Origin of the sequence: Flavobacterium sp. UBA5153 (genome assembly GCA_002413745.1) — a bacterium.
Taxonomy (GTDB): domain Bacteria; phylum Bacteroidota; class Bacteroidia; order Flavobacteriales; family Flavobacteriaceae; genus Flavobacterium.
Genome location: DHXP01000078.1, coordinates 1 through 115343, shown reverse-complemented (window position 1 = coordinate 115343; position 115343 = coordinate 1). Strand labels below are relative to the sequence as shown.

Genomic DNA, 115343 nt, shown 5'->3' with positions numbered 1-115343 from the left:
TAACGGAGCTGTTTTAGTCCCATCGGGACGGAATGTTTGTAGAAAAATTGCTACCCAAATAATAAGCCCCAGCGGGGCGATATGTTTTATAAGTCCCGTCAATAAAAGCATTATTCGATTTTAATTTTTTTTATCGGACGACAATGTTTTGGTTTCTATTTGCAAAACAGGTATTTTAACTTTTTAATTATAATTTGAAGCCCCCGTTATCCATAAAAATGTATTCCCCAACGGCACAGTTTCCAAATAGCTGGAATAAATTTGCTATTGAAAACATTTTCCTAAGCAAGGAATATTTAGAAATTTTGGGGAAACCGGCTCCAAAAAACACGAACTGTCATTTTATTGGATTGTTCAAGGAAAGCGAATTGGCAGGAATTGCACTTTCGCAATTTTTAGATTTAAATAAACTGGAATCTTTTGGAGAACATGACAGGTGCATAAAAACTTCGATTCGAAATATCATTTTCAAAAACTTTTGTTTCCATAAAGAAAAACAATAACCTATTTTGATATGGTTTATTTATTTGGTTTATTTGTTATTAAAACAAAGTCACCGTGGAAGATTATCTTATTGGAATAGGGAAACGCATTAAAAAAATCAGAAAAGAAAAACAACTTACCATTAGCGAGGTAGCTTCAAGGGCCAATGTAAGTAATGGTCTCATTTCTCGAATTGAAAACGGAAGAACGATACCTTCATTACCTGTTTTATTAAGTCTTATAGCCTCTTTAGACACTCCGGTAAGTATTTTTTTTGAAAATCTAGACCCCGAAAACAACGTCAAATTTATAGTTGCCCGTCATGACGAATATACCGATCTCGAAAAAGAGATTGAAGCGGAAGGATTTACCTATAAATTCATCTTCAGTAAACAATTGACCTCTATGGGGTTTGAAGCCGTTCTTTTGGAAGTGAAACCAAATTCCAAAAGAGAAAAAGTAATTACAGATGCTTTCGAATTCAAATACATTTTAAGTGGCGAAATCACCTACCTCATAGACAAGGAAGAAGTAATCCTCAGAGAAGGGGACTCTTTGTTTTTTGATGGCCGAATTCCTCATGTTCCTGTCAACAAAGGAACCAGCTCTTGTAAAATGTTAGTTTTGTATTTTTTTATAAAGGACAAAGAAAACTAACGATAATTTCCACTTAAAAACATATCGTTAGTTTAGTATCTATTTTTAACTATATAATTTCCAAAAGAGCCGTCAGATTATCAAACACATAGCTGGGAGATGCTGAATTTAGCTGTTTTCGAGTCTGCGCTCCTGTCGTCACACCAATAACGATTCCGCAATTTGCCGCCTTTCCCTCTTCGATATCAACTATAGAATCTCCTACTTTAATAACTTCATCAGGATTAATAATTTGAAATAATGCCATTGCTTTTAGTATCATATCTGGTGCTGGTCTTCCATTTTTTACGTCATCCGCAGTAATTAACGCATCGTACTCTCTTCCCATTTTCCAGTTAATTTTTTTCAACAATGTAGATGCCGTAACATAATCGTATCCCGTATTCAAAACCACTTTTATATTCTTTTGTTTTAGCAGTCCAAAAACATTTTCCGCATCTGAAAAAGGTTTTATTTCTAGATTCATATAGGTTTCTTCCAAGCTAACCTTAAACTTTTGAAATAACTGAAAAGCCTCTTCATCCACATCTTGATCTGGGTTTTTGCTTTTTAGAATATCGGTAATTGCTTGAAGTTTTTCTTTTCCAGCCCCCAAAAGCAAAACCTCATCAAGGGAAGCAGCATATCCCCCATCGTTCACGACTTTTTGCACTGTTTTATAAACTGCATTACCTTCATCTATGGTGGTTCCTGCCATGTCAAACACTATCATTTTTACCATTACAAGCTAACTGTGTTTAGATTAAAAATAGTTGCGATATTCTCTTTTGAAAATCCACCGCTTCCCGTCATTCCCTTACCACCTATTCCGGTGACAATATGAATATTGTTGTCGATTGTTTTTTGAAATATATCCTTATTCTTGCATTGGGAATACACACCCGTCCACCTGCGTTGCAATTCCCAATTTGGAAAATCAATTATTTTTTTGGCCTCTTGAATCATAAAATTGTCAATCTCCATATTCAATTCATATCCCAATAAATCGGCATCTTTGGCATCGGCATATTCGTGTGAATCACCAAAATAAATACTACCATCAACCCCTTGTTTGAAGATAATATGTATTCCCCATTTTTTTTCCAGGGAGTCTATGGCTTCTTTCTCTTTAATAAATTTGTAAGAAGAACATTCCGAAAAACTCTCGTATCTTCTAATGGACAATCCTGTTAAAATATTTCCTTTTAAAGTATAGTTTTCTTGAGGTTTTGTTTGAAGGATTTGAAGCTTGGTGACTTCTAAATCGCTGTCGTTATACAGTTCTGGATACAATAATTTGAAATCGCTACCATTACATATTATAACTTTAGAAGATTCATAAACATCATCGTTTGCCGTCGTTACCTTTACAATATCATTGCCAACACTTTCACATGATTTCACAGCTGTGTTTGTAATGTATTTCAATTTATATTTATCAATCAAATATTTTTGGAACTGATGAATCAAGTATATGGAATCAACAGTTGCTTCTTCAGGAAAAAACAAGCCGCCAAGTGCATAGGATGGCTTTACCCCAGAAAACTGCCCGATACATTCTTCTTTCGTCAATAATTTTGACAAATAATCATTTGACTTGTTTATTTGATGCAATTCTTCCAACAGAGTTAATTCTTCCTCATTTGAAGCTATATACACGGTTCCGTTTTGACGAACGGTCAAATCTATTTCTTGCTGAATTTCTTTATATAGCTTTAAACTTTCTCTCCCGTATTGTTGCCATTTTATGTCCATTCCCGAAGGCACCACTTGTCCAAAATTACGTACCGTAGCCCCCAATGGCTGTTTGTCCTTTTCAAATAAAGTTACCGTTAGTCCGTTTTGCAGGGCATGGAAGGCATGGAATGTTCCGAGCACCCCTCCGCCAACAACGATTAAATCTGTTTTACAATTCATGAATGCTAATTATTAAAGGTTTTACTGTAATTTTCTTTTTATGCGTTATTTTAAAATGGATGATTAATGTCGAAATTCCTATAATTCCCACTCCTGATATGACATAAGTCCCATAAATAAAAAAGTTTACCCATGATAATGACGATAGCCCGAAATTTTTATAAAGTAAAACCCCCATACTTCCCAAATAACCAAAAGCATCAAATATATAGATCAGAAAACCTGCATTTCCTTTTATTTTGAAAGTCGCTATCATTCTATCAAAGAAAATACCATTGAAAGGAACATAGCAGGCATATAATCCAAATCCGGTAAAAATCATCCAGGAAAAGGGAGTTATTTGCCCCATTTGAAAAACCCAAGTACTGAGTCCTATCAAAATTGCACTAATCAAGATGATATAATGATACATTAAGAATGCTTTTTTATTGCTTTTTATAAATCCGAATGAACTGAAAATAAGCAACACCGCGATGGCAATAGGAATTTCGGATATTGAATATATTGAGCTACTATTTTGATATCCTAAACTGTCCCAAAGTTCCCTGGCAAAATTGTCCCTGAAATCCCTAAAAGCGGTTAATAAGACAAAAAAGAACACCATTATGATTAGCGGAAAAGCAAACTTTGCCATAATTTTTTTTCTCTCTTCACCAGTCATAGGCAACCTTTTCTCCCGTTGTCTCTGGTCTTTCTTGTTGGGTTGCGGTATTTTTTCCAATAAATAGGCAAAAAACAATAATGGAAGAACAAACAATGCTCCCGTCACTGCAGGCATCCAATATTCCGAGACATTCCATTGTTCCATCGTGTATTTGCCTATTGATTTTACAAATCCTGAAGAAACAATGAAACTACTGCATAAAACAACTCCTAATACTTCGGTATTTCTCCTTCCTTCCAAATACGAAAAAACGACACCCCAAATCATTCCTAAAGGCAAGCCATTTAAGAACATAAAAACAATATTGTACGGTCTTGGCACCAACCCAAAAAATACCAACGACACTTCTGCCGCAAAAATAAGCCCAACAAGATACAATCGTCGCTTGGAACTGTCCATTTCCGAGATGATTTTTATCCCTATAAATTTTGAAAGCATATATCCTAAAACTTGGGCAATTATAAGTAAGATTTTATAATCCACCCCAAAATAAGCAATCCCTTCATAGGTTGCAACCGTAAAAGGTTTTCGAAAAGCATACATACAGAAATAAACTCCAAACGAAGCCACTATAGCGTGAAGTGTTGTTTTAATCGCTTTATTATTTTTCACTTTTTTCATAAAATTAGTTTGATTTTCGGGTAACTTCTCTATTATAATTATAAGCGCTTCTGGGTTTTGTGTGAAAGTAAAAACCATCATATATGATTCAATTTAGGACTCGGATAAACGCCGATTTGCTTTGCGAAAACACGGATTTAAACGGATTTTATACAATCTATTTTTGTCCGTGTTTTGCCTTGGCAATCCGTTTCCTCTGTGTTCCTTTTTACAATATTTCCAGTAAAACCTAATTGTATTTATTAACCATAATTACATTTATTCTCCTGCCTTTACACACCAATTTCTAACATTGGCAAACCGCAATGCAAATTTTATTATTTTTTTACTATTTGTAAACTTTTGATGTTTATCTATTTGTTAACTTTACATACATTCTATCTTTATTTATTGTAAAATAATTATTATGCACACTGATTTTCTATGCATTTAAACCAAAAAATACAGAAAACAACTTCATTCCCGAAAATATTATAACACAACAAACCGCCCTTATGAGGCGGTTTGCTTTTCTTAAACCAAGTAAAAATATTTTACATATATTAAATAATACCTTATACCTTACTTCTTTTTTTACGATTGATTCTATTGGCATTCTGGTATTTGTTTAAAAAAAGACTTCAACTATTTTATCTTTAGTCTTCATAGTTTTAATTAATTCAAAATCCACATTTTTTTATTTATATCATCAGTCCCTTGATACTGTCTTGACAAAGCTTCATTTACGTTCGCACTGTTATTTTGAAATTCAGATTGAGGATATTTCCATCTTAAAGGAATAAGTCCCCCATTGTTATTAGCAGCCCCAACATTAAACACAGGTAATTGAGTTCTTCTATAATTAAAATAGGCTTCATGTCCAGAATTATCAAAAAAGGCTATGTATTTCTGTTTGATAATTTGTTGCAACCCTTGTATGTTATTCCCCGCATAATTTACATTTCCTTGCGCCAAAAATACATTTACATCTTCAACGGATACATTATAGAAACCCATTGACGCTTTTATTCCGTTTTCATAATGCATCTTTGCGTCTCCGGTAACATATCCTCTATTAATTGCTTCAGCGATAGTGAACTCCTGTTCGGCATACCCTATTATGATATAAGGTTCTCCATCATAACCTTTGTAATATCTAGCCTCATTAGGATAGGATAACATTCCGTTATCAGAAGCTACTTGCATAGGTCCTTGAGCATCACCCGTATTTGCCCCTACGTAAGCATTTAAATTTAACGGATCGTTTGAGTTATATAATGCTGACGCTGGATCTGCAACTTTATAAATTCTAGGATCGTTATTATCTTTCAGCAAGTTCAAATAAGTGGCGCCAATTATGTTGCGGTTTCTATTGAATCCATAATTTCCGGGATTAAACGGGTAGTAATTATTTTGTTCATTCCCATAACGACGTTCCATATTGTCATCTAAACCTCCCATTAATGGATATTTGCCCGGATTGTCTAAAATTGTTTTTATTCTTGAGGCAACATCCATTTCGCTTGATCTGTTACTTAAGCTTATAAGTACTCTTAAGTGGAAAGAGTTAATGGCCTTTTGCCATTTTTGAAGATCTCCTTTAAACAATGGGTCTCCATGCAATGAAGCAATTCCTACTTGGGTTCTGGCTAATGCAATTTGGTCATTGGATTCTTCCAAATAAGTCAGAATTTGTTCATATACGTCTTTTTGAGTGTCATATTTTGGTTGTTGTATACTTGGCTCCCCAGAGGCTTTTAATGCTTCGGACATTGGAATATCACCAAGTCTTTTAGACATATAATCAAAATAATAGGCTTTGAAAAATTTCCCCAATCCTTCATATATGTTTTTAGAGTCTAAAGTTTGCGCCTCTTTTTCCATTGCATCAACATTGGCCAAAACTTTATATTTAAAACCTGCTTCTCCCCAGTTATAATCCTGATTGCCATAATAATCAAATGAAATCACCCAAAACTGATTGTCCCTTTGTGTATCATTCCAAGCTCCATCCGAAATAACATCCGAAATAACTCCTGAAAGAAGCATTGAAGGAGGTACGCTTGTAGCCAGATTTGGATTTACTGCCAACTGGTCAAAATTTGTGCAGGAATTAAGGACGGCTATCATAAGTAACAGCATTATTCCTTTTCCTATATGTTTACTATTTGTATTCATCTTTATTGTCTTTTAAAATTTAACATTAATATTGACACCAAAACTTTTTACCGTTGGCGTTTGTAATGGAGATGTAGCCTCGTCAATAAACTGGTCTAAATCTATATTCTTGTGCTTAGAGAAATAAAATAAATCCCTGCCTATCAAAGACATTGACATTTCATTAACAAATGTGTTTTTTAATGCTGATGAAGGCATTTTGTAAGTCAAGGTTACCTCTCTTAGCTTGGCAAATGTTTTATCGATGATGTTGTATACTTGTGTGCCATAATACGATTTGGCATAATCTTGATAAAAAACTTTAGTTGTATTCGGAGCATAAGTTCTGGTGTCTGTAATTACGTTCCCTTCGCCATCTCTTGATAATTGTCCTCCCGTAACAACTACCCCATCCGCTACGTAAGATTTAATTCCTAGTACATCATTGGCTCTTTCTGGAGTAACACTATCAGGATGACGACCGCCTTGCCATAATTTTCGGTTTACATAATTCTCAATCTTACCTCCATATCTTCCATCAAATGAAAAGCTTAAAGTAAAATTTTTATAATCAAGTTTATTTGTTAATCCAGCCGCCCAATCCGGATTTTTATACCCAGCTTTTGTATAATAGGTGTCCAATATTGGTTTTCCGTTATTTCCAATGATTATTTGTCCAGTGCTAGATTTCATAAAATCCTGTACATAAAAAGCATCTACACGCTCTCCCACTTTTATTCTTCCATCATTCGTGATTACTTCTCCCGTGGCTGTATTGGTATATACTTCATCCAAATATTCTTTGTAAGTAGACCAGTTAAATCCCATATTCCATCTAAAATCTTTTGTTTTAATAAATGTGGAATTTAATGCTACTTCAAATCCTTTTGTCCTCGTGGTAATTCCGTTTTCCTTTTTACCGCTATAACCTGATGCTTCAGAATAGTTAAGGTCAAATATTCTGGGGCCGTTTTTATTGACAAAATAAGTCACATTTAAACCCAACCTGTTATTGAACATATCCGTATCAAAACCAAACTCTGTAGAAGAGTTAAATGCCGGCTTTAAATTTGGATTTGACAGGATTGAATTCACACTTACCGGATTGTAGGATGTTCCGCCAATAGTGTATGGAGTTCCCAATGAATAAGTGTCAAGATTACTGTAAATATCTGTTAAAGATGTCCCTACTTTTGCCCAAGAAGCTCTTACTTTTAAGAAATTAATCATTTCTGGCATTGTAAACAAACTGCTTAACACCGTACTTAACGAAGCCGACGGATAAAAGAAAGCATCGTTTGCTTGAGGAAGTCTTGAATCTTTTTGCCATCTTCCGGTAAGTCCTAAATACATAAATCCTTTATAAGACAAATCCGCAGAACTGTATACGCTGTAGTTTTGATATTCCGTTCTGTTACTTGTGGGCTGAACAGGTGTTTGAGAATTACTTAAAGTATACAATCCCGGAACAATCAAATAATCTGTTGTAGCGAAACTGCTACGTGTTTTTTCTATTTCAAGATTAGTCCCTACCAATGCGGTAATTTCAAAATCATTAATTTTTTTCTTATAATTGAACATCAAATCACTATAGCTGCTCGTACTATAATTGTACCTTTCCTTATAGTCTCCTTGTGCCTTTTCACGTCCGTAAGTGGTGGCAGAATATGGAAATTTTTCGTCTTGAAACAAGTTATTTGTCGCAAGGTTTGAACGGACAAGGACATTGAAATCTTTGGTAAACTTATGCGTTAAATTAAGTTGACCCGAAAAATCATTTCTATAATACCCTCTAAGCCATTCATAAGCCATAAAATAAGGATTATTATATCTGGTGTATTCAAAATTCTTTTGTTGAATACCTTCTTTTCCTTTTTGCCAATAATCTCTTAAATCTCTAACATCATAATCAGCGCCTCCCCATATAACCATATTATAAAGATAGCTGTTAGGTCCATAACTTACATTAGGGTTATTTGGAGAAGATTGATAATTAAAATTTGCCGAAGCATTAATGCTTGTTTTTTTATCAAAATCATAAGTCCCGGACAAGTTATAATTAATGGTATTTAATTTAGTATTGGGATTGATTCCTTTTTGATAAATATGTGAGGTGGAGAATCGAATACTTCCATTTTCGAATTTTGAAGCTATGGAAAGATTGGTTGTTTCCAAAAGCCCACTTTCCATAAAATTCGTGAAATTGTTTTTACCTCTATTCGTCCAAGGAGTCGGAATTGGATTTCCGTTTGCATCTAATGGACTATCATACTGGGCTATTAATTGCCCATTAAATTTTGGACCCCATTGATCGTAATCGGCATCATTAATACCACCTCCTTTTCCATCCTTAAAAGAGTAATTTCCATAAGAACCAGGACCATACGAATTTTGCACTTTTGGAATAGCATTAAATCCTGCTTGATACATTGAATTTTGATTTAATTCTACCACAAAACCTCTAGGGTCTTTTGTCCCTCTTTTGGTCGTGATTTGGATTGCTCCATTTGCACCATCAGAACCATATAAAGCTCCTGCATTTGCCCCTTTTAGCACTGTCATTGTTTCTACGTCATCCGGACTGATGTTCCATGAACTAGTGCCTAATGGAACTCCGTCAACAACTATCAATGTATTCTTGCCTCTCAAGGAAACTCTGGGAGCTGAGAAAAATTCAGCAGAATTTGCTATTATCAAACCCGATACTTTACCGGAAAGAGAACTTAACGCATTCACATTTCGTGCTTTGGTAAGATCTCCTTGAACTTCTTGAACGGAGTAACCCAAACTCTTTTTCTCTCTTTTTATTCCTAAAGCCGTTACGACAACTTCCTTTAGTCTTTCAGAAAGGGATTCCAAATAAACATCCCCTATGTTAAGCTCTCCATTCTTGGAGTTTACGTTAACTTCCACTTCTTTAGATTTATATCCTACATAAGATATCACTAAAAGTTGTTTTCCATTAGCAACATTTGCCAAACTAAATTTACCGTCAGGATCTGTTGTGGCTCCAATATTAGTTCCTTTAACTAAAACAGAAGCACTGAACAAAGGAGCTTGCTCATCGTGGACGATTCCTATAATACTTGTGTTTTGCGCCCTGCCAAATTGAGAGCTTGCCAAAAAAAAGAGTAGCATTAAACTACTTAATAGTGTTTTCATTTTTACAATTATTAAATTATTGATCGCAAAATTGACAATAAGTTTATTATTTGTAAACTTTTTAAGTTTAAGTATTCTTTAACATTATTAAAACACAACGTAAGTTCTGTGTTAAAAAAAAGTTAATCAACAGCCGAAAGACCCCGAATATTTAGGAATGGTTAAGAAATTGTTTCGGATTGAATATATTTATGAAGATTGCAACAAAAACAAAAAAAGAACAAATCCTCATATTCGTCTCTTTTTAGAATATTGATCTCGAAATCAAAAGTTCCACAGGAATAAAACCCCGAAAAAATGTTCGGGTTTATGAAACACGACAATCGAATTATTGATTATGAAGTCGCAAAAGTATTTTGTTGTTTTGAACCAAAAGTGGTTTGGCAAGAGCTACTCCTTTTAAAAAAGCATCAAAAACTAAGGGATTGCCACTTTAACCTTATTGGGCGAAATCTTGATTTCAAGTTCGGACTCAACTCCACAGTATTCACCGTCAATCTGGAAACTTACCGGAAAATTGGTTTTGATTGTTGCTTTATCGGTTGAAATGATTTGAATAGCTTCAGAATTTATGGGAATGTTGCCGGTGATTATTTTTCCAAAAACAACTAAATCCAGATTTCTCAAAATCACCAGTTCAAACTTTCCGTCATTCATCACGCCATTGGGATTGATGGTTACTCCGGTGCCATATTTTTTTGAGTTGGCAATTACAATCATTCTTGCCTCAGATTTTATGGTTTGATTGTTAGCGGTAACCGTTGCCGTGAATGGCTCTCCTGAATCTATTAGAGTGTTCAACGCTTGCAATAAATAACCCCATTTACCGCGAACATCACTTTTTTCGTAGTTTTTAACAAGTTCCGCATTCAATCCCAAATCGCTCAAGTGGTAACATTTTTTGCCATTTATGTCAATTGTATCCAGTTTGATGTAATCACCATAAAAGGCAATTTCTAAATTTTCTTCGAGCGTTCTCATCAAATCTAAATCTACCGCTAAGCCATTAGACGAACCAGCCGGTAAAATTCCAAGAATCACGTCTTTGTCTTCCATTGCTTCAGCCACCATTTTTATGGTTCCATCGCCACCTACAATAATAATTCTTTCTGGTTTATATTTATCATAAAGTATTTTCACTTTTGAAATATCATTTTCACCGGAAGTTTCATACTGCACAAGATTCAGATTTTCATTGGACGCAAAAATTAATGCAGCTTCAATAAATTCAAATTTATCGACACCACCAGATATTGGATTAACAACCATTAATATATTATTTTTCAAAGTTTTAGTCCGTTTATTGCTTAAATTTAATTAATTTTATTCACACTTCAAAATCCCAAACAATGAAGCCCATTTTAAAATTGTACCGCGGATATGCAAATGAGCAGGAATTAATTGTAATGGGACACGTTTTTGAACCAACAAAGACTAGAGATTATGACTTTCAGAAAAAAAGCTTTAAAAACGCAGCTGCGGTCATCAGTTTGTTTCAGGTTAAAACACAGGCAAATGCCAATGTTTATCTGAAACACAACAATACTACAATCCACACCAAAACACTGATTGACGGTTATTTTAAGTTCTGCATTCCATTAGACCAGAATGTTGGATATGGATGGATTGATTATCAGGTAAGCATTATTTACGGTAACGAAACAATAGTAACCAAGGAAAGTTACATTCGCCCACATAAAGGAGATATTGGAATAATTTCGGACATCGATGATACATTTTTGATTTCATACACATTAAATCCGTTGAAGAAGTTATACCATTTGTTGTTCCGAAATGTAAATACCAGAAAAATTTATGACGACGTTGTCCCGCATTATCAAGCCTTGGGTTTGGCCGGAAGAAATAATAAGGAGGAACAAAATGCTTTTTTTTATGTTTCGAGCAGCGAATGGAATTTGTATCGTTTCATCGTAAAATTTACCGAAATTCACAAATTGCCGAAAGCCGTATTATTACTGAAAGATATTAAATCCAGTCTTTCTGATTTTTTCTGGACTGGCAGGGGTGGTCATAACCATAAATTTGAAAAAATAAAACACATTTTGGAATTTTATCCCAATTTGAAATATGTTTTGATGGGTGATGATTCACAACACGATCCTTTTTTGTACGAAGCTATCAGTAAAATTTTTCCTTTAACCGTAAAAGCAGTTTACATAAGGCAAACTGGTAAACGTAAAAAAGAAAAAGTCACAATTGCATTGAAAAATATGGAGAGTTTAAACGTGGCAGTTTGCTATTTTACTGACAGCAGCGAAGCAATTGCCCATTCAAAAAAAATTGGACTGATTTTATAAACCCACATTGTCAATTTCTTCCTGAACGATTTCCCAATCCAAAAGCAGTTTGTCCAATTCGGCTTTTTTCTTGTTGTATGCCATAAAAAATTTAGCGTCCTCGATATGTTTATCATAATTGGAAGCCAACATTTTGTCATCGTGTTGAAGATCTTTTTCGAGTTGCTTGATTTGACTTTCGACTTTGCTTAAGCGATTCTGCAAAGCCTTTCCTCTTTTCTGGTCTTCATAAGATGCTTTATTGCTTTCTTTCGGAGCCGATGTTTTTAAGGCGTCCTTTTTCTCGACTTCACGCATATTTTCAAGATTGCGTTGCTCCAAAAAGTAATTGACGTCTCCCAAATATTCTTTTATTTTTTGATCTTTAAATTCATAAACGATATTGGACATTCCTTGAAGAAAATCCCTGTCGTGAGAAACCAAAAGCAATGTTCCTTCATATTTTTGTAAGGCAGCTTTCAATACATTTTTGGATTTTATATCCAAGTGATTCGTTGGCTCATCCATTACCAAAACGTTGATGGGTTGCAAAAGCAATTTACAAAGTGCCAAACGGTTTCTTTCGCCACCGGAAAGAACTTTTACCTTTTTCTCGACATCATCGCCACGAAACAGGAATGAACCCAGCATATCGCGAACTTTGGAACGATTCGTGTCGGTAGCTGCATCTTGCATCGTTTGCAGCAAGGTAATTTCACCGTCCAAATATTCTGCTTGATTTTGGGCAAAATAACCCACTTGTACGTTGTGTCCTAATTTTATGTTTCCCTCGAATTCAAATTCATTGACAATTGCTTTGATGAAAGTCGATTTCCCTTGTCCGTTTTGTCCAACAAAAGCAATCTTGCTTCCCCGTTCCACCAAAAGCGAAATGTCTTTTAGGATGGTTTTATCGCCGTATTTTTTGGTCACATCTTCGGCCTCGATTACCACCCTTCCGGGAACTTTTGATAATGGAAATGAGATATTCATCACCGAATTATCGTCTTCGTCGACTTCGATTCGTTCAATTTTATCGAGTTTTTTAATCATCGATTGTGCCATCGATGCTTTAGAAGCTTTGGCACGGAATTTCTCTATTAATTTCTCGGTTTCCTCGATTTTTTTGGCTTGGTTCTTTTGTGTTGCCAATTGTTTTTCGCGAATTTCGTGTCGCAATTCCAGATATTCGGAATAGGGCTTGTTGAAATCGTATGCTTTCCCCAAGGAAATTTCTATGGTTCTATTGGTCACATTGTCCAAAAACATTTTATCGTGCGAAACAATTACTACAACGCCAGGATAATTACGCAAGAAACTCTCTAACCAAATGATACTTTCGATATCCAGGTGATTCGTTGGTTCATCCAGAAGCAAAACATCGTTGGCCTGCAATAATAATTTGGCCAATTCGATACGCATTCTCCATCCGCCAGAAAAAGTTTCGGTTTGATCATTGAAAACGTCTCTTTTGAAACCCAGCCCAAGAAGAATTTTCTCGGTGTCTCCGATATAATTATAACCACCGAGCAAATCGAAACGATGTGTGTAATCGGATAAATCTTCTATAATTTGACTGTATTCCTCACTTTCATAATCGGTTCGGGTAACCAAAAGATGATTGATTTCTTCCAGTTTTTTTTCTACGATTTTAATATCCGTAAAAGCTTCATACGCTTCTTCGAGCACCGTTCTTCCTTGCTCAAAATCAATATCCTGACGCAAAAACCCCATTCGAACTTCCTTTTCTTGGGAAATAACTCCCGAATCTGGAGCAAAATCCTTTGCCAAAATTTTCAGCATGGTCGATTTCCCCGCACCGTTTTTGCCGACAAGACCCACTCGGTCTCCGGCACCCAATCGAAAGGTAACTTCTTCAAACAAATAAGTTCCTCCAAAAGAAACGGATAAATTATGTATATTAAGCATTTATTGTGTTTTGTATTTGTAAATTTGCGGCTCCAAAAAAGGAGAAATTTAATTTTTTTGCAAATGTTAAAAAAAGGATCCAAACTAAATAGTATTTTAACAGGAACTTGTCCTAGATGTCAGAATGAGAGTATGTATTTGGATAAAAATCCTTTACATTTTTCCAAATTACTCAAAATGAACGAAAAATGCAGTCATTGTGGTTTGAAATATCAAATTGAACCTTCCTTCTTTTATGGCGCCATGTATGTAAGTTATGCCTTGAATGTTGCGCTTGGAGTTGCAGCTTTTGTGATTTCTTATCTTATCTTTAATACAAGTCTAAAAGTTGCTTTTATTGCGATAATTGCCTCCAATGTTGTTTTATTCCCGTATGTTTTACGGTGGTCAAGGAATATATACATTAACCTGTTTATTTCTTATAATCCAAATTTTAAAAAATAAATCAACTTTTTTTGGTAAATCTTTTAATGTCAATTGCTTTATCCAACGGTTTTTGGTGTTCAATGTTTTCAAATAATGCTTTTGCCATTGCCGGCCCAAGCATAACACCACGGGTTCCTAACCCATTCAGAATATGTATAGAATCGTGATTTGAATAGGTTCCCACCAACGGCCTTCTGTCTTTGACGGTAGGCCGAACTCCTGCAAAATGGGACACAATTTCAAAATCACAGTCAATTATCTCTCTTATTCTTTCAACCAATTCATTTTTTCCTTCTTCGGTAGGGACATCTGTTTTATCATCCCAATTGTATGTTGCTCCAATTTTGAACAAATTGTCTCCAAGTGGCAAAATAAAAACACTTGTATTTACAATCACATCTAAATTCAGTTGTGGAACTTTTATTACAAGTAATTCTCCTTTTGTACCGTCAAGAGGCAAATCCTTAAAGTAAGGATTGGCATGCATCCCAAATCCTTCTGCAAAAACAATATGCCTAGCTTGGATATCTTTGTAACGAATCCCATGGTTTTCTTCCTGCAACAGCGTATACTCAAATGATTCTTCAAGAAATAATTGATTTTTTACAAGATACTCCCTGTACTTTTTTAACAGCAATGCCGTGTCCACATAGCCGGTTTGTAATACTTCGCCATATCCGAAAGGCGAATCCATTCCTGTATACTTTTTAGAAATTAAATTGGTGGACAAAAAAGGGGCCAGATTCACTTTGTCGGAAGCGGCGAACCAGTTGTTTTGTTCTTCGACAGAAGAAAACTTTCTTAAAATTGGCGTTCTAAAATTTACTTTAAAATCCAGTTTTTTCTCCAAAACAGAAAGAAATTCATTCATGATAAGCAAATGCTCTTTCGCCTGCCCCACTTCGCTGAAACGTTTTAAAATAACGGGGTTGTATAAACCGCCGGCTATTTTTGAAGAATTTTGGGAATTGTTATCCAGTACCAAAATAGATTTATTGTTTTGCAATGCCATTTCAGAAAATGAAATGCCTGCCAATCCTGAACCTACTATTAAATAATCTATCATTGGGAGAATTAATTTTGAAAATAAAATGCAAAGAACGTATATTAAAATAATAACCTGCCAATAAAGTTATCTTCTTGCAGCAAAGTCAAGAGCATAGATCTAAAAACAAAGAACTCTTGCCGTATTGACAAGAGTTCTTTGTATAAGATAAAATTGAACCTAGTAATTCCACATATCTGATTCGAAATTACGGATTTTTTCTTTGACCCTTTCTGATTCGAGTAATTGATTTTGGGCATTATCTTTCATATAACTTGCAATTGACCTGTCACCATAAACATTTTCTTCTTGATAAATTACACTGTTAAAATGTCTTGAATTTAATATTTGATCAAAAGAAATTGGCATTGCCGAATTTTTATCGTTAAATGATTTTGCTTCATGCAAAACCTCTCTAGCCGATGGAAAAAAGACCCAGAACAACTCAATGTAATCTTTTTCATCACTGTTCATTGTATAAACATCTGGAGTAACAGGACAAATACCGAGTAAACGATATTTCAATTCACTTTGCCTTTTGTCAAAATACCAATACCCTTTAATTTTATACTGCGTAACATCCTGTGCGGTAAGATCTTGCTTCACGATATACTCTGGTGATATTTGAGTTCCGGCATTGATTTGCTCTCTTCCGGCATCAGTTGTGTCAATACGTGTCAAAGAGGCTTTAATATCCTTATAAGATTTTTTAGTGTTGAAATAACTGTCTGAATACACTTCGGTGATTTTTCCGTTTCGGATGGCTTTTGTCAAAACATCGTATAAAGAGCGCCTATCTGACCCAATATTTGCCGTATCTACCGGAAAATACATGGGGAAATTAATTCTTTCACTTAAATCAATAATTTCCCAAGTCATTTTACCCATCAAAATATCCCTGTCATCCACATAACCATATTCCAACGGTTTGTCATTGTCAGAAATGAGTTGGGCTGCAGACTTAATTCCTATTTGTTCAGGCACCTTCGCATTAAGCAAATTAGATTGTGCAAAAGAAGCCACACCTCCGGTAATAGAAATAAAAACTATTAAAAAATTTCTTATATTCATCATGGTATCATTATAAGTTATTGAAGTAGGCTATACATCTAACTTCCTTATTTATTGTATTTCGTAAATTACCGGTGCAGTTCTTGGCAACAAGTAACTACCCGCTCCAACAAGTTTTGTTTTGATTTCGGAAATGGTAACTTGATCGCCTCTTCCTACTTTTGAAAGAACAGATTTACATTGTGCATTTAATTTATTTCCTTGAACGACCACGGTAGGCTGACCTGCTACTTTAAAATTAAATCCAACAACATCCAAACCAACCTCAAAATCAAAATCAACTAATTTTGCTCCGATTGTTGAAATTTCTAAACTTGATTTAGGCCCTTTTACGACACCCATTTCTCCTCTAATAGTCCCTGTCGGACTAGGAATTCCTTTTATTCTAAAAACTTTTGTATCTGGAACAGTTTTTCCGTCAGGAAGTTTACCCACAACATTAATTTTGACTTCAGTTCCTGTTCCCGGTCGCATAGTGTATGAACTTGAATTTCCAATACGCGTCAATCCTGGTGCAGAAGCCGAAACCATATCGGGTGATAATCCTGCAAATGAAATGGTCATTGGGTTTACAACACCACGATACACCACATTCATTTTATCAGCAGAAATTGTGGCTGATTTAGGTCTAGCAACAACAACATAAGTAGTTTTTTGAATAGGAAGAGGAATTGGTTTTCCATTTTCTTCAAAATTAAAAGAACCACTAATTGGATGTTCTCCAATATTACCTGCACCAAATGAAAATTTTGCTTGTCCAGCTTCAGCATTCAAACTTGCCCCATTTAAAATAACCGACTTAGCTTTAAGTGTGGGATCAAATTTCCCTAATATGACTTTACCTGTAACTGCTTCTCCTTGAAAGAAAACAGATTTATCAAGAACCACTATAGGTTGATAAGCGGTAAGCGATGCAGCAGCAACTAAGTCTGATTGAAACATCCCAGTCATTACATCACTTTCGGTTGTTTTTATATCAGCTTGTAATTGTGTTAACTTAGTTATTGTAGCAATTAATGGAAAACCATGGTAATTATATTCCATCCATGGTAAATCTTTTCCCGCTTTTTCTGAAAAAACAGGTTTAGTTGCGAATCGTTTTTCTATTTTATTCATTTCAATTTCAGCAATAGAACTACCTCCAATTTGTTTAATTTGAGCTGGGAAATTTTGAATTTTTTTCAAAAATTCTTTTCCTTTTGCAGACAATTTTTCTTGACTAAAAAGCATTCTATCAATCAAATCACCTTTATCCATTTGTTCAAAAGGATAATTTCCTTCCTTATCTTTTGGATATTTTTTAGTTATCTCAACTTTAATGTTTTCAATGTAACTAGAAAATTCTTTAGAAAGTGCTCTTATTTTTTCTACTTTCAACTTTTTATCCCCATATTGACCAGGCTGATCTTGAGCTTTTTGGGCTAATTGTTGAAATGAACTTTCATTTCTACTATCGGTTAATGAATTTGATTCCTCTATTTTAATATTCAAAATTCCAAATGCAGATAATACCTCTTTAGACATATTTAATGCCAACATCGCAATAAAAACCAAGTACATTAGGTTTATCATTTTCTGTCTTGGTGTCAATTTTCCTCCTGCCATATTTTCTAATAATTAGTTAATGTTATATATACCTATAGTCGAAACTAATTATCCTTTGTTATTCATTGCAGAAAGCATTCCACCATAAACATTGTTCAAAGATGACAAATTGGTGGTCAATGATTGCATTTGCTCTTTTAATTTTACATTATTTTCCAATACTTCTTCGTTTATTTGGGCATTTCTTGAAGCACTTTGTAATTGTATTTTATATAAACTGTTTAAAGATTCCATTTGGGCCGCAGCCAAAGACAATTCTTCACTATATTTTTTGGTAGAAGCAATAGAATCTGCTGTTGGCATAATACTTTTGGCAGCACCTTCAAAATTTTTGATGCTATTTCCTAAACTAACCATCAATTCACCGTCAATTTTAGCTTCTTTTAACATAGCATCCAATTTCTTAGACAATAAACCTTCTACATCAGAAGAAGGAGCTTCTGTTTTAGCTGTTTTAACTGGTACTGCATTTTTGTCACGCAGTTGTGGATAAACGTTTTCCCATTTGTAATATTGGTCGTCCTCAACAGGTTCAAATGCCGAAAGTGCAAAAATCAAAGCTTCGACTACTAATCCTAAAGTTAACATTGCGTTTCCTGTAAAAATTGGAGGGAACTCAAGATGTGTTATTTTGAACAAAGCTCCAATAATTACTACTGCCGCTCCCATACCATAAGAGAAATTCATAGTTTTTTTACTCAATAATGCCATAATGTTTACGTTTTTAGATTAATTAATTAAATGTAGGTTAGTTTATTTTTTCTTTTTAATTTTTTCGGTTGCCTGGGTTCCCATATAGTCTTGAACGGTTCTAAAACCAATATAACTCCTTGCAGAATCCGCATATTCATGATCACGAGTACTTACTTGAAGGAAATAAGCAACATCTTTCCATGAACCGCCTCTAACTACCTTTCTCATATTTTTATAATCTTGAACATTCGGGTTCATTGAAGATACGTATTCGTAGGCGTTTGGATCGTAAGAGGTATCAGTCCATTCAGAAACATTCCCCGCCATATTATAAAGATTATATCCATTTGGCTCATATGATTTTGCTTCTACCGTATACAATGCTTGGTCAGCTGCATAATCTCCCCTGTTCGGTTTGAAATTGGCAAGAAAGCATCCCCTGTCATTTTTCGTATAAGGTCCTCCCCAAGGATAAGTTGCAGATTCTAACCCTCCCCTGGCAGAGTATTCCCATTCTGCCTCGGTGGGTAACCTGAAACTATTGGTCTGATCGTGACCTTTCTTTTTAGATTTTATATAGCTGTTTTTATTTAGTGTTCTCCATGCACAAAAAGCTCTTGCCTGTTTCCAGTTCACCCCCACAACAGGATAATCTCCATAGGCTTGATGCCAAAAGTAATCATTGTGCATCGGCTCATTATAAGAATACGAAAAATCTTTAATCCATGTTGTTGTGTCAGGATACACTTTTACTTGTTCCGTTCTAATAAAATCTTTTCTTTTACCCGTTTTGGCTTTTGCGGCAGCTTGAATATCCATCCATGAATAACGGAATTTTAGTTTGTTTACGTCAATTGTCCTTAGACCATTAAAAGACTCTTCCATTGGCAAATACATGGAATCCATAACTTCTGTATAATACTCGTCGGGATATAATTTAGTGTCCTTGATTAATTTTACCTTGTGATTGAGTTTTCTACCGGCATAAGGATCATCATCTGTACCAACACTATAATAGTTATCGTACATATATTTATCGTATGCAGTCATTTTTTCAGGATCAGAATCATTAAAAGCAAAATCAGCTATACTTCCGGTATTTTTGCCTTTGCCTCCTTTTGCATCACCTTTTTTTATTCCGGATTCGTCAGCAAGAATTGCTAATCGAACCCTCATGGTTGAATCTTTCACCCATTCCACAAATTGACGATATTCACTATTGGTTATTTCCGTTTCGTCCATATAGAAAGACCGAACGGTAACTGTTTTTGTAGTAGCGTCCCCAACATTGGCTACATCATCGTCAGATTTTCCCATTATAAATGAACCTCCAGGAATCAAAGTCATTCCATAAGGTTTTTCAGGATGCCATTTCCCACCTTTAACACCAACTAATTCACCTTTGTCGCTTGATTTACCACAGCCAATTAGTAAGCTTAAAATTGCCGTAAATGCAATGAACTTCTTCATATAAATTCGGGTTATATATTCATTATTATTAAGTGAGTAAACCTATTTATTATTATTTTAAAAAACAATTATTTATCGTACTATTTATTTCAATAACCAAAACTAAAATTAAATACGGTAAGAAAAAAATATTTTGTCGACAAAACGCTTAAAATACCGATAAAATGCTTAAAAACGTGATTTTTCGTAGGTTTTGTTTTATAGAACTAGTCTATACCAATCCTGTTGTCAAACAGTTTGTTGGGGGTTAAAGTGCCGTTTAACGATAAATTATATCATATTCTTACGTTGTGCCTTCCACCATCTTTCCGGAATTTCTTGGTTACAGGCCCCTAAATATTCTTCATACGAGCAAGGTAACAACGTGTTTTTCTTTAATTTATTATTGCTGTTTGAAATAAACGGTATTTCTATCCACCACCTATCGGTTTTATTGCTTTTATAGAAGATTAATTCTTCTTCTTCTAATGGAATAATGTATTTTAAATAATTTTCTTTACTCCCAAATGGGTATTCATTGGAACGGTAGTGAAAGCCTTCGATAAAATACCAAATAATTTGGGCTATTAAAACAGACTCTTGACTGGAATTGTTATGATTAAAAATTCCAAAAAGGGAAATTTTGTCACTAATCCCGGCATATCTTGACAAAGTACAAATCTCTTTTCCATTAAAACCATTAGGCGTAAATGGATTATTATTTCCCGAATCAGACGATTTTATAGCCGTTAAATCAATGCTCACAATATCGGCATCCCTAAAAACGGGTTCGGCAATAGCGATAGTATTGGAAATATCTCCCAAGCGATAAGCCTCAAAAAATAATTTATCAATTAAATCAATCTCTTCCTGCGAATTATAATAGGTCTGAAATCCGATATTACTGAAATTAAAAAGGTTATTGGGTTCGTCTATGATAATTTTGGTTAAATAAGAAGTGGCGGAAACGGAGTCACTTTCTTTTCCGAAATCAAATTTACTGTCAATGGAAACCAGATTTACCATTTGCTCCAAATCATCGTAAGCTCTGTAAAGCGCATACGTTAAATCTTGGGAACCGCCTATAACAATGGGGGTGATCTTTTTCTTGATTAGACTTGCAATTACTTTTTTTAATGCAAAATAAGTATCGTCACTCGAATTACCAGCCAGAATATCCCCCAAATCGGCAATGGAAGCATTCCAGTTTCCGGGAAACAGCGCATACAATTCTTTTCGAATATTTGACAAATCTACCTGCTCAGTTTGGTTTTTATCTCCTCGATTTTCCAAAACACCAATGATGGCAATTTTGATTTTATTTAAATCAGGAAAGTCTTTGGCTGTATGAAATACAATTTTGCTTCCCAATTGCTGGGAAGAAAAGTCCTTAATAAATTGAAGGATTTCATCATCTAATGGTTTTAGAAAATCAAATTCCATATTATTTCTTTTTTGCAACAGGTTTTTTAGTAGCAGGTTTTTTAGTAGCAGGTTTTTTTGCGGTTGTGGCTTTTTTGACAGCAACTTTCTTGGCCGGGGTTTTCTCGGCAATCATTTCTTGAACTTGTTCCAATGTTAATTTTGTTGCGTCAACATCCTTACTCAATTCAATTTTGATTTTACCTTTGGTAATTACTGATCTTCCCCAGCGGGCTTTTTCGACCAAAATTCCCTCATCTTCCCAGTTATGCAAAACCTTTTCAATATTTTTTTGCAATTTATCGTCAATCAATTCTTCAATATCTGATTGCGATAAATTATCAAAATTATATTTTTTGCTTACATTAATAAACAGCCCATCCCATTTGATAAATGGACCAAAACGACCCACCCCTTTTTGAACCGGTTCATTTTTGTAAATTGCAATTGGCGCATCAGCTTTTGCTTTTTCATCAATCAATTCCTCGGCACGTTCCAAAGAAACGTCAAGTGGATTTTCGCCTTTTGGCAAAGAAACAAAAACACTCCCGTGACGCACGTACGGACCAAAACGACCGTTACTTACCTCAACTTCTTCTCCTTTATATGTACCTAAATTTTTTGGCAACAAAAACAAATTCAAGGCTTCTTCCAAAGTAATGTTTCCAATATTTTGGTCTGACATTAAACTCGCGAATTTTTTCTCTTCATCCTCCGCTTCTCCAATTTGGGCCATTGGACCAAATTTTCCTAAACGAACACTCACTTGCTTTCCTGTTTTTGGATCTTTCCCCAAAATTCTCTCTCCGCTTTCTCTATCTGCATTCGCTTCTACATCTTTCACTGTTGGGTGGAATTTATCGTAGAATTCCTGCATCATTTTTGTCCATTCTATATTTCCTTCGGCAATTTCATCAAAATCCTCTTCGACCTTGGCAGTGAAATTATAATCCAAAATATTTCCGAAATTTTTAACCAAGAAATCCGTAACAATAGTTCCAATATCAGTTGGAACCAGTTTTCCTTTATCAGAACCCGTGTTTTCTTTGAGTAACTTCTCGCCTACTTTCCCTGATTTTAAGGTCAGTTGCGTATAATTTCTTTCCTGTCCGTCAAGATTTCCTTTTTCAACATATTTTCTGTTGATAATCGTGGAAATCGTTGGCGCATAAGTCGAAGGACGACCAATTCCTAATTCCTCTAATTTTTTCACCAAAGAAGCTTCGGTGTATCTTGCCGCCGGACGAGAATATCTTTCGGTTGCAGTGATATAATTATTTTGCAATTTTTCGTTGACTTTCATTGCAGGCAACATTCCTTCTTGCTCATCATCATCGTCATCATTTCCTTCCAAATAAACCTTCAAGAAACCTTCAAAAAGCAAAACTTCTCCAGATGCAGTGAATATTTCACTGTGATTATTGGCTGCAATTTTAACGTTTGTTCTTTCCAATTCAGCATCGCTCATTTGAGAAGCCAAAGTTCTTTTCCAAATCAAATCATACAAACGCGCTTGGTCTCTGTCGATATTCACGGTATGGCGCGACATATCTGTTGGACGAATCGCTTCGTGTGCTTCTTGTGCTCCTTTGCTTTTATTAACAAAAGTTCTTGGTTTAGAGAATTCCTTTCCGTAGGATTTGATGATTTCGGCTTGAGCAGCATCCATCGCGTCTTTCGACAAGTTCACACTGTCCGTTCTCATATAAGTAATGAGTCCCGCTTCGTATAAACGTTGTGCGAGTTGCATTGTGATTCCAACAGGCAAATACAATTTTCTAGCGGCTTCTTGCTGCAAAGTCGAAGTTGTAAAAGGTCCGGTTGGTGATTTTTTGGTAGGTTTTGTTTCTAAATCCGAAACCTTGTATGTAGAACCGATATTCTTTTTCAAGAAATCCTCGGCTTCTTTTTTGGTGTTGAAATTCTTTGGCAGTTTTGCCTTGAATGACTTTCCAGATTCGTTAGTGAATTCTGTTACAACTGAATAAGAAGCTATTGGATTGAAATTCTGGATTTCTCTTTCTCTCTCCACAATCAAACGAACCGAAACCGACTGAACTCGTCCGGCAGAAAGTCCTCCTTTTATTTTTCTCCATAAAACTGGCGATAATTCATAACCCACCAATCTGTCCAAAACACGACGTGCCTGTTGCGCATTAACCAAATTATAATCAATTTCACGTGGATTTTCAATTGCTTTTAGAATCGCAGATTTCGTGATTTCGTGAAAAACAATTCGTTTGGTTTTCTTTTTGTCCAATTTTAATTCTTCGGCAAGATGCCAAGAAATAGCTTCACCCTCGCGATCCTCATCCGAAGCCAACCAAACCATATCAGCATTTTTTGCCAAGGTTTTGAGTTTGCTTACCAATGCTTTCTTGTCGGCCGAAACTTCGTATTTTGGTTTAAAACCATTTTCTACATCTACACCAATTTCTTTAGAAGGCAAGTCGGCAATATGCCCATAACTTGACTCTACTTGATAATCGCTTCCTAGAAATTTCTCGATTGTTTTTGCCTTTGCAGGGGACTCAACGATAACTAAATTCTTTGCCATTGCTTTGTTTTTCTGCGACAAAAGTAGAAGAATTTTTTAAATATTAGGATTTTGACTTAGTTTTTAAAATTATTAAAATTGAAAAGACTCAATAATTACAGCCATAAATATGTTTTTTTAGTCTCAATATATTTCATTACGTTTACTATATGAACCAATCTGGCTCGGATAAAACAATCCAATGAATCGACTAGAACAATTAGCAAAACTCCAGCAAACACCAAATTGGGATGTGATTATAATTGGTGGTGGGGCTTGTGGACTAGGAACTGCTGTTGATGCAGCTACTAGAGGTTATAAAACAATTTTGCTCGAAGCTGTGGATTTTTCCAAAGGAACTTCCAGCCGAAGCACAAAATTAGTCCACGGCGGAGTGCGTTATTTGGAACAGGGTAATTTTCCATTGGTCATAGAAGCTTTGAAAGAAAGGGGTTTGATGGCAAAGAATGCTAGACATCTAGTACGAAATCTGTCTTTTGTAATTCCAAATTACAATTGGTGGGGCGGCTATTTTTATGCCTTTGGACTTACCATTTATGATTTATTGGCGGGTCGATTAAGTTTGGGCAAATCTAAATATATTTCGAAGAAAAAAACCATAAAATTACTCCCCACGGTCGAACAAAAAGGATTACGAAGTGGCGTTATTTACCACGACGGCCAATTTGACGATTCCCGAATGGCGATCAACTTGGCACAAACAGCAATCGAATACGGCGCTTGTGTTCTGAATTATGCCAAAGTAATCCATCTTTTAAAAGACAAAAACCATCAAGTCATCGGAGTAGTTGTTGAAGATCAGGAAACAGGCAAAAAACACGAAATAAAAGGAACGGCTGTTATTAACGCCACTGGAGTTTTCACCAATTCGATTATGAAAATGAATGACAAAGTATATAAAAAATACATTGTGCCGAGTCAGGGAATTCATTTGGTTTTTGACAAATCCTTTTTGCCAAGTAATGACGCTTTGATGATTCCAAAAACAAGTGACGGCAGAGTTCTTTTTGCAGTTCCTTGGCACGATAAAATAGTTATTGGCACGACAGATACTTTAAAGAAAAGTCATAATTTAGAACCTATTGCCACCGAAAAAGAAATAGATTTTGTGCTGGAAACCGCCCAAAGATTCTTGTCTAAAAAGCCAACAAGAGCCGATGTTTTATCTGTTTTTGCGGGATTAAGACCTTTGTCGGCGCCAGAAAAAGAAGGACAAAGCACCAAAGAAGTTTCCAGAAGCCACAAAATCATTGTTTCCGAAACAGGATTAATTACCATCACCGGAGGAAAATGGACTACCTACCGAAAAATCGCAGAAGACATTATAAACAAAGCCATAATCGTGCATAATTTACCGAAATCAGCCTGTAAAACGGAGCATATTTCTATTCACGGCAATCAAATAACCACTACACTAGACCGAGAAAATCACCTATATATTTACGGAACCGATATTCCTAAAATCTTGCAATTGCAGGAAAACGAACCCGAATTAAAAGAAAAATTACATCCGAATTACGACTATACAATGGCAGAAGTCGCTTGGGCAATTCGTTACGAAATGGCTAGAACCATTGAAGATATTTTGGCAAGACGTGTGCGATTACTCTTTTTAGATGCGCGTGCAGCAATTGCTTGTTCCAAAAAAGTAGCCGATTTATTAACCAAGGAATTGGGTTATGATGAAATTTGGAAACAAAATCAAATTGCAGTTTTTAAAACGCTGGCTAACGGATTTCTTTTGAAGGAGTTTCGATTATAAAAACGTTTCTACCACGAATTGTGTGGGTTTTATCAAATAGAAACTATAAGTGAAATAAAGCATTAAAAAAAGTTAGCCACGAATTTCACGAATTTTCACGAATTACTTTGTCTTAAAAATTTCACGAATTCCGTCTAAAGTCGGCATAAGTGTAAAGAAAATTCATTTTATTTTTATTTATAAAACGCTGATTTATAGTAATTAATAAAGAATTACACAAATTCTAATTAATACCGAGCTAGAATTTGTGCAATTAAATTTAAAAAATCAATAATTCGTGAAAATTCGTGAAATTCGTGGCTAAAAATTTTACCCACACAATTCGTGGTAGAGCCTCTTTTTTGTTTTTCACTCTTTTACATTCCATTGCTTTTTAGTATGTTTGTAGATTGTAGGTTCAGATTAGTAGTACATTCTCTAAATAGGGTCTATTATAACGAATATTCCCAATTGCGTCCGCAGTGCGTCCGCAATTCAAAAAAAGAAGATTTTGTTCAATACAACAGTTGAAAGAAGTAATTATATGGCAGATAATACCAACAGTCTATCAATTTTAGAAAGTGATTTATTCATTGAGTTATCACAACTTATTGAGCAAAGCAAACAACAAGTAGCGGTTCAAGCAAATAGTGCCGTTACTATTTTATTTTGGCAAGTGGGTAATCGCATCAATCAAGATATCCTACAAAACAAACGTGCAGAATATGCAAAACAAATTGTGTCGACACTGTCTACACAATTGAAAGAACGATACGGAAATAATTTTGAATTAAGAAATTTGAGACGTATGATGCAGTTTGCAGAGCAATTTTCCGATTCTCAAATTGTCGTGCCACTGGCTCGACAATTGTCTTGGTCGCATTTTGTGGAGTTATTGCCATTAAAAACAATCGAAGCAAAAATATTTTATGCACAAAACGCATCAAATAATTTATTTGGGGTTAGAGAATTAAGGAGACAAATTGCTTTAAAAGCCTACGAAAGAATAAACATTGCCGATGCACAAATTATCGAATCAACACATATTCCATTCAATACATTCAAAGATCCTTATATTTTAGATTTATTGGGTTTACAAAATACTTTTTTAGAAAAGGATTTAGAAGATGCTATACTTCACGATTTAGAAACTTTCATTCTCGAATTAGGCAAAGGTTTTACCTTTGTAGAACGCCAAAAGAGAATGATTATAGATGGAGAAGATTACAATTTAGATTTGCTTTTCTACCATCGTAAACTGAAACGATTAGTAGCCATAGAATTAAAATTAGGGAAATTCCAAGCCAAACATAAAGGGCAAATGGAGTTATACCTCAAATGGCTGGACAAATACGAGAAGCAAGAAGGAGAAAATACACCAATCGGATTAATACTTTGTGCTGAAAGTAGCCGAGAACAAATTGAGTTACTCGAAATGCACAAAGACGGAATAATGGTTGCCGAATATTGGACAGACTTACCACCCAAAAAACAGTTCGAAGAAAAAATACATTTGCTTTTAACCGAAGCCAAAGAAAGAATGGAAAGAAAAAAGTTGTTGTAGAAAACAAAATATCTTTCACTCCAAATTACCTTACCCCCCTTACCCTAAATTTATTTTCATTTATTTTCATCCGTTTACGGTTTCCTCATTTTCTTTCGATTGCTTTATTGTAAGTTTGTGTGTTGTAGGAATAAAATTTTTATTTAAAAAAAGATATGCAATAATGAATTTACAATAATGAAATTGGGAAATTAAATGAAAAAAAATATCAAAAATTATGTCTCCTTATTAGATAGCGAAATCAAAAAAGAGATTCAGAAAGAATTTAACACTGAACAAGAACAGTTTAAATCATTCAAAACTTTTGATTTTGTTAATTTTCATTTAATCAATAAGATAGTCTTAAATGAAAATGATAAAGATTGTTTTATAAGTATTCCTGAAGATGATTATCGTCCTAACTTTTTCGCTTCCATTTTTCATTCATTAGTATTAATAAAATTATATCAGAATTTTTTCAATTTTAGTAAAACAAAACCAGCTTTAGATTTAAAAGACTTGATTTATACCAAATATCAAAATCAATTTAGAGTTTGTGAAATAAAAAGTGTTTATAATGACAACATAAAAATAAATTTAAAATTCCCTAAAAAAAATGAGCATTTTCAGAACTTTGATTTGAAAGGAAGGAATTTTACAAAATTAAACCCAAATCTTGTTGACAACAAAAACACCGCAAAAAATATAACTGTTTATAACGATTTTTTGCTTTCAAATTTCACTTCGGATTTTCCTTTTATAACAGACTTTAAAAGTAAATCATTAGTTATAGCTGATAAAAGGTTTTTCAAAGAAAGTAAATTTTTGCCAATTAATTACACCAATAAAAACGGCAAAATAAGTAATGATTTGCCATTTTTTAATTATCTAATTGAGAGTTGTAATGACTTTAAAACTGCTAAAGATTATTTGTTAGATGAAAACCAAACTTTTGATGAAATAATTGTAATTGGCGATTCTAAATATAGAGAATGTTTTTCAGATATTTTGCAAGAGGCAAAGTGGCTCGGTAAAGTAAAAAACATTATTTTGATAGGAACAGAAAAACCAATTACGGGACATATTTTTACAGAATGGCTCTGGTCAAAAGATGAAATAAAAATTGCTAATAGTGAAATTCCTAAAACTCCTCAAAAAGTAGTTTTAGAGAATGATTATTTAATACTAGAATTAGGAAGATTAAAAGATGAAATTGAAAACATAAAAAAAGTGACAAATGTAAATCTTTCGCATTTATTAATTTACGCTAACTTTTATTTCAGAATAATTCTAGTAAATACTAACTTATCAAAAGGAATCTATCGAGAATATTCAGATAGACTATACCAGTATTTTAAAAGTGATAAGTTCGAAGAAGAAATGAGTAAGAACTTTTTTGGACAAGATATTTATAATAAAGAAACCATAAAAAATCATACAGAAAAAATACTCAATAAGTTCAAATGTATTTCTGATATTTTAGAAAACCAAAATTTAAAATGGAATTACATCAAAAATAAAGCAAAGGAAGTTAATAATTTATATTTGATTGTAGAAAAGAAAAATTTTGACGCAGTTGAAAACCAAATCAAAAATGAAAGAATAAGTAATATTAGATTGATAAGTGACAAAAGGATTGATTGCGAGAAACAATATTTAGATAAATGGATTAATGACATTAAAAACACTGAAAATCAAACTTACATAATCCCATATCTAAACAACACTGAATTACTAGATAAAATCAATTTATTGAAAGGAAATTGTGAAGTTTTATGCTACAAGGAAATTGATGAAATTTCATTTGATAATTTATTAGGAAATTATTATCGGACTGAAAAAGACAGACTTATTCATAGAGACAGAAATCAATTTGTAAAAACAGAGTTTTCGTTTATTGAACAAGTATTGCAAAGAAATTTAGATGACCTTTTTAAATTTGATTTTGAGAACGAGAATTTTAAAAATGATCCATACGAAAGTATAGATGTTCCAAAGGAAAAAGTAAATTATGAAATTGAATTTACTGACGGAACTTCAGATAAGTTTGATTCTTCAAAAGGTGTATTTCTAATTGATAAAGAACAACTAATAAAAACTAATATTGGAGAAATTTTCGAAGGTGCCACAATAAGGTTTTATCAAAATAATAACCCCAATGATTTTAAAAAAACTCTAAAAATATTTGATATTGACAAACAATTAGAGTCGTTTGATAGTTATTCCGAAAGTTGGAAAGAAACATTAAAAAAACTTTCAACTAAATTTAATGGTATTGAAAACCTATATAGTAGGTTGTATAATCAAAATTATAAAATAAACCTAAATACATTTAAACATTACTTTGAGGAAAATTCTAGTACTCGCTTTCCAAGAATTAAAACATTAGAAATCATTAAAGATTTTTGTATTACCAATAATTTTAAAGAAGAGTTAATTGTTAATGAATTTGAAAAATTCAAGATTTATTCAAAAAAAGACCATTCAATTAGGCAACAAGTTGGAAGAGTTTTGGGGAGTGATTTAATTGATTTTGTTGCTTCTAATGAAACTGAAATTAGTGAATCGTTAAAGAAAATACCAATGGAGATTTTAAATAAGTTAATTGAAACTATCCAAGAAAAAACTATAAAAAAGAAAACTTTACTAGAGGATGAATAATTATATAGAACAACCAAGATTAATATTTAGAGATACAATTCAAAAAAATCTGATAGGTCCAGGTTCTGATGTTTTCTCAAGTAATAATGAAGAGGAGATAATTTCAGATTATCCTTTAAGTAGATATTTTTCTGGAATACTATTTCCGGAAAGAGAAATTGATATAAAAAAAGACAGTATTGGATTAAATATTGAAGTAAATACCAATGCAGAAACTGAAGATGGAGAAGATGACCAAAAAGAATTTGAGACCGATAATACAATTGAAAGCGAGGAAGTAGAAGAAAAATTTGATAAAAAATTAAAGGAAGAAAACGACAATGAATATTCCGAAGCTAATCAATATTTTCCTTCAAATTTTGGTTTAACTTTTTGTGTTTCAAAAGAAACCGAAAAAATAGACATCACTTTTTCATTTGCTAAATACAAACAAATCAAGCCAGTTGATGCTAAAATTATAATTGAGGAGAAGGTATTTAAGGATTTTATAAATCATCCATTATATCCATTAGGAAATGTCTTAGTTTATGATAATGGATTTATGTCATTAAATAAAGAAGCATTTTCAAGCAGTGGTTTAAGCGTTTATACTTTGAAAGAAAAATTCAAGCAAAAAGAACAACAAGCAGAACTCATAAATACAGTTGTGTATAGAAAAGTTGAGTTATTACTTGGAAGGCTTTGGGAACGAGTAAAACAAGAACCTTTGTTAATTACTTTAAATCTTAATCAAAACAATGAAGATGAAGCCAAAGAGTTTTCATTAATTGAAAATTCTAATAATAAGAAAATTTTAACCTGTTACTATAAAAAAATATACGAAACGAATTATGGTAAATTTGTCAAAATTCTTATGGCAAATAGAGAATCGCATCCAAAGAAAAAATTCTCTTTTGGTAACGAATTGTTAAACCATAAGGCATTATTTCAAACTGAAATTTTGGTTAGAGGAACAACATTTTTACCTTACAAGCAGCTTTCTGAAACAAATCCTTTTGACGAAGAACTAAATACAATAAACTTCCAATATAGAAATGAAAAATCTTACGGAATTGGTCACGGTTGTGCAGTTATGTGGAATGATAATTATAAACCCACGGAATTAAAAACAACTTTTTTACCCGAAGTAGATATAAAAAATTACAGTAATGAATTTAAAGATGATTTTCCTGAAAAATTAAAAGACATAACAGAACTTAAAAAACTATCAATTTGGACAGATTTAAAAAAAGAAACCATAATTGATAATCTGAAACTTTTTGCTAGTGAATATCAAAAATTCATTGAAAAACAAAGTAAAACAGAAGTAGAACCAAATTATTTGCATTCTTTTGAAACGATAATCTCCAAACAAAAAAATACTTATGAGAGATTAATTAAAAATATTGATTTCTTAAATTCAAATGAAATTGCATACAAATCTTTTCTACTTTCGAATACTGCAATGTATATTCAAATGCTCATTTCAAGGAAAGATGTATTTGGAAAAAAAGGTATTGAATTAAGTGAAATAAATCCAGAAATCGATTATAATAATTTAGATTTTTTTAAGAATAATACTTCTTTTAAACCTCAATATAGACCTTTTCAATTAGCTTTTTTTCTATTAAATTTAGAATCAATTATTAATGAAGATTCAGAAGATAGAAATAACATAGTTGATTTACTTTGGTTTCCAACTGGTGGTGGTAAAACAGAAGCATATTTGGCATTAACTGCTTTTACAATCATAAGTAGAAGAATGTTGCATAAAGAAAATTCAGATGGTGTTTCTGTAATTATGCGTTACACACTTCGATTATTAACAGCTCAACAATTTGAAAGGGCTACTAAATTGATTCTCTCTTTAGACTTTTTAAGAAAACAATTTAAAGAACAAAATGATAATTTTTTCGGCAATTCTCTAATTTCAATTGGCATGTGGGTTGGAGCTTCCACAACACCTAATTCATACGAAGATGCAAACAGAATTTATAAAAAAGTTAACGAGGAATTAGTAAAGTTCAATCAGAAAAAAACGGGTGATTATAAAAAGTATAACACATTTCCAATAACAAATTGTTCTTGGTGTGGTTGTAATTTAATATCTCAAAACCAACAAGGATTTTATGTTCAAGGATATAAAGCAGATAAAAATAGTTTTTCAACTAAATGTTTAAATATAGCTTGTGCATTTAGTGATGAATTACCAATATATTTTGTAGATCACAAAATCTACAACAATCCACCAACATTATTATTTGCAACAGTTGATAAATTTGCAATGCTTTCGCACAAGGAAGAAGGGCATAAACTTTTCAATTCATTAGATCCAAATAAATTTCCACCAGATTTAATTATTCAAGATGAATTACACTTATTAAGTGGACCGCTAGGTTCCATAACAGGTCTTTATGAATCGCTTGTTGAAATGTTAGCTACAAAAGGAAAAAGAAAACCAAAAATAATTGCATCGACTGCTACAACTAGAAATACAGAAAATCAAGTAGCAATGCTTTATGGTAATCGAAAATTAAATATTTTCCCACCAGTTGGAGCGTCTTACGATGATAATTTCTTTTCGTATGTTTCAAAAGACAGTAAAAGAAAGCACATTGGTTTTATGCCCACTGGGAAAACAGCTTTAAATTCTCAAATTAGAATTTTAGGAAATTTACTTTTGGCAAGAATTGAACTTTTTAAATATTATAAAGAAAAAGCAAATTTAACACAAGAGGAAGCAATTCTTGAAATTAATAATTTTTGGACAATAGTTTCTTTTTATAATAGCTTAAGAGATGTTGGGAAAATTTATAATAAAGTTCCTTCAGAAATTTTAGATTTTATTAAACTGCTTCACAACCGATATAGTTTAAGTAAATCACATTATAATTTTAACACGATTGGTTTATCAAGTAGAACTAAAGAATTAACTAGTAGAATTGAAAGTAATTCAATTAAAAAACTGTTAAATGAATTAGAGCAACCTTTTAATTTAATCGTTAATGATGGTAGAAGTTTTGTTCAAAATACAGTTGATTTAGTCTTGGCTTCAAATATGTTTTCAGTTGGAATTGATATTGAGAGACTAAATGTGATGCTCATGAATGGACAATCAAAAAATGTTGCGGAATACATTCAGGCATCAAGTCGAGTTGGAAGAAAAGAAAAAGGAATAGTAATTAATCTGTTGGATGCAAACCGCTCAAGGGATAAATCTTATTTTGAAAATTATGTTCCGTTTCATAATGCGTATTACAAATTTGTTGAGCCGTTGAGTGTTACACCATTTACAGAAATCGCATTAGATAAAGTTTTAGCTAGTTTATTAGTTTGCTTTGTACGACACAAGCAAGGTTTATATAAAGACAATCAAGCCAAAGATTTTGATGGAGATATTGATGATTTGAAAACTTTCTTGAACATCCGAATTTTAAATAAAAAACAATTGGAATATGCGATTGAGAAAGTGGAAGATTTAACTAAAAAGTGGCAGGATAAAGTTGAAAATTTAACTTATAGAACACTAATAAAAAAAATATCTGATTTAGACGAGTGGAGTTTAATGATGTCAATGAGGGAAATAGATACTAATAGCATTATTAAAATAATCAATAAATAATGGGACAATTCGAGCAAATACAAACAAGAAAATCTATAAGTACTAATGGAGGTGTTGGTTCAATTATAGAAACAAGAGACGGCTCTATATTTATAAATCTATATAATGAATGGCCATTTTTTGAAAGTATAAATGGTCAGTTTGAAGATTATAACTTAATAAGTGATAAGAGATTCAAAAATAGAATAAGTAAATATTTTCAACAATTAGAGCATCTTGTAAAAATACCAGTAAACGATTTAAAACAAGGTTACAGACCTGAAAATTCTTTTGCTTTATTGTCCGCAAAGTATTTTCCAGAATGGTTTTATTGTAATACTTGTCATAAGTTTGATAAGTTCTCAAATTGGAAATATAATTGGGAGAATAGTGTTGACACTAATGATCAAGGAAAGTTTTACCCTCCAAAATGTTTTAAATGCTATGTTAGAAATAGGAATAACAGGAGAAAGTTTTTTGATTTAGAACAGATACGATTTGTTTTAACTTCTAGCAATGGAGAAATTGCAGACATTCCTTGGGACAAATGGGCTTTACTTAAAAAGACAAAAAAGAAAAAAGAAGATGCTAAAGAAAATTCAGAAATAAATAGTGAAGAAAATATTATTACGCTTGCCAATATCAATGTTCCAGATGATTTAGAATTAGAATTTAAAACATCAGATAAATTAGATGACTTAAAAGGTATTTGGATTATTGCAAAGAATAAAAGTGGAGAGCAGATTAATTTTTCAACTCTTTCTGGTTTATTTAATTTAAGAATCAAAATCGAAGAACTAATTCCAAATACAAATGAGAAAGGAATATTGTTTAAACCTGTAATCAGAACAAGTAATAGTGTTTATTATGCTAATATCTTATCTAGTATTTATTTACCAGCCAATGATGAGCTAAATAAATATTCAATTGGAATTATTAAAGACTTATCTGAAAAAGAGATGAATTCTGATGTTATTGCAGCAATCCTTCCAACCACAAATAAATTGAATATTGATAAATTTGTAATACAAAAATTAATTGATAATAATTTTAGTGAAAGAGAAGCAGAAATCTCTAAAACAGAAAATGAATATCGCTTTGATGAGTATAAATTCATAACAAGTAAAGAAGAAGAAAAATTAGAAAATTTATTAATTTTCGAAAAAATAAAAAACAAATTATTTTCCGATGATTTAATAAAATCCATTTACAAAATGGATAAAATCAAAATTACTTCAGTTCAAACTTCTTATACAAGACAAGAACCAATTTCAACGGATTTGTTTTTAAAGGATGATGACGATAGTAATAATGATATAGATAAAATTCAAAAGAAGTTTACTTCAAAAGAAGGTATAAATGCAAAATATTTGCCAGCAATCGAAAGTTTTGGAGAGGGCATTTTCTTTGATTTTGACAATGATAAATTAAATGAATGGATAAATACTTATCCAGAAATTCAAAAAAGAATTCAAATAATAATTGATAATCACAATAATTCTGACTCTTCATTAAACAAAGATTTAGCATTAACACCAAAATTCATATTGATTCATACATTCTCTCACCTTATAATTAAAGAATTAGAGTATTTATGCGGATATCCATCAACATCTATCCAAGAACGATTGTATATTGATGATAATCCAAAAACAGAAATGAATGGTGTTTTAATATATACAATTGCAGGTTCAGAAGGAAGTTATGGTGGATTAACATCTATTTGTGATAATGATAAAATAGGAAAATTAATTTTGTCAGCAATGATGAGAGCTAAAGATTGTGCGACGGATCCAATTTGTTATCATACAGGCGGACAAGGTGTCGGTAACTTAAATTTATCAGCTTGTTTCAGTTGTTCTTTATTACCTGAAACTTCTTGTGAAATGTTTAATTGCTATCTTGATAGAAGAATTTTAATAGATAAGGAGTATGGGTATTTTAAAGATTTGTATTCATAAAGTTAATATTTTTAATTTTTTTGCTTCAAATAATTCCTAAAATATTAAATTCAAAAAAATAAGAATATGCTTAATTTTGCACAATCAATATAGTAAAAGCATTCTATGGACCCTATCAAAGACATATTGGAGCATTTAAACATCACAGACCAATGCACAACTATTGAAGCCAAAAAGAGTTTTATATTTGATAATAATACAATTGAATAAAATAAAAATGGAAAACAAACAATATGATTTATTCGATGCCGTTGAGTGGCCTTTATTCCAGTCAATAACAGAAACTTTTGCTAATAATGAATTTGCAGAATTGGAATATAAATCAGCACAAGGAGGTTTCCCAAATGATTTTTGGAAAACCTATGCTGCTTTTGCAAATACTAATGGAGGCTATATTATATTAGGTGTTTCTGAGAAAAAAGGAATGCTTAAAATTGACGGTCTTGAACCCGATAAAATAAACCAACTTCAAAAAATATTTTGGGACAGTATAAACAATCTAAACACTACAAATAGAAACCTACTGACAAATGAGGATGTAAAAGAAATTGCTGTTTTAGGAAAAACAGTTTTGGGTTTCAAAATACCAGTCGCTAAACGAACAGATAAACCGGTACATCTTACTAGAAATCCATTTCAAAATACGTACAAAAGAAACCACGAGGGAGATTATAAATGCAAGGACGAAGAAGTGAGAAGAATGCTTGCCGATGCTGATACTACTTTACATCACGACAGCCGAATTTTAGAAGGATTCACACAGGACGATTTAGATGCTAATAGTCTAAAAAAATACAGGCAATTATTTGCAGGGGCAAAACCATCGCATCCTTGGTTGGCTCTTGATGATATTGAATTGCTTGAAAAACTTGGAGGTTATAGAAAGGATCGTGTAACCAAAAAAGAAGGATTTACAGTGGCTGGAATGCTAATGTTTGGAAAGGAAAGTAGCATAACTGACCAAGAATGTGTTCCTAATTTCTTTCCTGATTTTAGAGAAATTCTTTCAAATGATCTATCGATACGATGGACGGATCGAATTTATCCAGACGGCACTTGGGATGCTAATTTGTTTCAGTTTTATTTAAAAATATGGCCCAGATTATCGTCAAGTTTACCAAAACCTTTTCAGCTCAAAGATGGTGTACGACAAGATGAAACTCCTGCACATACTGCCATTCGAGAAGCTTTTGTAAATGCTTTAATTCATACAGATTACTCGGCTTCTGGAAGTATTATTATTGAACACAGGATGGATAGCTTTATTTTCTCCAATCCTGGTACTTTATTGGTTTCAATACACCAATATTATCAAGGTGGCATTAGTGAATGCAGAAACCCAAATCTTCAGAAAATGTTTTTAATGATGGGTAGTGCAGAAAAAGCAGGTAGTGGAGTAAACAAAATTATGTCGGGTTGGGAATATGCACATTGGAGAAGTCCTTATTTGAAAGTAGATACACAACCTGATAGATTAGTGTTAGAATTACCAATGTTTAGTATTATTCCGGAGGAAACATTACACGAATTAAGAAAATTATTTGGTCACAATATAGATGTTTTAGGAAAAGACGAACTTACAATTCTAGCAACTTGTCATATTGAAGGCGAAGTTTCAAATAGTCGGCTGCAATATATGATTGACCAACACCGAACTGATATTACCAAAATATTACAAGATTTATGCAAACAAGGGTATTTGTTATCAGACAGCAAAGGAAGATGGACTACTTACCACTTAAATACGCTATTTCTTTCTACTTATGTGGACAGCTTGCAGATTAATGTGGACACTTCAGGGGTTGAATTACTTGACAATCTGTTGCCTACTAATAGGGACACTTCATTATCTAATGTGGACACCTCGAACAATAAGATGGACACCTCAAATGATAAGATGGATAGTTCTACAGAAGATGTGCCAAAGTCAAGAATGAAAAAAGAAGATTTAGAAGTCATTATTCTTGGAGTATGTAATTCAGAATTCAAAACATTAGACGATATAGGGAAACTTATAGGCAAAACACCTAAATATCTTAAAAACAACATAATACCTTCACTTATTAAAAGTGGCAGATTAGAAAGATTATATCCAACAATTATAAATCATCCACATCAAGCGTATAAAGCGGTCGAATAAAAGTATAGATTTTTAAAAGTAGAAAGTAACCCAAATAGTTATTTCAATGATAGAAGATGATATTAATGGTTTCAAAGAATTAGCAGAAAGTATACAGAAAAACACGGAGGAAGCCTTCCTAATTTACGAAGTACAAGTTGATAGAATATATCGCAATATGATTAAAGACGAAAAAGAAATTGAACGTGTAATAGATGCTTTATTAGATTATTGCTATGATGATAAAATGTTGTTGCTTTTTAAAAGATTATGTAGGTATTACTATGAAATCAATCCAATTGCAACCTACGAATATGTGAACATCTATCGTGAATTGTGGGACGAAGAACCTTTAGATGAAAAATAATACGAAAAAGAAAATACTCATCAGCTCATTCATCTGTACAAAAACCGTCTTTAATCCAAGTATTCCAAAGTCTAATTTTTCCTAAATACATTTGTTTCGATAAAAATCAAAACCAATAATAACATTGTTTTGATAAAAATCCAAATCAATACCATTTTCACGCAAATATTAAAGCAGGAGATTGCTTCCGCCACGGCAAAAAAGTCATATTTTGTAATGACACTTTTCGAAATTTACAACGCCTTAAAATACTGTTAATTCTTCGGCTGACATCTTGTCATATTCATTCAAATAATTGTAACTTTGCATTCTTATTAAAACACACTTTTGAAAGTGACTATGGAAAAGATTATTGAAGAAAGCAAGCAAGGCGAAAGCCTAGTTTTAGATTATAAACCTGAGAATACCAAGAAACTCTTTATAGAAAGTTACGGCTGTGCGATGAATTTTTCGGATAGCGAAATCGTGGCTTCCATCCTATCTTCAAACGGATATAATACCACACAAATCCTTGAAGAAGCGGATTTGGTTTTGGTAAATACCTGTTCGATTCGGGACAAAGCAGAACAAACAATCCGTAAACGTTTAGAGAAATACAATGCCGTGAAACGTACCAATCCGAAGATGAAAGTTGGGGTTTTGGGCTGCATGGCAGAACGTTTGAAAAGTCAGTTTCTGGAAGAAGAAAAAATTGTTGACCTCGTTGTGGGTCCTGATGCTTACAAAGATTTACCTAATTTATTGGCGGAAGTCGAAGAAGGTCGCGATGCCATCAACGTGATTTTGTCAAAAGATGAAACCTATGGCGACATATCCCCCGTTCGATTGAATTCTAATGGCGTTTCGGCATTTGTTTCCATCACGCGTGGTTGTGACAATATGTGCACGTTTTGCGTGGTGCCTTTTACCAGAGGTCGCGAACGCAGTAGGGAACCGCAAAGCATTATGAAGGAAATTCAGGATTTGTGGGACAACGATTTTAAGGAAATTACGCTTTTGGGACAGAATGTCGATAGTTATTTATGGTATGGCGGCGGACTGAAAAAAGATTTTGTCAACGCTTCCGAGATGCAAAAAGTAACGGCGGTTGATTTTGACCAATTACTCGAAATGGTGGCAGTTGGTTTCCCGAAAATGCGCATTCGCTTTTCAACTTCCAATCCGCAGGACATGCACGAAAGTGTGTTACACGTCATTGCGAAACACGATAATATTTGCAAACACATTCACTTACCGGTTCAATCAGGAAGCAACAGAATCCTAAAAGAAATGAACCGTTTGCACACTCGGGAAGAATACATGACCTTGATTGATAAAATCAGATCTATCATTCCGGATTGTTCCGTTACCCAAGACCTGATTTCAGGTTTCCCTACCGAAACCGAAGAAGATCATCAAGACACTTTGAGTTTGATGGAATATGTGAAATACAGTTTTGGCTATATGTATTCCTATTCTGAACGTCCGGGAACATTAGCCGAACGCAAAATGGAAGACGATGTTCCGGAAACAACAAAATTGCGAAGATTACAAGAAATTGTGGATACTCAAAGGAAACACAGTGCGATAAGAACTCAGGAATTCGTGGGTCAAACCGTAGAAGTTTTGGTGGAAAAAGCTTCAAAAAAATCAGAAAATGATTGGTCCGGTAGAAATTCCCAAAGTATTGTGGTGGTTTTCCCCAAAGAGGATTATAAAATTGGGAATTTTGTGAATGTAAAAATCACGAGTTGCACTAGTGGAACCTTAATTGGGGAAGCGGTTGGTTTGAGTGAGATGAATTAAAAAAGTTTAAAGTTTAAGGTTTAAAGTTTCACGTTATCGAGAGAACTTTAAACTTTAAACAAAGAAAACTTTAAACAAAAAAATAATGGATACAGTTCAAGCAATAAAACAACGATTTGAGATTATCGGGAATGACCCGAAACTCAATCGTGCGATAGAAAAAGCTATTCAGGTGGCGCCAACTGATATTTCGGTATTGGTTGTGGGTGAAAGTGGCGTTGGAAAAGAAAGCATTCCAAAAATTATTCATTCGCTTTCGCACAGAAAACACGGAAAGTACATCGCCGTAAACTGTGGAGCAATTCCGGAAGGAACGATTGATAGCGAGCTTTTTGGCCACGAAAAAGGCTCTTTTACAGGAGCAACCGGAACTCGTGAAGGCTATTTCGAAGTAGCCAACGGCGGAACCATTTTCTTGGATGAAGTGGGCGAATTACCCTTGACAACTCAAGTAAGATTGCTTCGTGTGCTGGAAAATGGCGAATTTATAAAAGTAGGTTCATCACAAGTACAAAAAACAGATGTGCGAATTGTTGCCGCTACCAATGTCAATTTGTTCAATGCGATTGAAAAAGGGAAATTCCGGGAAGATTTGTATTATCGATTGAGTACGGTGGACATTCCTTTGCCTCCGTTGCGAGACAGAAAGGACGATATTCATTTATTGTTCAGGAAATTTGCGGCTGATTTTGCCCATAAATATAAAATGCCCCCAATTAAACTGGACGACAATGCTGTTCAACTATTGCAAAAATTTCGCTGGAGCGGGAATATTCGGCAATTGCGAAATGTAGCCGAACAAATTTCGGTTTTGGAAACCAATCGCGACATTTCGGCAGCCACCTTGCAATCCTATTTACCATCGGAAGGAAGCAATTTGCCGTCGGTGATTAAAAACAAGAAAAACGATAGTGAGTTTAACACCGAAAGAGAAATTTTGTATAAAGTGCTTTTTGACATGAAAAGTGATTTACACGATTTGAAAAAACTAACCTTGGAATTGATGCAAAGCGGAGGCACGAAAGTACAAGAGACAAATTCGAATCTGATCAAAAAAATATATGGTTCTAAAGAAGACGATAGCGAAATAGATTTTGAGGAAGAACCAAGAACCGGTATCATTACAGCTCAAAATAATGAGAATAATTATCAGGAACAAGATGATAATTACCAATTTGCAGAAACCATCGAGGAGGAAGAAGAAATTTTGAAACTGGAGCAGCGAGAGATTGAGATGATAAAAAAATCCTTGGAAAAAAACAGAGGGAAACGAAAAGCTGCAGCCGATGAATTGGGGATTTCCGAAAGAACATTGTATAGAAAAATAAAACAATTCGATCTATAAACACAAATTATTTGTTTTGTAAATCAATCATTAAAATGAATATCTTTGACCCGAGCGCCAGCGAACTGGCGAAACACTTTTTTAAATCCAAAATGAAACACTTACATTACATATCTGTCATTGCACTATTTTTCGCATTTAGTAGCTGCTCTGTTTACAACTTTACAGGAACCGGAAAAATTGACGCTAAAACCTTTCAGGTAAACTTTTTCCAAAACAATGCCGAGTTGATCGAGCCTGGAATCGACAGAACATTTACTTTAGCTTTGCAGGATATTCTCCAGAATCAAACCAACTTGAATTTAGTGAAAAGTGGAGCCGATTTAACTTACGAAGGAGAGATTGTAGATTACAGAATAAGCCCGATGACCGCAACAGCCAATCAGCAAGCTTCTCAAAATAGATTGACAATTAGAGTAAATGTCAGGTTTACCAATAAAAATAAAGAAACCGATAATTTCGAAAAAACATTTGATTTTTATTATGATTATCCGGCTACACAACAACTCACTGGGTATACTTTGAATAGTGCCATAAAAGTGATTTTCGAAAGAATAACACAAGATGTATTCAATGAATCACTCGCAAAATGGTAAATTAGTTTGTAGTTAAAATCCTGAATATAGAAACATTTAGCCATTTTTAATAACTTTATGAATGGATTGATTTTTTCTGAAATCTGATTCCGAAACCTTTCGGGTCTAAAATCTGAAATCTGAAATCTGAAATCTGAAAATGAACGTAACCGATTATACTTATTTGATTAATAGACCAGATGCCATCAATGAAAAGCAAACCATTGCATTGGAAAAAGTGCTGGATGAATTCCCGTTTTTTCAAAGTGCGAGAGCATTACGATTGAAAGGACTCTACAATCAAAATAGTTTCAAGTATAATTTTGCGCTAAAAGTTACTGCGGCACACACCGGCGACAGAACAGTTTTATTTGATTTCATAACTTCAGATACATTTGTCGCCATCCAAAAAGGATTGTATGACAAAAAAATACTTGAACTTCTTGACATTAGCGTGATTGATAGCGAAATAATTAAGCCTGAAATAAGGCTTGAGCCAAAAATAAACACTTTGGAACAATCAATTCTTACCTCTATAAAAGAAGCTTCACAAATAGAGGCTGACGAGAACATAAAAATAGCGGTCGAAAAACTGGAAATTGGAAAACCTTTGGATTTTTCCGTAAATGAAAAACATTCCTTTCAAGAATGGCTCCAACTCTCCAGAACACAACCAATTGATAGAGAAAAAGAAAGTATAGGTAATTCTAAAACGCCTTTATTGGATGACGAAAAAAAGAAAAAGGCCGAATTGATTGATAAATTTATTGAAGCCAGTCCAAAGATTTCCCCTGTAAAACAAGTCACTACTTCAATAGTTCATTTTGAACCAAATAAAGAAGATAATTCCTATCTAATGACCGAAACGTTGGCCAGAGTTTATTTGGAACAAAAAAAATATCAAAAAGCGATACAAGCTTATGAAATATTAATTTTGAAATATCCAGAAAAAAGTAGTTTCTTTGCAGACCATATCTCGGATATTAAGATTTTACAACAAAATAATAATTAAACAATGAGCACATTTTCAATTTTTTTAGTTTTAATAACAATAGTTTGCTTTCTACTGATTGTAGTAATAATGGTTCAAAACCCTAAAGGTGGTGGATTGTCATCTTCATTTGGAGGGTCTACTCAAATGGGTGGAGTTCAAAAAACATCAGACTTTCTTGATAAAAGTACTTGGACATTAGCTGCCATATTAATTGCATTAATAATGCTTTCCAGTTTAAGTTTTGGAGGTTCGTTAAGCGATACCGATTCTAAAATTATAGATAAAACAGAAACCACAGCTCCGGTAAAAACTGCACCTGTTCAAAACACGCCTGCCGGAACAAATCCAGTAAAATAGCTTTTACACAAAATACACAAAATGCCAGCCTGACGATGCTGGCATTTTTTTTAAGAAAAAATGTCAGTCTTTATCAGTTGGCATAATTTCTGAAATCAGATTTAATCAAATTAATCATAAAAAACACAATAGATATGGCTTTAAATATTAGACCACTTTCAGACCGAGTTCTTATCGAACCCGTTGCTGCTGAAACCCAAACCGCCTCAGGGATTTTTATTCCGGATACCGCAAAAGAAAAACCACAGAAAGGAACTGTTGTCGCTGTTGGAAATGGCACAAAAGAACACGAAATGACTGTGAAAATTGGCGATAGCGTGCTTTACGGAAAATATGCAGGCACGGAATTGAAATTAGAAGGAAAAGATTATTTGATAATGCGTGAGGATGATATTTTAGCAATCATCTAAATTACAACAAAAGTACGGACAAGTCGCGACTTGTCCCTTCATTAACAAAAATTTAAACAAAATTTAAAAATGGCAAAAGATATAAAATTTGATATTGAAGCACGTGACGGATTAAAACGCGGTGTTGATGCATTGGCAAATGCAGTAAAAGTAACTCTTGGACCAAAAGGTCGTAACGTGATTATTGGAAAATCTTTTGGTGGACCAACCATTACTAAAGATGGCGTTACCGTTGCAAAAGAAATAGAATTGAAAGACCCTTTAGAAAATATGGGGGCTCAAATGGTAAAAGAAGTTGCTTCTAAAACCAATGATTTGGCAGGAGATGGAACTACAACTGCAACCGTCTTGGCGCAAGCCATCGTAAAAGAAGGTTTGAAAAACGTTGCAGCCGGTGCCAATCCGATGGATTTAAAAAGAGGAATTGACAAAGCGGTTGAAGCTATTGTAGCCGACTTGGCCAAACAAGCAAAAGTAGTAGGAAGCGATTCAGATAAAATAAAACAAATTGCCTCAATTTCTGCAAACAACGACGAAGTGATTGGTGAATTGATTGCCAATGCCTTTGCGAAAGTTGGAAAAGAAGGTGTAATCACGGTTGAAGAAGCCAAAGGAACCGATACTTATGTAGATGTTGTGGAAGGAATGCAATTTGACAGAGGATATCTCTCTCCTTATTTTGTTACCAATGCGGAAAAAATGGAAGTGGAACTAGAAAGTCCTTACATTCTTTTATACGACAAAAAAGTATCTTCATTAAAAGAATTACTTCCGGTTTTAGAGCCAGTGGCACAATCCGGAAAACCATTATTAATTATTGCCGAAGATGTGGATGGTGAAGCATTATCAACATTGGTGGTAAATAAATTGCGTGGCGCCTTGAAAATTGCCGCAGTAAAAGCCCCCGGTTTTGGTGACAGAAGAAAAGCAATGTTGGAAGATATTGCCATTTTGACTGGAGGAATCGTAATCTCGGAAGAAAGAGGTTATACTTTAGAAAACACTACCATAGAAATGTTGGGAACTGCAAAAAGAGTAACCATTGATAAAGACAACACAACCATCGTAAGTGGTGCTGGGGAAGCCGATAAGATTAAAAATCGCGTGAACCAAATCAAAGGCCAAATGGAAGCAACGACTTCGGATTATGATAAAGAAAAATTGCAGGAACGTTTGGCTAAGTTGGCTGGTGGAGTTGCCGTTCTGTACGTTGGCGCTGCTTCTGAAGTAGAAATGAAAGAGAAAAAAGACAGAGTTGACGATGCGCTTCATGCTACTCGTGCCGCTGTCGAAGAAGGAATTGTAGCCGGTGGTGGTGTTGCATTATTGAGAGCAAAAAATGCACTTGCCTCTTTAAAAGCCGACAATGCCGATGAAGCGACAGGAATTCAAATTATCTCTCGTGCCATTGAATCTCCATTGAGAACGATTGTCGAAAATGCTGGTCTTGAAGGCTCTGTTGTCGTGGCAAAAGTTGCCGAAGGAAAAGGTGATTTTGGCTACAATGCTAAAACTGACGAATATGTTGATATGCTAAAAGCCGGAATTATCGATCCTAAAAAAGTAACTCGTGTGGCATTAGAAAATGCGGCGTCTGTTGCCGGAATGATATTGACTACTGAATGTGCTTTGGTGGAAATCAAGGAAGAACACGGTGGCGGAATGCCAATGGGTGGCGGAATGCCTGGAATGATGTAAACCTTGTCGAAAGTCAAAAGTCGAAAAATATAATGTAAAAAAAATCCGAAGTTTATAGCTTCGGATTTTTTTATGTTTATCAAGTTTTTATTTTATATATGCACTCTTTTTTTCAAAAGCTTCCATAAGACAGGAACAGTTGTGATTAGAACAATGACAATAACAATGTATTCTATATGACTTTTTAAATCGATGTTGAATTTTTCCAAAAACAGAGCTGATAAATAATGCCCTGCAAGAATCAAGCTGAAAGACCAAAGAACGGAACTCACAATATTATAAAACATAAATTTCTTTTTATCCATTCCAGCAATTCCGGCAACTATAGGTGCAAAAGTTCTGAAAATGGGCAAAAATCGCGCGAAAACAATTGCTTTTCCCCCATACTTTTCGAAAAAATCCCTGGATTGCAAAAGGTACTTTTCCTTAAACCAAAAAGTATCTTCCTTTCTATAAAGATAAGTGCCTCCTTTTACTCCAAACCAATATCCAACCGCATTACCGAAAACACCTGCCAAAGAAACTAATGAAGACAATAAAACTACATTAGCCAAGTCATTGCTCATTGATATTTGTCGTGTCAATAATTCACTATAAATACCTGCCAAAAACAACAAACTATCTCCAGGCAGAAAAAATCCGGCAAACAAGCCTGTTTCGGCAAAAATTATAAAAAGCAAAACAAACAATCCTATTTTAATTCCACCAAATTCCAATAAAATATAGAACTCTGGGTTTACTAATTGCTTCCAGTCAAAATTATGCATAAAACTATTTTAAAAAATTTTTGGTTGTGAAAGTAATTATAATTTGGCAAAACTGCACTATCAAGGCAAGGCATTTCTAAATATTTAATAAATATTTAATACAATTTAAATTTCCACCTTCATTTTTCATAAATCAAACTCTTGCCCCATCAAAGGAACGGTGCAATCAAAATGGTATTTTTCAGTAATTTTTATTCGAAGCTCATCAGCTGGTTGATTTTCGCCATGAACCAAGAACACTTTAGTCGGTTTATTTTCTAAAACAGAAAGCCAATTGAGCAAATCTTTTTGGTCACCGTGGGCAGACAACCCTTCGATTTCTAAAACATTAGCTTTTACTTCATAATATTTCCCGTATATTTTAGTTTCTTTGGCACCTTCCAATAATTTTCTACCACGCGTTCCTTCAGCTTGGTAGCCAATGATGATTACCGTAGTTTCCGGCAAGCCGATATAACGTTCTAAATAACTCAAAACCCTTCCACCAGTAATCATTCCGCTGGCCGCAATAACCACTTTTGGTTGTTTGTCATAAATGGTTTCAATGGTTTCTTGATAATCAGAAATCATTGAAAACATTTTGCACATTCCTACATAATGCTGTTCCGGTAATTTATGCCATTTTCTGTTTTTGGAAAAAAGATCCAACGCACTAATTCCCATTGGCGTATCAATTATATACGGAATATTAGGAATTTTTCCTTCCTCTTTGAGCTGCCACAGCAAATACATGACTGTTTGCGCACGCTCTACGGCAAAACTCGGAATGATGATTGTACCGCCTCTTTGAACCGTATTGTTGATGTACATCTCGAGTTCCGCTTTAGCATCTGTATTGGGATGAAGACGATTTCCATAGGTACTTTCCAGAAATATGTAATCGGCCTTTTGGGGTTTGGTTGGCGGATACATTAACACATCATTATCACGGCCTATGTCCCCTGAAAAAACCAAGATTTTGTTTTCCAAATTTAATTCGATACTACAAGCGCCAATGATGTGTCCAGCATTGGTGAAAACAGCAGAAATTTCAGCATCCAAAGGAATTTGTTCATTGGTTTTAATCACTCTAAAAAGCGGAAAAACTTGTTCGGCTTGTTTCACGGTATAAAGTGGTTCGGCAATTTCGTGTTTGGAATACTTCTCCTTATTGGCTCTATCCGCTTCTTCTTCCTGAATTTTGGCACTATCCAAAAGAATAAGTTTGGCAATATCTTTTGTTGGGCTGGTACAATAAATTTTTCCTTTAAAACCTTGGCTTACTAATCTTGGCAACCAGCCGCAATGATCCAAATGACCGTGGGTCAGCAACACAAAATCTATTGTCGAAGGTAAAATGGGCAATGGTTCCCAATTGAGTTCCCGCAAAGGCTTAATACCTTGGAATTGCCCGCAATCTATCAAAATCCTGACACCATTGCTTTCAACTAATGTTTTTGAACCGGTAACGGTACCAGCTCCGCCAATAAATTTAATTTTCATCTGAGTTTCATTTTAAATTAATAAAAAATCGTTTCTAAATATATTCACACAGTTCTGACGCTTCTTTCAGTACGTTTTTTATTCTATTGGTATTCAATCCAATTTGTTCCAAACGTTCAGAATTATTAATTAGCTCTCTTACCAAAATCACGTCCAGCACTAATAATTTATCTTTTTCGGCAAGGGACAAAGTAGTAAGACATGTAACCGGATAGAGGTGACTGGAGTCGTTTTTGGTTTTTAAATTATTGTTTTCAGGATAATTCCAACTTAATAAATTCAGGCTTGAACATTTCGCAAAATCAATGGCATCAGTCGTAAATCGATTATTTGTAACTATCCAGCACTTGGAAATAACATCATTCGTCTCGAAAATAATATGTCGATTTTCTTTCAAATCATTAAACCGAGATAAAATATACATGGGAACCTTAACATCAGAATTGGCATCTTTTCCTAAATGAAATTTACATTCAATCATGGCAATGACATTGTTTTTTTTGATTAAAACGTCTATTTCATGTGAAACGCATTTGCCTTGTAAAATCAAATTGATTTTGGTTTCGTGTTTTTCCGATGAAAAAAGGCGGGCGATATATTTTTCGAAGAAAAACCCTGCCGGACCCAATAATCTGATGGCTTCTTTTAAATTATATCGGGCAGCATGAGAACTAGAAACTTTTTTTAATAAACCAAAAGCCATCTTATAGATTTGTTTGGTGGAAATTCCTTCATAGATTTCCTTTTCAATAGTATTCAAAATGGCTGATGCCGTTAATTGGCTTGCGCCGGATTTCAAGAGGGAGTGTTTGAGTTTTGTTGGGTCATAATCAACAATATTTCCAGAATGTTTAACTATTTTCATTAGTTCGTGATTTAACTGTTATCAAATCAAATGGAAAACTAAAGGTACGATAAAATTACTTGGTTTGCTTTTGGTAATAAAATGCTGGAAGAAATAACAATAAAAAAATAGGTTGAATGAGAAACCTCCGAATGTAAAACAAGGTCATTTTATTGGCTTCGCCAAAAAAAGAAAGCACGAAAAAGAAGGTAATAACAAGGATTATGAAAAACAACAGATACAATATAGAAGCGAATTTGACAGCTTCAAAATCTTTAAACAAGACATAAATTACACCTAAAGATAGTGTCGTATTCAGAAAATATCTGGAAAACAAACCGAAAAATAATTGAAGATTGTCGATTTCTGGTAATGGCAAATTATAATAATCGGTCTTGAAATAATTCAAAAAAGGGTCATAAAACAAAACGTCTTCATAAGCCCGAACCAAAGCTAATAAGACAACAAGAAGCATCGCCAAGGCAATTCTGACTTTATGATTGAATAGTTTTCGTAGCATATTTTGAAAATTTATTGACCCAAATAATCCACAACACGAAAACCACTCCATAGATAAACAACGGAAAAAATACCCCATGCAAAAGGTGTTCTTGTCTAGGGAAATAATACATTAAAATACACAAAAGTGCGATTCGAAAAACATTCAGAATATGAATGAGCAAACTCCCGCCAATTATAAATAAAATAGTTGGTTTTATTTTTCCTGAAAATGCAATTACAAATGAAATAAACAAAATGATTACACTCAAACCATTACAGCCTTCGATAATTCGGGCCATAATTTTTTGATTATAGAATAAATTTATGCCTGGCTCGTTTGCATTTGTCGCAATATTGGCATCGTAATTAAAAAAAACCAACAAATCTTTAGATTGTTTGGCCACTAATTGGGTAAACCCGTCATCTTCAAATTTCTTGACATCAAATTGACCAAGGTAACTTTCATAAACAAATGTCAAAAGTAAATAAGTCAACAAAAACTTCCCTAAAAACAGGAGAAATGGTTTGTAGAGGATTAAATACTTTTTCAAAATTGAATTTTTAACAAATTTATATAAAATTAGACAGCCACATTTAAATACTTTTGCATAAAAATTTGCGACTATGACTTTCGAAGAATTAAAACCAAAAGTAACCGAAATTACTTCAAATTTAGTGATTTCAAAAGAAGAAAAACTTTTAAAAATTTGCGAACTTCTCAAAAACTCAGTTGGTTATTATAACTGGGTTGGTTTTTATTTTCGCAACGGCGAAAAAGAAGAGTTACTCCTTGGTCCTTATGTAGGCGCACCCACAGACCACACTGTAATTCCTTTTGGAAAAGGCATTTGCGGACAAGTCGCGGTTTCTAACGAGAATTTTGTTGTTCCAGATGTAGCCGCACAAGACAATTATATCGCTTGCAGTTTCACGGTGAAGTCAGAAATCGTGGTTCCTTTATTCGTAAATGGCAAAAACATTGGACAAATTGACATTGACAGTCACGTTTTAGATCCTTTTACAGCAGCCGACGAACGATTTTTGGAGTTTGTGAATGGTGAAATCGCCAAGTTATTTTAGTGATTTTTTTAAGTTATGGGTTTAAAAGTTTAACCCTAAACCCATAGCCTTGCAAACTTATGACCCCATTCGTTTGCAATTTCAAAAATAAAAATTACCTTTGCAGCCGTCTTGCAATAGATGTAGGACATACATAAAAATCATTTAAATAATATTGGAATGTACTTAACTAAAGAAGTTAAAGAAGAAATCTTCGCTAAACACGGAGAAGTAACAAACACAGGAAAGTCAGAAGCACAAATCGCTTTATTCACTTTCAGAATTAGCCACTTAACTGAGCATTTGAAAAAAAATCGTCACGATTATAACACAGAGCGTTCACTAGTTTTGTTGGTAGGTAAAAGAAGATCTTTGTTGGATTACTTGAAGAAAACAGAAATCAACAGATATCGTGAGATTATCAAAGTATTGAATATCAGAAAATAGTCAATAGTAAAGAGGTGCGAAAGTGCCTCTTTTTGTTTTAATACATTTTTTACAAAAAAAGTTTGGTTTTTCATTGGGTTTTAGGCATTAACTACGCACAACGACAACTACAACACAACTAGAACCCATTGTTTAATCACAAAAAAAAATTATGATTCCAAAAGTTTCAAGAGAAGTAATCGATTTAGGAGATGGCAGAAGCATCTCAATCGAGACCGGAAAATTAGCCAAACAGGCTGACGGTTCAGTAGTAGTACAAATGGGAGATGCTATGTTGCTTGCAACAGTAGTATCTGCCCGAAAAGCAACACCAGGAGTTGATTTCTTGCCTTTAACATTAGATTATCGCGAGAAATTTGCTGCAGCAGGACGTTTCCCAGGTGGTTTTTTCAAAAGAGAAGCAAGACCTAGCGACAGCGAAGTTTTGACAATGAGATTAGTGGATCGTGTTTTGCGTCCGCTTTTTCCAAAGGATTATCACGCCGAAACACAAGTTATGATTCAGTTAATGTCCCATGACGAAAACGTGATGCCGGATGCTTTGGCAGGATTGGCAGCTTCGGCAGCATTATCATTGTCTGATATTCCATTCTCCACTTTAATTTCAGAAGTTCGTGTTGCACGAGTTGACGGAAAATTTATCATCAATCCAAGTCGCACTCAATTAGAATCATCTGATATTGATATGATGATTGGTGCATCTAAAGATTCTATCGCAATGGTAGAAGGTGAAATGAAAGAAATCTCGGAAGCAGAAATGGTGGAAGCCATTAAATTTGCTCACGAAGCCATCAAACTTCAAATTGCTGCTCAAGAAAGATTAGTTGCGGCTTTTGGAAAAAAAGAAGTGAGAATCTACGATCAGGAGAGAGAAGATGCAGCCATTTACGAAAAAGTAAAAACAGCTTCTTATAATAAATGCTATGCTATTGCAAAATTAGGAACATCAAAACAAGAAAGAACAGCGCAGTTTTCATTAGTAAAAGATGAAGTAAAAGCTTTATTTACTGAAGAAGAAGCGGCTGAAAATGCTGACTTAATCGGAAAATATTTCTCTAAAGCACAAAAAGAAGCCGTTCGTAACGTAATCCTAGATTTAGGTTCTCGTTTGGACGGAAGAAAAACTACCGAAATCAGACCGATCTGGGCTGAAGTAAGTTATTTACCATCTGTTCACGGTTCAGCATTATTTACTAGAGGAGAAACTCAAGCATTGGCAACAACTACTTTAGGAACTTCAAGAGAAGCCAACCAAATTGATTCTCCATCTCAACAAGGAGAAGAAAGATTCTATTTGCATTATAACTTCCCTCCTTTCTCTACAGGTGAAGCAAAACCTCTAAGAGGAACTTCAAGAAGAGAAGTAGGTCACGGAAACTTGGCTCAAAGAGCCTTGAAAAATATGATTCCTGCTGATTGTCCTTACACCATTCGTATCGTTTCTGAAGTATTAGAATCTAACGGTTCATCTTCAATGGCAACAGTTTGTGCCGGAACATTATCTTTGATGGATGCCGGTATTCAAATGATCAAACCCGTTTCTGGTATTGCAATGGGATTAATTACAGAAGGTGACAGATTTGCTGTATTGTCTGATATTCTTGGTGACGAAGATCACTTGGGAGATATGGACTTTAAAGTAACTGGAACTGCTGACGGAATTACCGCTTGCCAGATGGACATCAAAATCGAAGGATTAGCATACAACATTATGGAGGCAGCTTTAGCTCAAGCTCGTGATGGACGTTTGCATATTCTTGGAAAAATAATCGAAACTTTGGCTGCGCCAAGACCAACGGTTAAAAAATATGCTCCGAAAATTATCAAAGTAACTATTCCTGGTCAATTTATTGGTGCATTGATTGGACCTGGTGGAAAAGTGATTCAAGAATTGCAAAAATCTACCGGAACAACCATCGTTATCAACGAAGAAAATGAGCAAGGTATTGTTGAAATTCTTGGAACTGATCCTGACGGAATCGAAGCAGTATTACGCAAAATTGACTCATTAACTTTCAAACCACAAGTGGGAGAAGCTTATGATGTCAAAGTAATCAAAATGCTTGATTTTGGAGCCGTTGTAGAATATCTTGCCGCTCCAGGAAATGAAGTATTGCTTCACGTTTCTGAACTAGCTTGGGAACGCACCGAAAACGTTTCTGATGTAGTGAAAATGGGCGATGTTTTTCAAGTGAAATACCTTGGTATGGATCCAAAAACACGCAAAGAAAAAGTGTCAAGAAAAGCGCTTTTGCCAAGACCTCCACGTGAGGAAAGAAGAGAGTAATCAGATCTTAGTTTACTAAAGGTTCTTTATAGGAAACCCCATTTCATTCATTTGAAACGGGGTTTTTCATTTTATATTGAGGATTTAATTTCCTTGACAATACTCTTATGATAAGCTATACAATCTTTAAAATCCAATAATTGATCATTGACCTCATCTATGTCAAATTGGCAAGGTTTTAAATTTTCAAAATCATACCACTCATTCATTTCTTCATAATCTGGATGTTTTTTGTCATCCATTAATTCGAGGATATTAGCATAACCCCGAACACCGCCACAATCTTCAATTGGGCAAGCATTTGCTCCTTTTATGCAGAACGGTAATTGAGGCAATTCGATTTCTGAAAATACTTTTTGCACCTCCACTTTATGTTCCCAACTGTCACCAAAATCATATTCATAAGTAATCGTGTCTTTGGGAGCTTCAAGAAAGCCTTCGAGTTTAGTTTTTGAAATGTCTAAAATAGTGTGATTAAAATCAAAAAAATCATCCTTTGAAGATATTCCAATTTCTAAATCTCTTCCTTTTCTAAATGCAAAAAGGTGCTCTGTGTCCCAACCCATTATTTCTTGAATCGCAGCGTGAAGCTCTAGAAAACCTTTATCGGCAGGGAAATAAAAAGTTCTGAAAATACTGGGTTTAAAGTTTTTTAATGTAACTTTTATTTGAAGTACGTTTTTAAATTTTGGCATTTAAAAAAAATTTTAGATGAATCTCAAAATTAATAAAATTATTGGATTTGTGAAAAATAATATTTTTTTACCCCTTTTTGTAACTTTTTCGCAACCCCTCACGTATAATCATTCGTACACTTAAAAATTGAGGAGACAAAAACATGAGACAACTTAAAATCACCAAGCAGGTAACCAATCGTGAAACTGCATCATTAGACAAGTATTTACAGGAAATTGGAAAGGTAGATTTGATTACTGCCGATGAAGAGGTAGAATTGGCACAAAAGATAAAAGCCGGTGATCAAGCAGCACTAGAAAAATTGACGAAAGCCAATTTACGTTTTGTGGTTTCGGTGGCTAAACAATACCAAAATCAAGGTTTGACACTTCCCGATTTGATTAATGAAGGAAATTTAGGTCTTATAAAAGCAGCACAACGTTTTGATGAGACACGTGGTTTCAAATTCATTTCGTATGCCGTATGGTGGATTCGTCAATCTATTTTGCAAGCCTTGGCCGAACAATCTCGTATCGTTCGTTTGCCATTGAACAAAATTGGTTCCATCAATAAAATTAACAAAATGTATGCTTTGTTAGAGCAATCTAACGAAAGACCACCAACAGCCGAGGAAATTGCCAAAGAATTGGATATGACAGTAAATGACGTAAGAGAAAGTATGAAAAACTCTGGTCGTCACCTTTCTATGGATGCGCCACTTGTTGAAGGAGAAGATTCAAACCTTTACGATGTATTGCGTTCCGGGGAATCGCCAAATCCAGACAGAAACTTAATTCAAGAATCATTGCGCACCGAAATTGAGCGCTCATTGGAAACATTGACTCCAAGAGAAGCCGATGTGGTTCGTTTGTATTTTGGTCTTGGTGACCAACATCCAATGACATTGGAAGAAATAGGAGAAACTTTCGACTTGACTCGGGAACGCGTTCGTCAAATTAAAGAAAAAGCGATCCGCAGATTGAAGCATACTTCAAGAAGCAAAATATTAAAAACCTATTTAGGTTAACCCTTCGACTCCGCTCAGGGGGACAAGTAACGACGGTCTGATTAACTGTTCGTTTTTTGATTGATGATTGAAACTCCGGCTGATTACCGGAGTTTTTTATTAGCCCATCTCTAACCCTTCCCAAAGGGAAGGGAACTAGAAATAGAAATTCTTGGTCTAATCTATGCTTCATAAAGTTCTTCTTCGTGAACTTTGCGAAAAACTTTGCAAACTTTGCGGTTAAAATTCTACTTTTGCAAAAACAACACAACTTGTAAAGATACACTGCAGTGCATCTCAACGTAACAACCAAACAATGAAAAATACAATTATTGCACCTTCAGTCCTTGCTGCTGATTTTGCCAATTTGCAACGCGACATCGAAATGATAAACAATTCCGAAGCCGATTGGTTTCATATTGACATTATGGATGGCGTTTTTGTTCCTAATATTTCATTTGGAATGCCAGTTTTGGCTGCCATTGCAAAACACGCAAAAAAAACAATCGATGTCCATTTGATGATTGTCGATCCTGATAGATATATCAAAACTTTTGCTGAATTAGGCACCAATGTTTTATGCGTTCATTATGAAGCTTGTCCGCATCTTCACAGAACGCTGCAAGCTATCAAAGCCGAAGGAATGAAAGCTGGCGTAGCATTAAATCCTCATACAAATGTCGATTTGTTAGAAGATGTAATAAATGACATTGACATGGTTTTGATTATGAGTGTGAATCCAGGTTTTGGCGGACAATCATTCATTGAAAACACCTATGAAAAAGTACGAAAACTAAAAGCATTAATCAATAAAAAAGGTGCTTCAACAATAATCGAAATTGACGGCGGCGTAACCAATAAAAACGCCAAACAATTAGCAGAAGCTGGAGCCGATGTTCTCGTTGCCGGGAGTTTTGTTTTTAAAGCAACAAATCCAACAGAAACCATTGCCGATTTGAAGAAATTAACATTGCTGTAAGAACATCAATCAAAGAGGCTGCCCAAAATTACTTTTTGGGCAGCCTCTTTTTTATGCTTTTCTATTGGGTTCTGACCTACTGAACTTCATTTATATCCAGCAAAACACTTGTTCTTCTCAAGTTAACATCAGGATTAAATCCTGCTTTCATCAAAAAATCGCCTGTGTAAACTTTATCGTAGGCGATTGATGAAGGAACCCCTGGGTACAAGTTAATTTCTTTGACTGTATATTTTTTCTTTGGATTTAATCCATTCAATACAACTGGTAGCTCCGTTGCAGTCCTATTAAACCTATTATTTACCAAGTAGTTAAAAACAATCGCTTTGCTTTTATCCGGATTTACATACATCAATGCAGCAATATCATTTTCATGAGGATTGACTAAACGGAACATATCGCCGTGCCATACAATCTCTTTAAATGAGTTATAATTTGTTATTGCCTGTTTGCAAAATAATTTATCATTCTCATCTAGTTTTCCAGCTACAATATCAAAACCCAATTTGCCCATACTGGCCACATCTACTCTAAATTTAAGTGGCTGTTTTCCCCAATCAGTAACATGGTTGTCAGTGGAAATAGCAGGGAAGAAATAAGAATAATCCCATTGCAGAAATATTCTTTCTAAAGGCTCGGTATCATCACTTGGCCAAAATTCCGTAAAATACTTCAAAAATTCATAATCGCCACGACCACCGCCACCAGAACACAACATCATTGGAACTTTTGGATATTTTGCACGAATTCGTTGGAGCACTTTATACAATCCTTGGGTATAATCTACATACAAATTAGATTGTGGCAATCCTTTTTTGTTAAGATAAGCAGAATAGGCGTTATAAATAACCGCATTGCAATCCCATTTTATAAATGCCAATTCCGGATTTTTTACAAATAGATTATCTACAATTCCAAAAACGAAATCTTGAACTTCGGGGTTCGACAAGTCCAATACCAGTTGGTTTCTATAATAAACTTCAGGTCTTTCCGGTTGTCGTATTACCCAATCAAGGTGTTTCTCGTATAACTCACTTTTGGGGTTTACCATTTCAGGTTCTATCCAAATGCCAAATTTCACACCTTCTTTTTTCGCTTCTTTTACCAAATAACCCAAGCCGCTTGGTAGTTTCTTTTTATTCTCCTGCCAGTCGCCAAGTCCTGCCTTATCGTTGTTTCTTGGATATTTATTACCAAACCAACCATCGTCCAGTAAAAACATATCGACACCCAAATCTTTTGCGTCTTTGAACAATCCTTTTATTTTGTTTTCATCAAAATCAAAAAAGGTCGCTTCCCAATTGTTCAACAAAGTAAGACGTTCGCCCTGACCATCAAGGAGTCTGTATTTTCTTGCCCAATCGTGTAAATTTCTGCTGGCTTCGCCTGTGCCGTGATTGGATAAAGCGTAGATTAAAGATGGCGTTTTGAAGATTTCGTTCGGAGCCAGTGAATATTCCGAAGCAAATGGATTGATCCCTGCAATTAGCCGAAGATTTTTATGGGAGTCAATTTCAAAATCAAGTTTAAAGTTACTGCTCCAAGCCAACTGACCCAATAAAACGGTCCCTTCATTTTCTGAAGCCGGTTTGCCAAATGATACCATAAAATTAGGCGTTTGCAAGAGCATTGCTCTTGTTCCTAATTTAGAATCTACCGTTCTTATCCCTTGCAAAAGCTTGGTTTCTATGGGTTGCATCTCTTTTAGATATTCTCCCTGAAAACTCGTGAGATAGAAATCTTTGTTGGCAAAATACAAATTAGCGGAAGCATATTTTTGCAATAAAACAGATTTTTTCTCTTTGTGTTTTATTTCGGTCCATTGCTCGATTATATTTTCTTTTGCCCAAACTTTATAGAACAAAGTAACCTCAAACGGATAAATTGGATCTTTCAGAAGGATACTGGTAATGGAAGTATTATCATCGATTTTTTCTTTTTTATGGCTCACATATTTCAGTTCCAAAGAAGGATTTCCGTCCGCATGTTTGACCTGAATGGCGGGTTCAGACAGATTCCAAGTCCCCGAAGGAGTATAAGAAGAATTGTAAATCCCTGAGTTGGATTCATCATAATTAAATCCTGCCGAAACCGCCGCATATTCACTTTCATTTTCAAGGGGTTTTCCAAAATAAACGATTCTCAACCTGTTGCTACTATCGGTTTGCAACAATAACACATTGTTTGCAGTAGCAATGGGAATAGTTACTGTTTGTCCCGATAAATTGAGGACACCAATCATAAAACTAAAAAGGAACATGATTTTTTTATTAAAATAGGACGCCAATTTTTCTTTCATAATTCTTGTTTTAAAACTCTATTTTTTTGAATGTTTTTTTTTTAGAATTGAAATAATTACTAAATGCATTCTTTTTAGAATAATGGATAAAATTAATGATTTTTTACAAACATTTTGCTTAATGGATATTTATATGGCATAACCACTAAAAACACCAAACAATTAGCGAAAACTGACGTGGATGTTCCCGTTTCCGAAAGTTTAGCTTTAAAACCAAAACCCTACAGAAACCATTGCCAATTTAAAAAGGCAGTAAATGAAAAAACCAAAGAAATTCTCTTTGGTTTTTTTTGTGACCGCGGCAGGGTTCGAACCTGCAACCCTCAGAGTCGAAATCTGATATTCTATCCAGTTGAACTACGCAGCCTTTATTTTGTTAATTTTCCTTTTAAAAATTCTCTTCCACTTCCTGTTTTAAAATATTTTTCACGAAGAACTGCTTCGTCTCTTGTTTCAAATGTTTCAAAATAAACCAATTTCCAAGGCTTATAACCTTTGGTAGATTTTGTCTTACCTGAATTATGTTCTTTTATTCGTTTATCTATATCACTTGTCTGACCTTTATAAAGTCTGCCATCAATTTCACTCTCTAAAATATATATAAAATATTCCATTTATTGTCGAAATCTCATATTCCCTGCCTGCCGGCAGGTATCCAGTTGAACTACGCAGCCTTTATGATTTTAGATTTAGGAATTAGGATTTTAGATTTATGAAGTTGTGCTCAAATCCCAAATCCTAATTCCCAAATCTAAAATCCTTAATTTTTACGTCAAAAGTTTCTTAACAATTGTTGAGATGGTTTTCCCTTCGGCAGTTCCGCCTAATTGTGCGGCAGCTAATCCCATAACTTTTCCCATTGCAGCAATACCTGTCGCGCCAGTTTCTGCAATGATTTTTGCAATCACGGCTTCTACTTCGGCCTCACTCAATTGCGCTGGTAAGAATTTTTCGATTACGGCAATTTGTGCCAATTCTGGTTCAGCTAAATCTAAACGATTCTGTTCCGTGAAAATTTTGGCACTATCCTTACGTGTTTTTACCAATTTTTGAAGCAATTTTATTTCTTCTTCTGCCGTGATTTCTTCTTTTGATCCAGTTGCTGTTTGGGCTAAAAGAATTTCGGATTTAATAGCTCTTAAAGCCTCTAATGCTATGGTATCTTTGGCTCTCATGGCGGTTTTTATTTCCTCCATAATTTGTGTTGATAAACTCATAATAATTTTATATTTTAAATATTTGATTTTAGATTTGCCATTCGCCCTTAAAAACTGAACTCTTTAAAATTGCCCCAGACGGCAGAGAAAAGCATTTTCTAAAAAAGCTTGGAACGTGCAACTGGATTAAGGCTCGCAAATTTAAAGAAATTTACCGGGATTAACAAAATATTGCTCTGCTTCATTCTTCTCAATTCCTTGCAAAGACAAAAAATAGCCCGAAAATTAAATTCAATTTTCGGGCTACCGTAATTTGGTTTGGGTTAATTAATCTACGTTGTCATGCAAGTACGAATTATTGGAACGTAACTGCAGGTCATCATTACTATCGGTTCCTACCGAAATTCTTGAATTCGTGTTATTGGTTTGTGAACTCGAAATATCTATTCCTAATCTTTTGTAAGCAGGTTCTCTTTCAAATTCATCAATTCTGGAAACATTATTGTGGAATTTATAATTGAATTCCTTGAGCTTTTTTCTTCTTTCGTCGGCCCTGAATTTCAATGTTTCCTGAATTGTCATTTCCATTGGAGAAATATTCTCGAAGGTGGAAGAAGTATTTGCGGCTATATCCACTTTCTTCATCGTGATGTTCAACTCTTCGGGGATTACTTCTTCGATAACTTTTATGGATGGTTTTGATTCTAGCAGGTTATTTTCCAATTCCATGTATTCTTCGAGAGAATATCTAATAATTCCCTTGTCGGTCAATTCAGTTACCGGAACAAACTGAACAGGTTGATTCACTTTAATCTCCCTTGTTTCATTGGTCAGTTCGAATAAAATTTTATTTTCATCTATTTGTCCAACTGGTTCAGGAACGGTATTCGTCGGGTTAAAAAGCGGCAAGTCGAAAGAAAAAGTAGTTTGTTCTTCTCTTTCATAAACTTTTGGCTCCCCTACATTCATTTGCTTCGCCGGTTCACTTATGCTTGTGTCCCTAACATTGGCAGCTTTTGGTGACGACACCATAAAATCGATGTCATTGATTGGAGAAACAATTTCGAAAGTCACGTCTAAATTTTTTATAAATTCGGACATAACCATTAACTCTTCTTTGTTTATTGACACTATAGCCGGTTCAGCAACGGCATCTTCCAATAATTCGAAAACAATTTTTTCGGTTGCATTTGATATTGGCGATTCGTTATTCCAATTAAATGCCGGAACTGTTTTTTTTGTCAAATCATGCACGCTTTTTTGTTCGTCTTCAAGCGTATGAATAATCTTTTTTGGTTCGGTATTTACAATTTCGTTTTGTTGTTCCACGTCAAATCCGGTTGCAATTATTGTAACCGAAACAGCGTCGCCAAGTGCTTCGTCTTCGCCAACACCCATAATAATATTGGCATTGAAACCCGCTTCGACTTGAATAAAATCGTTAATTTCGCCTATTTCATCAATCGTGATTTCATCAGAGCCAGAAACGATGAGCAACAATACGTTTTTGGCACCGGTGATTTTATTATCATTCAATAAAGGAGAATCTAATGCTGACATAATTGCTTCCTTGGCTCTGTTTTCGCCCGAAGCAACAGCTGATCCCATAATGGCTGTTCCACTATTGGCCAAAACTGTTTTAGCATCTTTTAAATCGATATTTTGTGTGTAGTGATGCGTAATTACTTCGGCAATTCCTCTTGAGGCTGTTGCCAAAACTTCGTCCGCTTTTGAAAACCCAGCTTTGAAACCAAGATTTCCATACACTTCTCTTAATTTATTATTATTGATGACAATTAACGAATCGACTTGTTTGCGCAATTTATCAATACCGATAAGTGCTTGCTCCTGACGAACTTTTCCTTCGAACAAGAAAGGCAAGGTTACAATTCCCACAGTTAGAATATCTCTTTCTTTGGCAAGTTGTGCAATTACTGGCGCAGCTCCTGTACCGGTTCCTCCCCCCATTCCTGCAGTTATAAAAACCATCTTGGTATTTCCGTCGAGCATTTTTTCAATATCGGCAATACTTTCAATAGCCGATTGCTGTCCTACATCAGGGTTTGCTCCTGCTCCAAGTCCTTCGGTCAAATTCACACCTAACTGAATTTTATTGGGCACAGAACTGTTTTCCAAGGCTTGGGAATCGGTATTACAAACGATAAAATCGACGCCTTTGATACCTTGTTTAAACATGTGGTTTATGGCATTACTTCCGCCGCCACCTACTCCAATAACTTTTATTACATTTGATTGGTTTTTGGGTAAATCAAATGTAATGCTTCCAAATTCTGAGTTGCTCATCATCTTATTGGGTTTTTAATATTTTTATTTGTTTTTTTTAATCCTGTCTTTTATTCTTTCTTATTCCGCATTATCCAAGAAATCTTTAATCTTGTCAACGTATCTGTCAAAAAATGATCTTCTTATTTTAGTTTCAGTAGATTCTTCTCTCTTAATTCTGTTTTGGCTTTCAACCTCCTTTTCAGCTTCGTCAATTTCTGGTTTTTGGATAACCGGTACTCTATAAACATTTGCTTTTGGAGACTCAACCACATCCATTCTAACGGCACTTTGAGTTTTATTTTCGATGCTGTTCATCACTAATCCCACCGCCGTGGCATATAAAGGACTCGATATTTCTTCGTCAGAATTCCCAGCCAAATGCTCGTTTGGATATCCAATTCTGGTGTCTATCCCGGTTATGTATTCCACTAATTGTTTAATGTGTTTCAATTGCGCACCACCACCAGTAAGCACAATTCCCGCAATCAATTTTTTACGGGGATCTTCGTGCCCGTAATCTTTTATTTCAGTAAAAACCTGTTCGATAATTTCAACAACACGGGCGTGAATTATTTTGGACAAATTCTTTAACGAAATCTCTTTTGGTTCTCTTCCTCTGAGCCCTGGAATTGAAACAATTTCATTGTCTTTGTTTTCCCCCGGCCAAGCCGATCCAAATTTAACTTTCAATAATTCGGCTTGTTTTTCGATAATGGAACAGCCTTCTTTTATATCATCGGTAATCACGTTTCCTCCGAAAGGAATAACCGCTGTATGACGAATAATTCCATCTTTAAAAATGGCCAAATCTGTTGTTCCTCCACCAATATCAATCAATGCAACACCTGCTTCTTTTTCTTCTTGGCTCAAAACCGCATCGGCTGATGCCAATGGTTCCAAGGTTAATCCGGACAATTCTATACCCGAACTTTGTATGCATCTGCCCACATTTCTTATTGAAGAAGCTTGTCCTACCACAACATGAAAACTAGACTCTAATCTTCCTCCATACATTCCTATGGGTTCCTTGATTTCGGATTGTCCGTCAATTTTGAATTCTTGCGGCAAAACGTGAATTATTTCTTCGCCGGGCAACATTGCCAATTTATTTACTTGGTCAATCAAAAGTTGAATGTCACTCCCCCCTATTACTTCCTCGGCACTACTTCTGATAATGTAGTCGCTGTGCTGAATACTGCGAATATGTTGGCCAGCAATTCCCACAACCACGTCTTTTATTTTATACCCAGATTTGTTTTCGGCTTCAAGCACGGCCTGTTGGATAGATTGTATGGTCTGGGTAATGTTATTTACCACGCCTCTTGCCACACCAAGACTTTTGGATCTTCCAACTCCCAAAATTTCCAGTTTTCCATATTCATTTTTCTTGCCTATCATGGCAACAATTTTGGTTGTCCCAATATCTAGACCTACTGCAATATTCTCTTTTTCCATTATCTATTATTTAGTACACACTACTTGCTGCGCAAACCTGAGGTCAATTGTTTTATATTTATATAACGAACTATCCAAAACAGCTTTTTGAAAAAATGCTTTGTAATTGTTAAATTTAGCTCTTACTCTTACGTCTCCACCAAAATCAATTTGATAATTAAAATTTCTATTGAGCATTATCAAGCTCCCGTTTGGCATAATTTGAACACCAATGATGTTTTTTTTCAAAAACGCATCGTTATGAATTATGCGAAATAATTCGGCTAAATCTTCGCTATTTTTTTTATTAATTTTTCCCGAAACAAGTGGAACTCTAGCTGTAAAATTAGTTGACAACGGCATTGTATTTCCTTCGTAATCAATATAGAAAGAATCATCTCCGTCAAAAACTCTAGCTATAGGAGTTTTTTGTTTAACTATTGCTTTTAGAACTCCATCTACACTAACAAACACTTCCGACTTTTCAATCATTTCGTGTGAGTTTAAAACCTTTTCCAGTTTATTCAAATCTAATTTATCTTTGCCAATACTTTGCGCATCTTTATTATTTTCTATTAACAATTTATTAACCGTTTCCCGATTCACAAAAGGAGCGTTATCTCCTACGAAAACAACAACTGATTTGGTGAGTTTTCTGCTTTCATTCCGTTTTGAAGTGAATGAAAACAGGAAAATTACCAATGCAAACATTAGCACTAATCGAATATTTGTCCAATTAAACAGTTTCATTTAACGCTTTTTTAATGGATGGAACCATTTCTCCAACATCACCTGCTCCGATGGTCACGATAACCGCTGCATCGCTCTCTAAAATCGCAGCAATTAATTCCTGTTTTTGAACTAATTTTTTATGTTGACTGGCTATTTTTCCCAATAACCAACTTGATGTAATTCCTTCCATTGGCAATTCGCGTGCTGGATAAATATCCAATAAAATCACTTCATCAAAAGCGGCAAGACTTCGTGCAAAATCATCGGCAAAATCCCTGGTTCTGCTAAACAAATGCGGTTGAAAAATTGCCAATACTTTTTTGTCTGGATACAATTCCCGAACCGCCTGATGCACCGCATTTATTTCGGTTGGATGATGTGCATAATCATCGATGTAAACTAGATTTTCGGTTTTAATTTGATAGGAGAATCTTCTTTTAATTCCTTTGAATGAACGTAAGGCATTAGCAATGTCTTCGTTTGGGATGCCGAAAGTTTTTGCCATTGCCAATGCCATAAGTGCGTTCATCAAATTGTGTTTTCCGGGTAAACCAAATTCCAAATTTAGTATGGTTTCCGAAGGTGTTCGTACGTCAAAAACATACTGACTGTTGACTATCTTGATATTGAAAGCGGTAAAGTTGGCATCTTCATTTACTGCACAAGTGACTCCTTTAATTGGCAAATCTTTGGTGATGAAAAGTTTGCTTTTGTCTTCTACTTTATCTGCAAATTCCACAAACGATGCTTCAATCGCCGATTTGTCTCCATAAATATCCAAATGATCCGCATCCATTGATGTCACGCAAGCAATATTGGGATGCAAATGCAAGAAGGAACGGTCAAATTCATCGGCTTCGACTACGGTAATAGTTTTTCCGTTTCCTATTAAATTCGAATTGTAATTTTCGACAATTCCCCCAACAAAAGCCGTAACATCAACTCCGCTTTGGAATAAAATATGTCCAAGTATGCCAGAAGTCGTGGTTTTTCCGTGGGTTCCTGCAACCGCAAAACAGAAAGTGTCTTTTGTAATTATTCCGAGAACTTCGGCTCTTTTCTTCACTTCAAAATCGCGTTCTATAAAATAATTCCACTCCGAATGATGCATTGGAACAGCCGGAGTAGTAATCACCAAGGTATTTTCTAGGTAATAATCGGCCGGGATTAAATCGATATTATCTTCAAAATGAATGGCAATCCCACGTTGCTGCAATTCCTTCGTCAGTTGCGTTTCGGTTTTGTCATAACCCGATACATTCTTGCCAATAGCTTTGAAATAACGCGCCAAAGCACTCATCCCGATTCCTCCGATTCCAATAAAATAAACGTTATGTATTTGATTTAGATTCATTTTATTAATTTCACGATTTCGTCAACTATTTGTTTTGTTGCGTTTGGCAAAGCCAATTGTTTTATGTTTTTACTCAACTCTTTTTGTTGGTTTTCATCATTTAATAAGGAGTTGAAAATGGTGGTGAAATTTTCGTCCAATTCACTTTCTCTAATCATAATCGCTCCTTTTTTATCGACTATTGATTTTGCGTTTTTGGTTTGGTGATCTTCGGCTACGTTTGGCGACGGAATGAAAATCACTGGTTTCCCAACAATGCACAACTCTGAAACCGACGATGCTCCAGCTCTTGAAATCACAATATCTGCAGTTGCATAAACCAAATCCATTCGGTCAATAAATGCCAAAACTTGAACATTTTCCGAATTGTATTTCTTGTAATCTTCGAAATATAATTTCCCGCATTGCCAAATAACCTGCACATTTTGAGAAACTATATTTTCCAATTCTTTTTCAATTAATTGGTTGACTCTTCTTGCTCCGAGGCTTCCACCGAGAACCAATAATGTTTTTTTATTGGCATCCAAATTGAAAAATTGTATTGCCTCTTCCCTTTTGCTTTCGATGTCAATTAAATCCTGACGCACTGGATTTCCCGTCAAAATCATTTTTTCTTTTGGAAAAAACCGTTCCAAATTCTCGTAGGCAACACAAATTTTATTGGCTTTTTTGCTCAATAATTTATTGGTAATTCCCGGAAATGAATTTTGTTCCTGAATTACCGTTGGAATATTTAACATATTTGCCATTTGCAATAAGGGTCCCGAAGCAAAACCTCCGGTTCCTATCACCACATTGGGTTTAAACTGCTTAATTATTTTTCTGGATTCCCATAAACTATCGATTAATTTGAATGGAAACATCGCATTTTGTAAAGTGAATTTTCGCTGTAAACCAGCAATCCAAAGACCTTCAATTTTGTAACCCGCTTGAGGAACTTTTTGCATTTCCATTTTGTCCTTGGCACCCACAAAAAGAAATTCAGCATCAGGAAAACGAGATTTCAATTCATTGGCAATGGCAATTGCAGGATAGATATGTCCTCCTGTTCCGCCACCACTTAATATGAATTTGTATTTTACCATTTTCCTTAAACTATATTTATATTTTTAAACTGCTATTTACCAAAAACTGCTTTCATCGGATTAGCTGCTTTGTCTTGTATGGAATAATTTTCTTCTGAATCATTCATTTCCTCCTCTTCATTTTCTTCTTCTAATTGCTTGTCGATTAGTTTTTGCAACGCCGCTTCTCTTCTTTCTTTGTCTTTTATTTCTTCGGCGATTTCTTCGTCTTTTTTGGTCACATTAATGATAATCCCCAAAGCGATACTCGTCATCCAGATAGAACTTCCACCGCTACTTATGAACGGCAAAGTCTGTCCCGTTACCGGCAATAACTCGACCGCAACGGCCATATTGATCATCGCTTGAAAAATCATCGGAAAACCAAGTCCAACGACTAGCAATTTTCCAAATAAAGAATTGGCTTTATGGGCCGCAACGATAAATCTAAAAAACAATAACAGATATAAAAATAAAACTCCTAAGCCGCCTATTAATCCCCATTCTTCAACAATAATAGCATAAATAAAATCGGAAGAAGATTGTGGCAAAAAGTGTTTTTGCACACTTTTTCCAGGTCCAAGTCCGTAAATTCCACCGGATGCAATCGCGATTTTCGCTTTTTCTATTTGGTAATCGTCTTCGCCAGGTTTGTTCGTTCTGAAATTTTCAATTCGACTCGTCCAAGTGTCAACTCTACTAAAAAAATGAGAATCCGGAAAAGCTTTGGCCAATAATACAAATAAAGCCAATGCCGCGATTCCAACCCCAATTATAAATCCTATGTATTTCAGAGGATATTTCCCAACGAAAGCCAACATCAAAACCATTGAAAATATCAACGCTGCCGTGGAAAAATTGGACGGTAAAATGAACATCAACGTGATAAAAACGGGCAACCAAAGTTCTAAAAGCGAAGATTGAAAAGTTGTTTCCTCTTCTCGCTTTTTCGACAAATACCTAGCCACATAAAGCATTAAAACGATAGATGCCAATGTTGAAGTTTGAAAAGTTATCCCAATAAACGGCACCTGAATCCAGCGACTGGCATTCGCTCCGGCAATAACGGTTCCTTTTATCATTGTATAGACCAACAATATCCAAACTATTGGCAATGCAATTTTCGAAATTCCTTTGTAATAATGGAACGGCACTTTATGAACCCAATAAATAATGATAAATCCAATAAAAATATGAGCCAAATGCTTTAGCAAGAAACTGATTGTATTTCCTGTTCCGTGGTTCATATAAGCCAAATTACTACTTGCACTAAAAACAGGCATAAACGAAAACAATGCCAATAAAGCCACGAATGACCATATTACCCTGTCCCCTTTTAGATTGTTTACTAGTTCTTTCATAGATTATTTTAGATTTAAGAGTTTAGATTTTAGATTCTTGATAAGTTATCTTTATGATTTATTTTGTGAATTAATTCTATTATTAACTGTTTTTAAAGCACTAACAAAAATTGCAGTTAATTCATTCCCTTCGTTCCAAATAACCTCCAATTCCTGTTTACTAATCCATTGTTTAGCCATAATTATTTCTATCCAAAACAAAGTTTCATCTGCTTCTTCTAAAACTATATTCATTTTAGAAACAAACTCCCTATCACTTCTTGCCCTACAAACTGCTCTATAATTGGCGCCAACCGATGTTCCACTTTTAACTATTTGATTAGCAACTACTCTAACAGAAATGGAATTTGACAATTTTTCTACCATGTCTACTATCATCAAAGAAAAATTCTTTGTCCTTAATTTTAGCTCATTAGTTGTCGTAAAAGGAATTTATTACTGTTATTTTTTTAATCTAAATTCTAAAATCTGCAATCTAAAATCACAGATTCTTCACTGCATTTTTAAATTGTCTTCCTCTATCTTCGTAGTTTTCGAATAAATCGAAACTCGCACAAGCTGGTGACAATAGTACTGTATCTCCTTTTTCAGTTAAACGTTGGGCCATTTTCACGGCATCTTCCATAGTATTGACTTCGACCATAATATCGACCACGTTTCCGAAAACATCAATAATTTTTTTGTTGTCGACACCCAAACAAATAATGGCTTTCACTTTTTCGCGAACCAAGGACATCAATTCATTGTAATCATTTCCTTTGTCAACTCCACCAACAATCCAAACCGTTGGCGTATTCATGCTGTCCAAAGCAAAAAAAGTGGCGTTTACATTCGTCGCTTTTGAATCGTTAATGTATTGCACATTTTGAATTTTCAACACTTTTTCCAAACGATGTTCCACTCCTTGAAAACTGGACAAACTTTCCCTAATTGTCGCATTTCTAATTTTCATCAATTTTGCCACAGAAGTTGCCGCCATCGCATTTTTCATGTTGTGTTTTCCTTCCAGTGCAATGTATTCCGTCTCCATAATGAATTCTTCCTCGTTGATGATGTTTACTTCCATATTTTTATCTTTTATAAATGCTCCGTTTTCGAAAGTTTTTGTCAGTGAAAAAGGAATTAATTGGGCTTTTGTTTTGTTGTTTTTTAACCATTCAACGATTATTTCGTCATCCGCATCATAAATGAGAAAATCCTCCTCGGTTTGGTTCATTGTTATTCTAAATTTCGAGGCAATATAATTTTCATATTTGTAATCATATCGATCTAAATGATCTGGGCTTATATTCGTAATAATGGCAATGTGCGGTTTGTAATTTATGATTCCGTCAAGCTGAAAACTGCTTAATTCCAACACATAAGAATCATATTTATCCTCTGCAACTTGCCAAGCAAAACTCTTTCCAATGTTGCCTCCCAAACCCACATTCAATCCTGCTGATTTTAGCAAATGATGGGTGAGCATTGTTATCGTTGTCTTTCCGTTGCTTCCCGTGACTCCAATGGTAATCGCCTTTGTAAATGGGGCGGCAAACTCAATTTCTGAAATTACCGGAATTCCTTTTGCAATGAGTTTTTTTACTATTGGTGATTTCTCTGGAATTCCTGGACTTTTCATCACCACGTCGGCAGCCAAAATCAGGTTTTCCGTATGAGTTTCTTCTTCCCAAGCAATTTCATTAATGATAAGAACTTCTTTATAATTTTCTTTTATTTTTCCAAAATCGGACACAAAAACATCATATCCTTTTTTCTTGCCAAGAATTGCGGTTCCTACCCCGCTTTCGCCACCACCTAAAACTACTAATCTCATTATCTTAATTTTAAAGTAACGATTGATAATATGGCGAGCATTATGGCAACAATCCAGAATCGAGTTACAATCTTGCTTTCGTGGTATCCTTTCTTTTGATAATGATGATGCAATGGCGCCATCAAAAATATTCTTCGGCCTTCGCCAAAGCGTTTTTTCGTATATTTAAAATAACCCACTTGCAAAACAACCGATAAATTTTCGACCAAAAATATTCCGCATAATAGAGGAATTAGCAACTCTTTTCGAACGGCAATAGCAAGAACGGCAATGACTCCGCCAATGGTTAAACTTCCCGTATCACCCATAAATACGGTTGCTGGATAAGAATTGTACCAAAGAAATCCTATTAACGATCCCACAAATGCAGCGATAAAAACGGTCATTTCGCCCGAATTTGGGATATACATAATGTTCAAATAATTGGAAAAAATAATATTACCGGAAACGAAGGTAAAAATCCCCAATGCCAGGACTGAAATTGCCGAAGTTCCTGCGGCTAATCCATCGATTCCGTCCGTAAGATTGGCACCATTGGAAACAGCCGTAATGATGAAAATTACAACTGGAATAAAAATTAACCAAGCCCAATTTTCATAGCCTTCGCCAGTCCAAGCCAAAACTTTGGCATAATCAAATTCATTGTTTTTAAAGAAAGGAATTGTAGTTGCCGTCGATTTTTCCTCAACCGGTGATTGAGAAATCATATTTTCTGTTGAAACCCTATAAACATCGCTATTCCCGGCCGATGTTCTCACGGTTACCCCAGGATGGAAATATAGAACTGATCCTACAATCAAACCCAAGCCTACTTGCCCAAAAACCTTGAATATCCCTTTTAAACCTTGTTTGTCTTTTTTGAAAATTTTGATGTAATCGTCAATAAAACCAATGGTTCCCATCCATAAAGTGGTGACGATTAATAATACGATGTAAATATTCTGCAATTTGGCAAACAGCATAACAGGAATCAAAGTGGCAAAAATGATAATCAATCCACCCATTGTTGGAGTTCCCGCTTTTTCATTTTGACCTGCCAATCCTAGTTCACGAACCGTTTCTCCTATCTGTTGTTTACGCAAAAAAGTAACGACTCTTTTCCCGTAAATTGTGGATAAAAGAAGGGAAAATATAAATGCCAATGCCGATCTGAAAGTAATGTATTGAAAAACTCCTGTTCCGGGAATGTTCAAAACTTTGTTGAAATATTCAAATAAATAATACAGCATATATTTGTCGTTTATTTGTTGAGTTGTTCTAAAATTTCTTTTACTATTTTCATATCATCAAAATCGTGGCGAACGCCTTGAATTTCTTGATATGTTTCGTGTCCTTTTCCTGCAATTAGAATAATATCATTGGGCTGGGCGAGTTGGCAAGCAGTTTTTATGGCTTGTTTTCTGTCGGTTATCGACAATGATTTTTTATAATTTTGAGGTGCAATACCTTGTTCCATTTCTTGGATAATCGTTTCAGGATCCTCATTTCTTGGATTGTCCGATGTTAGGACAACTTTATCGCTTAATTCAGCGGCAATGCTTGCCATAATCGGGCGTTTTGCTTTATCTCTGTTGCCTCCACAACCTACAACGGTTATCAATTGTTCGTTTTTGGTGCGAATATCATTAATTGTTTTTAGCACGTTTTCCAATGCATCCGGCGTGTGGGCATAATCAACAATCACCGTAATATTCGAATTGGAAACAATAAACTGAAAACGTCCTGAAACACTTTCCAAATCGGATAATAACCAGAGAACTTCCATGCTTTCCATTCCCAATTGAACCGCGGTTCCATAAATTGCCAATAAATTATAGGCATTAAAAGTCCCAATAAGTTTTACCCAAACTTCATTTCCGTTTATTTTCAACAATAATCCCGACAATTGATTCTCGAGGATTTGCGCTTTATAATCGGCATAGGATTTTAAGGCATACGTAAGTTTTTTGGCTGCCGTATTTTGCAACATCACCTGTCCATTTTTATCATCTATATTCGATAATGCAAAAGCAGTTTTGGGCAAATTGTCGAAAAACGATTTTTTCACGTCACGATATTCTGCGAAAGAAGTATGATAATCTAAATGGTCATGCGATAAATTGGTAAAAACACCTCCTGTAAAATGTAGTGCTTCGGTACGTTTTTGATGAATTCCGTGTGAACTCACTTCCATAAAACAGTATTCAACGCCGTCATCACACATTTCTTTCAGATAATGATTTATCGTAATCGAATCTGGAGTAGTGTGTGTGGCTTTGTATTCTTTCTCGTCAACAAGGATTTTTACCGTGGATAAAAGTCCTACTTTGAAACCCGCTTTTTTGAACAATTGGTACAATAAAGAAGCAATTGTCGTTTTGCCGTTTGTCCCCGTAATGCCAACTAGTTTTAAGTTTTGCGAAGGATTTCCAAAATAATTGGCAGCCATATAAGCCAAAGCTTTATTAGTGTCTTTTACTTGAATATAGGTTATTCCCTTTGTGGTGATTTCAGGAAACGTGTCGCAAACAATTGCAATTGCACCAAGATTAATTGCTTTTTCTATATAATCATGCCCATTTGAAACAGTACCGCGAATGGCCACAAAAACATCGTTTGCCCCAATATTCCTGGAATCAAAATCCATTTTGTTGATAGCAATATCTGTCGAACCTTTTACGGCTTCAATAGCAACTTTGTACATTATTTCTTTTAAAATAATCATGACAATTCTAAGGTAATAATTGTGTTTTTAGATAAATTTTCTCCTGGCTGTATGGATTGTTTTTTTACTTTTCCAATGCCAATTATTTTTACTTTTACTCCAAGATTTCCAAATAGAGCAACAGCATCCATTCCTGACATCCCTTTTACATCGGGAACAATTGAAATTTGCTGCTTTTGTGATTTCACGAAATAAGCATCGTAATCATTTTCCTGTTTTTGTATTTTTTTGTTTATATTTTTAATCTCGTTTGTCGACGGTGTATCGGTAAAAATCTTTTGTGCAATTTTCTTAAAAACTGGCCCTGCCACATCGGCACCATAATAATTATTGTGTACCGTACTCGGCTTATGCACCACAACTATACAGGAATATTTTGGATTCTCGGCAGGAAAATAACCAACAAATGATGAAGCATAATATTTTTCTGCTCCTCCATCTTTAGCATAATTTACTGCTGCCGTTCCTGTTTTTCCTGCCATCGAAAAATCTTTGGAATACAATTTTGAAGCCGTTCCTTTTTTGACCACATTCAATAGAACTGCTTTCAACTTCAAGATAGTTTCATGTGAACATATTTTCGGATTTATAACTTCTTTGTCGAATTTTTTGATAGTTCTATTCCACTCTTTTATTTCTGAAACAAATTGCGGCTTTACCATTTCTCCGTTATTGGCAACCGCATTGTAAAAGGTCAATGTTTGCAAGGGAGTAATGGAAACTCCATAACCAAAAGCCATCCACGGAAGCGAAAGATTAGACCAGTTTTTATCACTTGGCTGAGGAACATAAGGGATTCCTTCTCCCTTGATTGAAAGTCCCAAACATTTATTCAATCCATAACTATTAATGTGATTGACGAATTGTGAAGGATTGTTTTTGTAATTATTGTAAACCGCTTGCACCATCACCGTGTTTGAGGATAACTCAAATCCACGAGCCAAAGATATTTTTCCGTAACCTCCCCTATGGGAATCTCTTACCGATTTTCCGGAATAAGTAATAATTCCGCCATAAGTATCAAAAACAGCACTTGTGTCAATTTTTTTATCTTCGAGTAAGCTCATCAAATCAACAAGTTTGTAAGTCGAACCCGGTTCGTGCGCTTCGGCAACTGCATAATTTGTGGTTTCATAATAAGAGCCATCTTCTGCTTTCCCTAAATTTGAAATCGCTTTTATTTGTCCTGTATTAGTTTCCATAACCACCACACAACCGTGATCGGCTTGATAATCTTCTAATTGTTTTAATAAGGCATGGTGGGCGATATCTTGAATAAAAACATCAATTGTAGATACCACGTCATAACCATCTTGGGGGTCAACTTCATTAACATCACGAATGGGTTTCCATTGCCCTTTTGAAATTTTTTGCTTTAAAATTTTGCCGTCTTTCCCGTTGAGATATTTCCTGTAAGCCCATTCAATTCCTTTTCCATTAGAGCTCCCGTCTGAATTTCTTCTTTCATAACCAATGGTGCGCTCTGCAATTTTTCCAATTGGGCGTTTCCTTACCGTCTCTTGTTCTACAATAATTCCTCCTTTGTAAGTACCTAAATTGAACAGGGGGAAATCTTTTATTTTCACATATTCAGTATAACTCAAGTCACGAGCCACCAAATAATACCTATTTTTATTTACTCTGGCTTTTCGAAATTCATTTTCGAAAAAATTAGCTGATTTTCCCAAAAGCACAGCCAGCGAATCAGACAATGGTTTTACACTTTTTTCGAATGCCTCGGATTTTGGGGCAACAGCATCAAACCGTATTTCATAATTAGGAATTGAGGTTGCCAACAGACTTCCGTCGGCAGAATAAATATTTCCTTTATTGGCAGGAATAATAAAATTTTTAACAGTTCTTTCTTTGGCTAATTTTCTATAATAATCCCCTTCGACCCACTGAATATTTGTCAATTTCACAGCAATGGCAATTGCCATCAAAAAGACGGCGAAAGCTACCAGATAAATTCTGTAGGATATATGTTTATCTTCTACTGCCATATTTTGTTTAAAAAACTTTTTTCTTCTGTTTTTTTGACTTCTATTTTAATGGGAGGGATTGTTGATGGAAAAATTTGTCTTTCTACCATTTTCTCAGAAACAGTCGATTCCATTTTTAGTTTCATTAATTCCGAACGTCTATCAACAAATTCCGAACGCAATTCTTTCACCTGATTTGTCAATTCTGCAATTTTAAATACTTTTTGTTCAAATCGTTGGGTATTGGCAATCATGATAATAGCCAGAATAATTAGAAAAACGATGAAACGCCAATTTTTTATGGCATCATCATCAATAAGAAACCGCGCTTTCAATATGCCGTAAACTCCGTTTTTCATTTTTTTCTGAGTTATATCTTTTCAGCAATCCTCAATTTTGCGCTTCGCGCCCTATTGTTTATCTTTATTTCGGCACTATCCGGCACAATCAGTTTCCCTATGGTTTTAAATGGAACTGAAAAATTGCCGAAAAAATCACGTTCAGGTTCCCCTTCGAACATTCCGTTTTTGAAAAATCTTTTCACCAATCGGTCTTCTAATGAATGATAGGAAATCACACTTAACCTTCCGCCTGGATTTAATATTTCCAATGATTGTTCCAGAAATTCTTTCAGAACATCCATTTCCTGATTGACTTCAATTCGAATGGCCTGATACATTTGAGCCAATATTTTATGGCTTTTATGTGCCGGCAAAAAACGACTTAGAACCGTTTTTAATTGCTCGGTGTTTTTGATGGGTTCTATTTCTCTGGCTTCAATAATCGTCCTTGCAATGGCTGGCGCATTTTTCAATTCTCCATAATCCAAGAACACTCTTCTCAGGTTGGATTCATCATATTCATTGACCACTCTGTAAGCGTTCAAATCATTTTTCTGACTCATTCGCATATCTAATTCGGCATCAAAACGGGTGGAAAAACCTCTTTCGGCAACATCAAATTGATGGGATGAAACTCCTAAATCGGCCAAAATTCCATCAACACTTTTCACACCATAAAAACGCAAAAAACGTTTAATAAACCTGAAATTTTCATTTATAAGAACAAATCTTTCATCTGGCAAAGCATTAGCAATAGCATCTTCATCTTGGTCAAAAGCAAACAGCTTTCCATTTGGCCCTAGCCTACTTAAAATTCCTTTGGAATGTCCACCACCTCCAAAAGTTACATCAACATAAACACCATCGGGCTTTATGTTTAAACCATCTACTGATGCCTGAAGCAAAACCGGATTATGATATTCCATTGTCGTCGTCATTTATATTTCCCATTACTTCCTCGGCTAAATCCGCAAAATCCACATCTTCTCCATTTATCGATTTTTCGTATAAATCTTTATCCCAAATCTCAACAATATTAATTGCAGAAGAAAACACGACATCTTTTGAAATAGCGGCAAAAACCACTAAATCTTTCGGTACCAATAATCGCCCTAAAGCATCGATTTCAACTACTTTTACCCCTGCGGTAAACCGACGGATAAAATCATTGTTTTTCTTTACAAATCTGTTGAGCTTATTGATTTTTCGCATCATCAAATTCCATTCTTCCATTGGGTACAATTCTAAGCAAGACTGAAAAACAGAACGCTTCAAAACAAAACCGTTTTGAAGGGACGAAGCCAATTGCTTTTTTAAAGGCGCAGGCAACAGCAACCTTCCTTTGGCATCGACTTTACATTCATATGTTCCGACAATTGTACTCAAGAAAAAAGTTTTAAATGATGTAGAGCAAAAATATGAAAATTATCGCCACAATTTACCACTATATCCCACTTTGTTGATAAGTTTTACCACTTTCAAAGAAGAATCCTTAGTTTATGGACAACCAGAACGTTAGCTGTTTTTTAACTCCTTGTTAAGAACCATTGAATTGCAGAAAAGATTCGAATATTTAAAGTGGAGAAACTTTAGTTTTCAGACCCCATTTAAAAGAAATAAAAATGAAAACACATAGAACGACAACTCTACTTATTCAGACTTTAAAAAAAAAAGAAATTATATCCTTAAAAATTGTTTCCAATAATTCTTTTTTGTCTATTAAATCCTATATTTGTGAAAATTGAAAATTTGCGATAAAACGTATGGAAAAATACTATAAGAAAGAAGGCAGATACAGCTATTTTGAAGCTGGAGAAGGAACTCCAATTGTTGTTTTACATGGTTTAATGGGGGGGTTAAGCAATTTTGATGCTGTTGCCAGTTATTTTTCTGAAAAGGGATACAAAATAGTCATACCAGATCTACCGATATATTCCCAAAACATTTTGAAAACCAATGTAAAAAGTTTTGCAAAGTATGTTAAGGATTTTATCACTTTCAAAGGATTTGACAGAGTTATTTTGTTGGGAAATTCACTTGGAGGACATATTGCATTGTATCACACCAAAATGTATCCCGAAAAGGTAGCAGGACTTGTAATCACCGGAAGTTCTGGACTTTATGAAAGTGCCATGGGCGATAGTTACCCTAAAAGAGGCGACTACGAATACATCAAGAAAAAAGCCGAGGCTGTCTTTTACGACCCAAAAATGGCCACTAAGGAACTTGTTGACGAGGTTTACGCATCAGTAAACGACAGAATAAAATTGATAAAAACATTGACCATTGCCAAAAGTGCCATTAGACATAATATGGCAAAAGACTTGCCGAAAATGCATGTTCAAACCTGCATTATTTGGGGAAAAAATGATAATGTTACCCCTCCGGATGTGGCAGAAGAATTTCATAAATTATTACCAAATTCAACTTTGTATTGGATTGACAAATGTGGCCATGCAGCCATGATGGAACATCCAGACGAGTTTAATCGCTTGCTGGAAGAATGGTTGACAAAAACCCATTTGAACGCTCACTAAGCCATATATAAGAATTTCATAAAACATCAAATGAAAATTAATACCGCCGAATTTATTATCAGCAACTCTGATGTTGACAAATGTCCGAAAGACTTTTTGCCGGAATATGCTTTTATAGGCAGGTCAAATGTCGGGAAGTCCTCGCTGATCAATATGCTGACCAACCACAAGAATTTGGCAAAAACCTCAGGAAGGCCGGGAAAAACGCAATTGATAAATCATTTCAAGATCAACAACAATTGGTTCCTTGTCGATTTACCAGGTTATGGTTATGCGAAAGTATCGAAGAAAACCAAATCAGTTTTCCAGCAATTTATTACCGATTATTTTGAAAAAAGAGAACAACTGGTTTGCGCCTTTGTCCTGATTGACATTCGCCATGAAGCACAAACAATAGATATCGATTTTATGTCCTATATGGGCGAAAGTGAAATTCCTTTTTGTATTATTTTTACCAAAGCTGACAAGATTAGCAAAGTAAAAGTTGATTCCCATATTGCGGCTTACAAAAAGAAAATGTTTGCCAACAACTGGGCCGAAATGCCTCATTATTTTGTGACATCGGCGACGGAATCCACGGGAAAAGAAGAGTTGCTAAATTACATAGACGAAGTAAACGAAGAAGTTTTTAAGAATAATTCCGGCTTTTAAAACTTATTTATTCCAAAACGATAAAATCCCAAAATTGAAATTTCAGTTTTGGGATTTTTTATAAAATTAATCTACAATTTCAACTCCAGTTTTTCGGCAAAATAATCGCAAAAATCTTTCATCGTTGCGGCCATTTTTTCGTCGCTGGTAGCGCGTTCGAAAGTTTCTGTCATTGACAATAAGGTTTGATGAAAGAAAATCTTCATTTCATCAACCGGCATATCTTTTGTCCATAATTCAATACATTTTGTGGCTTTATCATTACTGTCCCAAACGGAAAGCATAAAGGCTTTTGCTTCTTCCGCATATACTCCTCCTTCAACCGCAGACCATACTAATTTTTCGGGAATTCGATTTTCATCTAATTGGATTTGAATTTTAATTTCTGAAGTGTTGTTATTCGTCATTTTTTTTGGGTTTATATTTAGATTTTTCAAATATTTCTTTAGCATTCATTTTTAACATATCTTGGAGCGGCACTTCATTGTTTTTCATATAGGAACGCACCATTTGCCAGCCTATCCAAGCTCCCACCCTTCCTGGGGATTCATTATCAATTTCAAGATAAAACTTAGAAAATGGCGCTGGATTAATGAATCGGTTATTCAATTTTTGATCATCGCTATACAACATCTCTCTTTCTAGAAAATAGCGCCACATATAGCTTTCGTTTTCTTGGCACCATTTAATTTGTTCGGGGGTGTATCCCATTTTATCGGCATCAGTATAATCAGGCAAAAGAAGGTCTTTTAGATATAATTGTTTGCCAAAATATATCATTTGACTCAATAAATTTTTATCTGTGACGGGTGCTATTTTTTTTATCGAAAAACTTGAAACCACATCCGGCATAATCTGTTTTTCCTCGAAATTTTGTTTCAAATATTTTGGAAATTGATAAAACTTATGTTCTTTGCCTAAATACAACTCAAGTGAAATAATCACTAAACTATCGGCATAAATTACTTTATTGTTATAATCCATTTCAGAGATTACGGTGATGATTTTTGGTGTTTTGGTTTCGGGAAAATAATATTTTATATGTTTAAAAAGAGTTTCCAATTCTTTATGAACAGGTTCGAAATTCGAATACTTTTTTTGAACTTCGGTATACAATTCTCGCCAAAGTGGATCTTTCATTTTATTTAACCAAACATTGTCATTATTTTGTGGCAGAAAAAAAAATGGGAATTCTTCTTTTAGTTTGCCCAAATCCTTTGGTGGAGTTTCAAAAAATAGTTTGTCAAAACGTTCTACTTTGAGTTCAACCGGAATTTCTTCGACCGCTTTTTCGACTTTTGATTGTTTGTTACAGGAAATCAAAGCGATTGTTGCCGTAATTATTAAAAATATTCTTCTTGTCATTTGTTTTTGTTTAGCCCTAATCGAAGAAACATTCTTTTTTTATTTTTTTTCAAAAAAAGATATTGCGCAGAGTAGGAAATAGCTCCAAAAAAATTATTATTTTTGCAAATATACAATTCCTACTTTTTAAAAAACCAAACTATTATGCCTAAAAAAAGCACCATTCAAGTTGAAAAAGTAAATACTCATATTGTAAATTGGTTAAAATCGTATGCTGAAAACGCAAAAGTTAATGGTTTTGTTGTGGGGATTTCCGGCGGAGTCGATTCGGCAGTCACTTCAACATTGTGTGCACAAACCGGTTTACCTACTTTATGTGTCGAAATGCCTATTCATCAGGCTCCAAGTCACGTAAGTCGGGGTCGGGAACATATTGAACAATTAAAAAAACGTTTTTCTAACGTGACGAATGTTGAGACTGATTTGACTTCGGTTTTTGAAACATTTAAAAAAGAAGTGCCAAATGATGCTGATCCCGAAAAAATCCATTTGTCTTTAGCCAATACCCGTGCACGTTTACGAATGACAACTTTATACTATTTTGCCGGAATTCGTGGATTGTTAGTTGCCGGGACAGGGAATAAAGTAGAAGATTTTGGCGTTGGTTTTTACACTAAATATGGAGATGGGGGCGTGGATTTAAGCCCGATAGCTGATTTAATGAAATCGGAAGTCTATGTTTTGGGTAAATTTTTAAAAATTCCCGTTTCAGTTTTAGAGGCTTCCCCTACGGATGGATTGTTTGGAGACGAAAGAACAGACGAAGATCAGTTAGGCGCCAATTATGACGAGCTGGAATGGGCTATGCTTGAAGATGAAAAAGGAAAAATTCCGTCAGATTTCTCGGGAAGAGAAAAAACTATTTTCGAAATTTATAAGAGATTAAACACCATTAATCAACATAAAATGAAAGAAATACCGGTTTGTTTCATTTCAAATGAATTAAAGTAGTATTTTTCTAGTAATTTACATATTTTATTTACTAACTTTACATTTCGATGAGTACAAATTCTAAAAATTAAATATCATGATAAAAGTATGTTTAGCAGATAATTCTCCCGTTGTGCATTTTGGAGTAAAATCTTACTTTAAAGACCACGACGATATTTCGATTGTTGCCAACGTTGGGAATCTTATGATGGTAAGGGACATACTTCTTACCAAGGAGATTGATGTTTTAATCTTAGACCTAGAATTGGAAGGTCTTTCCAGTATTTTTGAAGTTAAATCTATTTTGAAAAATTTTCCAAAAACTAAAATCATTATATTTAGCGACCTTTCAGAACAAATTTATGCTCCAAATGCCATAAAGGCGGGTGTTTCTGGATTTATTTCCAAAAAAGAAAAACTGGAAACCCTGGGCCAGGCAATAGTAAAAGTACATCAAGGAAAGATAATCCTAAATGAGACCGTCAAGAAAAACCTTGCCTTGATCGCAAAACAAAACAAGAGCGAGCGTTTGTACAGAAAGCTTTCCAATCGCGAAGTGGAAGTTTTGCGCTATTTAAGTGATGGGAAAAAGAACAACGAGATCTCTAAAATCCTTGGCCTTAATGAAAAAACCATTAGTACCTACAAATTAAGATTGTTGCAAAAACTGAACGTTACCAATTTGGTGGATTTGGTAAACAAAGCCAAAACTTTGGAAATAGTTTAATTATAACGGGACATTACTCTTCCTAGTTTTTTTGAAAAAGAATTGATTAGTTTGTAGTAATCCATTGCCATAGACAAAGGCTCAATGTTATCAGAATCAGGCTCTGATGATATTGAGCCTTTTATTTCTTCTATGATTTTATCCACTAAATACCATCGTAAAGTAAGAATGGTTTCGGATACATATTGACTTATGGTGTCATTTTTGGTCTTTGGAAAAATACTTTGACCTTCCCAATTATGAAGGACAACTCTCTCGTCTTCCATCAAGATATCCGTCACTTCTTGAGCAAATTCGGGCTGCAAATGCATTAAATATTGTTCAATGCTAAAGTTTTCGTTTTGATGGTAATAGTTTATCAAATTATTAAATATATCCCGGAATAATGGATTTGCCAATTCCACTTCATCTTCCTGTAAACTCAAAAAGATTCTTTGATATACTTTATATTCCTTCTTTTCAATTATATTTTCAATTTCTCCCTCTTCATTCGTTTTCAATAGCACATCTTCAAATTCCTCCGTTTTGTTTCCATACAACAAAAGAATTTCTATAATTTTTCGTTCCAAACCATACAGAATATCGATTTTTTCGACCTGAACCTGGGTTTCATTTTTTACAACTTCAAAGGCTTTTTGCTCTTGTTTTTGTTTTTTTCCAATTTCGGAAATGTCTTTTTTGACCAATTGTGCCAAGGTACTTATGAGCACCTGTTCTGAAATATCCATAATTCGGGAACATTCCTGAATGTAGATTTCCCTTTGTATTCTGTCCGGAATCTTAGAAATACTCACCACCATATCCCGAATTAAATCGGCTTTTTTAATCGGATCATTTTTTGCGTCATCCATCAACAATGATGCTTTGAACTGGATGAAATCTTTGGAATTGTTTTCAAGATACAAAACCAACTCTTCATAGGGAGTTTTCTTGGCAAAACTATCCGGGTCTTCACCATCAGGAAAAGCACACACTTTTACGTTCATTCCTTCCTCGAGAATCAAATCAATTCCACGAATTGAGGCTCGAAGCCCAGCGGCATCGCTATCAAAAAGAACGGTTATGTTTTTTGTCAATCTATTGATTAAACGTATTTGGTCAGGCGTGAGCGCCGTTCCGGACGAAGCCACCACGTTTTCTATTCCGGCTTGATTGAACTGGACAACATCAGTATAACCTTCTACTAAATAACAATTATTCTGTTTGGCAATGGCCTGTTTGGCTTGAAAAATTCCGTATAAGACTTTGCTTTTATGGTAGATATCACTTTCGGGTGAATTAAGGTACTTTGCCGCTTTTTTATCGTTGGTTAAAATTCTTCCGCCAAAACCCAAAACCCTTCCGGACATACTTTGTATCGGAAACATCACACGCCCTTTGAAACGGTCAAAAGGCCTGTCATCCTTGGGGATTGTTAAACCCGTGCTTTCCAGGAATTCTAGTTTATATCCTTTCCCCAGGGCTTCTTTGGTGAAAGAGTCCCAAGTTTCAGGCGAATATCCAAGAGAAAATTTCTTTATGGTTTCATTGGTAAAACCTCTTTCTTTGAAATAAGAATAACCAATGGCTTTCCCTTCTTCAGAATGTAAAAGTGTGTTGTGAAAATAATCTTTTGCAAATTCCGAAACCAGATACATACTTTCCCGAACATCAGTATTGGCTTTTTCTTCGTCAGTTTGTTCCGTTTCTTCGATTTCGATATTGTATTTTTTTGCCAAATATCGAATGGCTTCCGGATACGTAAAATGGGAGTGTTCCATCAAGAAAGCCACGGCATTCCCGCCTTTTCCAGAGCTAAAATCTTTCCAGATTTGTTTTACCGGAGAAACCATAAATGAGGGGGAACGCTCATCTGAAAACGGACTTAAACCCTTAAAATTACTTCCGGCGCGTTTGAGTTGTACAAAATCGCCAATAACCTCCTCAACTCGAGCAGTTTCGAAAACAGTGTCTATGGTGGCTTTTGAAATCAATTTATTTTAGGTTGAAAGTTGCAAAGTTGCAAAGATTTTTTGGATTGTATGGTAATTCCAAAAAATCATTTTCAATTTCTCGGATTTCCACATTTTCAAATTACTTTTTTCTTTCGATGACATAATTTACCATCAAAATTAAGGCATCTTTGAACTCAGATTTGGGGTAATTGTCCAAAAGCAAAAGAGCTTCCTGCTGAAACTGCGCCATCTTTTGCTCGGCATAAAGCAAACCATTATTGTCTTTCACGAAGGCAATGACTTCTTTCACTCTTTTTTTGTCTTTGTTGTGGTTTTTTATGGAATTGATAATCCAGGATTTTTCTTTAGAAGTGCAATTATTCAAAACGTGAATAAGCGGCAAGGTCATTTTTTGTTCCTTGATATCGATCCCTGTGGGCTTACCAATGGCATCATCACTATAATCGAATAAATCATCCTTGATTTGGAAAGCCATCCCAATGAGTTCGCCGAATTTTCGCATATTTTCAACCTGGGATTCATCTTCAATAACCGATTTAGCTCCTAATGCACAACAAGCCGCGATTAAAGTAGCAGTTTTTTTTCGGATAATTTCATAGTAAACAGCCTCGGTAATATCGAGTCTTCGGGCTTTTTCTATTTGCAATAATTCACCTTCGCTCATTTCACGAACAGCCACTGAAATAATTCGCAACAAATCAAAATCGCCATTGTCTATAGAAAGCAACAATCCTTTTGACAGTAAATAATCCCCGACAAGAACAGCAATTTTATTCTTCCAAAGCGCATTGATGGAGAAAAAACCTCGCCTCCTGTTGCTGTCATCAACCACGTCATCATGGACTAAAGTAGCCGTATGAATCAGCTCAATAACCGATGCTCCACGATAGGTTCTTTCGTTTATAATTCCTGTTGAAACCATTTTTGCAGTCAGAAAAACAAACATAGGGCGCATTTGTTTCCCCTTTCGATTAACGATATAATAGGTAATTCTGTTTAACAAAGCCACTTGCGAAGTCATCGATTCGTAGAACTTTTTTTCGAAAAGTTCCATTTCGTGAAAAATGGGCTGTTTTATTTTAGAAGTGATATTCATTTAGGAATCAAATATACTATTTTCGAATATAAAAACCTTATCAATTATCAGGAAGTATAAATATTTCCGTAATTGTTTTTTAATTTAAAAAAACGAATCACACATTTAACCTTTTATTTATTTCTCTATCAAAAGAACAAGCCCCTAAATTTTTTATTATGGAAAACTGAATTTTATTTCAGGAGCTTGTGCAGCTCTCTTCCTTCTTTATTGGTTGCATTTCCAATAAAAGAATCCAAGGCACAACTGCTATTTCAAGTCAGATTGTATTTATCCATTAATATGTCGACTCCAAACAAAGCGATTTACAAAATAAAATCAAACCAAAACAGTGGAAAAAAAATAAATCGGAACAGAATTAATTCTGTTCCGATTCAACTATTTTTGGAATATTCATCCTGCCAACCTTTTTTAGGACAACTTATGTATTAACTAAAACATACTATTTCAAGGCGTCAACTTTAGCTTTTACTTCTTCAAGTGAACCTTCAAAAAATTGAGTGTTTTCTTTTCCGTTTTCAGAAGTTGTTACAGTCGCTTTTGCTTTTCCGTCAGCGTTGATGATTTCAACCTTAACATTTTTTTCATCTGTCATTTTTTTAGCACAACACGCTTTTACGCCTGCTCCTGCCATAAACTTTCCGTTTGCGTCATAATGTGACAAACACATTTCTTTTTGCTCTGGAGTACATTTAAGACTGTCGCACATTGCAGCACATTCGTCTTTTGTCATAGTTGCACATTTAGATAAATCACAATTACCCATTAGCATTGCATCTTTACCCATCATTGGGCATTTCGATTGCATCATTTCAATCCCAACTAATTTGTTGCTTTCAGAAGCACTTCCGTTTCCTAAAATTGGAGCAATTACCAATCCAATCAAACAAGTTAATTTAATCAAGATGTTCATTGAAGGTCCAGAAGTATCTTTGAAAGGATCTCCAACAGTATCTCCGGTTACAGCTGCTTTGTGCGCATCAGAACCTTTGTATGTCATTTCTCCGTTAATCAAAACTCCTGCTTCGAAAGATTTTTTTGCATTATCCCAAGCACCACCGGCATTGTTTTGGAAAATAGCCCAAAGAACACCAGAAACGGTAACTCCTGCCATATATCCGCCCAACATTTCGGCAATTAATTGGTTGTTGTCTCCGTAAACTAATTTACCTAAAAGTACAATTGCAATTGGAAAACCAATGGTCAAAATTCCTGGCAACATCATTTCGCGCAAAGCGGCTTTTGTAGAAATATCAACACATTTTGCATATTCCGGTTTTCCGGTTCCTTCCAAAATTCCTGGAATTTCCTTGAACTGACGACGCACTTCATACACCATATCCATTGCGGCTTTTCCAACAGAGTTCATTGCCAATGCAGAGAAAACTACCGGTATCATTCCACCAACGAATAACATCGCCAAAACCGGCGCTTTAAAAATATTGATTCCGTCGATTCCCGTGAAAGTCACATAAGCGGCAAACAAAGCCAAAGAGGTCAATGCAGCCGAAGCGATTGCAAAACCTTTTCCTGTTGCTGCAGTTGTGTTACCAACTGAATCCAAAATATCTGTACGAGTTCTAACTTCTTTTGGCAGTTCGCTCATTTCGGCGATTCCACCTGCGTTGTCAGATATTGGTCCAAAAGCATCAATTGCTAATTGCATAGCCGTTGTAGCCATCATCGCAGAGGCAGCAAGTGCCACTCCGTAGAAACCTGCAAAAGCATACGATGTCCAAATCGCGGCAGCAAATAATAATACTGTTGGAAAAGTAGAAATCATTCCCGTTGCCAAACCAGCAATTACGTTAGTTCCTGCACCTGTTGACGATTTTTGTACTATTGCCATAACTGGTTTTGTACCTAAACCTGTATAATATTCAGTTACCGATGAAATAACTGCTCCAACTACCAATCCTACGATTGTGGCATAGAAAACTCTCATTGAAGAAATTTCTTGTAAGCCTTCGCCAAAGAAATTCATTTTCATTGTTGCAGGCAACATATATTGAACCAAGAAGAAACAAGCAATTGCCGTTAATCCGATAGAAACCCAGTTTCCAATGTTTAACGCTTTTTGAACTTGTTTTTCTTTTGCATCAGCATCAGTAATTTTAACTAACATTGTTCCGATGATAGAGAATAAAATTCCAAAACCAGCAATTGCCATTGGCAATAAAATTGGCCCTATTCCACCGAAAGCATCTTGAATGTTTCCACCCATATCTTTAATTACATAGTTCCCTAGAACCATTGCGGCGAGAACTGTTGCTACGTAAGAACCGAATAAATCGGCACCCATTCCTGCAACGTCACCCACGTTATCTCCAACATTATCTGCAATTGTAGCAGGATTTCTTGGATCATCTTCTGGAATTCCAGCTTCCACTTTACCCACTAAATCTGCTCCAACATCGGCAGCTTTTGTATAAATCCCACCACCAACACGTGCAAACAAAGCAATAGATTCAGCTCCAAGAGAGAAACCGGCCAATGTTTCCAACACGATTGTCATGTCTTCGGTAGAAGTCCAAACACCATGCATAAAAACATTGAAAAATATAATAAAGAAAGAGGTCAAACCCAATACGGCCAAACCTGCAACGCCTAATCCCATTACAGTTCCACCACCAAAAGATACTTTTAGTGCTTGTGGCAAACTTGTACGGGCGGCTTGTGTTGTTCTAACGTTAGTTTTTGTTGCTATTTTCATTCCCATATTTCCAGCCAAAGCCGAGAAAAATGCGCCAAAAACAAAAGCAACTACAATTAATAAATGAGTTGATGTTCCTGGCAAAAAGGTAATTCCAGCTAAAACGATGCTTGCAAGAACCACAAATATTGCCAACAATCTATATTCTGCTTTAAGAAAAGCCAATGCACCTTCGTAAATGTATTCTGAAATCTCTTTCATTTTGCCGTCTCCGGCATCCTGTTTCAGAACCCAGGCTCTTTTGTAAGCCATAAATGCCAGTCCTATCAATGCCATAACTATTGGCACATAAATCATTATTGTATTCATAAATTTAATTTTCGTTATAAATTTTATCGGTTGCAAATGTAACAAACCATAACAAATAAAAAAAAAACAATCTTGTTCTCTAAATATTGTTTTCTCTTTTTATGTTTGTAAAAACTATTTAATACTAAATAACCCTTCAGGTCTATTCTCAATTTGCTCAAAACGATGGGTACATTCAGTAATAATTGCATGTGCTTCACTTAGGTCTCCCCAACCTCCTACATCTACAACTTTATTTTCAAGATCTTTATAAACTAGGAAGAAATGTTCTATCTCTTTTAACAAATGCGGATTAATATCGGAAAGATTATTTAATGAATTCCAAATCGGATCAGAAACAGGCACACAGATTATTTTTTCATCTGGCCCTTTATCATCCGCCATGTGAAAAACTCCAATAGGTTTTACCTCAATCACACAACCTGGGAAAGTTGGCTCATTTATCAAAACCAATACATCTAACGGGTCTCCATCTAAGGCCAATGTTTCAGGTATAAAACCGTAATCAGCAGGGTACATCATGGAAGAAAACAACATCCTGTCGAAACGCATTCTTTTTATTTCAAAGTCATACTCATATTTATTCCTGCTCCCCCTTGGAATTTCGATTAATACATCGAAAGATTTTAATTTAACTGCTGTCATCTCTATTTTTTTCTGAATTTAACACTGCAAAAATAAGCAACAATCCGTTATTACAATACGAAATCTTTATTATCTCTGCAATAAATCATAAAAAATCAGGTCAAAGGCATCAAAATTATTTTAAGCTTTTTTTACACGAATTGCACAAATTTACACTTTATGAAATAGCGATATTGTGACAAATGATTATAGCCCTGTATTCGATTATCGGATTCAGGTTATAGAATACTTAAACTTTAAAATTCCTCAATCGCAACGAATTCATTATCACCGAAACTGAACTAAAACTCATTGCAGCCGCCGCAATCATTGGTGACAATAATATTCCAAAAACGGGATATAAAACTCCTGCAGCAACCGAAATCCCAAATACATTGTAGATAAAGGCGAAAAATAAGTTCTGTTTGATGTTTCGCATCACGGCGTGACTCAAATTTTTAGCTTTTACAATACCTTGTAAATCGCCTTTTACCAAGGTAATTTTGGCACTTTCAATCGCCACGTCCGTTCCCGTTCCCATTGCAATTCCTATGTCGGCTTGCGCCAAAGCCGGCGCGTCGTTGATTCCATCACCTGCCATTGCCACGATTTTCCCTTCGGCTTGCAGGCGTTTGATTTCCTTGAGTTTGTCTTCCGGCAAACAATTGGCGATAAAACCCGATAAATGCAATTCATCAGCGACCGCTTTTGCCGTATTTTCGTTATCACCCGTAATCATAATCACCTCAACGCCTTGACGCATCAGCTCTTTTATTGCTGCCGCGCTTGTTGCCTTTATTGCGTCGGAGATGGACACAAAACCAACGGCAATTCCGTCAACGGCAATATAGGAAACCGTTTTTCCCAGTTTTTGTTCGGCGATAATTTTGTTTTCCAAATCCTCGGAAACACTTGCTTCCACTCGCTCCATTAGTTTCTTGTTTCCCAAAGCCACTTTTTTATTGGCTACCGTTCCAATGACTCCTTTTCCTGAAATTGCTTCAAAATCTTTCACTTCTACCAATGAAACATTTTTTGATTTGGCATATTTCACGACGGCTTCCGCCAAAGGATGTTCGCTGTATTGATTCAATGAAGCGATATTTTGCAATACACTTTCATCCTCATTATTGGAAGAATAAACTTTTTCGACAGACGGTTTTCCTTCAGTAATGGTTCCCGTTTTATCGGTTATTAGGACATTTACCTTGTTCATATTTTCCAAAGCTTCGGCGTTTTTTATCAAAACTCCCGATTGTGCACCTTTGCCCACACCCACCATTACCGACATTGGCGTTGCCAATCCCAAAGCACAGGGACAGGCAATAATCAAGACTGCAATCGAATTGATGAATCCGTAAACAACGGCTGGTTCAGGACCATATATATCCCAAACCAAAAAAGTTATCATTGAAATTATAACTACTGTAGGCACAAAATATTTGGCAATACTGTCGGCTAATCTTTGAATTGGCGCTCTGGAACGACTGGCATCATTGACCATTTGCACGATTTGCGAAAGCAGGGTTTCCGAACCCACTTTTTCGGCAATCATCACGAATGATTTGTTGCCGTTGATGGTTCCCGCAACGACGGAATCTCCAATTATTTTATCAACGGGAATGGGTTCTCCCGAAATCATCGATTCGTCAACTGTACTTTCACCATCGGTTATTTTTCCGTCAACCGGGATTTTTTCGCCGGGTTTCACACGTAACAAGTCGCCTTTCTTGATGTCGTGAATGGAAATTACTTTGTCCTTTCCGTCAATGACCAAAGTGGCCACGGTTGGTGCCAATTTCAATAGTTCTTTAATGGCCGCATTCGTTTGTCCGTGGGCTTTGGCTTCCATTAATTGTCCCAACAAAACCAAGGTTAATATGACCGCCGTAGCTTCAAAATAGAGCGATACGGCACCGTGATGCTTGAATTCTTCAGGGAAATAATCAGGAAACAACAATCCGCCAATACTGAACAAAAAGGCGATTCCGGTGCCAATTCCTATCAGCGTAAACATATTGAGATTCCAACTGATGATGGATTTCCAAGCGCGTTCAAAAAACATCCAACCGGCATAAAAAACTACGGGAAGCGTCAAGATAAATTGCACCCAATTCCATTTTTGGGTTTCCAATACTTGCAATAACGGATTATTGGGAAGCATTTCCATCATCGAAATAATGAAAACAGGCAATGAAAAAGCAATGGCAATTTTCATCTTTCGCAATAAATCAGTGTAAGTTGTGTTTTCGTCTATTTCTACTGGCTCCATTGGAACCAAATCCATTCCGCAAATGGGACAATTTCCGGGTTCGTCCTGAACAACTTCAGGATGCATCGGGCAAGTATAGGCTGTTTTACTGATATTTAAATCGGGTGCTTTAACCAAATCCATTCCGCAAACGGGACAATCACCCGCTTTGTCGTAGACTTTTTCTCCCTCGCAAAACATAGGACAATAATATTTTCCCGAAGCACTGATTGGCAAAGAGACCACATTCATTTCGCTTGGCGGTGGCGTGCTGTAAAGGGATTTTCCTTTAGAAGTATCGTCTGAGGCAGCATCGCTTTCACTGATAATGTAGTTTCCTGCTGCGTATAATGCTTTTTGAAATTTAAAAATAGGAACGTGTTTTTCCGTTGTGATGGTCGCTATTGGCGGATCTAAAGAAACCGTGGCTTCCACTCCATCAATAGCGTTCAGGGCTTTTTCGACTTTGGTACGGCATCCGTTACAGGACATTCCGGTGATAGTATAGGTCTGTATCATTTATAATAGTCTTAATTTTTTATTTTGGTAAATTTATCATATAATTTTAATGTTTGAAGCAAATACTACTCCCTAAAAATAGTAAGGGGGCAATGTATTTGTTTCAAACATTAAGTAAAATCGAAGTAGAGGTTATTGTTTGCTACATTTTGTGACCACCACAACATGATTTTGATTTTGGACTTTCAGACGTTTTTATATTAGGATTGCCAACTGTTATGGTGTAATCACCAACAGTTTTCAAAACTTCTTGTAATTCTGTTATTGGAACATGTTTTTCCATTGTAATTGTGGCCACTGGGGGTTGAAGAGTAACTGTAGCTTCAATTCCATTAATAGCGTTCAATGCGTTTTCAACATTTGAACGACAACCACCACAGGTCATACCTGTAATATTATATGTATGTATCATTTTTTAATTTATTTAAAATGTTATTTATTATTTTATAGACTGATTATTTTTCATGTTCATACCTTTCATTTCCATATTTCCCGAATTCTTATTTTGCATCATATTCATCATGCCAGGATTGTTTTTTGAGATTTCCATCATATCAGACCACATATTTTGCATCATTGCCGGATTGTCTTTCATCATTTTCATCATTGAAGCACGATTATCCATCATCATCATCATTGTCATTTTATCATTTCCCATCATCATCATTTTTCCTTTTTTGCTATTCATGACTGCTTCCATCATTTCCACCGACATAGTGCTGTTATTAGCAATTGTGTCCATAATTACTTTTCTGGTTTCTTGTTTTGAAAGAATTTTATTTATATCTGTACCGGATTGGCATGAAGCAAATAAACCAAGAAATACAATAATTAATGTAACTTTTTGAAGTGTTTTCATACTATTAAATTTAAATTAGAATTTATTTTTATACTGTAAAGGTCCGTTCTTTTATTTTTAAAAGTGTTTTTAAATTATATATATTAGTTGTTTAATTCACTTATTTTTATGATTTTTCAATAAAAAGGAGAAATATAAAACTTAACCTTTTGTATGAAAGGGCTTTATTTTACCGGATTATTAATTAAATGCATTTTTAAAAAATATCTAAAGATTACATCTTCATTCCTGCCATTGGGTCGCTTCCTTTCCGGAATATATTCCATAGAATCAGGGAAAAGTGATGCATTATTCGACAATTCTGGCTCATCGCATCTTTATTTGTTTGGAATTTTATTTTAAAGTTGGTTAATCGACGAGGAAATAATTTCATCTGTTTTTATTCTGTTCGATTTATGCGGAATCGTATTGCACGTCACCACTTCTTTGGCTCCGGCATCAAGCAAATCTGAATAGGCATTGTTTGCAAATATCCCATGGATGCCAACACAAACCGGGTTTTGCATTCCCGCTTTTTTTAAATGACCAATAGTGGCAATCATCGTTCGCGCAGTCGAGATAATATCATCAACCAGAACCGGAGTGTGATCTTTATATTTTTCGATATGAGGAACCGTTATCACAACATTCTCATCACCTATCCTTGTTTTTTCAAGAACAATGAAAAGCAAATCTGCATAATGGGCAATTTCGGAAACCCACTGCGCACTTTCGGCATCGGGACCAATTAATATGGGTTTTTCAATATTGCCGTGAATCCATTTTGAAATAAGATTGGCGGTATGAAGAACTGTGGTTGGAATAGAATATATTTCGGACAAGGAACTTCTTCTGTGAAGGTGCGGATCAATGGTTATGAGTGAATCAACAAATGTAGAAATGAATTTTGCAAAATAAACCGAAGTAATTCCTTCCCCCGGATGAAAACGCTTGTCCTGCCGCATATAAGCCAGATAAGGCGCAACGAGACAAATGGATTTTGCGCCTAATTCCTTCGCGGTTTGTGATAAATAATACAGCGGCACTACTTTCTCGTCGGGATGATTCAATGTGCAAACCAGTATCACTTGCTTGCCCTTCACGTCAGATTCTATGTTGATATAGGTTTCCCCGTCAGGGAATCGGCGAATAATTGTCTGCCCTATTTCCGAATGACATTTTTGTGCCAGTGATTGGGTCAGTTCTTCGTTTCCCGGCAAGGAAAAAAATATTTTTTCCATCACTAAACGATTTTGATTATTGGATTTACCGACTCTAAATAGTCAACCGCATATTGAAGTTCTCCTTCTGATTCAGAATAAATGGTAAAAAGTGTCTGCCCTACTTCCACTTTGGTTCCAATGGGTGAACTGAAATAAAGTCCTGCCGAAGGAGACTGTGGCGCTCCCGCAAGTTTGGCAATCTTCGCAAGTTTCCTGTTGTCGATGACAGTTACCGTGCCGGCATTTTCCGATTTGATTTCGACTTTAAATTTGGCAAATGTAGGTTCTCTAAAACCACCTTGGGCGAGGCAAATATTTTTGAACTTTTCGTATGCTTCTCCGCTTTCCAGAATATGTCGAGCCTCTAAAATCCCTTTTCCGTTTTCCATTTTGCCCGATAATTCAAATAATGCACCCACGATCTTCAAGGATTTTTCTTTTAAATCCTTCGGAGCATCTTCTTGATTTCTTAATACCGAAAGAACATCCATAGCTTCCAATGAAGGACCAATGCCTCTCCCGACAGGCTGTGAGCCATCGGTAATCAACACATCTACCTTTAATTTTATGGCGTCACCCACCGCGTTGAAATAATATTGCAATTTCAGTGCTTCATCATGTGTCCGCACTTTTGCCGTTTCTCCAAAGGGAATTTCAATAACTATATGTGTAGATCCCGCAGCGGCTTTTTTTGAAAGTACTGATGCAATCATTTGCCCTGCGCTATCAACATCCAATGCTTTTTCGATTGTGATAATAATATCGTCGGCAGGACTTAGTCTGGCTAAACGTCCCCATGCAAAACAACCGCCTTCTTTGTTTACCACTTCTTTTATTTTTTCGATAGACAAATTCACCTTCGTCATCGTTTCCATTGTATCGGCTGTTCCTGCCGGGGAAGTGATGGCGCGGGAAGATATTTTTGGAATTGTCAATCCCGAAGCGGCAATAATCGCAACTACGATTGGCGTGGTACGGTTTCCGGGCAAACCACCAACGGAATGTTTGTCCATAATTATTTTTCCGTTCCATTTTAATTTTTCTCCAGAATCAATCATCGCCTTGGCAAGCCAAGTGATTTCGTCCAAATCCAGATTATCTCCCGCACATCCGGCAATGAAAGCAGCTATCTCAATGTCAGAATATAAACCATTGGTTATGTCATTAATAATTCTGTAATAAGCCGCTTCATCAATTTTTTTATGATACATTTTTGCACGAACATCGCTTAATGATTCTATCGGTTTGAGATGTGAAATGGTAATTAAATCGCCATCTACCACACCGAGACGCTTTAACGCGACATCAGAAAGCGCCGCTTCATCCATCCTCAATAAATCAGAATGCACCACGTCGAGAGTCGCAATTATTTTTTTTTCTTTGTGATGAACAACGAGTCGTGTAAGTGCGGTAAAACCTTCTGAACGGCAAATGTGGCAATCACTTCTCAAAAAAACGATATTCTCGTAATAGGTGTCAATACCAAGTGATTTTACCTTTAATGTGTGTAAATAATGATGATGATTTCCCATTGTTTTGTCGTTTCTATTAATTCATAATTTAAAGACATTCTTGTCCGACAAGAAAGTTAAATCTTGTCACATCTCAATAAATTGTAGTCCCTACGGGACATTTATAAATGGTGGAACTTACTTCTTTTTCTACCAATATTTAGCTCCTAACGGAGCAACCCTGTAGGGGTTTAATATTGGCAGTTAAGTGTTTATATAACACGTCATTGTCCCGTAGGGACTAAACTAAATTTATTTCTAACAATAATGATCTGAAAAATCTAATGGAATTTACATTTTCATTCCTTCCATTGGGTCACTTCCTTTTCGGAATTTATATTCACTGTTTATGGCATACGCTCCAGTAATAACCACTTTTTTCGTGTTATCTATTGCCGATTTAATTTCTATCATTCCGTTTGTTTCCCTACCAGTTTCCACCATAAGGTTTTCAAATACGCCCGGTCTTTTTTCTACCCAAATATACGAAGCATTTTCTTCCCTGATAACAGCGTCAGTCGGAATAAATAATCCTTTTAGATTGGATTGGCTTAATTTGGCAATTGCTTGCATACCGGGTTTGAGAAACAAGTTTTGATTGGGGATTTCCATTCGCACCAAAAACAGTCTGGTATCTGGATTGATTTCTGGATTGATGAATGAAATTCTGGCATTTATTGTTTTATCGGGATAATCAGTAAATGAAACTTTGGCACTTTGTCCAACATATATGCTTTTTGAATAATTTACATTTACTTGTGTTTCAAGCCAAAGACTATTTAAATCTGCCAGTTTAATTATGGCGGAACCTTCCATTATATAACTGCCCTCCGTGGCTACTATTTCTGAAATAGTTCCGCTATATGTACTATAAAAAGTCGTGTAAGGCGAAACTTCTTTGGTGGTTTTAATGCTTTCAATTTGGGTGTTGGACAACCCAAAAAACAGCAGTTTTTGCTTGGCGGCATTGAGCATATTTTGCGCATTTTTCCCAAAATTACCGGGCATTGAAAGTTGTTTATATGCCATGAAATAATCTTGTTTGGCGATAGCAATATCTTCGCTATACAACACATAAACCGCGGTGTTTTTAGCAACATAATCGCCAACCGTCTTGAAATTCAACTTTTCAATTCGTCCCATTGCTCTTGCCGAAATAGTCTTGATTTTTTCCTGATTAATGGTCAAAACACCCGTGTATTCCTGCTCTAAACTGCTTTTTGTTTCCGAAATGGTTTGCATGGTTATATTGCCCAATTTAATTTCTTGTTTACTCAAAGCTATTTCATTTGAGGGCAAATCCCCGGCTTTCATTGGAGTCAATTCCATATGACAAATGGGGCATTTCCCAGGTTTGTCTTCCTTAATTTGTGGATCCATCGAACAAGTATAAAAAATAGTTTCTTCTGGCTGCTGTTTCTTGTCTTCTTCCTTGTTTTTAGTGTTACAAGCTACGAATGCGGTAAACAATAAAAATAAAATACTGATTTTTTTTATCTGTTTCATAATTACTCTGTTTTAATGAAGCTTTCGCTATCAATTAAATAGTGCCCATTTTCGGCAATAGTATCTTGAACCAAAATTCCGTCGATAATCTGGACAAAATCGTTGATTTCAATTCCGGTTTTCACTGCTGTTGCTTTGAATCCATTTCCCATTTTCAGAAAAACAATTTTCTTGGTTCCAATGCTCACCATTGCCTGTTTTTGTATCCAAATCCCTTTCGTTGGATTTGTTTTCACAACGCCTTGCAATCGCAAACCAATGGGTAATTTCAATGTGTTATTATTCAAATAAACTCTTATTCTATTGGTTTTGTCGGCGGGATTGAATTGTGTTTCAATAAAATTTATTTGTGCATTAAAAGTTTCGTTTTCGTCTAACTCTGTAGTGATTCTAATTGGTTGATTGGTTTTGATTAGACTGTTATACCCTTGAATGACATTGAAAATTCCCCAGACTTTATCCGTATTCAATAATTTAAAAACAACTTGATTTTTCTTGATGTAATCGCCTTCTTTAACCGATAGATTTTCGGTGGTTGAAGATGGATTTTGCATTGTCGCATTTACATTATTGGACATACTTTCCGTTCCTGAAACAATCCCGGAAGCCGGGCTATAAATGGAGATTACCGGGTTGGCCTTTTTGGTTGAAGCCAGAGAATTGATTTGATTGCTTGTCATTCCATAGAGTAGCAATTTTTGTTTTGATGCTTTGATTATGGACGTGTTTTCGGCATCATTGGAAATCAAATAGATAAAATTTTGCTGTTCTGTCAGTAATTCCGGACTGTATAAATCGAAGAGTTTTTGTCCTTTATTTACTTTTTGGAATTTATAATTCACATACATTCGTTCTATTTTGCCACTTATTCTCGCAGCCACATTTACCGAAGAATTTGGATCATAAGTTACCAGACCGGGTAAATTTATTGCTGCACTTAGGGTGGTATCCTTAGCTATTGTGGTTTGATAATTCCCCACTATATAATTATCGGTGGGTTTCAAAAGATCTTCAATTGATTTACTGTCTATAACTTGATTCTTGATCACTTTTTTAACCAAAGTCATTCCGCAAATAGGACAACTACCGGGTTTGTCTTTAATAATTTGAGGATGCATCGAGCAAGTGTAAACTTCTTTTTGAACTGAACTTTCCGAATGATTCTCTGATTTAATTGTGTAGAAATAAGCTGTAAATCCAAAAATTGAAATTACAATTACCAGCAAACTATATTTTAAATACTTATTCATGATTAGTTGGTTTCTAGTTGTTTTTCGATTTCAACTTGTACACTCAAAATGGCTTGCAATTTATCCAGTGACTCAATTTGGGACATATTTAAAGCTTCCCAAGCGTCGAGTACAACAAATAAATCTCCAGTGTTGTTTTGCCAAGATAGAATTGCGGTATCATAATTTCTTCGCAATGCTGGAATGATACTTTTTTCGGCAATGTCATACTGTTTTTTCAAGTTCGTTAGTTCCGTGTTCATCCCCGAAATCATCCCGGTGGCTTCGTTCAAAATCATTTGTTTCTGCCAGTTTAGGCTTTCGTTTTTTATTTTAAAACTAGCGATGTTGGCTTTATCCATCTTGGTTGACCAAGGCATTGGAATATTTACCATTCCCATTAAGGAAAATTGTTGCGGTTGTTGACCAAATCCAAACATGTGATCGTATTTGATGCCAAATTCGGGCAGAAATTTTGTCTTTTCGGCTTCGATTTTCAATTGATTTAACTCAATTGTTTTTTCAATGGCTCTAACATCACTTCGTTTTTGGGAAAGCGAAGTTGTGTCTGATAGTATGGCATTGAAATCATTCAATTTATAAGTCGAATCGATATCAAAAACAATATTTTTGTCTCTTGCCATCAAGGTGTTAAGCATAATTCGTTTTTGGGAAATGTCATTTTGCAACATCACAATCATGCTTTGCAAAGAGCTATACTGCGATTTTGCCTTGTAATAGGTTGGCAATTTATCCATATTATATTGGTAGCGAATCTCCATACTTTTAATCATATAGTCTAAAAGCAATAAATTATCGTTGGCAATTTTTATCTTTTTATTCAGCACCAACCATTGATAATAATTGGTTTTTGCCAAAGCATCCAACTGATTAATAGTATAATTTTTGTTTTCGGTTTCAACCGAGGACATTGCATTCATATAATTAGAATCGGCTTTAAGTCTTGAAGAATTAGGTATCATTTGTGTGACACCCACCATATAATTCCCCATTCCGGATCCCATTTCGTTGGCTTTCCACAGATTTGCATTGTAAGGTGTCATAAAAAAACCGGTGCTTACTTGTGGTGGCATCCAGCTTTTGGCTCCCTTTGCTGCTGCATCCATACTTTGTATATCAGCGTTATACATTTTTAGTTGTGGATTATTGGTTTTGATATTTTCCAAAACGGAATCCAACGAAAGTGTTTGGGCGACCATGTTTGTAGCGCTTAAAATCAAACAACTTAGTGCGATGTAATATTTAATGTTTAGCATTGACAAGATCTATTTTGCCTTTTGTTTTTAATTCTCGAAGTTTTACCATTTCGAAAACAACAGGCGTTATTAATAACACATAAATAGTGGAGGTGATTGTTCCTCCGATGAGCGGAACAGTGATAGGAATCATGATATCTGCTCCTGTTCCGGTTGACCAAAGAATTGGGATTAAACCGAATAATGCCACTGAAACAGTCATTAATTTTGGCCGCAGCCTTTTTGCCGATCCTTCTATGATATAATGTCTCAGAATTTCCTCGGTAATTACCTCGCTGCTGTTGCCGTATTTTTCGACCATTTTATTCATCGAATCATTCAAATAAATGGTAATTAACATCGTGGTTTCAACGGCTAAACCAAACAGTGCTATAAACCCAACCGCCACTGCCACCGATAGATTAATTCCGTAAAAATAAACCATAAAAATCCCTCCAATCAATGCAAATGGCACCGTTATCATGGTTATTAAAGCTTCTTTCATAGAACGATACGTGAAGTACAAGATGAGAAAAATGAGAATGACAACAATTGGCAAAATCATACCTAAAGTTCTATTGGCCCGGATTTGATTTTCCCATTGCCCGCTCCATTCCACATAATATCCCTTGGGCATTTTGGTCATCATCGTATTCAATTTTTTCTGCGCTTCCTCGACGGTACTTCCCAAATCACGATCCCGAACATTAAACAAAACGCTTCCACGCAACATAGCGTTTTCGCTATTTATCATGTGTGGACCGTCGCTTATTTTCACGTCGGCAACAGTTTCTAATGGAATTGGTCCGAATTGCATTGTTTGTACTTGCAGATTTTTCAGTGCTTCGATGCTATTTCTATATTCTTGGGCATAGCGTGCATTTACCGAAAAACGTTGTCTTCCTTCGATGGTTGTGGTGAGTTTCATTCCTCCGATAGAAGCTTCGACTACGTTATTAATGTCGTCAACGGAAAGTCCGTATCTGCCTATTACTTCTCGTTTTGCCACAATATCAATGTATTTTCCGCCAGTAATGGGTTCGGCATACAAATCCTTTACTCCGGCAGTTCCGTCAAGCGCTCTCTTTATTTTTTGTGATAAAACATTGATGGTATCTAAACTTGCCCCATAAATTTTAATCCCGACATCAGTTCGAATCCCGGTTGAAAGCATATTAATCCGATTGATAATAGGTTGCGTAAAACCATTAGTCACGCCGGGAATTTGAAGTTTATTATTTATTTCCGTTACAATGTCATTTTTGGTTTTTCCTTTTCGCCACTCTTGTCGGGGTTTAAGCAAAATAATCGTTTCAATCATACTAATCGGACTATTGTCAGTCGCCGTGTTTGCCCTTCCCGCTTTTCCTAAAACGTTGGTAACTTCTGGAATTGATTTGATTAGTTTGTCCTGAACTTGCAAAATTCTTTTTACTTCTGAATTGGACACATCCGGCAAAGTTACCGGCATAAACAAAATAGAACCTTCGTCCAATGGAGGCATAAATTCAGAACCCAGTTGCGTAAACATCAAGCCGCCAATAAGCAAAGCTGCAATATTGATACCCAGCAACGTTTTTCTCCATTTTAAACAATAAGTCAAAATTGGAGTATAAATGCTTTCCAATTTTCTATTGATTGGATTCTTGTTTTCCGGTCGAAGTTTGCCTTTAAGCAAATAACTTATCAAAACCGGCGTGAGAGTGATGGCAAAAAAAGCATCCACAATCAATATAAATGATTTGGTCCAAGCGAGCGGACTAAACAATTTGCCTTCCATTCCCGTTAAAAGAAATACCGGCAAAAAGGAAGCGATTATCACGAGGGTCGAATAAAAAACACCCGGCCCAACCAGTTTAGAGGAATCCTCGATTATTTGGAGCCTTTCCTCTTTAGACAATGGATCGTGTTCTTTTTTGAATATATTTTTGAATAAATTTTTCATTTTATTATATTTTTTTGGTAGAGACGCACTGCAGTGCGTCTCTACGGTGCGTCTTTACATCGAAGCCTGCTTTTCCGAAATACTTCGATAGGCATTTTCGACCATTACAATTCCGTCATCAACCAAAACTCCAATTGCCAAAGCAATTCCTGTCAGCGACATTATATTGGAAGATATTCCAAAAGCTTGCAGAAAGATAAATCCAACTGCTACAGATATGGGTATTTGAATGAGTATAACCAATGCACTTCTCCAATTAAATAGAAAAATTAAAACAATTATTGAAACCGCAATCATTTCTTCGATTAAAGTTCCCTTCACTGATTCGATGGCTTTTTCTATTAATTCACTTCTGTCGTACGACGTTTTAAAAGTAACGCCTTTGGGCAATCCTTTTTCGACTTCTTTCATTTTCAATTTTACCGCTTTTATTACTTTGTCGGCATTTTCGCCATAGCGCATTACCACGATTCCGCCAACGACTTCTCCCGTTCCGTTATGGTCGAAGATTCCCAAACGCAAATCGCCTCCCATTTGTACGGAACCAATATCACTAACTTTCACGGGAACCGAATTGTAGTTTTTTATGGCGATATCTTCTACATCCTTAATGTTTTTAATGTAGCCCAATCCCCTCACAATGTAGGACATATTGCTCATCTCGAATTTTCGGCCGCCAACATCGTTGTTACTCGTTTTTACGGCATTCATCACATCCATAATACTGACGTTGTAGTATTGCATTTTCAATGGATCGAGAACCAATTGGTATTGTTTTTCAAAACCACCAAACGAAGCCACTTCAGCAACTCCGGGAACAGTTTGCAATGCAAATTTCACGTACCAATCTTGAATGGCTCGTTGTTCACCAAGATCCATTCCCTTGGCATCTAAATGATACCAGAAAATATGACCAACTCCTGTTCCATCCGGTCCTAAAGTCGGAACCACATTCTGTGGTAACAAGCGTTGCGCATAGTTTAATCTTTCGAGAACACGGGTTCTTGCCCAATAAGGATCGACATTGTCCTCGAAAATGATGTATACAAAACTCATCCCAAACATGGATGAAGCGCGTATATTCTTGATTTTTGGAATTCCTTGTAGGTTTGAAACCAATGGATAAGTAACCTGATCTTCAATAACCTGCGGACTTCTGCCCATCCATTCGGTAAAAACAATGACTTGATTCTCGGATAGATCTGGAATGGCATCAATGGGATTCTGTTGCACGCTATAAATACCCCAGCCAAATAAACAAGCAGATACAAGTAAGACAATGGCTCGGTTTCGTAATGAGAATGTTATTAATTTTTCTACCATAATGTTCTGATTTTGAACTGCTATTTCATTAACCTATATGGATAACTAGAACATTTAAATTACTTATTTTTTACTTCAACATTCAATTTCATTCCGCATTTTGGACATTTATCGTTCAATTTTCCGTGAACTTCCGGGTGCATCGGACACGAATATATTTTTGAATTCTCGTACATCACTTTTGAGTGATTACCAGTCACTGTTGAATCACTTCCCGTCATTGTTGAATCGTTTTTCATCATTGTCGAATTATTTTCCATCATTGGAGTTGAAACTGTTTCTACTTGTTTATTTTTTTGGTTACAAGAAACCAATACGAATGCCATTGTTATGGCCAAAAAGATTATATTTTTCATTTTTTTTAATTTTTAATTTATTGAAAGAACCAAAAAACCCATTGTTATAAACATATAGGTTGATTTTTCATTGATTAGTTTTTATGATTGTGCTCTGTTTTTCTCCCTCTTTTAGAATCATTTCCATACCACATTTTGGACATTTATCCCCTTTTTCACCCCTTACTCTTGGGTGCATTGGACAAACATACATTTTCTCGGTAATTACTTTTGTTTGACTTCCCTTAACCGTTGGGTCGCGCTTTAATGTGGATTTTTCAACCAATTCCATTCCACATTGGCTGCATTTCCCTTCCTTGTCGCTCACCTCTTTTGGGTGCATTGGGCATGTGTAAGTTGTTTTTTTAACATCTTCTTTTTTAGAAGTTACAGTGTCACTTTGTGCAAAACCAACTGCATTGGCTGCCAAGAATACGCTTAGTACGATGATTAATTTTTTCATTTTTTTGATTTAATAAAACGGTAAATTGACCTCGTCGAATCTTTGATTTAGTGAATTCGCGTTTTGTTAGGGTATAAATAATTTTGAATTGAATAAGCTAGAGCACAATCAAATAATAGCAATAAACCATAATTCAATACTTGAAATAGCCTAGAAATAAAAGATTTTAAAGCTAAAATAGCTTTGGATTTGACACACTTATGGCTGTCAAAAAGGGGATTTAGCTTATTTTTGGAATAAGCCAGATGGAATAGAAACCAGAAGAAAGATAGGTTTCCTTTTCATTAAATTTATCTTTTTTGTCGAAAAAATTGAAGCATTGAATTTTTGCTTCTGTTTCGACAGGAAGAATCACGCTAATGTGAAAAATTGAACAACTGCAAGTGGAATGTTTGCTTTTTCCACCGCAACTATCATTATTGTCTTTACTTTTAGAATGATTGTCTTTTTTACAACAATCCATCTTCCCGGTTTTAGACGATGACATTTCTTTATCGCAACACGACTTTTCTGGATTTGTTCCACAAGCAAAAGTTATACTTGGCACCAAAAGGAAACCGAGTGCAACTACCAAAAATATTTTGTGGAATTTTATCATCTACATTATATAATAAGACCAAAATTACCAAAAAAAAATTGATTTTTTAATAAAAGTCTGTTAAATGCTCAATATTTTGCTTTTCTATTTCTTCTATTCAGGTGCTTCACTTCCGGTCGAAAGTCCTGTTCTTTCACTTTTAGTTTTAAAAAGTCACTTCCGCCGAATCAATGGATACCTGCTCTTCAAGAACCAATAACAACAAAGTTTCAGAACCATGTGGCCGAATTGGAATTAGCGGCATCCCCTATTTATCCACAATGAGTTTGAAAATGGCATCTTTTTCTGAAAGATATTCGATTGCTTTTCTCATAGTTGTGGTTTTTAAAGATTGCTTCGTGCCTCGCAATGACGTTAAAAATAAAAACCAAATGAACCTTTTATCGCAAATTTATTGGCATCGGGCATATTGAGGTAATTGCCTCTCCACGAAAAATCGATACGGAATATTTTGAAGATATTTCCGATTCCTGCGCTGTACTCCCAATACACTTTATCGGGCGCATTGTAAATCAATCCCGAGGCATTGATCAACCTATTGTTATCGGAAACCGTTCCGTAAACTGATTTCACGCCTATGATTTCACGCCAATTTAGTTTTCGCATAAAAGGAATTCTGGCAAAAAGTCTTCCGTGGAAGTCATGATCCCACTTTAAAGTCACATATTGATCCGTGATAAATTCATAGTATTTAAGGTTGTAAAAAGTGTTTGAAATGCCGAAAATAGATTGATTTCCAGGCACAATACTCATCAAGCCCAGCGGTATATTTCCGATCGTTTTTCCCATTTCCAGGGTTATATTTGATCGTCCCAATGGTCCAATAATTATGGGTTGTTCATAGTATAATTGCAGTTTTTGATAATTGAAATCACTGGAAAACAATCCCTTAAATCCCTGACTGTAATTGATGAAAAAACGGGTAAAGGGGCTGTCTGCATTATATCTTTCAACACCGAAACCAATAGGTTTCCTGTTTGGGGTATATTCTATCTGGAAATTTACTTCAGATTGTTTTACGTCACTTTTTATTTTGGTTTGGGATAAATCCGTATAATAATCTAAACTAAATGTTGGAGAGGCCGATTCTAAAGTTCTGTAAGTAACTCCGGTGCCTATGGTTAGATTTTTTATTGGCTCCGCCTCAATTTCAATATTACTCAAATTAATTTTAGTTAATTTTGAATTATTCCCAAGTGTAAATATTCCTGATGAGGCATAACTGCGTCCCAATATGTCATTTGTTGTTGTGAGTGAAGCACCAATTTGTTCTATGTCTCTTCGATTGCCCGCTGATATAATGATTCTTTTTTTATTTTCAACCATCCATTTTCCACTAAGCCCATATTTAAATTTGTCATCTTTTAATCCATACGCTACGTAGGTTTGCAATCGCCAGAGATCGTTGGGTCCAAAATAAGTCCTTATTCCTGTTCGCAATCGCAATCCTTCCACTTCATTTTTTCCGATGACCGAATATATAGGTCCAAAGTCAAACCCTCTATGATGAAGGTAGCCGCTATCGAGTATCTCGACCAAATTATATATTTGCTTGAATTTCTTGACGGTTTGCAGCGTATCGAGCATTTTATAGACCCCTTTTTCATCCTTGGTCAGCTTTTCGAAACGGTTTTTCTCCCAATATTCATCTGATTTATTATAGACCTCCTTATCTAAATAATTCACTTCCTCTTTATAAAATGGAGCAGGTTTTTCGTTGTTGAATTTATGGTCTCTGTAAAAAGTAGTCCGCTTTCCATAAATGCCCTTGGAGTTTTCCTTTTTGTTTAAGGCAAAATCTGACATCATATAATCTTTGGTCAAAAGAAAAACAGAATCATTCAACACATCAAATTCCTGTTCGATATAAATATCTTTTACCCAGTTAATATTGGCACTTTTGGTTGCTGCCATATTGATGTTTTTTATGGCAAACGTGGTATCGTTTACCCAAAAATCCCCTTTAAATGTCAATTCGTTTTTACGTCTTGGATAAAACAAAATATTGTAACACCATTTTTTATCGATGTATGCGCTGTCTCTTAACACATAATTATAAGTGTCAATTCCTGTTTTTGATAACGGACTGGTAAAACTTTTGTCAAAAAAAGTTAAGTGATTATCATAAATATCATATTCCGTATATAAATCTTTTACGAAAGACAAAATTTGCTGATTTCCATTAAATCCAGATGTTTTATTGGCTTTTATTTTCTCTTTTACCTTCTTTAATTTATTATCTCCATAAATGTCCGACAATGATTCGTTTATAAAAATGGGCAGGTACGTTTTTCCCGTAATTCTTGACGTATCAACATGTTTGAAAATAAACTCCATCCCCTTGAAAATATTCTTTTTCATATAAGCACTATCGATAGTGTTCATGTCAAACTCTATTTTCTCATACTTTTCCATTTGGTATTGGTCAAATAAATGCAATCCATTTTTGCGTTTTCTTTCCCAAATTTTCCTAAGAATATCAAGGGCGGGATTATTCTTTTTTGAAGTTTTACCCGCATAAATAACCACTTCATTCAAGCTTACTACTTCGCTTAACTGAATCTTAAAATTATAATTCACTGATTTATCCAATGTGATTTCTTTATCTGAAAACCCTATAGAAGTAATTACCAATGTTTTATAAGTTTTTAAAGATTCAAGATAAAAATGCCCATCTTCATTGGTTACTATTCCTTCATTTGAATCTTTGAAAGCTACATTGGCAAAAGGAACAGGGTTATTTGACTTGTCCACAACAATACCACTCACTTTTGTTTGTGCAAAAATGGCGTTTGCAATGGCAAATAAAAAGAACAGGGTGAACAATATATTTTTTTTCATAATCAAAAAAAACTTCATCAAATTTAAGTTTCTGATGAAGTTTCAAATATAGTTAATTCAACAGGAAATTAATCAATTCTAAAATCTAAAAAATTCCAGATTGAATATTATTTATACATTACTTTTTTTACCGCTTTAACGACATCGGCAGCATTTGGCAACCATTCTTTGAGCAATACCGGCGAATAAGGCGCAGGAGTATCGGCGGTTGTAATACGCTGAATTGGAGCGTCCAGAAAATCAAAAGCACGCTCTTGAACGATATAGGTAATCTCGGATGAAACACTAGCAAACGGCCAAGCTTCCTCAAGAATCACTAGTCGGTTTGTTTTTCTGACAGAGGTTAAAATCGTTTCATTATCCATTGGACGTATGGTTCTTAAATCGATAATTTCACAGGAAATCCCTTCCTTGGCTAGTTCATCGGCAGCAATAAAAGCTTCCTTGATAATTTTACCAAAAGACACAATCGTAACATCGGTTCCTTCACGTTTTACATCGGCAAGACCTATTGGAATGGTATATTCTCCATCAGGCACTTCCCCTTTATCACCATACATTTGTTCTGATTCCATAAAAATCACGGGATCATTATCCCGAATAGCCGATTTCAAAAGCCCTTTGGCATCATAAACATTCGATGGAACGATGACTTTAAGGCCCGGAGTATTGGCAAACCAGTTTTCTAATGCCTGTGAATGTGTTGCCCCTAATTGTCCTGCCGAAGCTGTTGGACCACGAAAAACAATAGGAACATTAAATTGGCCGCCGGTCATCTGACGCATTTTGGCCGCATTATTTATTATCTGGTCAATTCCAACTAAACAGAAATTGAAAGTCATATATTCCACGATTGGTCTACAACCATTCATTGCTGAACCCACTGCAATTCCGGTAAAACCAAGCTCTGCAATTGGCGTGTCGATAACTCTTTTCTCTCCAAATTCCGCAAGCATTCCTTTTGACGCTTTGTAAGCACCATTATATTCCGCTACTTCCTCACCCATTAAGTATATTGACTCGTCGCGACGCATTTCTTCGCTCATCGCTTCGCAAATGGCCTCTCTAAATTGTATCGTTCTCATATTTTATATTGTATGTGTGTAATTTTCGAAAGGCAAAAATAAATATTTTAAATCACTTAAAAGCATAAATCAAGTTAAAATAATAAGGCGCTTCCCAATCGCTCCTATCGGGACTGCTACACTATATCCACGCCCAAGAGCGTGGGATGCCACTTCAAACGAAGTTCACTGAACTCACGGAGAATAAAAGTGTAGTGAAACAATCAGGGTTACGAAATCGAAATAGTTTATATAAATATTATGCACGCATAGTATATTATTCCAATTATTATTCTAATTTTGTAGAACCAATTTAGAAATAAAATTTATAATTATGAAAATATTAGTCTGCATCAGTCACGTTCCTGATACTACTTCAAAAATTAATTTTACCAGTGACGACTCCCAATTTGATACTAACGGCGTCCAGTTTGTGATTAATCCCAACGACGAATATGGCTTAACACGTGCTATTTGGTTTCAAGAACAACAAGGTGCAACTATCACTGTTGTCAATGTTGGCGGGCCAGAAACAGAGCCTACTTTAAGAAAAGCCTTGGCCATTGGCGCAAACGATGCCATTCGCGTGAATGCGAATCCAACAGACAGTTTCTTCGTTGCCAAACAACTTGCCGAAGTGATAAAAAACGGCGCATACGATGTCATTATTGCAGGAAAAGAATCGTTGGATTACAACGGCGGAATGGTTCCGGGAATGATTGCCGGTATTCTAGGATATAATTTCCTGAATTCCTGCACAAGTATTACTGTTGACGGCACTAACGTAAAAGCAATTCGGGAAATTGATGGTGGAAGAGAAACTGTTTCCACAACTTTACCATTAATCATTGGTGGACAAAAAGGATTGGTTGAGGAAAAAGATTTGCGTATTCCAAACATGAGAGGAATTATGACTGCCAGATCAAAAACATTAACAGTTCTTGAACCCGTTGAAGCCTCGGTGAATACTAAAGCCGTGAGATTTGAAAAACCTGCTCCAAAATCCGCCGTGAAATTAGTTGCTGCCGATAATTTAGACGAATTAATCAATTTATTACACAACGAAGCGAAAGTTATATAGAAATCAGTATTCAGTGTTCAGTATTCAGTGCACAACTTGAAACTTCAAACCTGAAACTTTAAACAAATCATTATGTCAATATTAATATATGCAGAATTCGCAGAAGGAAAATTCAGAAAAATAGCTTTCGAATTAGCTTCATATGCAAAAAAAGTAGCAGAAACATTGGGAACCACCGTTACAGCCGTAACCATAAATGCAGCGGATGTTTCGGAATTATCAAAATACGGAGTTGACAAAGTCTTGAAAGTAACCAACGATAAATTGTCCGGGTTTACGGCAAAGGCTTATGCGGATGTCATCAAACAAGCCGCTCAAAAAGAAAATACAAAATTAATTTTGCTCTCCTCAAGCACTGATAGCATCTATCTTTCTCCACTTGTTGCAGTATCATTAGAAGCTGGTTTTGCTTCAAATGTGGTTGGGTTACCTGTGAGCACCGTACCTTTACAGGTAAAAAGAAATGCCTTTTCGACTAAAGCTTTCAACATCACCGAAATCGACACCGATATAAAAATTCTTGGTCTTGCCAAAAACTCTTATGGTATTTTCGAAAATGCTTCGGCTTTGACCGAGGAAGATTTTAATCCAACTATAGAAGAAAACGATTTTGGAGTAAAAGTGGAATCAGTGGAAAAAGTTTCCGGAAAAGTTTCACTGGCCGATGCCGATATTGTGGTTTCCGGAGGTCGTGGATTAAAAGGTCCCGAAAACTGGGGGATGATTGAAGAGTTAGCCGAAGTTCTTGGTGCCGCAACTGCATGTTCAAAACCCGTTTCAGATTTAGACTGGAGGCCTCATTCAGAACATGTGGGACAAACAGGAAAACCTGTTGCCGCCAATTTATATATTGCCATAGGAATTTCGGGAGCGATTCAACATATTGCCGGGATTAATTCCTCGAAAGTAAAAGTGGTCATCAACAGTGATCCGGAAGCCCCGTTCTTTAAAGTCGCCGATTATGGAGTTGTAGGAGATGCTTTTGACGTAGTCCCTAGATTAACTGAAAAACTTAAAGCATTTAAGGCACAACATTAATAATTTTTTAATTCTTGCCCCAAAACATAGTTACCTACAATCAAGATATTTGTATCTTTGTTTTTAGGTAGCTTTTTTGTTTCGTGTTTTTTGATTAAAATTGCATTTTTTTATTGAAAAACAGCAATTGATAAACAAGGTACCATGTCCTTTTCAATCCCGAAATTATGAGCTTAGTTAAATTATCCATAAAAGGAATTTCATACAGTCAAACTCAAAACGGGGCTTATGCCTTGATTTTGAACGAGGTTGACGGAGAGAGAAAGTTGCCTATTGTAATAGGTGCTTTCGAGGCTCAATCCATAGCAATTGCTTTAGAAAAAGAAATAAAACCTCCTCGCCCTTTGACCCATGATTTATTCAAAAATTTTGCCGATCGATTTGATATCGTGGTAAAACAAGTCATAATCCACAAACTGGTAGACGGTGTTTTTTATTCGAGCATCATTTGCGAAAGGGATAAAATCGAAGAAATTATAGACGCCAGAACATCCGATGCCATCGCTTTGGCATTGCGATTTAACGCGCCCATTTTTACTTATAAAAACATTCTGGACAAAGCCGGAATCTATCTGAAAAACAATACCCATGAAACCGATGCGGCTTCACGGGAAATTGACGATGTGCTTTCCAATCCCGATACTTTTGGTCAACAAGAAGAAAGCAATCAATCTGGCGAAACTTATTCAAAACATAGTTTACAGGAGCTAAATGAATTGTTGGATCAAGCCGTAAACCATGAAGATTATGAAAAAGCGGCAAAGATTAGGGACGAAATCTCGAAAAGATAGTTCATCTCAGTTTTCAGAAAACAACAAAAAACTCATTTGAATAGAGTATGATGATTAACGAATGTTGATGTTTGAAGTACCCAAACTTTAAACTTTAAACTTTAAACTTTAAACTTTAAACTTTATAAACTTTTAAACCAAGAATGAAGCAATACCTAGATTTAGTGCAACACGTTATGGAAAGCGGTTGTCAAAAAGGAGATCGAACAGGAACGGGCACAAAAAGCGTTTTTGGTTACCAAATGCGATTTGATCTGGCAGAAGGTTTTCCGATGGTTACCACTAAAAAATTACATCTAAAATCCATCATATACGAACTGCTTTGGTTCTTGAAAGGAGATACCAACATTGAATATCTTCAAGAAAACGGGGTGAAAATATGGGATGCTTGGGCCGATGAAAATGGTAATTTAGGTCCGGTTTATGGCCACCAATGGCGCAACTGGAACAGCGAAGAAATAGACCAAATCGCCGATCTTATCAACGAACTAAAAACCAATCCAAATAGCCGAAGAATGCTGGTTTCAGCTTGGAATCCCTCGGTTTTACCTGATAATTCAAAATCATTTTCAGAAAATGTAGCCAACAATAAAGCCGCTTTACCTCCTTGTCATGCCTTTTTCCAATTCTACGTTTCCGACGGAAAACTGTCGTGTCAATTGTATCAACGAAGCGCCGATATTTTTCTTGGCGTTCCCTTTAATATAGCTTCTTATGCATTATTAACCATGATGATTGCCCAAGTTTGTGAGTTGGAAGTAGGCGAATTTATTCACACTTTTGGCGATGCACACATTTACAACAATCATTTTGAGCAACTCGAATTACAATTGTCGCGAGAACCAAAATCGTTGCCAAAAATGATTTTGAATCCTGCCATAAAAGATATTTTTGACTTTACTTTCGAGGATTTTACACTCGAAGGTTATGAACCTCATCCTCTTATAAAAGGAAGTGTAGCGGTTTAGATTTTAAATTTATCCTTATCACATTGAATTCTTTCACAAACAATAATTAATAATTTACATAAAATAATAGTATGCCTACACCTGCTTCAGAATGTTTATATTGTCAAGAAAACAAAACATTACATAGTTTAATGATTAAAATCTGTGATTTGGAGGTATCCCAACTTTTCTTGTTTAAAGAGCAATCCTACTTAGGTCGATGCAATGTTGTCTATAAAGACCACGCCGTCGAGTTTCACGAATTGAACGAGGAGCAACGTAATGCATTTATGGGCGATGTTGCAAAAGCGGCAAAAGCTATCGCGACAGCATTTAACCCTGCTAAAATTAACTATGGTGCTTATGCAGATACCCTATCGCATTTACATATGCACATTGTTCCAAAATATAAAGATGGCTACGGTTTTGGCAGTGTTTTTGAAATGAATCCACAAAAAATTTATCTTTCTGATGCAGAATATGCTGCAGTAACAGAAAAAATAAAAGCTAAATTATAGTAAATAAATACTATTTTAGCAACCATAAACTATAATAAATCCCAAATATAATATGTAAAAAAATAGGACATGAAAAGTTAATCGAAAAACAAAGCGGTTGCCCAAAAAACATATTTATGAATAAAAAAAACCTTAAAAACCCAGCCGACTCTTTCTGGAATATAAATTCATATAGCAAGGTCAGTAGGCGCAAGCAAGCAATTACAACTGCACGAGGAACATTGCCAAAAGGAAATAATGATAATTCCCCAAAAGCAGCTTTCATTGGTAACACCTCTCTCAAATTACACTCGTACATTAACGGGTTTATCGGTTTATGCTTTGCAATGGTTCTTTTATTTCCGCTTTCGGGATGCAAACAAGAAACAAAAGCAAACGGTCCAGAATATGGCAACTCTCCTGCTCTTCAAACAAAACCAGTCTATCACTTTGTAGTACACCCTCTTCATAATCCGGTAATGCTGATGCGCTCCTACCAGCCCCTTATGGATTATTTAAATAAAAAAATTAAGGGAGCCGAATTTATCCTTGAAGCATCAAGGAATTATGCCAGTTTCGAAGAAAAATATAAAAACAGAAAGCCTGAATTTCTTTTGCCAAATCCATGGCAAACATTACAGGCAATAAAATCAGAATATACTGTCATGGCAATGGCGGGAGAACCAGAGGATTTTAAGGGAATTTTCATAGTGCGTAAAGATGGTGGCATCAACGAACCCGCTAATCTTATGGGCAAAGCAGTAAGCTATCCGTCGCCAACAGCACTAGCTGCCTGCATTATGCCGCAATACTTTCTTTATACCCATGGCATCAACATCAACAAAGACATCACTAACATATATGTGGGCTCACAAGAGTCTTCCATAATGAATGTGTTTTTAAAAAAGACAGCTGCCGGGGCAACTTGGCCACCACCATGGAGATCTTTCCAGAAAACACAGCCTAATGAGGCAGCTCAATTAAAAGTATTGTGGGAAACCGAGCCACTGATAAATAATTCCGTTATGGTACGTAACGACATCCCCTCAAACATCAGGAATCAGGTTCAAAAACTTCTAACAGATCTAAATAAATCCAAAGAGGGGAAAAATATTCTTGAGAATATGGAAACTGCCCGCTTTATAAAAGCTACGAATAAGGACTATGATGTAGTTCAAAAATACATAGATCGATTCGAAAAACAAGTACGCAAAATTGACATAAAATGAAGATTCCTCATAAAATAAAAGTATTTTTTGGCTCCTTACGGGGTCGTCTCATCATAAGCGTGGCGCTAGTTAATGCAATATTGATGTCGGTTTTTATTGTTGATTTAATATCACGGCAGCATACAATGTCTCTCAACCATCAATCAGAAGAAGCTGAAGGACTCGCACAATCACTTTCGACCACCTCTTCAGTATGGATTGCCACTAACGATATTGCGGGTCTTCAAGAATTGGTTGACTCCCAGCTCCACCATCCTGATCTTATTTTTGCCATACTTACAGATAAAAACGGACGCATTCTGGCACATACCGATAAATCCAAAAACGGACAGTTCCTGCTCGATTTACCTCCAGTAGCTCACCGGACCGTAATAAGCGAAACACCCGATTTGGTTGATGTTGCCGTTCCCGCCATACTCTCTGGTAAACTTGTTGGATGGGTGCGTGTTGGCCTAAGCCAAAAAACAATGATAAAGCAACTCAGTGATATCACAATCAATGGGGTAGTTTATGCCATTATTGCAATTTTAATGGGTTCCTTTATAGCATGGCTCTTGGGAAACCGCATCACTCGAAGACTCTATGCCGTTCAAAACACAATCAACGAAGTAGGTTCAGGAAATCCCTCTGCCCGTTCCCACATAACAGGAACAGACGAAGCGGCACTTTTGGCACAAGAGTTCAATGAAATGCTCGATGCTTTGTCAGAACGAGAAGAGAAGATTAGCAAGAGTGAAGCCCGTTTTGAAAAACTCTTCAACTTGGCTTCGGTACCTCTTGCATTAATTGATAAAGAAGGCGTAACGGTTGACTATAACAAACGATTCGAGCAAACCTTTGGATACACTATTCAGGATATGCCAACCATAAATGAGTGGTGGCAGCTCGCTTATCCCGATCCCGACTATAGGAAATGGGCAATTTCTACATGGGAATCAGATTCGAAACTGGCTTTGGAGCAAAATACCGATATAGAATCTGCCGAGTACGAAGTAAGCTGTAAAAATGGGGAAGTGCGTACTGTCGTGATTTCTGGTGCAATTATCAATGATGGTTTACTTGTCACCTTCTTCGATATTACCGAGCGCAAGCGAAGATTTGATGAGTTGGTAAAACTTAATCGTGTGCACGCTCTGATTAGCCAGATTAATGATTTGATTCTTTGGTCACATGATCGTGAAAAACTTTTTCACGAAATCTGTACTATTGCAACAACCTATGGGAAATTTCGTATGAGTTGGATTGGTCTGGTTGATAACGATACTCACACTGTCACTCCAGTAGCATGGGATGGGTTTGAAAACGGATATTTTACAAAAATTAAAAAAATATCTATCAACAAAGTTGCTGAGGGAAAAGGACCCACGGGCACAGCAATCCGAAAAGGAAAAACATTTGTTTGCAATGATATTGCAAACGATCCTATAATGGAGTCATGGCGTAACGAGGCAATACAACGAGGATATAATTCTTCGATATCGATTCCAATCAAGGTACGCAACAAGGCAATAGGTGCGTTCACTTTGTATTCTGATGAAATAAACTTCTTTTCTTTTGGAGAAGTGATATTGCTCGAAAAAATCACAAACAACATAGCATTCTCATTAGAAACAATTCTTATTGAAGAAGAGCGCAAACAGGACGAAGAAAAAATTAGGCAACTTTCTCAGGCGGTGGAACAAAGTCCCGTAACCATTTTCATCACTGACACAATGGGTACAATACAGTATGTGAATCCAAAGTTTGTCGAAACAACCGGATACAGTTATGAGGAGGCCATCGGTAAAAATCCGCGAATCTTAAATTCGGGACATACACCAACCGAGGAATATAAAAACTTATGGAAAACTATTTCAAGAGGTAATCAGTGGCATGGAAATTTTTATAATAAGAAAAAGGACGGCTCCCTTTATTGGGAATCTTCAACAATCTCACCAATTATAAATGCAAAAGGCGAAATAACCCACTATATTGCAATCAAAGAAGATATTACAGAGCGGAAACAAGCCGAAGAAAAAATCAGGCAACTTTCGCAGGCAGTGGAACAAAGTCCCGTAACCATTGTTATTACAAACACAATGGGTACGATACAGTACGTCAATCCAAAGTTTGTCGAAACAACCGGATACAGTTATGAGGAAGCCATCGGTAAAAATCCGCGTATCCTAAATTCAGGACATACACCACCAGAGGAATATAAAAACCTGTGGAGAACGATTTCAAGAGGTAATGAATGGCATGGCGAATTTCATAATAAGAAAAAGGATGGCTCCTTTTTCTGGGAGTCTTCAGCAATTTCGCCAATTATAAATGCAAAAGGCGAAACGACTCATTATATTGCAATCAATGAAGATATTACAGAGCGGAAGAAAACGGAAGAAGCTTTAAGGATGAGCGAAAAGCGGATGAGAACCATCATAGAAACTGAGCCCGAATGCGTGAAGATTATAGATCAAAAGGGAAATTTGCTGGACATAAACGCCTCAGGTTTAGCGATGCTGGAATCAAACTCAGAGGAAGAGGTCAAGTCACATAATCTCCTTGAATTTATTGTCCCGGAATATCGCACCGCTTTCCGTGAACTACATCAGCGCGTAATGCAGGGTGAAAATGGCCTTTTGGAATTTGAGATTATCGGACTTCGTGGAACGAAGCGCTGGCTCGAAACACACGCTGCCCCAATGCGGGACGAGAAGGGAGAAGTGACGATGTTGCTTGGTATCAGTCGCGACGTTACAAACCGCAAACTTGCGGAAGAAGAATTAATCAAAGCCAAAGAAAGTGCCGAAGAAAGCGACCGCTTAAAATCCTCTTTCCTGGCCAATATGAGCCACGAAATCCGTACTCCCATGAACGGTATTCTTGGCTTTGCCGAACTACTCAAAGAACCCAATCTTACAGATGACGAACAAAAGAAGTATGTCAAAATCATAGAAAAAAGCGGCAAACGCATGCTCAACATTATCAACGACATAATCGACATTTCGAAAATTGAGTCCAAGCAAATGAAAGTTTCAATTTCGGAAACAAATATCAACGAAAAAATTGAATACATTTTTAATTTTTTCAAACCTGAAGCTACAAAAAAAGGAATTCAGCTTGCCTTCAAAAAAGGTCTGACCGCAAAAGAAGCCCTCATTAAAACAGACACTGAAAAAATCTATGCCATTCTTACCAACCTTGTTAAAAACGCCATTAAATTTACGGACAAAGGAACAATCGAATTTGGTTATGCCCTAAAAGAAAATGGCAAACCAGCCGTACTGGAATTTTTTGTAAAAGATACCGGTGTTGGGATCCCCAAAGACAAACAGCAATCGATATTTGACCGTTTTATCCAGGCCGATATTTCCGATAAAAGAGCTTTTCAGGGAGCAGGTCTGGGACTGTCCATTTCAAAAGCTTACGTGGAAATGCTGGGTGGTACAATTTGGGTAGAAAGCGAGGAAGGAAAAGACACAACATTTTACTTTACCATTCCCTATAATACAGAGCCTAAAAAAGATATTATACCCGAAATTGCTTCCGAAAAGGAAACAGAAAATCAAATTAAGGACCTTAAAATATTAATTGTAGAAGACGATCCTATATCAAAATTGCTGATTTCAAAGGCAGTCTCGAAATTTAGTAAAGAATTATTAAAAGCATCCACAGGAGTCGAAGCCGTTGAAGCCTGCCAAAAAAATCCTGATATCGATTTGGTGATGATGGACATTAATATGCCAATAATGGATGGCTATGAAGCCACGCGAAAAATCCGCCAATTCAATAAAGAGTTGATCATTATTGCCCAAACAGCAAATGGACTGTCTGAAGACAGGGAAAAAGCAATTGCCGCAGGATGTACTGATTATATTGCAAAACCTATAAATATAGACTTATTAAAAAGTCTAATACAAAAGTATTTTGATAAATAAATTGACATTACCCATCCATAAATTTAAAATATAAATCCGCCGTGAAGTGGATCTTAATATTTATTAAAAAGCGGAATATCAAGCTTCAAAGCACTGTTGTTCCCTGTTCCTGCAAAATCCTTCCAACGGTAGCTGTCAGCTTATGACTCATTTACAAAAACCGCATCGAGAACAAATAGCTATTTCTATTAATAACCTGAATTCGATT

General features: G+C 35.4%; 90 protein-coding genes, 1 tRNA gene and 1 pseudogene. 34 read left to right on the top strand and 58 right to left on the bottom strand.

The genetic code is table 11. The annotated features are described in order from the left end of the window. Positions 1-218 precede the first annotated feature (218 nt). Together B2145_RS16765 and B2145_RS16760 are read left to right on the top strand one after the other, a co-directional pair. On the top strand, positions 219-503 hold the full coding sequence (locus B2145_RS16765) for a hypothetical protein (RefSeq protein ID WP_291104871.1): 285 nt from the start codon (positions 219-221) through the stop codon (positions 501-503). Positions 504-558: 55 nt separating this feature from the next. Next, a complete protein-coding gene (locus B2145_RS16760; protein ID WP_291104868.1) occupies positions 559-1140 on the top strand; it encodes a helix-turn-helix domain-containing protein in 582 nt (193 codons plus the stop codon). Between the two features lie 49 nt (positions 1141-1189). Here the strand turns inward: B2145_RS16760 and B2145_RS16755 are convergent, their stop codons facing one another. From B2145_RS16755 to B2145_RS16730, 6 genes are all read right to left on the bottom strand, one after another. Then, positions 1190-1852: an HAD hydrolase-like protein gene (locus tag B2145_RS16755; protein WP_349677719.1), complete on the bottom strand. Its 663-nt coding sequence runs from the start codon at positions 1850-1852 to the stop codon at positions 1190-1192. 8 nt (positions 1853-1860) lie between these two features. After that, positions 1861-3036: a TIGR03364 family FAD-dependent oxidoreductase gene (locus B2145_RS16750; protein WP_291104863.1), complete on the bottom strand. Its 1176-nt coding sequence runs from the start codon at positions 3034-3036 to the stop codon at positions 1861-1863. Next, positions 3026-4321, bottom strand: coding sequence for a DUF5690 family protein (locus B2145_RS16745; protein WP_291104861.1), 1296 nt, complete (start codon positions 4319-4321; stop codon positions 3026-3028). Before B2145_RS16745 ends, B2145_RS16750 begins: the two co-directional genes overlap by 11 nt. A gap of 654 nt (positions 4322-4975) precedes the next feature. Continuing rightward, positions 4976-6478: a SusD/RagB family nutrient-binding outer membrane lipoprotein gene (locus B2145_RS16740; protein WP_291104859.1), complete on the bottom strand. Its 1503-nt coding sequence runs from the start codon at positions 6476-6478 to the stop codon at positions 4976-4978. A gap of 12 nt (positions 6479-6490) precedes the next feature. Continuing rightward, complete coding sequence (locus B2145_RS16735; protein WP_291104857.1) at positions 6491-9619, bottom strand: SusC/RagA family TonB-linked outer membrane protein; 3129 nt, start codon at positions 9617-9619, stop codon at positions 6491-6493. 417 nt (positions 9620-10036) lie between these two features. After that, complete coding sequence (locus B2145_RS16730; RefSeq protein WP_291104855.1) at positions 10037-10906, bottom strand: diacylglycerol/lipid kinase family protein; 870 nt, start codon at positions 10904-10906, stop codon at positions 10037-10039. A gap of 62 nt (positions 10907-10968) precedes the next feature. Here B2145_RS16730 and B2145_RS16725 point away from each other — a divergent pair, with 62 nt between their 5' ends. Further along, a complete protein-coding gene (locus tag B2145_RS16725; RefSeq protein ID WP_291104853.1) occupies positions 10969-11937 on the top strand; it encodes an App1 family protein in 969 nt (322 codons plus the stop codon). Here B2145_RS16725 and B2145_RS16720 read toward each other — a convergent pair. Next, positions 11932-13845: an ABC-F family ATP-binding cassette domain-containing protein gene (locus B2145_RS16720; protein ID WP_291104851.1), complete on the bottom strand. Its 1914-nt coding sequence runs from the start codon at positions 13843-13845 to the stop codon at positions 11932-11934. The genes B2145_RS16725 and B2145_RS16720 overlap by 6 nt on opposite strands. A gap of 63 nt (positions 13846-13908) precedes the next feature. On the opposite strand from B2145_RS16720, the gene B2145_RS16715 reads away from it, so the two are divergent. After that, the gene (locus B2145_RS16715; protein WP_291104848.1) at positions 13909-14289 is read left to right on the top strand and encodes a DUF983 domain-containing protein; all 381 of its coding nucleotides are present in this window, start codon (positions 13909-13911) and stop codon (positions 14287-14289) included. A 1-nt stretch (position 14290) separates the two neighbouring features. On the opposite strand, the gene B2145_RS16710 is transcribed toward B2145_RS16715, so the two are convergent. The 7 genes from B2145_RS16710 to topA all read right to left on the bottom strand — a co-directional run bounded on the left by B2145_RS16710 (position 14291) and on the right by topA (position 24113). Further along, complete coding sequence (locus B2145_RS16710; protein WP_291104845.1) at positions 14291-15337, bottom strand: NAD(P)/FAD-dependent oxidoreductase; 1047 nt, start codon at positions 15335-15337, stop codon at positions 14291-14293. Positions 15338-15496: 159 nt separating this feature from the next. Beyond that, positions 15497-16387, bottom strand: a complete 891-nt coding sequence (gene gldN / locus B2145_RS16705) for a gliding motility protein GldN (protein WP_291105058.1) — start codon at positions 16385-16387, stop codon at positions 15497-15499. A 51-nt stretch (positions 16388-16438) separates the two neighbouring features. After that, a complete protein-coding gene (gene gldM, locus B2145_RS16700) occupies positions 16439-17992 on the bottom strand; it encodes a gliding motility protein GldM (protein WP_291104843.1) in 1554 nt (517 codons plus the stop codon). Between the two features lie 48 nt (positions 17993-18040). Beyond that, positions 18041-18703: a gliding motility protein GldL gene (gene gldL / locus B2145_RS16695; RefSeq protein ID WP_291104840.1), complete on the bottom strand. Its 663-nt coding sequence runs from the start codon at positions 18701-18703 to the stop codon at positions 18041-18043. 42 nt (positions 18704-18745) lie between these two features. Further along, positions 18746-20155, bottom strand: a complete 1410-nt coding sequence (gene gldK, locus B2145_RS16690; RefSeq protein ID WP_291104838.1) for a gliding motility lipoprotein GldK — start codon at positions 20153-20155, stop codon at positions 18746-18748. Between the two features lie 270 nt (positions 20156-20425). Further along, entirely contained in the window at positions 20426-21577 is a 1152-nt protein-coding gene (locus B2145_RS16685) for a formimidoylglutamase (protein ID WP_291104836.1), read from the bottom strand. A gap of 1 nt (position 21578) precedes the next feature. Next, on the bottom strand, positions 21579-24113 hold the full coding sequence (gene topA, locus B2145_RS16680; RefSeq protein WP_291104833.1) for a type I DNA topoisomerase: 2535 nt from the start codon (positions 24111-24113) through the stop codon (positions 21579-21581). A gap of 181 nt (positions 24114-24294) precedes the next feature. Here topA and B2145_RS16675 point away from each other — a divergent pair, with 181 nt between their 5' ends. The 14 genes from B2145_RS16675 (at position 24295) to groL (ending at position 45249) form a co-directional block, all read left to right on the top strand. Then, positions 24295-25875 (top strand): glycerol-3-phosphate dehydrogenase/oxidase, encoded by a 1581-nt coding sequence (locus B2145_RS16675; protein WP_291104830.1) that lies wholly within the window; start codon positions 24295-24297, stop codon positions 25873-25875. Positions 25876-26365: 490 nt separating this feature from the next. Then, a complete protein-coding gene (locus B2145_RS16670) occupies positions 26366-27418 on the top strand; it encodes a PDDEXK nuclease domain-containing protein (RefSeq protein WP_291104828.1) in 1053 nt (350 codons plus the stop codon). A 195-nt stretch (positions 27419-27613) separates the two neighbouring features. Continuing rightward, positions 27614-30058: a hypothetical protein gene (locus B2145_RS16665; RefSeq protein WP_291104826.1), complete on the top strand. Its 2445-nt coding sequence runs from the start codon at positions 27614-27616 to the stop codon at positions 30056-30058. Continuing rightward, complete coding sequence (locus B2145_RS16660; RefSeq protein ID WP_291104824.1) at positions 30051-33659, top strand: helicase-related protein; 3609 nt, start codon at positions 30051-30053, stop codon at positions 33657-33659. The genes B2145_RS16665 and B2145_RS16660 overlap by 8 nt, the downstream gene beginning before the upstream one ends. After that, entirely contained in the window at positions 33659-35599 is a 1941-nt protein-coding gene (gene drmB, locus B2145_RS16655; RefSeq protein WP_291104822.1) for a DUF1998 domain-containing protein, read from the top strand. The genes B2145_RS16660 and drmB overlap by 1 nt, the downstream gene beginning before the upstream one ends. Positions 35600-35816: 217 nt before the next feature. Continuing rightward, the gene (locus tag B2145_RS16650; RefSeq protein WP_291104819.1) at positions 35817-37739 is read left to right on the top strand and encodes an RNA-binding domain-containing protein; all 1923 of its coding nucleotides are present in this window, start codon (positions 35817-35819) and stop codon (positions 37737-37739) included. 46 nt (positions 37740-37785) lie between these two features. After that, a complete protein-coding gene (locus B2145_RS16645; RefSeq protein ID WP_291104817.1) occupies positions 37786-38085 on the top strand; it encodes a hypothetical protein in 300 nt (99 codons plus the stop codon). Positions 38086-38424: 339 nt separating this feature from the next. Continuing rightward, positions 38425-39870: a tRNA (N6-isopentenyl adenosine(37)-C2)-methylthiotransferase MiaB gene (miaB, locus tag B2145_RS16640; protein WP_291104814.1), complete on the top strand. Its 1446-nt coding sequence runs from the start codon at positions 38425-38427 to the stop codon at positions 39868-39870. Between the two features lie 85 nt (positions 39871-39955). Further along, positions 39956-41215, top strand: a complete 1260-nt coding sequence (locus tag B2145_RS16635) for a sigma-54 interaction domain-containing protein (RefSeq protein WP_291104812.1) — start codon at positions 39956-39958, stop codon at positions 41213-41215. Between the two features lie 92 nt (positions 41216-41307). After that, complete coding sequence (locus B2145_RS16630) at positions 41308-41811, top strand: LptE family protein (protein ID WP_291104808.1); 504 nt, start codon at positions 41308-41310, stop codon at positions 41809-41811. Between the two features lie 139 nt (positions 41812-41950). Beyond that, positions 41951-42802: a tetratricopeptide repeat protein gene (locus B2145_RS16625; RefSeq protein WP_291104805.1), complete on the top strand. Its 852-nt coding sequence runs from the start codon at positions 41951-41953 to the stop codon at positions 42800-42802. A 3-nt stretch (positions 42803-42805) separates the two neighbouring features. Continuing rightward, positions 42806-43141: a preprotein translocase subunit SecG gene (gene secG / locus B2145_RS16620; protein WP_291104803.1), complete on the top strand. Its 336-nt coding sequence runs from the start codon at positions 42806-42808 to the stop codon at positions 43139-43141. A 134-nt stretch (positions 43142-43275) separates the two neighbouring features. Beyond that, on the top strand, positions 43276-43551 hold the full coding sequence (locus tag B2145_RS16615) for a co-chaperone GroES (RefSeq protein ID WP_291104801.1): 276 nt from the start codon (positions 43276-43278) through the stop codon (positions 43549-43551). A gap of 69 nt (positions 43552-43620) precedes the next feature. Continuing rightward, on the top strand, positions 43621-45249 hold the full coding sequence (gene groL / locus B2145_RS16610; RefSeq protein WP_291104799.1) for a chaperonin GroEL: 1629 nt from the start codon (positions 43621-43623) through the stop codon (positions 45247-45249). Between the two features lie 92 nt (positions 45250-45341). On the opposite strand, the gene B2145_RS16605 is transcribed toward groL, so the two are convergent. The 5 genes from B2145_RS16605 to xrtF form a co-directional block, all read right to left on the bottom strand. Further along, positions 45342-46016 (bottom strand): DedA family protein, encoded by a 675-nt coding sequence (locus B2145_RS16605; RefSeq protein ID WP_291104796.1) that lies wholly within the window; start codon positions 46014-46016, stop codon positions 45342-45344. A gap of 126 nt (positions 46017-46142) precedes the next feature. Continuing rightward, entirely contained in the window at positions 46143-47498 is a 1356-nt protein-coding gene (locus B2145_RS16600; protein WP_291104793.1) for an MBL fold metallo-hydrolase RNA specificity domain-containing protein, read from the bottom strand. 34 nt (positions 47499-47532) lie between these two features. Continuing rightward, the gene (locus B2145_RS16595; RefSeq protein ID WP_291104791.1) at positions 47533-48363 is read right to left on the bottom strand and encodes a restriction endonuclease; all 831 of its coding nucleotides are present in this window, start codon (positions 48361-48363) and stop codon (positions 47533-47535) included. Between the two features lie 55 nt (positions 48364-48418). Continuing rightward, positions 48419-48862 (bottom strand): exosortase F system-associated membrane protein, encoded by a 444-nt coding sequence (locus B2145_RS16590; RefSeq protein ID WP_291104789.1) that lies wholly within the window; start codon positions 48860-48862, stop codon positions 48419-48421. Then, positions 48837-49394 carry an exosortase family protein XrtF gene (xrtF, locus tag B2145_RS16585; protein WP_291104787.1) on the bottom strand — a complete coding sequence of 186 codons (558 nt, stop codon included), beginning with the start codon at positions 49392-49394 and terminating at the stop codon, positions 48837-48839. The genes B2145_RS16590 and xrtF overlap by 26 nt, the downstream gene beginning before the upstream one ends. Before the next feature lie 73 nt (positions 49395-49467). Here xrtF and B2145_RS16580 point away from each other — a divergent pair, with 73 nt between their 5' ends. From B2145_RS16580 to B2145_RS16570, 3 genes are all read left to right on the top strand, one after another. Then, positions 49468-49923, top strand: coding sequence for a GAF domain-containing protein (locus tag B2145_RS16580; protein WP_291104785.1), 456 nt, complete (start codon positions 49468-49470; stop codon positions 49921-49923). Positions 49924-50082: 159 nt separating this feature from the next. Beyond that, positions 50083-50349, top strand: coding sequence for a 30S ribosomal protein S15 (gene rpsO, locus B2145_RS16575; RefSeq protein WP_291104783.1), 267 nt, complete (start codon positions 50083-50085; stop codon positions 50347-50349). 151 nt (positions 50350-50500) lie between these two features. Next, positions 50501-52636 (top strand): polyribonucleotide nucleotidyltransferase, encoded by a 2136-nt coding sequence (locus tag B2145_RS16570; RefSeq protein WP_291104780.1) that lies wholly within the window; start codon positions 50501-50503, stop codon positions 52634-52636. Positions 52637-52707: 71 nt separating this feature from the next. Here the strand turns inward: B2145_RS16570 and B2145_RS16565 are convergent, their stop codons facing one another. Then, positions 52708-53331, bottom strand: coding sequence for a plasmid pRiA4b ORF-3 family protein (locus B2145_RS16565; RefSeq protein ID WP_291104777.1), 624 nt, complete (start codon positions 53329-53331; stop codon positions 52708-52710). Between the two features lie 143 nt (positions 53332-53474). On the opposite strand from B2145_RS16565, the gene B2145_RS16560 reads away from it, so the two are divergent. Beyond that, positions 53475-54338 (top strand): sigma-70 family RNA polymerase sigma factor, encoded by an 864-nt coding sequence (locus B2145_RS16560; RefSeq protein ID WP_194312649.1) that lies wholly within the window; start codon positions 53475-53477, stop codon positions 54336-54338. A gap of 295 nt (positions 54339-54633) precedes the next feature. After that, positions 54634-55296 carry a ribulose-phosphate 3-epimerase gene (gene rpe / locus B2145_RS16555; protein WP_291104773.1) on the top strand — a complete coding sequence of 221 codons (663 nt, stop codon included), beginning with the start codon at positions 54634-54636 and terminating at the stop codon, positions 55294-55296. Between the two features lie 76 nt (positions 55297-55372). On the opposite strand, the gene B2145_RS16550 is transcribed toward rpe, so the two are convergent. The 18 genes from B2145_RS16550 to B2145_RS16465 form a co-directional block, all read right to left on the bottom strand. Then, positions 55373-57595, bottom strand: coding sequence for an alpha-galactosidase (locus B2145_RS16550; RefSeq protein WP_291104770.1), 2223 nt, complete (start codon positions 57593-57595; stop codon positions 55373-55375). Positions 57596-57888: 293 nt separating this feature from the next. Then, positions 57889-57962, bottom strand: a tRNA-Arg gene (locus B2145_RS16545). A gap of 1 nt (position 57963) precedes the next feature. Next, positions 57964-58209, bottom strand: a complete 246-nt coding sequence (locus B2145_RS16540) for a GIY-YIG nuclease family protein (RefSeq protein WP_291104768.1) — start codon at positions 58207-58209, stop codon at positions 57964-57966. Between the two features lie 153 nt (positions 58210-58362). Further along, entirely contained in the window at positions 58363-58812 is a 450-nt protein-coding gene (locus B2145_RS16535) for a GatB/YqeY domain-containing protein (RefSeq protein ID WP_291104766.1), read from the bottom strand. Between the two features lie 267 nt (positions 58813-59079). Beyond that, positions 59080-61059, bottom strand: coding sequence for a cell division protein FtsZ (ftsZ, locus tag B2145_RS16530; RefSeq protein ID WP_291104764.1), 1980 nt, complete (start codon positions 61057-61059; stop codon positions 59080-59082). A 57-nt stretch (positions 61060-61116) separates the two neighbouring features. After that, positions 61117-62493, bottom strand: coding sequence for a cell division protein FtsA (gene ftsA / locus B2145_RS16525; protein ID WP_291104762.1), 1377 nt, complete (start codon positions 62491-62493; stop codon positions 61117-61119). 6 nt (positions 62494-62499) lie between these two features. Continuing rightward, the gene (locus tag B2145_RS16520) at positions 62500-63222 is read right to left on the bottom strand and encodes a cell division protein FtsQ/DivIB (RefSeq protein WP_291104759.1); all 723 of its coding nucleotides are present in this window, start codon (positions 63220-63222) and stop codon (positions 62500-62502) included. After that, positions 63209-64558, bottom strand: a complete 1350-nt coding sequence (murC, locus tag B2145_RS16515; RefSeq protein WP_291104756.1) for a UDP-N-acetylmuramate--L-alanine ligase — start codon at positions 64556-64558, stop codon at positions 63209-63211. Before murC ends, B2145_RS16520 begins: the two co-directional genes overlap by 14 nt. Further along, positions 64555-65643 carry an undecaprenyldiphospho-muramoylpentapeptide beta-N-acetylglucosaminyltransferase gene (gene murG, locus B2145_RS16510; RefSeq protein ID WP_291104754.1) on the bottom strand — a complete coding sequence of 363 codons (1089 nt, stop codon included), beginning with the start codon at positions 65641-65643 and terminating at the stop codon, positions 64555-64557. Before murG ends, murC begins: the two co-directional genes overlap by 4 nt. Before the next feature lie 32 nt (positions 65644-65675). Beyond that, positions 65676-66983, bottom strand: coding sequence for an FtsW/RodA/SpoVE family cell cycle protein (locus B2145_RS16505; RefSeq protein WP_291104752.1), 1308 nt, complete (start codon positions 66981-66983; stop codon positions 65676-65678). Between the two features lie 51 nt (positions 66984-67034). Next, positions 67035-67415 (bottom strand): four helix bundle protein, encoded by a 381-nt coding sequence (locus B2145_RS16500; protein WP_291105055.1) that lies wholly within the window; start codon positions 67413-67415, stop codon positions 67035-67037. 49 nt (positions 67416-67464) lie between these two features. Beyond that, the gene (gene murD, locus B2145_RS16495; protein WP_291104749.1) at positions 67465-68799 is read right to left on the bottom strand and encodes a UDP-N-acetylmuramoyl-L-alanine--D-glutamate ligase; all 1335 of its coding nucleotides are present in this window, start codon (positions 68797-68799) and stop codon (positions 67465-67467) included. Continuing rightward, entirely contained in the window at positions 68799-70028 is a 1230-nt protein-coding gene (gene mraY / locus B2145_RS16490) for a phospho-N-acetylmuramoyl-pentapeptide-transferase (RefSeq protein ID WP_291104746.1), read from the bottom strand. Before mraY ends, murD begins: the two co-directional genes overlap by 1 nt. Before the next feature lie 11 nt (positions 70029-70039). After that, entirely contained in the window at positions 70040-71503 is a 1464-nt protein-coding gene (locus B2145_RS16485; RefSeq protein ID WP_291104743.1) for a UDP-N-acetylmuramoyl-L-alanyl-D-glutamate--2,6-diaminopimelate ligase, read from the bottom strand. Next, positions 71500-73506 (bottom strand): penicillin-binding protein, encoded by a 2007-nt coding sequence (locus tag B2145_RS16480; RefSeq protein WP_291104740.1) that lies wholly within the window; start codon positions 73504-73506, stop codon positions 71500-71502. The genes B2145_RS16485 and B2145_RS16480 overlap by 4 nt, the downstream gene beginning before the upstream one ends. Continuing rightward, on the bottom strand, positions 73497-73844 hold the full coding sequence (locus B2145_RS16475) for an FtsL-like putative cell division protein (RefSeq protein ID WP_291104737.1): 348 nt from the start codon (positions 73842-73844) through the stop codon (positions 73497-73499). The genes B2145_RS16480 and B2145_RS16475 overlap by 10 nt, the downstream gene beginning before the upstream one ends. An 11-nt stretch (positions 73845-73855) precedes the next feature. After that, entirely contained in the window at positions 73856-74764 is a 909-nt protein-coding gene (gene rsmH / locus B2145_RS16470) for a 16S rRNA (cytosine(1402)-N(4))-methyltransferase RsmH (RefSeq protein WP_291104735.1), read from the bottom strand. Beyond that, positions 74739-75212: a division/cell wall cluster transcriptional repressor MraZ gene (locus B2145_RS16465; RefSeq protein ID WP_291104733.1), complete on the bottom strand. Its 474-nt coding sequence runs from the start codon at positions 75210-75212 to the stop codon at positions 74739-74741. The genes rsmH and B2145_RS16465 overlap by 26 nt, the downstream gene beginning before the upstream one ends. 377 nt (positions 75213-75589) lie before the next feature. Here B2145_RS16465 and B2145_RS16460 point away from each other — a divergent pair, with 377 nt between their 5' ends. Further along, on the top strand, positions 75590-76363 hold the full coding sequence (locus B2145_RS16460; RefSeq protein WP_291104731.1) for an alpha/beta fold hydrolase: 774 nt from the start codon (positions 75590-75592) through the stop codon (positions 76361-76363). Between the two features lie 30 nt (positions 76364-76393). Then, complete coding sequence (gene yihA / locus B2145_RS16455) at positions 76394-77014, top strand: ribosome biogenesis GTP-binding protein YihA/YsxC (protein WP_291104729.1); 621 nt, start codon at positions 76394-76396, stop codon at positions 77012-77014. 71 nt (positions 77015-77085) lie between these two features. On the opposite strand, the gene gldC is transcribed toward yihA, so the two are convergent. After that, positions 77086-77421, bottom strand: coding sequence for a gliding motility protein GldC (gldC, locus tag B2145_RS16450; RefSeq protein ID WP_291104726.1), 336 nt, complete (start codon positions 77419-77421; stop codon positions 77086-77088). Next, positions 77411-78379 (bottom strand): gliding motility lipoprotein GldB, encoded by a 969-nt coding sequence (gldB, locus tag B2145_RS16445; RefSeq protein ID WP_291104723.1) that lies wholly within the window; start codon positions 78377-78379, stop codon positions 77411-77413. The genes gldC and gldB overlap by 11 nt, the downstream gene beginning before the upstream one ends. A gap of 144 nt (positions 78380-78523) precedes the next feature. Here gldB and nadE point away from each other — a divergent pair, with 144 nt between their 5' ends. Both nadE and B2145_RS16435 read left to right on the top strand, forming a co-directional pair. Beyond that, positions 78524-79330, top strand: coding sequence for an NAD(+) synthase (gene nadE / locus B2145_RS16440; protein ID WP_291104720.1), 807 nt, complete (start codon positions 78524-78526; stop codon positions 79328-79330). Between the two features lie 76 nt (positions 79331-79406). Further along, positions 79407-80036: a response regulator transcription factor gene (locus tag B2145_RS16435; protein WP_291104718.1), complete on the top strand. Its 630-nt coding sequence runs from the start codon at positions 79407-79409 to the stop codon at positions 80034-80036. Here B2145_RS16435 and dnaG read toward each other — a convergent pair. From dnaG to B2145_RS16345, 18 genes and pseudogenes are all read right to left on the bottom strand, one after another. Continuing rightward, positions 80033-82009 carry a DNA primase gene (gene dnaG, locus B2145_RS16430; RefSeq protein ID WP_291104716.1) on the bottom strand — a complete coding sequence of 659 codons (1977 nt, stop codon included), beginning with the start codon at positions 82007-82009 and terminating at the stop codon, positions 80033-80035. The two genes, B2145_RS16435 and dnaG, sit on opposite strands and share 4 nt — an antisense overlap. Positions 82010-82109: 100 nt before the next feature. Beyond that, a complete protein-coding gene (locus tag B2145_RS16425) occupies positions 82110-83087 on the bottom strand; it encodes a polyprenyl synthetase family protein (RefSeq protein WP_291104714.1) in 978 nt (325 codons plus the stop codon). Positions 83088-83529: 442 nt separating this feature from the next. Continuing rightward, positions 83530-86109, bottom strand: a complete 2580-nt coding sequence (locus tag B2145_RS16420) for a sodium-translocating pyrophosphatase (protein WP_291104712.1) — start codon at positions 86107-86109, stop codon at positions 83530-83532. A gap of 114 nt (positions 86110-86223) precedes the next feature. After that, entirely contained in the window at positions 86224-86754 is a 531-nt protein-coding gene (locus B2145_RS16415) for an inorganic diphosphatase (protein WP_291104709.1), read from the bottom strand. A gap of 229 nt (positions 86755-86983) precedes the next feature. Then, on the bottom strand, positions 86984-89503 hold the full coding sequence (locus B2145_RS16410) for a heavy metal translocating P-type ATPase (protein WP_291104707.1): 2520 nt from the start codon (positions 89501-89503) through the stop codon (positions 86984-86986). Positions 89504-89645: 142 nt separating this feature from the next. Next, complete coding sequence (locus tag B2145_RS16405; protein ID WP_291104705.1) at positions 89646-89915, bottom strand: heavy-metal-associated domain-containing protein; 270 nt, start codon at positions 89913-89915, stop codon at positions 89646-89648. A gap of 27 nt (positions 89916-89942) precedes the next feature. Further along, a complete protein-coding gene (locus tag B2145_RS16400) occupies positions 89943-90362 on the bottom strand; it encodes a hypothetical protein (RefSeq protein WP_291104703.1) in 420 nt (139 codons plus the stop codon). Between the two features lie 338 nt (positions 90363-90700). Continuing rightward, entirely contained in the window at positions 90701-91582 is an 882-nt protein-coding gene (locus B2145_RS16395; RefSeq protein WP_291104700.1) for a ribose-phosphate pyrophosphokinase, read from the bottom strand. A gap of 2 nt (positions 91583-91584) precedes the next feature. Beyond that, positions 91585-93096: a thymidine phosphorylase family protein gene (locus B2145_RS16390; RefSeq protein ID WP_291104697.1), complete on the bottom strand. Its 1512-nt coding sequence runs from the start codon at positions 93094-93096 to the stop codon at positions 91585-91587. A gap of 270 nt (positions 93097-93366) precedes the next feature. Continuing rightward, complete coding sequence (locus tag B2145_RS16385) at positions 93367-94581, bottom strand: efflux RND transporter periplasmic adaptor subunit (RefSeq protein WP_291104695.1); 1215 nt, start codon at positions 94579-94581, stop codon at positions 93367-93369. 2 nt (positions 94582-94583) lie between these two features. Next, positions 94584-95831, bottom strand: a complete 1248-nt coding sequence (locus tag B2145_RS16380) for an efflux RND transporter periplasmic adaptor subunit (RefSeq protein ID WP_291104693.1) — start codon at positions 95829-95831, stop codon at positions 94584-94586. Between the two features lie 2 nt (positions 95832-95833). After that, positions 95834-97087, bottom strand: coding sequence for a TolC family protein (locus B2145_RS16375; protein WP_291104690.1), 1254 nt, complete (start codon positions 97085-97087; stop codon positions 95834-95836). After that, a pseudogene (locus B2145_RS16370) lies at positions 97074-100334 on the bottom strand (efflux RND transporter permease subunit). Before B2145_RS16370 ends, B2145_RS16375 begins: the two are co-directional and overlap by 14 nt. A gap of 59 nt (positions 100335-100393) precedes the next feature. Next, positions 100394-100690, bottom strand: a complete 297-nt coding sequence (locus B2145_RS16365; RefSeq protein ID WP_291104687.1) for a heavy metal-binding domain-containing protein — start codon at positions 100688-100690, stop codon at positions 100394-100396. Positions 100691-100757: 67 nt separating this feature from the next. Further along, positions 100758-101132, bottom strand: a complete 375-nt coding sequence (locus B2145_RS16360; RefSeq protein ID WP_291104685.1) for a heavy metal-binding domain-containing protein — start codon at positions 101130-101132, stop codon at positions 100758-100760. A gap of 220 nt (positions 101133-101352) precedes the next feature. Beyond that, complete coding sequence (locus tag B2145_RS16355; protein WP_291104684.1) at positions 101353-101730, bottom strand: hypothetical protein; 378 nt, start codon at positions 101728-101730, stop codon at positions 101353-101355. Positions 101731-102084: 354 nt separating this feature from the next. Next, positions 102085-104571, bottom strand: coding sequence for a DUF5686 and carboxypeptidase-like regulatory domain-containing protein (locus B2145_RS16350; RefSeq protein WP_291104682.1), 2487 nt, complete (start codon positions 104569-104571; stop codon positions 102085-102087). Between the two features lie 107 nt (positions 104572-104678). Then, positions 104679-105656, bottom strand: coding sequence for a pyruvate dehydrogenase complex E1 component subunit beta (locus tag B2145_RS16345; protein ID WP_291104680.1), 978 nt, complete (start codon positions 105654-105656; stop codon positions 104679-104681). A 313-nt stretch (positions 105657-105969) separates the two neighbouring features. Here B2145_RS16345 and B2145_RS16340 point away from each other — a divergent pair, with 313 nt between their 5' ends. From B2145_RS16340 to B2145_RS16310, 7 genes are all read left to right on the top strand, one after another. After that, the gene (locus B2145_RS16340) at positions 105970-106716 is read left to right on the top strand and encodes an electron transfer flavoprotein subunit beta/FixA family protein (protein ID WP_291104678.1); all 747 of its coding nucleotides are present in this window, start codon (positions 105970-105972) and stop codon (positions 106714-106716) included. 72 nt (positions 106717-106788) lie between these two features. Beyond that, complete coding sequence (locus B2145_RS16335) at positions 106789-107754, top strand: electron transfer flavoprotein subunit alpha/FixB family protein (protein ID WP_291104676.1); 966 nt, start codon at positions 106789-106791, stop codon at positions 107752-107754. Between the two features lie 167 nt (positions 107755-107921). Then, positions 107922-108545, top strand: a complete 624-nt coding sequence (locus B2145_RS16330) for a bifunctional nuclease family protein (RefSeq protein WP_291104674.1) — start codon at positions 107922-107924, stop codon at positions 108543-108545. A gap of 143 nt (positions 108546-108688) precedes the next feature. Next, positions 108689-109513, top strand: coding sequence for a thymidylate synthase (locus B2145_RS16325; RefSeq protein WP_291104671.1), 825 nt, complete (start codon positions 108689-108691; stop codon positions 109511-109513). Between the two features lie 131 nt (positions 109514-109644). Further along, complete coding sequence (locus B2145_RS16320) at positions 109645-110010, top strand: HIT family protein (protein ID WP_291104669.1); 366 nt, start codon at positions 109645-109647, stop codon at positions 110008-110010. A gap of 116 nt (positions 110011-110126) precedes the next feature. Continuing rightward, the gene (locus B2145_RS16315) at positions 110127-111218 is read left to right on the top strand and encodes a phosphate/phosphite/phosphonate ABC transporter substrate-binding protein (protein WP_291104667.1); all 1092 of its coding nucleotides are present in this window, start codon (positions 110127-110129) and stop codon (positions 111216-111218) included. After that, positions 111215-115135 carry a PAS domain S-box protein gene (locus tag B2145_RS16310; protein WP_291104665.1) on the top strand — a complete coding sequence of 1307 codons (3921 nt, stop codon included), beginning with the start codon at positions 111215-111217 and terminating at the stop codon, positions 115133-115135. The genes B2145_RS16315 and B2145_RS16310 overlap by 4 nt, the downstream gene beginning before the upstream one ends. Positions 115136-115343 lie beyond the last annotated feature (208 nt).

Excerpts from the sequence above, each read along its gene's own strand:
- B2145_RS16765 (WP_291104871.1), top strand. The coding sequence starts at position 219 with ATGTATTCCCCAACGGCACAGTTTCCAAATAGCTGGAATAAATTTGCT.
- B2145_RS16755 (WP_349677719.1), bottom strand. The coding sequence starts at position 1,852 with ATGATAGTGTTTGACATGGCAGGAACCACCATAGATGAAGGTAATGCA.
- B2145_RS16750 (WP_291104863.1), bottom strand. The coding sequence starts at position 3,036 with ATGAATTGTAAAACAGATTTAATCGTTGTTGGCGGAGGGGTGCTCGGA.
- B2145_RS16745 (WP_291104861.1), bottom strand. The coding sequence starts at position 4,321 with ATGAAAAAAGTGAAAAATAATAAAGCGATTAAAACAACACTTCACGCT.
- B2145_RS16740 (WP_291104859.1), bottom strand. The coding sequence starts at position 6,478 with ATGAATACAAATAGTAAACATATAGGAAAAGGAATAATGCTGTTACTT.
- B2145_RS16735 (WP_291104857.1), bottom strand. The coding sequence starts at position 9,619 with ATGAAAACACTATTAAGTAGTTTAATGCTACTCTTTTTTTTGGCAAGC.
- B2145_RS16725 (WP_291104853.1), top strand. The coding sequence starts at position 10,969 with ATGAAGCCCATTTTAAAATTGTACCGCGGATATGCAAATGAGCAGGAA.
- B2145_RS16720 (WP_291104851.1), bottom strand. The coding sequence starts at position 13,845 with ATGCTTAATATACATAATTTATCCGTTTCTTTTGGAGGAACTTATTTG.
- B2145_RS16715 (WP_291104848.1), top strand. The coding sequence starts at position 13,909 with ATGTTAAAAAAAGGATCCAAACTAAATAGTATTTTAACAGGAACTTGT.
- B2145_RS16710 (WP_291104845.1), bottom strand. The coding sequence starts at position 15,337 with ATGATAGATTATTTAATAGTAGGTTCAGGATTGGCAGGCATTTCATTT.
- gldN (WP_291105058.1), bottom strand. The coding sequence starts at position 16,387 with ATGAATATAAGAAATTTTTTAATAGTTTTTATTTCTATTACCGGAGGT.
- gldM (WP_291104843.1), bottom strand. The coding sequence starts at position 17,992 with ATGGCAGGAGGAAAATTGACACCAAGACAGAAAATGATAAACCTAATG.
- gldL (WP_291104840.1), bottom strand. The coding sequence starts at position 18,703 with ATGGCATTATTGAGTAAAAAAACTATGAATTTCTCTTATGGTATGGGA.
- gldK (WP_291104838.1), bottom strand. The coding sequence starts at position 20,155 with ATGAAGAAGTTCATTGCATTTACGGCAATTTTAAGCTTACTAATTGGC.
- B2145_RS16685 (WP_291104836.1), bottom strand. The coding sequence starts at position 21,577 with ATGGAATTTGATTTTCTAAAACCATTAGATGATGAAATCCTTCAATTT.
- topA (WP_291104833.1), bottom strand. The coding sequence starts at position 24,113 with ATGGCAAAGAATTTAGTTATCGTTGAGTCCCCTGCAAAGGCAAAAACA.
- B2145_RS16675 (WP_291104830.1), top strand. The coding sequence starts at position 24,295 with ATGAATCGACTAGAACAATTAGCAAAACTCCAGCAAACACCAAATTGG.
- B2145_RS16665 (WP_291104826.1), top strand. The coding sequence starts at position 27,614 with ATGAAAAAAAATATCAAAAATTATGTCTCCTTATTAGATAGCGAAATC.
- B2145_RS16660 (WP_291104824.1), top strand. The coding sequence starts at position 30,051 with ATGAATAATTATATAGAACAACCAAGATTAATATTTAGAGATACAATT.
- drmB (WP_291104822.1), top strand. The coding sequence starts at position 33,659 with ATGGGACAATTCGAGCAAATACAAACAAGAAAATCTATAAGTACTAAT.
- B2145_RS16650 (WP_291104819.1), top strand. The coding sequence starts at position 35,817 with ATGGAAAACAAACAATATGATTTATTCGATGCCGTTGAGTGGCCTTTA.
- B2145_RS16645 (WP_291104817.1), top strand. The coding sequence starts at position 37,786 with ATGATAGAAGATGATATTAATGGTTTCAAAGAATTAGCAGAAAGTATA.
- miaB (WP_291104814.1), top strand. The coding sequence starts at position 38,425 with ATGGAAAAGATTATTGAAGAAAGCAAGCAAGGCGAAAGCCTAGTTTTA.
- B2145_RS16635 (WP_291104812.1), top strand. The coding sequence starts at position 39,956 with ATGGATACAGTTCAAGCAATAAAACAACGATTTGAGATTATCGGGAAT.
- B2145_RS16630 (WP_291104808.1), top strand. The coding sequence starts at position 41,308 with ATGAAACACTTACATTACATATCTGTCATTGCACTATTTTTCGCATTT.
- B2145_RS16625 (WP_291104805.1), top strand. The coding sequence starts at position 41,951 with ATGAACGTAACCGATTATACTTATTTGATTAATAGACCAGATGCCATC.
- secG (WP_291104803.1), top strand. The coding sequence starts at position 42,806 with ATGAGCACATTTTCAATTTTTTTAGTTTTAATAACAATAGTTTGCTTT.
- B2145_RS16615 (WP_291104801.1), top strand. The coding sequence starts at position 43,276 with ATGGCTTTAAATATTAGACCACTTTCAGACCGAGTTCTTATCGAACCC.
- groL (WP_291104799.1), top strand. The coding sequence starts at position 43,621 with ATGGCAAAAGATATAAAATTTGATATTGAAGCACGTGACGGATTAAAA.
- B2145_RS16605 (WP_291104796.1), bottom strand. The coding sequence starts at position 46,016 with ATGCATAATTTTGACTGGAAGCAATTAGTAAACCCAGAGTTCTATATT.
- B2145_RS16600 (WP_291104793.1), bottom strand. The coding sequence starts at position 47,498 with ATGAAAATTAAATTTATTGGCGGAGCTGGTACCGTTACCGGTTCAAAA.
- B2145_RS16595 (WP_291104791.1), bottom strand. The coding sequence starts at position 48,363 with ATGAAAATAGTTAAACATTCTGGAAATATTGTTGATTATGACCCAACA.
- B2145_RS16590 (WP_291104789.1), bottom strand. The coding sequence starts at position 48,862 with ATGCTACGAAAACTATTCAATCATAAAGTCAGAATTGCCTTGGCGATG.
- B2145_RS16580 (WP_291104785.1), top strand. The coding sequence starts at position 49,468 with ATGACTTTCGAAGAATTAAAACCAAAAGTAACCGAAATTACTTCAAAT.
- rpsO (WP_291104783.1), top strand. The coding sequence starts at position 50,083 with ATGTACTTAACTAAAGAAGTTAAAGAAGAAATCTTCGCTAAACACGGA.
- B2145_RS16570 (WP_291104780.1), top strand. The coding sequence starts at position 50,501 with ATGATTCCAAAAGTTTCAAGAGAAGTAATCGATTTAGGAGATGGCAGA.
- B2145_RS16565 (WP_291104777.1), bottom strand. The coding sequence starts at position 53,331 with ATGCCAAAATTTAAAAACGTACTTCAAATAAAAGTTACATTAAAAAAC.
- B2145_RS16560 (WP_194312649.1), top strand. The coding sequence starts at position 53,475 with ATGAGACAACTTAAAATCACCAAGCAGGTAACCAATCGTGAAACTGCA.
- rpe (WP_291104773.1), top strand. The coding sequence starts at position 54,634 with ATGAAAAATACAATTATTGCACCTTCAGTCCTTGCTGCTGATTTTGCC.
- B2145_RS16550 (WP_291104770.1), bottom strand. The coding sequence starts at position 57,595 with ATGAAAGAAAAATTGGCGTCCTATTTTAATAAAAAAATCATGTTCCTT.
- B2145_RS16540 (WP_291104768.1), bottom strand. The coding sequence starts at position 58,209 with ATGGAATATTTTATATATATTTTAGAGAGTGAAATTGATGGCAGACTT.
- B2145_RS16535 (WP_291104766.1), bottom strand. The coding sequence starts at position 58,812 with ATGAGTTTATCAACACAAATTATGGAGGAAATAAAAACCGCCATGAGA.
- ftsZ (WP_291104764.1), bottom strand. The coding sequence starts at position 61,059 with ATGATGAGCAACTCAGAATTTGGAAGCATTACATTTGATTTACCCAAA.
- ftsA (WP_291104762.1), bottom strand. The coding sequence starts at position 62,493 with ATGGAAAAAGAGAATATTGCAGTAGGTCTAGATATTGGGACAACCAAA.
- B2145_RS16520 (WP_291104759.1), bottom strand. The coding sequence starts at position 63,222 with ATGAAACTGTTTAATTGGACAAATATTCGATTAGTGCTAATGTTTGCA.
- murC (WP_291104756.1), bottom strand. The coding sequence starts at position 64,558 with ATGAATCTAAATCAAATACATAACGTTTATTTTATTGGAATCGGAGGA.
- murG (WP_291104754.1), bottom strand. The coding sequence starts at position 65,643 with ATGGTAAAATACAAATTCATATTAAGTGGTGGCGGAACAGGAGGACAT.
- B2145_RS16505 (WP_291104752.1), bottom strand. The coding sequence starts at position 66,983 with ATGAAAGAACTAGTAAACAATCTAAAAGGGGACAGGGTAATATGGTCA.
- murD (WP_291104749.1), bottom strand. The coding sequence starts at position 68,799 with ATGAGATTAGTAGTTTTAGGTGGTGGCGAAAGCGGGGTAGGAACCGCA.
- mraY (WP_291104746.1), bottom strand. The coding sequence starts at position 70,028 with ATGCTGTATTATTTATTTGAATATTTCAACAAAGTTTTGAACATTCCC.
- B2145_RS16485 (WP_291104743.1), bottom strand. The coding sequence starts at position 71,503 with ATGATTATTTTAAAAGAAATAATGTACAAAGTTGCTATTGAAGCCGTA.
- B2145_RS16480 (WP_291104740.1), bottom strand. The coding sequence starts at position 73,506 with ATGGCAGTAGAAGATAAACATATATCCTACAGAATTTATCTGGTAGCT.
- B2145_RS16475 (WP_291104737.1), bottom strand. The coding sequence starts at position 73,844 with ATGAAAAACGGAGTTTACGGCATATTGAAAGCGCGGTTTCTTATTGAT.
- rsmH (WP_291104735.1), bottom strand. The coding sequence starts at position 74,764 with ATGACGACGACAATGGAATATCATAATCCGGTTTTGCTTCAGGCATCA.
- B2145_RS16460 (WP_291104731.1), top strand. The coding sequence starts at position 75,590 with ATGGAAAAATACTATAAGAAAGAAGGCAGATACAGCTATTTTGAAGCT.
- yihA (WP_291104729.1), top strand. The coding sequence starts at position 76,394 with ATGAAAATTAATACCGCCGAATTTATTATCAGCAACTCTGATGTTGAC.
- gldC (WP_291104726.1), bottom strand. The coding sequence starts at position 77,421 with ATGACGAATAACAACACTTCAGAAATTAAAATTCAAATCCAATTAGAT.
- gldB (WP_291104723.1), bottom strand. The coding sequence starts at position 78,379 with ATGACAAGAAGAATATTTTTAATAATTACGGCAACAATCGCTTTGATT.
- nadE (WP_291104720.1), top strand. The coding sequence starts at position 78,524 with ATGCCTAAAAAAAGCACCATTCAAGTTGAAAAAGTAAATACTCATATT.
- B2145_RS16435 (WP_291104718.1), top strand. The coding sequence starts at position 79,407 with ATGATAAAAGTATGTTTAGCAGATAATTCTCCCGTTGTGCATTTTGGA.
- B2145_RS16425 (WP_291104714.1), bottom strand. The coding sequence starts at position 83,087 with ATGAATATCACTTCTAAAATAAAACAGCCCATTTTTCACGAAATGGAA.
- B2145_RS16420 (WP_291104712.1), bottom strand. The coding sequence starts at position 86,109 with ATGAATACAATAATGATTTATGTGCCAATAGTTATGGCATTGATAGGA.
- B2145_RS16415 (WP_291104709.1), bottom strand. The coding sequence starts at position 86,754 with ATGACAGCAGTTAAATTAAAATCTTTCGATGTATTAATCGAAATTCCA.
- B2145_RS16410 (WP_291104707.1), bottom strand. The coding sequence starts at position 89,503 with ATGATACAGACCTATACTATCACCGGAATGTCCTGTAACGGATGCCGT.
- B2145_RS16405 (WP_291104705.1), bottom strand. The coding sequence starts at position 89,915 with ATGATACATACATATAATATTACAGGTATGACCTGTGGTGGTTGTCGT.
- B2145_RS16400 (WP_291104703.1), bottom strand. The coding sequence starts at position 90,362 with ATGAAAACACTTCAAAAAGTTACATTAATTATTGTATTTCTTGGTTTA.
- B2145_RS16395 (WP_291104700.1), bottom strand. The coding sequence starts at position 91,582 with ATGGAAAAAATATTTTTTTCCTTGCCGGGAAACGAAGAACTGACCCAA.
- B2145_RS16390 (WP_291104697.1), bottom strand. The coding sequence starts at position 93,096 with ATGGGAAATCATCATCATTATTTACACACATTAAAGGTAAAATCACTT.
- B2145_RS16385 (WP_291104695.1), bottom strand. The coding sequence starts at position 94,581 with ATGAAACAGATAAAAAAAATCAGTATTTTATTTTTATTGTTTACCGCA.
- B2145_RS16380 (WP_291104693.1), bottom strand. The coding sequence starts at position 95,831 with ATGAATAAGTATTTAAAATATAGTTTGCTGGTAATTGTAATTTCAATT.
- B2145_RS16375 (WP_291104690.1), bottom strand. The coding sequence starts at position 97,087 with ATGCTAAACATTAAATATTACATCGCACTAAGTTGTTTGATTTTAAGC.
- B2145_RS16365 (WP_291104687.1), bottom strand. The coding sequence starts at position 100,690 with ATGAAAAATATAATCTTTTTGGCCATAACAATGGCATTCGTATTGGTT.
- B2145_RS16360 (WP_291104685.1), bottom strand. The coding sequence starts at position 101,132 with ATGAAAAAATTAATCATCGTACTAAGCGTATTCTTGGCAGCCAATGCA.
- B2145_RS16355 (WP_291104684.1), bottom strand. The coding sequence starts at position 101,730 with ATGATAAAATTCCACAAAATATTTTTGGTAGTTGCACTCGGTTTCCTT.
- B2145_RS16350 (WP_291104682.1), bottom strand. The coding sequence starts at position 104,571 with ATGAAAAAAAATATATTGTTCACCCTGTTCTTTTTATTTGCCATTGCA.
- B2145_RS16345 (WP_291104680.1), bottom strand. The coding sequence starts at position 105,656 with ATGAGAACGATACAATTTAGAGAGGCCATTTGCGAAGCGATGAGCGAA.
- B2145_RS16340 (WP_291104678.1), top strand. The coding sequence starts at position 105,970 with ATGAAAATATTAGTCTGCATCAGTCACGTTCCTGATACTACTTCAAAA.
- B2145_RS16335 (WP_291104676.1), top strand. The coding sequence starts at position 106,789 with ATGTCAATATTAATATATGCAGAATTCGCAGAAGGAAAATTCAGAAAA.
- B2145_RS16330 (WP_291104674.1), top strand. The coding sequence starts at position 107,922 with ATGAGCTTAGTTAAATTATCCATAAAAGGAATTTCATACAGTCAAACT.
- B2145_RS16325 (WP_291104671.1), top strand. The coding sequence starts at position 108,689 with ATGAAGCAATACCTAGATTTAGTGCAACACGTTATGGAAAGCGGTTGT.
- B2145_RS16320 (WP_291104669.1), top strand. The coding sequence starts at position 109,645 with ATGATTAAAATCTGTGATTTGGAGGTATCCCAACTTTTCTTGTTTAAA.
- B2145_RS16315 (WP_291104667.1), top strand. The coding sequence starts at position 110,127 with ATGAATAAAAAAAACCTTAAAAACCCAGCCGACTCTTTCTGGAATATA.
- B2145_RS16310 (WP_291104665.1), top strand. The coding sequence starts at position 111,215 with ATGAAGATTCCTCATAAAATAAAAGTATTTTTTGGCTCCTTACGGGGT.